This is a genomic window from Thermoproteota archaeon, assembly GCA_003352285.1.
Taxonomy (GTDB): domain Archaea; phylum Thermoproteota; class Nitrososphaeria; order Nitrososphaerales; family Nitrosopumilaceae; genus PXYB01.
The window spans coordinates 1-113822 of the sequence record QQVN01000002.1; the positions used below are offsets into that span (position 1 = coordinate 1).

At 35.5% G+C, this 113822-nt stretch carries 138 protein-coding genes, 2 tRNA genes and 1 pseudogene (1 of these 141 running past the window's edge); 71 read left to right on the forward strand and 70 right to left on the reverse strand.

All coding sequences use genetic code 11. The features are described from left to right. The 3 genes from DWQ18_00010 to DWQ18_00020 all read right to left on the reverse strand — a co-directional run. The coding region (locus DWQ18_00010) for a hypothetical protein (GenBank protein ID RDJ34378.1) at nt 1–1291 on the reverse strand (1291 nt) is incomplete at its 3' end. Between the two features lie 278 nt (nt 1292–1569). Further along, a complete protein-coding gene (locus DWQ18_00015) occupies nt 1570–2061 on the reverse strand; it encodes a hypothetical protein (protein RDJ34379.1) in 492 nt (163 codons plus the stop codon). 68 nt (nt 2062–2129) lie between these two features. Then, entirely contained in the window at nt 2130–2777 is a 648-nt protein-coding gene (locus tag DWQ18_00020) for a hypothetical protein (protein RDJ34380.1), read from the reverse strand. A gap of 97 nt (nt 2778–2874) precedes the next feature. Between DWQ18_00020 and DWQ18_00025 the strand changes: the two genes are divergently transcribed. Continuing rightward, on the forward strand, nt 2875–3636 hold the full coding sequence (locus tag DWQ18_00025) for a glutamate racemase (protein ID RDJ34381.1): 762 nt from the start codon (nt 2875–2877) through the stop codon (nt 3634–3636). Here the strand turns inward: DWQ18_00025 and cobM are convergent. From cobM to DWQ18_00045, 4 genes are all read right to left on the reverse strand, one after another. After that, nucleotides 3629–4393 (reverse strand): precorrin-4 C(11)-methyltransferase, encoded by a 765-nt coding sequence (gene cobM, locus DWQ18_00030; GenBank protein RDJ34382.1) that lies wholly within the window; start codon nt 4391–4393, stop codon nt 3629–3631. The two genes, DWQ18_00025 and cobM, sit on opposite strands and share 8 nt — an antisense overlap. 64 nt (nt 4394–4457) lie before the next feature. Continuing rightward, a complete protein-coding gene (cobI, locus tag DWQ18_00035; protein RDJ34383.1) occupies nt 4458–5189 on the reverse strand; it encodes a precorrin-2 C(20)-methyltransferase in 732 nt (243 codons plus the stop codon). A 40-nt stretch (nt 5190–5229) separates the two neighbouring features. Next, nucleotides 5230–5820: a precorrin-6Y C5,15-methyltransferase (decarboxylating) subunit CbiT gene (cbiT, locus tag DWQ18_00040; protein RDJ34648.1), complete on the reverse strand. Its 591-nt coding sequence runs from the start codon at nt 5818–5820 to the stop codon at nt 5230–5232. A 17-nt stretch (nt 5821–5837) separates the two neighbouring features. Further along, entirely contained in the window at nt 5838–6335 is a 498-nt protein-coding gene (locus DWQ18_00045; GenBank protein RDJ34649.1) for a hypothetical protein, read from the reverse strand. Between the two features lie 105 nt (nt 6336–6440). Between DWQ18_00045 and DWQ18_00050 the strand changes: the two genes are divergently transcribed. From DWQ18_00050 to DWQ18_00060, 3 genes are read left to right on the forward strand one after another with little or no spacing between them, the layout of a single operon-like run. After that, nucleotides 6441–8357, forward strand: coding sequence for a fibronectin-binding domain-containing protein (locus DWQ18_00050; protein RDJ34384.1), 1917 nt, complete (start codon nt 6441–6443; stop codon nt 8355–8357). Continuing rightward, nucleotides 8350–8829, forward strand: coding sequence for a hypothetical protein (locus tag DWQ18_00055; GenBank protein RDJ34385.1), 480 nt, complete (start codon nt 8350–8352; stop codon nt 8827–8829). Before DWQ18_00050 ends, DWQ18_00055 begins: the two co-directional genes overlap by 8 nt. Then, the gene (locus DWQ18_00060) at nt 8813–9418 is read left to right on the forward strand and encodes a TIGR00296 family protein (protein ID RDJ34386.1); all 606 of its coding nucleotides are present in this window, start codon (nt 8813–8815) and stop codon (nt 9416–9418) included. Before DWQ18_00055 ends, DWQ18_00060 begins: the two co-directional genes overlap by 17 nt. On the opposite strand, the gene DWQ18_00065 is transcribed toward DWQ18_00060, so the two are convergent. The 4 genes from DWQ18_00065 to DWQ18_00080 form a co-directional block, all read right to left on the reverse strand. Further along, a complete protein-coding gene (locus DWQ18_00065; GenBank protein ID RDJ34387.1) occupies nt 9419–9793 on the reverse strand; it encodes a DUF126 domain-containing protein in 375 nt (124 codons plus the stop codon). It abuts the gene before it with no gap. Then, nucleotides 9790–10944 (reverse strand): DUF521 domain-containing protein, encoded by a 1155-nt coding sequence (locus DWQ18_00070; protein RDJ34388.1) that lies wholly within the window; start codon nt 10942–10944, stop codon nt 9790–9792. Before DWQ18_00070 ends, DWQ18_00065 begins: the two co-directional genes overlap by 4 nt. Nucleotides 10945–11046: 102 nt before the next feature. Then, nucleotides 11047–11775 (reverse strand): hypothetical protein, encoded by a 729-nt coding sequence (locus DWQ18_00075; protein RDJ34389.1) that lies wholly within the window; start codon nt 11773–11775, stop codon nt 11047–11049. Between the two features lie 81 nt (nt 11776–11856). Beyond that, the gene (locus DWQ18_00080) at nt 11857–12036 is read right to left on the reverse strand and encodes a hypothetical protein (GenBank protein RDJ34390.1); all 180 of its coding nucleotides are present in this window, start codon (nt 12034–12036) and stop codon (nt 11857–11859) included. A gap of 78 nt (nt 12037–12114) precedes the next feature. Here DWQ18_00080 and DWQ18_00085 point away from each other — a divergent pair, with 78 nt between their 5' ends. From DWQ18_00085 to DWQ18_00095, 3 genes are read left to right on the forward strand one after another with little or no spacing between them, the layout of a single operon-like run. Further along, on the forward strand, nt 12115–12891 hold the full coding sequence (locus DWQ18_00085; protein RDJ34391.1) for a hypothetical protein: 777 nt from the start codon (nt 12115–12117) through the stop codon (nt 12889–12891). After that, on the forward strand, nt 12888–13565 hold the full coding sequence (locus tag DWQ18_00090) for a uracil-DNA glycosylase (protein ID RDJ34392.1): 678 nt from the start codon (nt 12888–12890) through the stop codon (nt 13563–13565). Before DWQ18_00085 ends, DWQ18_00090 begins: the two co-directional genes overlap by 4 nt. A 38-nt stretch (nt 13566–13603) precedes the next feature. Then, nucleotides 13604–14227, forward strand: a complete 624-nt coding sequence (locus DWQ18_00095) for an endonuclease III (GenBank protein ID RDJ34650.1) — start codon at nt 13604–13606, stop codon at nt 14225–14227. On the opposite strand, the gene DWQ18_00100 is transcribed toward DWQ18_00095, so the two are convergent. Genes DWQ18_00100 through DWQ18_00110 form a run of 3 tightly spaced genes read right to left on the reverse strand, consistent with a single transcriptional unit; the run spans nt 14208 to nt 16782 of the window. After that, a complete protein-coding gene (locus DWQ18_00100; GenBank protein RDJ34393.1) occupies nt 14208–14882 on the reverse strand; it encodes a hypothetical protein in 675 nt (224 codons plus the stop codon). The genes DWQ18_00095 and DWQ18_00100 overlap by 20 nt on opposite strands. 30 nt (nt 14883–14912) lie before the next feature. Further along, on the reverse strand, nt 14913–16058 hold the full coding sequence (gene sat, locus DWQ18_00105; protein ID RDJ34394.1) for a sulfate adenylyltransferase: 1146 nt from the start codon (nt 16056–16058) through the stop codon (nt 14913–14915). 4 nt (nt 16059–16062) lie between these two features. Continuing rightward, entirely contained in the window at nt 16063–16782 is a 720-nt protein-coding gene (locus tag DWQ18_00110) for a phosphoadenylyl-sulfate reductase (GenBank protein ID RDJ34395.1), read from the reverse strand. A gap of 86 nt (nt 16783–16868) precedes the next feature. On the opposite strand from DWQ18_00110, the gene DWQ18_00115 reads away from it, so the two are divergent. From DWQ18_00115 to DWQ18_00130, 4 genes are all read left to right on the forward strand, one after another. Beyond that, nucleotides 16869–17987 (forward strand): thiamine biosynthesis protein, encoded by a 1119-nt coding sequence (locus tag DWQ18_00115; GenBank protein RDJ34396.1) that lies wholly within the window; start codon nt 16869–16871, stop codon nt 17985–17987. A gap of 31 nt (nt 17988–18018) precedes the next feature. Beyond that, the gene (locus tag DWQ18_00120) at nt 18019–19251 is read left to right on the forward strand and encodes a glycosyltransferase (GenBank protein RDJ34397.1); all 1233 of its coding nucleotides are present in this window, start codon (nt 18019–18021) and stop codon (nt 19249–19251) included. A gap of 161 nt (nt 19252–19412) precedes the next feature. Further along, nucleotides 19413–19721: a hypothetical protein gene (locus DWQ18_00125; protein ID RDJ34398.1), complete on the forward strand. Its 309-nt coding sequence runs from the start codon at nt 19413–19415 to the stop codon at nt 19719–19721. 11 nt (nt 19722–19732) lie between these two features. Beyond that, nucleotides 19733–20128, forward strand: coding sequence for a hypothetical protein (locus DWQ18_00130; GenBank protein RDJ34399.1), 396 nt, complete (start codon nt 19733–19735; stop codon nt 20126–20128). Nucleotide 20129: 1 nt separating this feature from the next. Here DWQ18_00130 and DWQ18_00135 read toward each other — a convergent pair whose 3' ends face one another. Together DWQ18_00135 and DWQ18_00140 are read right to left on the reverse strand one after the other, a co-directional pair. Beyond that, nucleotides 20130–20927 carry an SDR family NAD(P)-dependent oxidoreductase gene (locus tag DWQ18_00135; protein ID RDJ34400.1) on the reverse strand — a complete coding sequence of 266 codons (798 nt, stop codon included), beginning with the start codon at nt 20925–20927 and terminating at the stop codon, nt 20130–20132. 35 nt (nt 20928–20962) lie between these two features. Further along, nucleotides 20963–21979, reverse strand: a complete 1017-nt coding sequence (locus DWQ18_00140; GenBank protein ID RDJ34401.1) for a UPF0104 family protein — start codon at nt 21977–21979, stop codon at nt 20963–20965. Between the two features lie 56 nt (nt 21980–22035). Between DWQ18_00140 and DWQ18_00145 the strand changes: the two genes are divergently transcribed. Genes DWQ18_00145 through DWQ18_00155 form a run of 3 tightly spaced genes read left to right on the forward strand, consistent with a single transcriptional unit; the run spans nt 22036 to nt 24390 of the window. Continuing rightward, nucleotides 22036–22794, forward strand: a complete 759-nt coding sequence (locus tag DWQ18_00145; protein ID RDJ34402.1) for a GTPase — start codon at nt 22036–22038, stop codon at nt 22792–22794. Next, entirely contained in the window at nt 22795–23709 is a 915-nt protein-coding gene (locus DWQ18_00150) for a homoserine kinase (protein RDJ34403.1), read from the forward strand. 9 nt (nt 23710–23718) lie between these two features. Continuing rightward, the gene (locus DWQ18_00155; GenBank protein ID RDJ34404.1) at nt 23719–24390 is read left to right on the forward strand and encodes a 7-cyano-7-deazaguanine synthase; all 672 of its coding nucleotides are present in this window, start codon (nt 23719–23721) and stop codon (nt 24388–24390) included. Here DWQ18_00155 and DWQ18_00160 read toward each other — a convergent pair. The 7 genes from DWQ18_00160 to DWQ18_00190 are packed head-to-tail and all read right to left on the reverse strand — an operon-like array spanning nt 24387 to nt 28672. Beyond that, complete coding sequence (locus tag DWQ18_00160; GenBank protein ID RDJ34405.1) at nt 24387–24740, reverse strand: hypothetical protein; 354 nt, start codon at nt 24738–24740, stop codon at nt 24387–24389. The genes DWQ18_00155 and DWQ18_00160 overlap by 4 nt on opposite strands. A 42-nt stretch (nt 24741–24782) precedes the next feature. Then, the gene (folE, locus tag DWQ18_00165; GenBank protein RDJ34651.1) at nt 24783–25337 is read right to left on the reverse strand and encodes a GTP cyclohydrolase I FolE; all 555 of its coding nucleotides are present in this window, start codon (nt 25335–25337) and stop codon (nt 24783–24785) included. Nucleotides 25338–25388: 51 nt separating this feature from the next. Then, the gene (locus tag DWQ18_00170; GenBank protein ID RDJ34406.1) at nt 25389–26102 is read right to left on the reverse strand and encodes a 7-carboxy-7-deazaguanine synthase QueE; all 714 of its coding nucleotides are present in this window, start codon (nt 26100–26102) and stop codon (nt 25389–25391) included. 38 nt (nt 26103–26140) lie between these two features. Beyond that, entirely contained in the window at nt 26141–26335 is a 195-nt protein-coding gene (locus DWQ18_00175; protein RDJ34407.1) for a hypothetical protein, read from the reverse strand. 37 nt (nt 26336–26372) lie between these two features. Beyond that, nucleotides 26373–27386, reverse strand: coding sequence for a hypothetical protein (locus tag DWQ18_00180; protein RDJ34408.1), 1014 nt, complete (start codon nt 27384–27386; stop codon nt 26373–26375). After that, nucleotides 27383–28405: a MarR family transcriptional regulator gene (locus DWQ18_00185; protein RDJ34652.1), complete on the reverse strand. Its 1023-nt coding sequence runs from the start codon at nt 28403–28405 to the stop codon at nt 27383–27385. Before DWQ18_00185 ends, DWQ18_00180 begins: the two co-directional genes overlap by 4 nt. 6 nt (nt 28406–28411) lie before the next feature. Then, complete coding sequence (locus tag DWQ18_00190; GenBank protein ID RDJ34653.1) at nt 28412–28672, reverse strand: transcriptional regulator; 261 nt, start codon at nt 28670–28672, stop codon at nt 28412–28414. Nucleotides 28673–29034: 362 nt separating this feature from the next. On the opposite strand from DWQ18_00190, the gene DWQ18_00195 reads away from it, so the two are divergent. Together DWQ18_00195 and DWQ18_00200 are read left to right on the forward strand one after the other, a co-directional pair. Next, complete coding sequence (locus tag DWQ18_00195) at nt 29035–29685, forward strand: hypothetical protein (protein ID RDJ34409.1); 651 nt, start codon at nt 29035–29037, stop codon at nt 29683–29685. A gap of 87 nt (nt 29686–29772) precedes the next feature. After that, nucleotides 29773–30279 carry a transcriptional regulator gene (locus DWQ18_00200; protein ID RDJ34410.1) on the forward strand — a complete coding sequence of 169 codons (507 nt, stop codon included), beginning with the start codon at nt 29773–29775 and terminating at the stop codon, nt 30277–30279. Nucleotides 30280–30293: 14 nt separating this feature from the next. Here the strand turns inward: DWQ18_00200 and DWQ18_00205 are convergent, their stop codons facing one another. Then, entirely contained in the window at nt 30294–30944 is a 651-nt protein-coding gene (locus DWQ18_00205) for a hypothetical protein (GenBank protein ID RDJ34411.1), read from the reverse strand. Nucleotides 30945–31288: 344 nt separating this feature from the next. On the opposite strand from DWQ18_00205, the gene tfb (DWQ18_00210) reads away from it, so the two are divergent. The 6 genes from tfb (DWQ18_00210) to DWQ18_00235 all read left to right on the forward strand — a co-directional run bounded on the left by tfb (DWQ18_00210) (nt 31289) and on the right by DWQ18_00235 (nt 35571). Then, nucleotides 31289–32197 (forward strand): transcription initiation factor IIB, encoded by a 909-nt coding sequence (gene tfb, locus DWQ18_00210; protein RDJ34412.1) that lies wholly within the window; start codon nt 31289–31291, stop codon nt 32195–32197. 3 nt (nt 32198–32200) lie between these two features. Further along, nucleotides 32201–32635: a hypothetical protein gene (locus DWQ18_00215; protein ID RDJ34413.1), complete on the forward strand. Its 435-nt coding sequence runs from the start codon at nt 32201–32203 to the stop codon at nt 32633–32635. A gap of 292 nt (nt 32636–32927) precedes the next feature. Continuing rightward, complete coding sequence (locus tag DWQ18_00220; GenBank protein RDJ34654.1) at nt 32928–33671, forward strand: SDR family NAD(P)-dependent oxidoreductase; 744 nt, start codon at nt 32928–32930, stop codon at nt 33669–33671. 39 nt (nt 33672–33710) lie between these two features. Further along, nucleotides 33711–33914, forward strand: a complete 204-nt coding sequence (locus DWQ18_00225; GenBank protein RDJ34655.1) for a hypothetical protein — start codon at nt 33711–33713, stop codon at nt 33912–33914. A 1-nt stretch (nt 33915) separates the two neighbouring features. Further along, complete coding sequence (locus DWQ18_00230) at nt 33916–34731, forward strand: 3'(2'),5'-bisphosphate nucleotidase CysQ (GenBank protein RDJ34414.1); 816 nt, start codon at nt 33916–33918, stop codon at nt 34729–34731. Between the two features lie 315 nt (nt 34732–35046). Then, a complete protein-coding gene (locus tag DWQ18_00235; GenBank protein RDJ34415.1) occupies nt 35047–35571 on the forward strand; it encodes a hypothetical protein in 525 nt (174 codons plus the stop codon). A 34-nt stretch (nt 35572–35605) separates the two neighbouring features. On the opposite strand, the gene cysC is transcribed toward DWQ18_00235, so the two are convergent. From cysC to DWQ18_00250, 3 genes are read right to left on the reverse strand one after another with little or no spacing between them, the layout of a single operon-like run. Then, on the reverse strand, nt 35606–36118 hold the full coding sequence (cysC, locus tag DWQ18_00240; protein RDJ34416.1) for an adenylyl-sulfate kinase: 513 nt from the start codon (nt 36116–36118) through the stop codon (nt 35606–35608). Between the two features lie 34 nt (nt 36119–36152). Next, nucleotides 36153–36695 carry a hypothetical protein gene (locus tag DWQ18_00245; protein RDJ34417.1) on the reverse strand — a complete coding sequence of 181 codons (543 nt, stop codon included), beginning with the start codon at nt 36693–36695 and terminating at the stop codon, nt 36153–36155. A 26-nt stretch (nt 36696–36721) separates the two neighbouring features. Further along, entirely contained in the window at nt 36722–37564 is an 843-nt protein-coding gene (locus DWQ18_00250; protein RDJ34418.1) for a hypothetical protein, read from the reverse strand. Between the two features lie 62 nt (nt 37565–37626). Here DWQ18_00250 and DWQ18_00255 point away from each other — a divergent pair, with 62 nt between their 5' ends. Further along, the gene (locus DWQ18_00255; GenBank protein ID RDJ34419.1) at nt 37627–37860 is read left to right on the forward strand and encodes a hypothetical protein; all 234 of its coding nucleotides are present in this window, start codon (nt 37627–37629) and stop codon (nt 37858–37860) included. A gap of 106 nt (nt 37861–37966) precedes the next feature. Beyond that, the gene (locus DWQ18_00260; protein RDJ34420.1) at nt 37967–38275 is read left to right on the forward strand and encodes a hypothetical protein; all 309 of its coding nucleotides are present in this window, start codon (nt 37967–37969) and stop codon (nt 38273–38275) included. On the opposite strand, the gene tfb (DWQ18_00265) is transcribed toward DWQ18_00260, so the two are convergent. Then, entirely contained in the window at nt 38272–39183 is a 912-nt protein-coding gene (gene tfb, locus DWQ18_00265; GenBank protein ID RDJ34421.1) for a transcription initiation factor IIB, read from the reverse strand. The genes DWQ18_00260 and tfb (DWQ18_00265) overlap by 4 nt on opposite strands. 143 nt (nt 39184–39326) lie before the next feature. Between tfb (DWQ18_00265) and DWQ18_00270 the strand changes: the two genes are divergently transcribed. Beyond that, nucleotides 39327–40259, forward strand: a complete 933-nt coding sequence (locus tag DWQ18_00270; protein RDJ34656.1) for a hypothetical protein — start codon at nt 39327–39329, stop codon at nt 40257–40259. A 13-nt stretch (nt 40260–40272) separates the two neighbouring features. After that, nucleotides 40273–41823, forward strand: a complete 1551-nt coding sequence (locus DWQ18_00275) for a peptidase (GenBank protein RDJ34422.1) — start codon at nt 40273–40275, stop codon at nt 41821–41823. Here the strand turns inward: DWQ18_00275 and DWQ18_00280 are convergent. From DWQ18_00280 to DWQ18_00295, 4 genes are all read right to left on the reverse strand, one after another. Then, nucleotides 41815–42030 carry a hypothetical protein gene (locus DWQ18_00280; GenBank protein RDJ34423.1) on the reverse strand — a complete coding sequence of 72 codons (216 nt, stop codon included), beginning with the start codon at nt 42028–42030 and terminating at the stop codon, nt 41815–41817. The two genes, DWQ18_00275 and DWQ18_00280, sit on opposite strands and share 9 nt — an antisense overlap. A 73-nt stretch (nt 42031–42103) precedes the next feature. Further along, the gene (locus DWQ18_00285; protein ID RDJ34657.1) at nt 42104–42739 is read right to left on the reverse strand and encodes a hypothetical protein; all 636 of its coding nucleotides are present in this window, start codon (nt 42737–42739) and stop codon (nt 42104–42106) included. A 77-nt stretch (nt 42740–42816) separates the two neighbouring features. Beyond that, nucleotides 42817–44262: a type I glutamate--ammonia ligase gene (gene glnA, locus DWQ18_00290; GenBank protein RDJ34424.1), complete on the reverse strand. Its 1446-nt coding sequence runs from the start codon at nt 44260–44262 to the stop codon at nt 42817–42819. Between the two features lie 72 nt (nt 44263–44334). Next, nucleotides 44335–45705, reverse strand: coding sequence for a lysine 2,3-aminomutase (locus DWQ18_00295; GenBank protein ID RDJ34425.1), 1371 nt, complete (start codon nt 45703–45705; stop codon nt 44335–44337). A gap of 130 nt (nt 45706–45835) precedes the next feature. Here DWQ18_00295 and DWQ18_00300 point away from each other — a divergent pair, with 130 nt between their 5' ends. Genes DWQ18_00300 through DWQ18_00320 form a run of 5 tightly spaced genes read left to right on the forward strand, consistent with a single transcriptional unit; the run spans nt 45836 to nt 51075 of the window. Then, nucleotides 45836–47581, forward strand: coding sequence for a mechanosensitive ion channel family protein (locus DWQ18_00300; GenBank protein ID RDJ34426.1), 1746 nt, complete (start codon nt 45836–45838; stop codon nt 47579–47581). Nucleotides 47582–47623: 42 nt separating this feature from the next. Then, entirely contained in the window at nt 47624–48502 is an 879-nt protein-coding gene (locus tag DWQ18_00305; GenBank protein ID RDJ34427.1) for a ribose-phosphate pyrophosphokinase, read from the forward strand. After that, on the forward strand, nt 48502–49449 hold the full coding sequence (locus tag DWQ18_00310; GenBank protein ID RDJ34428.1) for a methyltransferase domain-containing protein: 948 nt from the start codon (nt 48502–48504) through the stop codon (nt 49447–49449). The genes DWQ18_00305 and DWQ18_00310 overlap by 1 nt, the downstream gene beginning before the upstream one ends. After that, complete coding sequence (gene rnz / locus DWQ18_00315; protein ID RDJ34429.1) at nt 49446–50345, forward strand: ribonuclease Z; 900 nt, start codon at nt 49446–49448, stop codon at nt 50343–50345. The genes DWQ18_00310 and rnz overlap by 4 nt, the downstream gene beginning before the upstream one ends. A gap of 1 nt (nt 50346) precedes the next feature. Continuing rightward, the gene (locus tag DWQ18_00320; GenBank protein ID RDJ34430.1) at nt 50347–51075 is read left to right on the forward strand and encodes an NAD-dependent deacylase; all 729 of its coding nucleotides are present in this window, start codon (nt 50347–50349) and stop codon (nt 51073–51075) included. Here DWQ18_00320 and DWQ18_00325 read toward each other — a convergent pair. The 3 genes from DWQ18_00325 to DWQ18_00335 form a co-directional block, all read right to left on the reverse strand. Continuing rightward, nucleotides 51062–51796 carry a hypothetical protein gene (locus tag DWQ18_00325; protein RDJ34431.1) on the reverse strand — a complete coding sequence of 245 codons (735 nt, stop codon included), beginning with the start codon at nt 51794–51796 and terminating at the stop codon, nt 51062–51064. The genes DWQ18_00320 and DWQ18_00325 overlap by 14 nt on opposite strands. 78 nt (nt 51797–51874) lie before the next feature. Beyond that, nucleotides 51875–52267, reverse strand: a complete 393-nt coding sequence (locus DWQ18_00330) for a hypothetical protein (protein RDJ34432.1) — start codon at nt 52265–52267, stop codon at nt 51875–51877. After that, complete coding sequence (locus DWQ18_00335) at nt 52264–52785, reverse strand: dephospho-CoA kinase (GenBank protein ID RDJ34433.1); 522 nt, start codon at nt 52783–52785, stop codon at nt 52264–52266. Before DWQ18_00335 ends, DWQ18_00330 begins: the two co-directional genes overlap by 4 nt. A gap of 103 nt (nt 52786–52888) precedes the next feature. Here DWQ18_00335 and thpR point away from each other — a divergent pair, with 103 nt between their 5' ends. Genes thpR through DWQ18_00355 form a run of 4 tightly spaced genes read left to right on the forward strand, consistent with a single transcriptional unit; the run spans nt 52889 to nt 56109 of the window. Next, nucleotides 52889–53431 (forward strand): RNA 2',3'-cyclic phosphodiesterase, encoded by a 543-nt coding sequence (thpR, locus tag DWQ18_00340; GenBank protein RDJ34434.1) that lies wholly within the window; start codon nt 52889–52891, stop codon nt 53429–53431. Further along, complete coding sequence (gene cca, locus DWQ18_00345) at nt 53428–54765, forward strand: CCA tRNA nucleotidyltransferase (GenBank protein ID RDJ34435.1); 1338 nt, start codon at nt 53428–53430, stop codon at nt 54763–54765. The genes thpR and cca overlap by 4 nt, the downstream gene beginning before the upstream one ends. Beyond that, the gene (locus tag DWQ18_00350) at nt 54740–55498 is read left to right on the forward strand and encodes a serine/threonine protein kinase (protein ID RDJ34436.1); all 759 of its coding nucleotides are present in this window, start codon (nt 54740–54742) and stop codon (nt 55496–55498) included. Before cca ends, DWQ18_00350 begins: the two co-directional genes overlap by 26 nt. Further along, a complete protein-coding gene (locus tag DWQ18_00355) occupies nt 55498–56109 on the forward strand; it encodes a DNA-3-methyladenine glycosylase 2 family protein (protein ID RDJ34437.1) in 612 nt (203 codons plus the stop codon). The genes DWQ18_00350 and DWQ18_00355 overlap by 1 nt, the downstream gene beginning before the upstream one ends. A gap of 28 nt (nt 56110–56137) precedes the next feature. Here DWQ18_00355 and DWQ18_00360 read toward each other — a convergent pair whose 3' ends face one another. Further along, nucleotides 56138–56665 carry a hypothetical protein gene (locus DWQ18_00360; protein RDJ34438.1) on the reverse strand — a complete coding sequence of 176 codons (528 nt, stop codon included), beginning with the start codon at nt 56663–56665 and terminating at the stop codon, nt 56138–56140. A gap of 101 nt (nt 56666–56766) precedes the next feature. Next, nucleotides 56767–56844: transfer RNA gene (locus DWQ18_00365), tRNA-Pro, on the reverse strand. Between the two features lie 57 nt (nt 56845–56901). On the opposite strand from DWQ18_00365, the gene DWQ18_00370 reads away from it, so the two are divergent. Beyond that, nucleotides 56902–57117, forward strand: coding sequence for a hypothetical protein (locus DWQ18_00370; protein ID RDJ34439.1), 216 nt, complete (start codon nt 56902–56904; stop codon nt 57115–57117). Nucleotides 57118–57119: 2 nt separating this feature from the next. On the opposite strand, the gene DWQ18_00375 is transcribed toward DWQ18_00370, so the two are convergent. Further along, nucleotides 57120–57860: an SDR family NAD(P)-dependent oxidoreductase gene (locus tag DWQ18_00375; GenBank protein ID RDJ34440.1), complete on the reverse strand. Its 741-nt coding sequence runs from the start codon at nt 57858–57860 to the stop codon at nt 57120–57122. Between the two features lie 89 nt (nt 57861–57949). Here DWQ18_00375 and DWQ18_00380 point away from each other — a divergent pair, with 89 nt between their 5' ends. Beyond that, nucleotides 57950–58177, forward strand: coding sequence for a nucleotide-binding protein (locus DWQ18_00380; GenBank protein ID RDJ34441.1), 228 nt, complete (start codon nt 57950–57952; stop codon nt 58175–58177). Here the strand turns inward: DWQ18_00380 and DWQ18_00385 are convergent. Both DWQ18_00385 and DWQ18_00390 read right to left on the reverse strand, forming a co-directional pair. Then, nucleotides 58174–58458, reverse strand: a complete 285-nt coding sequence (locus DWQ18_00385) for a hypothetical protein (GenBank protein ID RDJ34442.1) — start codon at nt 58456–58458, stop codon at nt 58174–58176. The two genes, DWQ18_00380 and DWQ18_00385, sit on opposite strands and share 4 nt — an antisense overlap. Before the next feature lie 30 nt (nt 58459–58488). Next, nucleotides 58489–59046, reverse strand: a complete 558-nt coding sequence (locus DWQ18_00390; GenBank protein RDJ34443.1) for a hypothetical protein — start codon at nt 59044–59046, stop codon at nt 58489–58491. Between the two features lie 55 nt (nt 59047–59101). Here DWQ18_00390 and glnA (DWQ18_00395) point away from each other — a divergent pair, with 55 nt between their 5' ends. Then, nucleotides 59102–60562 carry a type I glutamate--ammonia ligase gene (gene glnA / locus DWQ18_00395; protein ID RDJ34444.1) on the forward strand — a complete coding sequence of 487 codons (1461 nt, stop codon included), beginning with the start codon at nt 59102–59104 and terminating at the stop codon, nt 60560–60562. On the opposite strand, the gene DWQ18_00400 is transcribed toward glnA (DWQ18_00395), so the two are convergent. After that, nucleotides 60563–60841 (reverse strand): hypothetical protein, encoded by a 279-nt coding sequence (locus tag DWQ18_00400; protein RDJ34445.1) that lies wholly within the window; start codon nt 60839–60841, stop codon nt 60563–60565. A gap of 54 nt (nt 60842–60895) precedes the next feature. Beyond that, nucleotides 60896–62593, reverse strand: coding sequence for a thermosome subunit (locus DWQ18_00405; protein RDJ34446.1), 1698 nt, complete (start codon nt 62591–62593; stop codon nt 60896–60898). A gap of 101 nt (nt 62594–62694) precedes the next feature. On the opposite strand from DWQ18_00405, the gene DWQ18_00410 reads away from it, so the two are divergent. Then, complete coding sequence (locus DWQ18_00410; protein ID RDJ34447.1) at nt 62695–64017, forward strand: serine hydroxymethyltransferase; 1323 nt, start codon at nt 62695–62697, stop codon at nt 64015–64017. Here the strand turns inward: DWQ18_00410 and DWQ18_00415 are convergent. Both DWQ18_00415 and DWQ18_00420 read right to left on the reverse strand, forming a co-directional pair. After that, the gene (locus DWQ18_00415) at nt 64014–67394 is read right to left on the reverse strand and encodes a DNA polymerase II large subunit (GenBank protein RDJ34448.1); all 3381 of its coding nucleotides are present in this window, start codon (nt 67392–67394) and stop codon (nt 64014–64016) included. The two genes, DWQ18_00410 and DWQ18_00415, sit on opposite strands and share 4 nt — an antisense overlap. Nucleotides 67395–67402: 8 nt before the next feature. After that, nucleotides 67403–68158, reverse strand: a complete 756-nt coding sequence (locus tag DWQ18_00420; GenBank protein RDJ34449.1) for a geranylgeranylglyceryl/heptaprenylglyceryl phosphate synthase — start codon at nt 68156–68158, stop codon at nt 67403–67405. A 64-nt stretch (nt 68159–68222) separates the two neighbouring features. Between DWQ18_00420 and DWQ18_00425 the strand changes: the two genes are divergently transcribed. The 3 genes from DWQ18_00425 (at nt 68223) to DWQ18_00435 (ending at nt 69587) form a co-directional block, all read left to right on the forward strand. Next, nucleotides 68223–68585 (forward strand): hypothetical protein, encoded by a 363-nt coding sequence (locus DWQ18_00425; protein RDJ34450.1) that lies wholly within the window; start codon nt 68223–68225, stop codon nt 68583–68585. Nucleotides 68586–68713: 128 nt separating this feature from the next. Continuing rightward, nucleotides 68714–69301, forward strand: a complete 588-nt coding sequence (locus DWQ18_00430) for a MarR family transcriptional regulator (GenBank protein ID RDJ34451.1) — start codon at nt 68714–68716, stop codon at nt 69299–69301. A gap of 115 nt (nt 69302–69416) precedes the next feature. Continuing rightward, nucleotides 69417–69587 carry an AbrB/MazE/SpoVT family DNA-binding domain-containing protein gene (locus DWQ18_00435; GenBank protein RDJ34452.1) on the forward strand — a complete coding sequence of 57 codons (171 nt, stop codon included), beginning with the start codon at nt 69417–69419 and terminating at the stop codon, nt 69585–69587. Here DWQ18_00435 and DWQ18_00440 read toward each other — a convergent pair. Beyond that, the gene (locus DWQ18_00440) at nt 69584–69973 is read right to left on the reverse strand and encodes a hypothetical protein (protein ID RDJ34453.1); all 390 of its coding nucleotides are present in this window, start codon (nt 69971–69973) and stop codon (nt 69584–69586) included. The two genes, DWQ18_00435 and DWQ18_00440, sit on opposite strands and share 4 nt — an antisense overlap. Before the next feature lie 538 nt (nt 69974–70511). Here DWQ18_00440 and DWQ18_00445 point away from each other — a divergent pair. Beyond that, nucleotides 70512–71726 (forward strand): AAA family ATPase, encoded by a 1215-nt coding sequence (locus tag DWQ18_00445; protein ID RDJ34658.1) that lies wholly within the window; start codon nt 70512–70514, stop codon nt 71724–71726. Here the strand turns inward: DWQ18_00445 and DWQ18_00450 are convergent. After that, nucleotides 71706–73143: pseudogene (locus tag DWQ18_00450) on the reverse strand (DNA-directed DNA polymerase II small subunit). The gene DWQ18_00445 and the pseudogene DWQ18_00450 overlap by 21 nt on opposite strands. 87 nt (nt 73144–73230) lie before the next feature. Here DWQ18_00450 and DWQ18_00455 point away from each other — a divergent pair. Next, nucleotides 73231–73764 (forward strand): stage II sporulation protein M, encoded by a 534-nt coding sequence (locus DWQ18_00455; protein ID RDJ34454.1) that lies wholly within the window; start codon nt 73231–73233, stop codon nt 73762–73764. A gap of 79 nt (nt 73765–73843) precedes the next feature. Further along, on the forward strand, nt 73844–74833 hold the full coding sequence (locus tag DWQ18_00460) for a hypothetical protein (GenBank protein RDJ34455.1): 990 nt from the start codon (nt 73844–73846) through the stop codon (nt 74831–74833). A gap of 2 nt (nt 74834–74835) precedes the next feature. On the opposite strand, the gene cbiE is transcribed toward DWQ18_00460, so the two are convergent. Together cbiE and DWQ18_00470 are read right to left on the reverse strand one after the other, a co-directional pair. Further along, nucleotides 74836–75549 carry a precorrin-6y C5,15-methyltransferase (decarboxylating) subunit CbiE gene (gene cbiE, locus DWQ18_00465; GenBank protein RDJ34456.1) on the reverse strand — a complete coding sequence of 238 codons (714 nt, stop codon included), beginning with the start codon at nt 75547–75549 and terminating at the stop codon, nt 74836–74838. Next, nucleotides 75550–76041, reverse strand: coding sequence for a hypothetical protein (locus DWQ18_00470; protein RDJ34457.1), 492 nt, complete (start codon nt 76039–76041; stop codon nt 75550–75552). Between the two features lie 76 nt (nt 76042–76117). On the opposite strand from DWQ18_00470, the gene DWQ18_00475 reads away from it, so the two are divergent. Next, complete coding sequence (locus tag DWQ18_00475; protein ID RDJ34458.1) at nt 76118–77650, forward strand: peptidylprolyl isomerase; 1533 nt, start codon at nt 76118–76120, stop codon at nt 77648–77650. Nucleotide 77651: 1 nt separating this feature from the next. On the opposite strand, the gene DWQ18_00480 is transcribed toward DWQ18_00475, so the two are convergent. Then, nucleotides 77652–79004 (reverse strand): NAD(P)/FAD-dependent oxidoreductase, encoded by a 1353-nt coding sequence (locus tag DWQ18_00480; protein RDJ34459.1) that lies wholly within the window; start codon nt 79002–79004, stop codon nt 77652–77654. A 69-nt stretch (nt 79005–79073) separates the two neighbouring features. Next, complete coding sequence (locus DWQ18_00485; GenBank protein RDJ34460.1) at nt 79074–79733, reverse strand: ACT domain-containing protein; 660 nt, start codon at nt 79731–79733, stop codon at nt 79074–79076. Between the two features lie 104 nt (nt 79734–79837). Here DWQ18_00485 and DWQ18_00490 point away from each other — a divergent pair, with 104 nt between their 5' ends. Genes DWQ18_00490 through DWQ18_00500 form a run of 3 tightly spaced genes read left to right on the forward strand, consistent with a single transcriptional unit; the run spans nt 79838 to nt 82775 of the window. Continuing rightward, entirely contained in the window at nt 79838–80338 is a 501-nt protein-coding gene (locus DWQ18_00490) for an Hsp20/alpha crystallin family protein (protein RDJ34461.1), read from the forward strand. A gap of 22 nt (nt 80339–80360) precedes the next feature. Beyond that, complete coding sequence (locus DWQ18_00495; GenBank protein ID RDJ34659.1) at nt 80361–82514, forward strand: AAA family ATPase; 2154 nt, start codon at nt 80361–80363, stop codon at nt 82512–82514. A 42-nt stretch (nt 82515–82556) separates the two neighbouring features. After that, the gene (locus DWQ18_00500) at nt 82557–82775 is read left to right on the forward strand and encodes a hypothetical protein (protein ID RDJ34462.1); all 219 of its coding nucleotides are present in this window, start codon (nt 82557–82559) and stop codon (nt 82773–82775) included. A 21-nt stretch (nt 82776–82796) separates the two neighbouring features. On the opposite strand, the gene DWQ18_00505 is transcribed toward DWQ18_00500, so the two are convergent. Both DWQ18_00505 and DWQ18_00510 read right to left on the reverse strand, forming a co-directional pair. After that, entirely contained in the window at nt 82797–82991 is a 195-nt protein-coding gene (locus tag DWQ18_00505; GenBank protein ID RDJ34463.1) for a DUF1059 domain-containing protein, read from the reverse strand. A gap of 135 nt (nt 82992–83126) precedes the next feature. Then, on the reverse strand, nt 83127–83435 hold the full coding sequence (locus tag DWQ18_00510; protein RDJ34464.1) for a hypothetical protein: 309 nt from the start codon (nt 83433–83435) through the stop codon (nt 83127–83129). 128 nt (nt 83436–83563) lie between these two features. Between DWQ18_00510 and DWQ18_00515 the strand changes: the two genes are divergently transcribed. Then, nucleotides 83564–84712, forward strand: coding sequence for a molecular chaperone DnaJ (locus tag DWQ18_00515; GenBank protein RDJ34465.1), 1149 nt, complete (start codon nt 83564–83566; stop codon nt 84710–84712). A 36-nt stretch (nt 84713–84748) separates the two neighbouring features. Here the strand turns inward: DWQ18_00515 and DWQ18_00520 are convergent, their stop codons facing one another. Continuing rightward, nucleotides 84749–85048: a 4Fe-4S dicluster domain-containing protein gene (locus DWQ18_00520; protein RDJ34466.1), complete on the reverse strand. Its 300-nt coding sequence runs from the start codon at nt 85046–85048 to the stop codon at nt 84749–84751. Between the two features lie 105 nt (nt 85049–85153). Next, entirely contained in the window at nt 85154–85756 is a 603-nt protein-coding gene (locus DWQ18_00525) for a hypothetical protein (GenBank protein RDJ34467.1), read from the reverse strand. Between the two features lie 29 nt (nt 85757–85785). Here DWQ18_00525 and DWQ18_00530 point away from each other — a divergent pair, with 29 nt between their 5' ends. Then, nucleotides 85786–86937 carry an aminotransferase class V-fold PLP-dependent enzyme gene (locus DWQ18_00530; protein ID RDJ34468.1) on the forward strand — a complete coding sequence of 384 codons (1152 nt, stop codon included), beginning with the start codon at nt 85786–85788 and terminating at the stop codon, nt 86935–86937. On the opposite strand, the gene DWQ18_00535 is transcribed toward DWQ18_00530, so the two are convergent. Continuing rightward, nucleotides 86932–87192 (reverse strand): Lrp/AsnC family transcriptional regulator, encoded by a 261-nt coding sequence (locus DWQ18_00535; protein ID RDJ34469.1) that lies wholly within the window; start codon nt 87190–87192, stop codon nt 86932–86934. The two genes, DWQ18_00530 and DWQ18_00535, sit on opposite strands and share 6 nt — an antisense overlap. Nucleotides 87193–87272: 80 nt before the next feature. On the opposite strand from DWQ18_00535, the gene DWQ18_00540 reads away from it, so the two are divergent. Beyond that, complete coding sequence (locus DWQ18_00540; GenBank protein RDJ34660.1) at nt 87273–87914, forward strand: cyclase family protein; 642 nt, start codon at nt 87273–87275, stop codon at nt 87912–87914. Here DWQ18_00540 and amrS read toward each other — a convergent pair. Next, nucleotides 87911–88969 (reverse strand): AmmeMemoRadiSam system radical SAM enzyme, encoded by a 1059-nt coding sequence (gene amrS, locus DWQ18_00545; GenBank protein ID RDJ34470.1) that lies wholly within the window; start codon nt 88967–88969, stop codon nt 87911–87913. The two genes, DWQ18_00540 and amrS, sit on opposite strands and share 4 nt — an antisense overlap. Before the next feature lie 77 nt (nt 88970–89046). Between amrS and DWQ18_00550 the strand changes: the two genes are divergently transcribed. Then, nucleotides 89047–89541 (forward strand): protein tyrosine phosphatase, encoded by a 495-nt coding sequence (locus DWQ18_00550; GenBank protein ID RDJ34661.1) that lies wholly within the window; start codon nt 89047–89049, stop codon nt 89539–89541. Between the two features lie 344 nt (nt 89542–89885). On the opposite strand, the gene DWQ18_00555 is transcribed toward DWQ18_00550, so the two are convergent. Next, nucleotides 89886–90422 (reverse strand): hypothetical protein, encoded by a 537-nt coding sequence (locus DWQ18_00555; GenBank protein ID RDJ34471.1) that lies wholly within the window; start codon nt 90420–90422, stop codon nt 89886–89888. 50 nt (nt 90423–90472) lie between these two features. On the opposite strand from DWQ18_00555, the gene DWQ18_00560 reads away from it, so the two are divergent. The 6 genes from DWQ18_00560 to cobJ are packed head-to-tail and all read left to right on the forward strand — an operon-like array spanning nt 90473 to nt 95635. Beyond that, on the forward strand, nt 90473–90751 hold the full coding sequence (locus tag DWQ18_00560; GenBank protein ID RDJ34472.1) for a hypothetical protein: 279 nt from the start codon (nt 90473–90475) through the stop codon (nt 90749–90751). A 2-nt stretch (nt 90752–90753) separates the two neighbouring features. Further along, nucleotides 90754–91068 carry a transcription factor S gene (locus DWQ18_00565; protein RDJ34473.1) on the forward strand — a complete coding sequence of 105 codons (315 nt, stop codon included), beginning with the start codon at nt 90754–90756 and terminating at the stop codon, nt 91066–91068. 35 nt (nt 91069–91103) lie between these two features. Continuing rightward, nucleotides 91104–91850 (forward strand): proliferating cell nuclear antigen (pcna), encoded by a 747-nt coding sequence (gene pcn, locus DWQ18_00570; protein RDJ34662.1) that lies wholly within the window; start codon nt 91104–91106, stop codon nt 91848–91850. Between the two features lie 35 nt (nt 91851–91885). After that, a complete protein-coding gene (locus DWQ18_00575; GenBank protein RDJ34474.1) occupies nt 91886–93289 on the forward strand; it encodes an aspartate kinase in 1404 nt (467 codons plus the stop codon). 47 nt (nt 93290–93336) lie between these two features. Continuing rightward, entirely contained in the window at nt 93337–94797 is a 1461-nt protein-coding gene (locus DWQ18_00580) for a hypothetical protein (GenBank protein RDJ34663.1), read from the forward strand. Nucleotides 94798–94840: 43 nt separating this feature from the next. Beyond that, complete coding sequence (gene cobJ / locus DWQ18_00585) at nt 94841–95635, forward strand: precorrin-3B C(17)-methyltransferase (GenBank protein RDJ34664.1); 795 nt, start codon at nt 94841–94843, stop codon at nt 95633–95635. Here cobJ and DWQ18_00590 read toward each other — a convergent pair. Further along, complete coding sequence (locus DWQ18_00590; protein RDJ34475.1) at nt 95632–96675, reverse strand: tyrosine--tRNA ligase; 1044 nt, start codon at nt 96673–96675, stop codon at nt 95632–95634. The genes cobJ and DWQ18_00590 overlap by 4 nt on opposite strands. A gap of 33 nt (nt 96676–96708) precedes the next feature. Beyond that, a complete protein-coding gene (locus DWQ18_00595) occupies nt 96709–97281 on the reverse strand; it encodes a hypothetical protein (GenBank protein RDJ34476.1) in 573 nt (190 codons plus the stop codon). 75 nt (nt 97282–97356) lie between these two features. Here DWQ18_00595 and DWQ18_00600 point away from each other — a divergent pair, with 75 nt between their 5' ends. Both DWQ18_00600 and DWQ18_00605 read left to right on the forward strand, forming a co-directional pair. Next, nucleotides 97357–98439: a DegT/DnrJ/EryC1/StrS family aminotransferase gene (locus tag DWQ18_00600; protein RDJ34477.1), complete on the forward strand. Its 1083-nt coding sequence runs from the start codon at nt 97357–97359 to the stop codon at nt 98437–98439. Next, complete coding sequence (locus tag DWQ18_00605) at nt 98436–98912, forward strand: tetrahydromethanopterin S-methyltransferase subunit A (GenBank protein RDJ34478.1); 477 nt, start codon at nt 98436–98438, stop codon at nt 98910–98912. Before DWQ18_00600 ends, DWQ18_00605 begins: the two co-directional genes overlap by 4 nt. On the opposite strand, the gene DWQ18_00610 is transcribed toward DWQ18_00605, so the two are convergent. Genes DWQ18_00610 through DWQ18_00620 form a run of 3 tightly spaced genes read right to left on the reverse strand, consistent with a single transcriptional unit; the run spans nt 98909 to nt 100652 of the window. Further along, complete coding sequence (locus DWQ18_00610; GenBank protein RDJ34479.1) at nt 98909–99259, reverse strand: dUTPase; 351 nt, start codon at nt 99257–99259, stop codon at nt 98909–98911. The two genes, DWQ18_00605 and DWQ18_00610, sit on opposite strands and share 4 nt — an antisense overlap. A gap of 34 nt (nt 99260–99293) precedes the next feature. Beyond that, nucleotides 99294–100187, reverse strand: a complete 894-nt coding sequence (locus DWQ18_00615) for a sugar kinase (GenBank protein RDJ34480.1) — start codon at nt 100185–100187, stop codon at nt 99294–99296. A 9-nt stretch (nt 100188–100196) separates the two neighbouring features. After that, entirely contained in the window at nt 100197–100652 is a 456-nt protein-coding gene (locus tag DWQ18_00620) for a hypothetical protein (protein RDJ34665.1), read from the reverse strand. 132 nt (nt 100653–100784) lie between these two features. On the opposite strand from DWQ18_00620, the gene DWQ18_00625 reads away from it, so the two are divergent. Further along, a complete protein-coding gene (locus DWQ18_00625; GenBank protein RDJ34481.1) occupies nt 100785–101279 on the forward strand; it encodes a hypothetical protein in 495 nt (164 codons plus the stop codon). Here DWQ18_00625 and DWQ18_00630 read toward each other — a convergent pair. The 3 genes from DWQ18_00630 to DWQ18_00640 all read right to left on the reverse strand — a co-directional run bounded on the left by DWQ18_00630 (nt 101272) and on the right by DWQ18_00640 (nt 103040). Then, entirely contained in the window at nt 101272–101457 is a 186-nt protein-coding gene (locus DWQ18_00630) for a hypothetical protein (protein RDJ34482.1), read from the reverse strand. The two genes, DWQ18_00625 and DWQ18_00630, sit on opposite strands and share 8 nt — an antisense overlap. Nucleotides 101458–101652: 195 nt before the next feature. Next, on the reverse strand, nt 101653–102555 hold the full coding sequence (locus tag DWQ18_00635) for a hypothetical protein (GenBank protein RDJ34483.1): 903 nt from the start codon (nt 102553–102555) through the stop codon (nt 101653–101655). A gap of 8 nt (nt 102556–102563) precedes the next feature. Beyond that, the gene (locus tag DWQ18_00640) at nt 102564–103040 is read right to left on the reverse strand and encodes a peptidylprolyl isomerase (protein RDJ34484.1); all 477 of its coding nucleotides are present in this window, start codon (nt 103038–103040) and stop codon (nt 102564–102566) included. 275 nt (nt 103041–103315) lie between these two features. Between DWQ18_00640 and DWQ18_00645 the strand changes: the two genes are divergently transcribed. Together DWQ18_00645 and DWQ18_00650 are read left to right on the forward strand one after the other, a co-directional pair. Beyond that, the gene (locus tag DWQ18_00645; protein RDJ34485.1) at nt 103316–103546 is read left to right on the forward strand and encodes a hypothetical protein; all 231 of its coding nucleotides are present in this window, start codon (nt 103316–103318) and stop codon (nt 103544–103546) included. A gap of 82 nt (nt 103547–103628) precedes the next feature. Beyond that, nucleotides 103629–104114, forward strand: a complete 486-nt coding sequence (locus DWQ18_00650; protein RDJ34486.1) for a hypothetical protein — start codon at nt 103629–103631, stop codon at nt 104112–104114. Nucleotides 104115–104250: 136 nt separating this feature from the next. Here the strand turns inward: DWQ18_00650 and DWQ18_00655 are convergent, their stop codons facing one another. Further along, nucleotides 104251–104787, reverse strand: coding sequence for an NAD(P)H-dependent oxidoreductase (locus tag DWQ18_00655; GenBank protein ID RDJ34487.1), 537 nt, complete (start codon nt 104785–104787; stop codon nt 104251–104253). Between the two features lie 158 nt (nt 104788–104945). Further along, nucleotides 104946–105656: a 5,6-dimethylbenzimidazole synthase gene (gene bluB / locus DWQ18_00660; protein RDJ34488.1), complete on the reverse strand. Its 711-nt coding sequence runs from the start codon at nt 105654–105656 to the stop codon at nt 104946–104948. 68 nt (nt 105657–105724) lie between these two features. On the opposite strand from bluB, the gene DWQ18_00665 reads away from it, so the two are divergent. Beyond that, a tRNA-Val gene (locus tag DWQ18_00665) sits at nt 105725–105798 on the forward strand. Between the two features lie 13 nt (nt 105799–105811). On the opposite strand, the gene DWQ18_00670 is transcribed toward DWQ18_00665, so the two are convergent. After that, nucleotides 105812–106285 (reverse strand): hypothetical protein, encoded by a 474-nt coding sequence (locus DWQ18_00670; GenBank protein ID RDJ34489.1) that lies wholly within the window; start codon nt 106283–106285, stop codon nt 105812–105814. Nucleotides 106286–106383: 98 nt separating this feature from the next. Between DWQ18_00670 and DWQ18_00675 the strand changes: the two genes are divergently transcribed. Then, the gene (locus DWQ18_00675) at nt 106384–106884 is read left to right on the forward strand and encodes a copper-binding protein (GenBank protein RDJ34490.1); all 501 of its coding nucleotides are present in this window, start codon (nt 106384–106386) and stop codon (nt 106882–106884) included. On the opposite strand, the gene rtcA is transcribed toward DWQ18_00675, so the two are convergent. Further along, nucleotides 106867–107892 carry an RNA 3'-phosphate cyclase gene (rtcA, locus tag DWQ18_00680; GenBank protein ID RDJ34491.1) on the reverse strand — a complete coding sequence of 342 codons (1026 nt, stop codon included), beginning with the start codon at nt 107890–107892 and terminating at the stop codon, nt 106867–106869. The two genes, DWQ18_00675 and rtcA, sit on opposite strands and share 18 nt — an antisense overlap. 57 nt (nt 107893–107949) lie before the next feature. Between rtcA and DWQ18_00685 the strand changes: the two genes are divergently transcribed. The 3 genes from DWQ18_00685 to DWQ18_00695 are packed head-to-tail and all read left to right on the forward strand — an operon-like array spanning nt 107950 to nt 110430. Continuing rightward, nucleotides 107950–108444 carry a nicotinamide-nucleotide adenylyltransferase gene (locus DWQ18_00685; GenBank protein RDJ34492.1) on the forward strand — a complete coding sequence of 165 codons (495 nt, stop codon included), beginning with the start codon at nt 107950–107952 and terminating at the stop codon, nt 108442–108444. Nucleotides 108445–108484: 40 nt separating this feature from the next. Next, a complete protein-coding gene (locus DWQ18_00690; protein RDJ34493.1) occupies nt 108485–109630 on the forward strand; it encodes an alanine--glyoxylate aminotransferase family protein in 1146 nt (381 codons plus the stop codon). A gap of 44 nt (nt 109631–109674) precedes the next feature. Continuing rightward, on the forward strand, nt 109675–110430 hold the full coding sequence (locus DWQ18_00695) for a peptidylprolyl isomerase (protein ID RDJ34494.1): 756 nt from the start codon (nt 109675–109677) through the stop codon (nt 110428–110430). Here the strand turns inward: DWQ18_00695 and DWQ18_00700 are convergent. Then, nucleotides 110427–111491 (reverse strand): iron-containing alcohol dehydrogenase, encoded by a 1065-nt coding sequence (locus tag DWQ18_00700; GenBank protein ID RDJ34495.1) that lies wholly within the window; start codon nt 111489–111491, stop codon nt 110427–110429. The two genes, DWQ18_00695 and DWQ18_00700, sit on opposite strands and share 4 nt — an antisense overlap. A gap of 74 nt (nt 111492–111565) precedes the next feature. Here DWQ18_00700 and psmB point away from each other — a divergent pair, with 74 nt between their 5' ends. Together psmB and DWQ18_00710 are read left to right on the forward strand one after the other, a co-directional pair. Next, complete coding sequence (gene psmB / locus DWQ18_00705) at nt 111566–112198, forward strand: proteasome endopeptidase complex, archaeal, beta subunit (protein ID RDJ34496.1); 633 nt, start codon at nt 111566–111568, stop codon at nt 112196–112198. A 7-nt stretch (nt 112199–112205) separates the two neighbouring features. Next, on the forward strand, nt 112206–113822 hold the 5' portion of the coding sequence (locus tag DWQ18_00710) for a beta-CASP ribonuclease aCPSF1 (protein RDJ34497.1). Its footprint extends 321 nt past the window's final position; the window shows 1617 of its 1938 coding nt (coding positions 1–1617); its start codon is at nt 112206–112208; its stop codon lies beyond the right edge, outside the window.

Consider the following 113822-nt stretch of genomic DNA (forward strand, 5'->3'; position numbering starts at 1 on the left):
CGTTGACTGGGATGGTTGTGCCGTTGACTGGGATGGTTGTGCCGTTGACTGGGATGGTTGTGCCGTTGACTGGGATGGTTGTGCCGTTGACTGGGATGGTTGTGCCGTTGACTGGTACATCAAAGGATGTAGAATTCAATAATGAAGAAGTTGAGTTGGAGGAATCCTCAGGGACAACATTGGGTATGGTGTCACCGGTTGAGGGTTCCTCCTGTGTGGTTGAGTCTAATGAAGAAGTTGAGTTGGAGGAATCCTCAGGGACAACATTGGGTATGGTGTCACCGGTTGAGGGTTCCTCCTGTGTGGTTGAGTCTAATGGTAAATCATCCAATACTTCAGTAAAGTCGGTAATGGATGGTATTTCGCCTGAATCAATGGTCGATACATCAGAATCAGTTGAGTTATCTGGCATCTCTTCTGCATATGCTTCAGGCCAATATGAGGAAGATATGGAGTATGGCGTGATGATAGCAGAAGATAATAATATTCCAATAAAGAGTAAACTTAGAAACTTTTGAAGATGATAAAACTTTACATCTGAATTTTCATTTCGAATAAACACAAATCCGACAAGCGGAATTAACAAAAGGAGTAAAACAGGATTCTTAGTATCCACTATAGAAGATACAGAATTCTCAAATGCATTGAATATTGGATTGTTAGGATCAACATTCCAGAGATTGTCTAAATATCTCCAATCAAAAAAGTTTGGATCAATATTAGATATTGTCAAGATGTGGGTTTGGTCTTCAAAGAGTTCAATGAAATTCTCATTGAATGGAACGGATATGGTAGACCAGATGTTACTTGCATCGATGAGGTTATCGTCATGGTTTGAATCAACAAGTTGGTTAGCCAGTGAAGCCAGTAGACCACTGTCTTGCCCCTTGAAGCGTTCTTTGTAGAGAATTCTTTCCATCATTGCTTGTCTGTCGACATTATGCTTGACAGTGAGAATGATTGAATCCTTACCGTATTGTCCAGTTGCAACATCAATTTTTTCAATCATGTTTAGCTTTCTTTCAATGATTGGTGTGTTGATGACTTGCTCATTAGATCGTTTCTTGTTTGTTATAACATCCAAGTTTTCAGCTAGTGAAACTTTGTAGCTCAAAGATGATCGATCAGTAGAAACTTTTTGAACTGAATTTTTTGTAATTTTTAAAATTTCAAAATTTTCAAAGCTCATATCATCATATTGGAAGAGATTAAGATCATATGCATCAATTGATGAAAATGATGGAAATATCAACAACAACGAAAGTAGTAATCCAATGATCTTAGCTTGCAAAAAGCTGCCCCTCCAAGTTTTTAGAAAATTGGGTAGCTGGGATGAAAGCTATGACATAGCTAAAAAATTCTATTAGATGTCCTCTAGGACATATTTTCCGGTGCACCATACCCAATGTTTGTAGGTTGAAAAGTTCCAATAAGAGAAGAGGAATTTTTCAGATTATAGAAGGTCCAAGCTGGTAATTGACCTACTTTAGTGGTCCATTTTGGAAGGGTCAAAAGATTGGATTTTTGAAATTATTTTTCAAAATAGATCGGTATATCAAAAATCATTTTTTAGAAATTAATCACTCTGACTAGTTTCCAATTTGTGACATCCTCAGAAAATTCTTGGATAGCAATTTTGTCGATATGGAATTTCTTTGGAATTTGCAAATTATCTACAAGAGATTTTTTTTCGTCATCTTTCATTTTTTTGTAAATTAAACTAACATGTGGTAGGTAGTCATAATGAGAGATATTATCAAGTTGTTTTTGTAAATTTTGAAAAATTTTTTCTAGTTCATAATTCATTTGAATGTTAATGAATAATGTCTTCCAGATATTGTCACTGTAATCTATGTTGTTTGTATATACATCAAATGATTTAATCCCTTGAATACTATTACAAACAAAATCTTCTAGTTTTCCAAGTGCAATATCAACAAGGCCATAAGTAGTGATATGTGGAATAAATACAGGAGACTTGTATTTATCAGCAAGATCAGAAATGATCTTTTGTAAAATTTTTCTGTCTTTATTTGAAGGTACTAACCATACAGCATACATGACTAATCATATACAAACATGTAACTTATAATATTAAAACAAAAGAAAGAACATTTCGTCTGTAACATTTACTCGTAAGTAGATGTTGATTGTGACGAAAGTCCAGTTGGGGATGGTACAGATGGGAATTTGTCTCCAATCTGTTGTTCAGCAACCGCAGAAGCTTCTTGTAAGATCTTGTCTGTCTCTTCATTAGACACATCAGATTCCATGTTAAATGAATCTCCAGCTAATGAGTCCATCATAAGACCATTCAATGTTTGCGTCATAGAATTCAATTCAGAGTCTGCTTCTGGCATAAATCTTCCAAGTGAAGACTTCAAACCTTTCATGGTTGACATTGCAGGTCCGATTGCTACCATTGCATCACCTAAGTCATGAATCGTTGTCAATCTTAACTGAACTTGTTCTAAAGACATTCTTGCGTTGCCTAGCATTCTTGTAACTTTACGAATTTCTGCTAACTCGTTTGACAAAACTTTGCTTGCACTAGTATCATGTTGTTGCATTGCAGTTACAATTCTTTGGAAGAGTTGTGCATCTCTTTCACGAAGTTTTGTAAGCATCGAATCCATTTTGGATATTTGTACCTGCAGTTTGTTTACTGCGTTCTGGATTCGTGGTTTCAATGCACCTTGTGGCTTTACTGCATCACGAAGTTTGCCTGTTACACTTTGGGTCTCTTGTCGAGCCCAAGTCTTATCAAAGCCTGGCATGGTGGCAAGTTTAAGATTTTACACTTAATGAGAGGTGTATATTTAGATCAACTAGAAACTAAATTTAGCTAACAAAAGTAACATGATCTAGGTAAAAATGAATGAAAAAATTGTCGTATTTGATTCCGGTTTAGGCTCTCTTTCAATAATAAAACCAATCCAAAGAGTTAGAAAATCTGATATCATCTATTTTGCAGATAATAAAAATTTCCCCTATGGAAAAAAACCCGTGTCAGAGTTAAAGAAAATTATTCAGAACACAATTTCAGTGATTGAAAAAAAATTCAATCCAGAAATAATCATTATCGGTTCAAACACACCTACGTTGTTGTTTCCTGAAATATTATCTAAAAAAATACATGGTGTCCTTCCACCACTCATAGATGCTTCAAGGGTAACAAGAACAGAGAATATTGCCATATTAGCAACAGAAACAGTCGTTAACAGTAAAAAGATTGATCTTTTCATAAAGAAGCAAAAGATTTCTCAATCGATCAAAGTTTTTAAGATAAATGCATCTCCATTGGTAAATCTTGTTGAATCGGGAAAATTTCTTGAAGATAAAAAATATTGTAGAAAGATAATTCAAAGAACATTAAAAAAAATAATTTTAAAGAATGAAATTGACGTGTTTACTCTATCAAGTACACATTTACCTTTTTTGAAAGATATACTAGAGAAAGAATTCCCTAGTGTAAAATTTTTAGATCCAGCTCCAAGCATTGCAAAGAGATTGCCAAAATCTAATTTGAAACGTAACAGATTAAGTATCTATACAAATGGAGATCTAAAAAAATTCCAGTATACATTAAAGAAGATTAACATATCAAATAGAGTAAAGAAATTGGAGATCAGTTAGTTTTCTTCTTTCTGTATCCATGACTAAATGATTTATCATATAGTCTAGAGTATTCGTATGAAGTTGGCTTTACAACATCGCCAATAATTATTATTGCTGTTCTAGTAATTTTTTCTTTGAAAACTTTTTTTACAATATCATCTAGTGTGCCAGTAATAATTTTTTGATCACTCCAACTTGCTCGATACACCACGCCAACAGGAGTTGACTTTTTGTATCCACCTTCAAGTGCTTGTTTAACGATATCTGAAAGTAAATGAATGCTAAGATAAAATACCATAGTTGCATTATGTTTTGCAAGCTCTGAAATTCTTTCCTGCTTTGGAACTTTCGTTCGCTTTTCTGCACGTGTTATGATTATTGTTTGTGTAACGCCAGGAAGTGTCAGTTGAGTTCCTAATGCACTTGCAGATGCAAGAAAAGATGTCACGCCTGGAATGATTATTGATTCAATGCCATTTTCTTGCAGGTTGTCAATTTGTTCACGAATTGCACCGTAGATAGTTGGATCACCATCATGCAATCTAATTACAAGTTTACCTTTTTTTGCATTATTAAAAAGAAGATCAAATATTTCCTCACGAATTAATTTTGATGCATCATGTAGTTTTCCTTTTTTGCAAAGTTTCAAAATTTTTTCTGGGATTAATGATCCTGAATACACAACAACATCTGCTTTTTGAATGAGTTTTTTTGCTTTTACAGTAATTAGTTCAGGATCTCCGGGACCACAACCGACAAAATACACCTTTGACATTTCTGTTATCACTCAATCTTTTGATACATGTAATAATGTTTGTTGAGCTTTCATGTTGTTAGAATTAATTAATTTCTGGGCGTTTGACAATAAGTATTGAAAAATATTTTGTAGTTAATGTATCATCATTTACTTCGCCCAATGTTAGTTTCCGAATTATTTCTTTTTCTGTTCCAAGGTCTTGCCCTATTGCAAAAGTAGAGTTGTCAGGGAATCCAGATTCTTTTAGTAATTCTATTACTTGATCAAAGTATCTACCGTCTTTTAGAAAGATTAATGATTCAGCATTTTTTGCAATCTCTTTTACAGTTGATAGATCATAACATGAAGGAATTACTGCAACTTTTTCTGCACCCTCTGCAATACTAACTCCAACTTTAGATGCAAATGTAAACATGGAAACAATTCCCGGTATTACACTAATTTTTAATTCTGGATGATTTGATTTTATTTCTCGATGCATGTATATCCATGTACTGTAAAGATATGGATCACCAACTGTAAGGTATACTACATTTTTTCCTGACAGTACTTTCTCTGCCATTATCTTTGCATTTTTTTTCCATGTTGATACTAGAACATCTTTGTCCTTTGTCATCGGAAAGATGAGCTTGACAATTTCTTGATCTTTTGATTTATCGATAAGTGAGGACACGACAGATAGTGCAATACTTGGTCTGTCTTCTTTTGAAGCAGGACACATAATGATGTCTGCATTATGAATTGCCTTGACAGCTTTGACTGTTAAAAGATCTGGATCACCTGGACCCACTCCTATTCCAATTAATTCAGCCATATAAAATTACTTTGTAATTCCTAATTAAAATCTAGATGGATTAATTTTTTGTTGCAGATATTACTGTGACTGGATTACGTGCCAACATCATGGTACCCGTCGAAGTTTTTCTACTTTTAGATATTGTAATTTGAGTAATATCAATTGAGGAGAAACCTAGTTTTTCTATTACTTGAAGTACTGAAAACAAAGTTTCAATCAATATAACACCAATTATTATTCGTCCTCCGGGTTTTAGTTTGTCCTTTGCCAATTCAAGAATATCTTTTGTGTCTCCTCCAGTTCCTCCAATGAATATGGCATCAGCTTTATCAAGCTCCTGAATTTTTTCCTTGGCGTTACCTAGAATTGTAGTTGCATTTTTTATTCCAAACTTTTCTAAATTTTTTTTTGTCAGCTCAATTGCATTCGGATCAAAATCAATTCCAACAACTTTTCCTGATGATTCAATCTGTATTGCTGCTTCAACTGTTATGGAACCACTGCCACAGCCTATATCATATACAGTAAAACCAGGACAAAGTCTTGCTTTGCTTATTTGAATAGCCCTAACTTCCTCTTTAGTAATTGGAACCACATCGGTTCTTTCAAATTCAGAATCTGGAATGCCGGGTGTTTTAAAGTTCCACATGATATTTTGCACCATCACTAGGGAATTGGTGAAGGTATTCCACCAGTAGATGGTAAATGCACAAGTGTGTATGATAGTATCCACATAAACAGATAGATGAAGACATAACTACCAATTCCAGTTGTAACTAATTTTTTTCTATCAGATTTGGCAAGTTGTAGTCCCATACCCTTGGCAAATATTACAGAAGCTATGAAGATTATTATCATAAATCCAATTGATGCCCATCGGCGTTCTTCACCCTCAATTGGTTCAAAGATGAATGTAGCAGTAACACCTGCAACAACTGCAAGTCCTATTCTTATCCAGAAAAGTTTGTCTAATTTGGCTTTATTTTGATTAGTTGTAACCTCAGATGCGCTATCTTCTGACTCAACTTTGGATGTTTTGTTAATTTCAGGTGGGCTTTCTTTTTCAATCTCTGGTAAACTCTCTTTTTCACTAGAAACATCTTTTTTCTCTGAATCATGAGGATCTGGTGTAGGTTTTGATTTTTTCTTTTTGAATTTTGCCAATGAATCTGCTCGAATAATTTTCAATATGCCTTGTTTAAAATCTTTGGCCACTGATTTCGTGAGTGAAAGAGTAAGAGTATAATCACCGCTCATAGGTATTTGAATATGGCATTAGCAGGAATTGAGATCAGATATCTAGTAAATCAAATTTCTAATCTTACAAAGGATTACTATGTTAGCAACATTTACAGTGTCACAAAAGACAGCTTGCTATTCAAATTTCATCATCCAGAGAAACAAGATGTAATGTTGATGCTATCTACATTTGGTTTTTGGCAAAGCTCTGTAAAGATAGAACCAATTGAACAAAACAGACTACTAAAAAGATTAAGAAGTGATCTTTTGAGATTAAAACTAACCAAGATTGAACAGATCGGAGCTGAAAGAATTGTCTATCTTACTTTTGCAGGATTTGATAAAGAGTTTATAATTATTGGAGAATTTTTTTCTGATGGAAACATAATTTTGTGCAATAGCGAAATGAAAATTCTTGCACTTCTACATTCAATTGATGTTCGTCACAGAACACTTAAAGTTGGAATGCAATACATTCCACCACCACAAAACGGTTTGAATATTTTCAAAATTAGTATGGATGATCTTTTTGAATTAAGATCCGCAGACATTAGCTGTGCAAAATGGGTTGGAAGAAGTTTAGGATTGCCTACAAAATACGTTGATGAGATATTTAGAAGATCAAACATTGACACTAATCTGAAAGGTTCAGAACTACAAGAAGAACAAATCAGGATACTTTTTGAAACAATCACTACTCTTGTAAAAGATGTAAGTGAAGGAAATCATAATCCAATCATAATTAATAATGAAAAGATGGATGTGTTACCAATTAAAATTGAAACAAATTCTGATGATGTCATTTCTGTTCCTACTTTTATGGAAGGATTGGACAAGACATTCACCGAAAATATTTTAGAAAAAGGAAAAGCAGTCCAATCTACAGGAATCGATAAAGAGATCACAGAATTAGAACACAAGTTAGAAGAACAAGATAAGGCTATCTCTATAGTTAAAGAAAAATCAAATGAGATTGCAAAGATTGCAAAGTATTTACAGGAAATGAATTCTTCTGGAATAATTTCATTGGATGATCAAAGAGCAAATGATATGCTAAGTAAAGTCAATGTGATTATAATCAAAGAGAAAGGAATTTCGAAATTGAAAATTCATGATGCAAAAATTGAATTTAATATTAAATCATCCTTGCCAGCCATAGCATCATCGCTGTTTAATGAATCAAAACGACAATCAAATGCCATAGAATCAATTGAACAGTTAAAAAAACAGACTGAAAAAAGACTTGCAAAGCTTGCTAAAAAGGCAGAGAATGTAATCAACAATGTATTATTCTCTGAAGTTAAAAAGAAAAACTGGTTTGAAAGATACAGATGGTTTTACACTTCAGATGGCTTGTTGGCAATTGGTGGTAGAGATTCATCATCAAATTCATCTATTATTAGAAAACATTTGGAAAAAAATGATCTTGTTTTTCATGCAGATATTTTTGGCTCACCGTTCTTCATTCTAAAAAATGGAAAAAATGCGCCATCTGCAAGCTTGAATGAAATAGCTCATGCTACTGTTTGCTTTAGTAGAGCATGGAGAGAGGCAATGTATGGTCTTAGTGCATACTGGGTAAATCCCGAACAAGTCAAAAAAGCAGCACCTAGTGGGCAATTTCTCCCAAAAGGATCATTCACTATTGATGGACAAAGAAACTTTGTTCGGGTATCAACAATGAGACTCGCAGTAGGATTGATTCAGCATGATGATGATATTATTTTGTCGTGTGGACCACCAGAACCAATAAAGAAGAACAGTATTTGTTATGTTGTTATAGAACCATCAGGTTCTGAATTGGTTGATACTGCAAAAAAAATTAAGATAGAGTTTTTAAAAATGAGAGAAGAAATTGTAAAAACAATTAATCTTGATGATTTTGTTCGAGTACTTCCTGCTGGAAAGAGCAACATAGTAGAATCAAAAATAAATTTAGATGAATGAACAAAAATTTATCGTAGATGCAATGTTAGGAAATATTGCAAGAAAATTAAGATTTTTTGGTTACGATACAAAATATTTTCCGAATATTGATGATAGAGAAATAATTATCCTTGCTAAACATGAAGGTAGAACAATTCTAACACGAGATAGGGATCTTTCAAGTAAGGCTACAAAAGAAAAAATTCAGAGCACGGTACTTGAATCAGTAGTAGAAGTTGAACAATTAATTCAGATTGCAAAGCATTATTCAATTAAAAAATTTGCAATTGATTTTGATAAAATAAGGTGCTCATTGTGTAATGAAAAAATTGCATCGATTAAAAGAGAAGATATCTTAAAAAAAATTCCGATTGGAGTAATAGATCATTCAGAATTTTGGATATGCAAAAAATGTGATAAGATATACTGGAAAGGAACGCATATAGAAAAGCTTGTACAATACACTAAGATGTTAAATGAAAAGATGCAATGATTTGACAGATAATGATGGAGAATTAATTGTTAAAGCATCAAGAAAGATTGTTACTCATTATTTGAATAATGAATCATTTGAGTTTGATGATGGTTTTAAAAAAAAGTTTTCTTTTATTTCAGGAATTTTTGTCACACTAATGAAACAAAATGATTTGCGAGGATGTATTGGATATCCTATCTCAGATAAAGAACTCTATACTACACTGGAGGATTCTGCAGTTGCTGCTGCAACAAAGGATCCCAGGTTTCCACCTTTGACCAAAGAAGAGGTATCAGAAATAAATTTTGAAGTTACTATTCTAAGTGAGCCAGAAAAAATTGTTGTTAACGATCCAAAAGAGTATCCATCAAAGATCAAGATTGGTAGGGATGGATTAATAATCAAAAGATCATTTTCTTCGGGTTTACTATTACCGCAAGTTCCAATTGAATATGGTTGGGATGAAGAACAATTTTTGGAACACACATGTCAAAAAGCTGGTCTTGATAAAAACTCTTGGTTATCAAAAGATGTCATAATTGAAAAATTCCAGGGAATTGTATTTTCAGAAGAAAGCCCAAACGGAAAAGTAGTTAGAAAACTTTAGCTAGTATTCATCAGTATCAATTGTAATTTCAGAATCGTTTTCTAATGAATCAAATTCTTTTTGATCAACAATAATCAGAGGAATGTTTGCAAGAGCGCATCCTGATGCAACTGTTAGATCGGCTTTTGTACAAATCATTGCAAGTGGAGCTGAATTGTTTGACTTTAAGGAGTAAATCGTGTATGCTCCAACACTACTTCCAATTCCATGAGGGAAGACAAAGATTGTGCCCTTGATTGACTTGTTGTAGATATCATATGTATTGTCTTTGATTACTCCAGATTTTTTGTCTACTGCTCCAAGAAAATTTATTGGATTGTTTGACTTTAGAATTTTTCCCTGGGTCTTTCCCTTTACGATAACTTTTGACATCATCTTGTTTCTTCTTTTACAATATCTGATAGTGATTTAAGATTGACATCAACACCAGTAGAATTTTTCAAGTAATATGCCCCTTTAATGCTATTAGTTGTAACACCATCTACTGAGTTTTTGTTAATTAGAGGAGTCAGACAAGTACAGCAATCCGATAGTATGTCACATCCTGCACGTTCAATTTCATTTGTGTATCCAATTTTTCTTGCCTGTTCCTGAACGGAGCGAGGACAAAAAATCATACATCGTTTTGTAAATGATTTTCCTTTTAGCATTAATGAAAGATCATGTAGCTCATCTAATCCCAATTGAGGGCTTCCAAGTGTGACAATGTCACCTTTTTCTGTGGTGTTTAGCTCATCAAAAACTGTTTGCGCTTCTTTTTTATCAAAATCAATCTTTTCTGAGTCTTTTTCACCCTCACCAAATACAAATTTTCCACATGTACCAGAAGTACCCATACCACCACAAAGTGACTTACAGCTCCTATGATCTACTTCTTTTACCCCTGAGATTGCCACAGATGTCTCACCGACCTTTCCGGCAAAGTATCCTAACATCCCATACATCATCTCATTAGGATTCTCGACTTTCATTTGGATGGTAATGTTTGGAGTATTGTCTTTTCGTAAAGAAGAATAAGGACTCTTTCCTGTTATTGCACTTGCTAGTGCACTAAATGCACTCTCTTTGTTGGTTTTTAGTCCTCCAACAGAGTTTGCATAAATTGCTGCATTGCTTTCTGCAAAGGAGACTTGTGTTCCCTTACCTGGTAAATCAAAGATATCATAAGGAATACATGAAAAAGAAGAAGTTACTCCCATTCTCTCATATGATTTTCTTATGCTTTCTTGTTTTGAAATAAAATTTTCATCTAGATCATATCTTGAAACACTATCAATATCATATCCCATAGGATTCAAAGTTGTTTTGACTTTTACACGTGCATCTTTACTTAGAGTAGATAGAAATTCTTCCCCAGCATCTCCGATTGTATTATAATTTACACCAGAAAGATGAGCCCATTCAATGGGAATGAGTTTTTCAGAATTTGTGGCCTCACCTGTTGCAACAAGGATTCTATATACTAATGCAAAAGTTTCTCCATATTCGCCCTTTAATGCAGCCTCTTCATCTCGCGTTAATTCCAATAGTCTTATTGGAATTATTGAAGTATAATACTTGTACTGTAGAAACTACGTATGATTTTTTAGAATTAAAAAGAAGAAAAAGGTGTGATAGATTCAGAGAATCTATTGACTAGATGTTGGTTCGCTGCCTAGTGTTCCTGCTCCACCGACATTAACTGTCCATTCAACAGTTAGTGTTTCACCTGCATTAACAGTGATTGGTGAAAAGGTTTGTCTTGCAAACATTGCATCAGCATTGTGAGTTGCTTGCATTGATGCACCAATTGTTGCATTAAACAGACCTGATTCAGAAACAGTTCTTGATGAGCCTGCACTTCCATCTGCTGCAAGAGTGAATGCATTTGACAGTACTACTTTAGCTGCAGTTGAACCAGATGCTGCGGTATATGCTGGGGTTGTATCTCTAACTCTTGTAAATCCGCTATTTGTTTGATTGTGCTCATTAACAAGTTTTAGGTTACCATCAGCTGCAGTATCAGTACCAACAGTTTGGTTACCAATTGCAATGACATTAAAGTGTCCTGGACCATCTGTAACATCATCACCACAAATAACACCTGTTGCACCAGTAACATTACCAAACAATGTCTTTACAGCACAGTTCTCACCCTGATTAACAATGATGTTATCAGATTGTTGGTATGCTTTGATGTTACCATCTGCGTCATATACTGTCATAGTTACATGTCCGGTCATAAGACCGCTTGTTGCCAAGGAATTTGCAGAACTAGAATCATTATCAAAAAAGCCTAATGCCATATTTCCTGCCAAAACACCTGATAGTGCAACAATTGCACCTAAGACAGCTATAGTCTTGTGTTGTTCTTTCATTATACTGTGAATGATGAATCCAGTTATTAGTAATTATGGAAATATTTACGAATAAGATGGTCCAATTTGGCAACCCAAAGCCTAGGGGCCAGACATGTCCATGGATTCACTCAGGGAGATTTTATGCTCTGTAAGGGGCTCAGCCGGGATTACAATATTTTCTGATACCTCTGGAATAACTTCAGGGTTTTCCATAGAAAATGAAAATCCAATTCCAATAGCTAAAACTACAACGGCTGCAATTACAATGATTTTTTTCATATGGTACGATACAAACGGAGGATAATATTTGTTGATAAGACAATATTATTTATGAAAGGATATAGTAATTTTTGAATAATGAAGCTACGTGGTTTCCTAATAGCATTATTAATTTTAACATCTGTTGTTTCCATTAACGAGTCTTTTGCATACGAACCTATTCCAATTACAATATCAAGTGAGATGGATAAGCTTCAATTTGATGGCAAGTGGACTGTATGGAATGAATGGAAAAAATCAACACTAACAGAGTATGGTGGAAACATTCCAATAAAATTACGTTCTGCTCATCAAGGTGATTACATTTACATCTTAGCTGATGTTGTCGGTGACATCCACATAGACAAAGGTTTAGACAAAGCAGTTTTATGTTTTGATACAAAAAATGACAAGACAGAAATTCCAAATGAGGATGATTATTGTTTTGTATCAGCTCTAGGTGGAAAAAATTCTCCAACACTTCAGGGGGGATCCCCTCTTGTATTGACCAATCATTTCAAACAGATTGATTCACATGACGATTACATTGGATATGGTAGTGCGTCAGATGAAAATGATCGTTATAGCAACATACCACATGCAACATACGAGTATAGAATTCCTATTGAAGTGATAGGTAGATCAAGCATTTATGGATTTTATCTTGGTGTCTATGATGCACATACTGATCAAACAGTAACATGGCCAGAAGGAATCAATGTAGGAAGAAATGAAATTCCCAGTCCAAGCTTGTGGGGAGAGATTTATTCTCCAGATAAATCATTACCAGAATTCGAATTGCCGTTCTTGCTATTAATACCATCAATGATTTTAATAATTTTATTTACAAAACAGAAAAGATTTTTTAAATTATGAAAAAAGAAATCAGAGTAAATAAGTTACAAAAATTAAATTCAAAGATCATCAAATGCAAAAAGTGTCTGAGATTAAATTCGTATATCAAAGATGTTGCAAGAAATAAAGTAAAAAGATACTCCAATGAAAAATACTGGGGAAAACCACTTGCGGGATTTGGAGACATTAATGCACAAGTTCTAATCATTGGTTTGGCACCTGCTGCTCATGGAGGAAACAGAACTGGAAGAATGTTTACAGGTGATAGTTCAGGTGATTGGGTTGCAAAGGTATTGTATGAGAACAAATTTGCATCAATACCAACCAGTCAGAGTCTTGATGATGGCTTTTTTCTAAAAAATGCATTCATTACAGCTGCCGTTCGTTGTGCACCACCAGATAACAAACCATCAAGGGATGAATTTGAAAACTGCTTTGCATATCTAGAGCAAGAATTAGAAATTCTGGAGAAAACCAAAGTAATTGTATGCCTAGGAAAAATTGCCTTTGATACATGCTGTAAGCTTCTGAAAATAAGAGGAGAAAAATTTGCCCACGGAAATGTCATTTTGCATGAAAAATACAAGATTATTTGTTCATATCATCCAAGTAGACAGAATACTCAAACAGGTAGACTCGTGTGGAAAAAATGGAATGAAATATTTGCCAAGGCACAAAAGATGATCAACAAATGATGGACACAAAAAAAATCATTACTGGCATGATGGATACAATGAACTCTGTCAAGCCACCACGTATGACAGCACTAAGAGAATTACACGAAGCAGAGACTGGTGGTCCTTTTAGCATATTAATAGGAACAATTCTTTCTGCACGAACAAAGGATGAAAGTACAACTAAGGTTGTTAAAGAGTTATTCAAAAGATACAAAGATGCAAAAACATTAGCAAATGCAAAACTCAAAGATGTAGAAAAAATAATCAAACCAATTGGATTCTATCATGTAAAAGCTAAACGTATCATTGAAGTTGCAACCATAATTAATTCAAAATACAAAGGTAAAGTTCCCGACATGCTAGATGATCTAGTTGCACTCCCAGGTGTTGGTAGAAAGACTGCAAACTGTGTACTAGTTTACGCATTTGAAAAACCAGCCATTCCAGTTGACATTCATGTACATAGAATATCAAACAGGCTAGGATTAGTAAAAACAAAAACTCCAGAAGAAACAGAGATGGAATTAATGGAGAAAATTCCAAAAAAGTTTTGGCTAGAAATTAATGACACCTTTGTAATGTATGGACAAAACATTTGCAAGCCAATATCACCAATGTGTAATGTTTGCAAGATAAAGAGAAGTTGTAGCTATTACAAAATTAAGAAGAGCGTCGCTTAGTTAGAAACAATACTCCTGCCAAAAGACCAACAGCTGCAGTCACATAAAACGGAAACAATGCAAATACATTCTGTGATGGATCGCCTGATAGAAACTCTACTATCATGTTTCCAGAGTTTACTGCAGGAGGATTTGCAGAGTTCTCCATTCCAAATACAGAGTATGACTTTATTGCAAATACTCCAACATCTAGGTTACTGACCTCAATTCTCTCTCCATTGTTTACTGTCATACCTGCCCTATCAGTATATGACACGATAGTCTTTGCAGATGGAAACCATCCACGCTCTAACTTGTTATGTACAACTACGTATCCTTCATCTTCAGGTAGTTGTACTGCAACCCAAAATTTGTGTTCAGTAGGACTGCCCATACCAATCTCAATAAATTTTTCAGAGTTTTGTTCATCATAGAATCGCAGTACACCGTTTCCATTTGGATTTGCATAAAGTAGATTGTTATCAATGGTTACTTGCCAGCTTATTGCATGAGTATCTTCAAGCTCAACAATTTGTGTATCTCGTGCAACTCGATTAAATTCTTCTGCAGGGATTTCAATTAGATTAATCTTTAGTGACGGATTTTTTTGTTCTTGAGCAAAGGCTGGTGTAACAATGAATAGTGCTAATACCAGAATAACTATTACTTGCTTCACGTTAAACTTTGATAGTGCGCGAATAAATATCTAGTCAACAAATGGTTTATCATAGTTGAGAATAACTTTTGAAACTTCAGGTCTAAGAATAAATTCATTTGGTGCCTGACCGTTTTGGATCATCTCACGTAGTTGAGTTCCACTAATCTGTTCTTTGGAGGAATCATCATGCGGGCATGCTTTCTGATTTGTAAAGGTAAGACACTTTTTGCAATAAAAGAAGGCAGGAAAGAACACGGGAGCAATCTCAAGTTCTGGATAGTCTCCAAAGATTTTTTGAGCTGCAAAGGGATCATAATAATTGCCAACTCCTGCATGATCTCGACCTATTATGATATGAGTACAGCCATAGTTTTGTCGCATTATTGCATGGTGTATTGCTTCTTTTGGGCCAGCATACTTCATTTCTGTATGTAGTGTTGCAAGCTTACATCTATTTTGTGGATAATAATTTGCAATCATGGTTTCATAGCATTTTACAATAACTTCATCAACAAAGTCACCAGACTTTTTCTTTCCAATTAATGGGTTAACAAATACTCCGTCTCTAGTTGTAATGGAAGTCTTTTGGAGCATCTCATGAGCAACATGTGGGGGATTTCTAGTTTGAAATGCAACTATTGTCTTCCAGCCAGCAGCTGCAAATGCCTCTCTAGTCTGCTTTGGAGTCATTCTATATTTTCTAATTTCTGATTCCTGAGGTCTTTTAATGAAATCTATCTTTCCGCCTACAAGTGTATCATCCATAGAATTTGTTTTTGCAACACCTGGATGCTTTGAGTCATTTGTCCCATAGACACCTTGTGATGTCTTTTCTTTGTCATAGGAAAATGTCTCCTCTACATGTAGTATTGCAACGCCAGTTCCATCTGGATTCTTTAACAAGACATCACCAGCATCTTTCATTTTCTTTGCAGTGGAATCATCAACGTCTAGTACAGTTGGTATAGTCCAAGCTAGATCATTTGTTAGTCTCCCCTTTGTGATAACACTTTCAAAGTCAGCTTGACCCAGAAATCCTTCCAAAGGGCTAAAAATTCCGTCTGCAATATTTTCCACATCATTTGCAAGATCCTCACTGATAGTAATAGAGAATAATCCAGTAGGATCTTTGTTTGTCTCACGGTTTATGAGCTTCCCACCGTGGGGTTTTATTCCAGAAATTTCCTGAGTCATTTTTCTATTTTTTGTAATCTATATGCAGTCCACATTCTTTGTGGCCTTCATTTTCCCACCACCATCTTCCAGCTCTTAAATCTTCGCCATCTTTGATAGCTCTGGTACAGGGTTCACATCCAATGCTCGGATATCCCTTATCAAGTAACTTGTTGTATGGTACATTATTTTCTTTGATGTATTTCCAGACTTGATCCCAAGTCCAATTAATTATTGGATTAATTTTGAGTATATCATCATGTTGAGTATCAATCTCAAACATCTTTGCCTCATTTCTATTTGATGTCTGATCTCTTCGTAATCCGGTTATCCATCCATCGAGTGTTTTAAGCATCTTATTTGTTGGATGCACCTTTCTAATTTCACAGCATAATTTTCTATTCTCTACAGAATCATAAAATAGATTCATTCCTTTTTCGTGAACCATCTGTTGCACTTCTATTGTATCAGGAAATAAGACTTCAAACTTTATGCCATACTTTTTTCTGACATCATCCATTATGTCATATGTTGCCTGTGGTAATCTTCCTGTATCAAGTGTAAAGAATCGAAATTCCGGATTAACTTTTATCATCATATCAGTGATTGCAGCATCTTCTGCTCCAAAGCTAGATGCCTTTGCGATTCTTGGATGTAGATTGTCTGAAGCCCATTTTAGAGCATCTTGAGCGGAATTAATTGTAGAGTTTAGCTCATCAAGTTCTTTTTGAGTAAATTTAGTCACAATTTATCATGACTTGGTTAGTTTTATAATGATTACGAGGTAATTTACGATCCTGAATTATAAACAACTGGAAATAAAAAAGAAAAATGGAAAATGAGGTATTTGTTATAGTATTTCCATCAATATTTGGAAAAAATAAAACAAAGACACTGATATCAAATATTAAAAAAATTCTAAAGATTCGTAATCTAAAATTTGAGAGTATTACAGTCGATGATGATGTAATAGTAGTAAAAGCTGATGATCCAGTAATTGCTTCCTCAACCATCAATACATTATTTGGCATTAACCAAGTAGCTATAGCAAACAAAATTGAGAATGAATTTGATTTAGTTATTTCTCAGATAAATAAAATTGGGAAAAATTTAATTCTCAAAGGAGAGAAGTTTTTAGTAAAGGTTGAAGGAAGTCCCAAAGGTTATCTACCAAAGGATGTTGAGATTGCAGCTACAGGAAAAATTATTGAGAGTACAACTAATCTTGGAATAAAACCTGGAACAGAAACTAAGCATGACAAGTTATTGTATACATATCTGACAAAATCAAATGCATATACATGCATTTTTGTTGATCAAGGTCTTAATGGAATTCCTAATGATTTTCACAATGAACAAGTTCTTTGTTGCATATATGATGAATTATCTGCATTAAACGTAATTGAAACAATCAAAGAAGGATTTACAGTAAAATTAATCATTTGTTATAGAGATGAATCAGAACTTCAAAATCTAATAAAGATTCTAAATCAAATTTTACCATTCACTTTACAATCAAAGATAGAGTTAGAGTTTTTACCTCTTCCAACCGATCTTGAAAATTATTTGCATTTTGTAGATGTTATAACACAAATAGCAATTGAGATCTCTAAAACAGAAAAGATTACACATGTTTCTCTACCAATTACACCGTTAATTTTTCCAGTAAAATTCTCCGATGAGTTACAACAAAAAGTGTTTAAAAATTCTATCATACCGATTACTCCTCTAGGCGGTCTTGATGAGGATATCCTCAAAACTGCAAGACAAATAGGGATTACCAAGTTTCTATCAAATATTCAAAGGCTTCAAAAAATCAAGCTCCAAGAGAAAAGAATCAATGTACAAAAAATAGTACAGGATGCAATAAAATCCAAACAAAAGATCTCTATCAAACTAGGCGCAAATAACATTCATGATATTCTTGATTCGCTTGGTTTAGAGCATTGAAAATTTAAACGGCTTGATTTGTTTTTAGCATATGAAGAAGATAGGCGAATTCATCTATCCGTGGGGTAATGGTCATTATTCAAGAATGATGAGACTAAACAAAGTCTTACCAGATTTTGTTGATGACTATCAGATTCACTTTTCTACAAAATCTCCAATCTATGAAAAGCTAGTAGAAAAATTTCCTGATAAAAGAGAACAGATTCATGAGATTTTGATGCCAACTCCCATTGATGGAAAGATGGGTCCAAGTCTTTCTCTATCTATGTTAAATGTAGCACTGCCAATTTCAAAAAATCCTCCTCTTATCAAACAGATTTCAAGCTATCTAAAGGAAGAACGTCGGTTATACGATACAGAAAAGTTTGATCTAGTAATTAATGATGGAGACATGGGGTCTAATGTTCTAGCATATAACAGAAATATCCCCAGTTTATTTGTCACAAATCAATTTATGCCAAGATTATGGAAATCAAGATTTTATTTTTATCCATCACTAGTTTTTGTTGCAAAACAGATTGCAAAGGCTACTAAGATTCTTGTCGCAGACTCATCTCCTCCATACACAATGTGTGAGTATAATCTGAATTTCCCTGAAAAAGTCAAAGAAAAAGTAATCTATGTTGGAAATTTTACTGCAGAAAAAAATTTAGAATCTACACCAAAAAGTGATCTTGAGAAATTAATTGTTGATAAAGAATTTGGTTATTGGATGAGAACAGGAAACAAATCAACTAATGAAGGCACTGGTCAAAGATATAATCAGGTCTTTTCTGATAATGAGATGAGAAATGAGCGTAGAATAATTTCTCATGCAACAAATGATCCTTCAATTGATTCAGTTTTGGGACAAGATGGAAAAAAGTATGGAATTACCGAAGCATTAGAAAAAAAGATAGATTGGATTCAAATTGATGTTGGTTTTCTTTCAGAGCAAGAAAAAGATTCCATCTTGGAGAAATGCAGGTATGCTGTGATTAACGGCTCTCACACAGTTATGGGTGAGATTTTGGGAGAAAAATCAAAACCAATTATCGGCATGCCAATTTATGATGAGCATACAAACCAACTTGCGTGGGCTCAAGAGAAGAAGTTAGGAGTTTTAGCAAAGAGTACCAAACAAGTAATTTCTGCAATTAAAAAAATAAAATCAGCTTATTCGTTGTATGAAGAAAATCTTGCCGAATTTTCACAAAACTTTGATGGAAATGGTGCAAAAAACACCGCATTGATAGTTTCAGAATTTCTTGAAAAGAAGAAATAATACCATTTTAGAATAATCAATGTTATCTGGTACGCGGTATTTCGATGGGCGAACTGACCGCAAGGGATGAAGACATAATCCGCGTACCAGATGCTGTTTTATTCAACATTGATCGAAGAATTTGGGAACGCTTTTATGGAAAACATTAGGTCAAGTCAACATTGGTAAATTGTCCAGAATGTACAGCACGGGAGAAAAAAAAGATCCAGCAAAAATATGAAGATGATACTCTCGAAGAAGAAAGAAACAGAGATGAATTAAACAAATTATTTGAAACAATAGAATTTCCCATGAAGATGGATACAAGAACTAAACACTTTGTGTGTCCAAAATGTGGTCTTTATGCAACACGAGAGCAGGTTGGAGATATCAGAGCTAGACTAAACCAGAAAGAGTACACCAAAGCAGATAGACAGTATGACTATCAAGAGTGGTGGCAAAAAAGTAAAAAAGAAAAACAGCGTCTTTAGTGTGATCTAATATGGTAAAAAAGAAGGAAGACATTCCAAAGTGGGTCACTGATGAGATTCAGAATGCAAAATTTGAAAAACCATCTCCACAGACAAGAACAGGATACATTTTAGAGATTTATGATAAAGATGGCAAGATGGATACTCAGCTGTATGATCCAGTTGAAGATGGCAGACATATTGTAACAATGGATCTGCCAAAAAAGCTAAAGACTTCAGACTTGGAGAAGGGAGTTGTCTATGAATTCAAATTTGACATGCTAAAGGCACCACTTAGTAAAAAAGTGGTAGAATTTTTGCAGAAAGAAAAAGAGATTGAGATGAATGCAATCTATCAGTTTAATCTCAACAGTCTTGAGCTATTGGATGTTGGTTCTCCAGAATCATCTGATGATTCAGAAGAGTAACTCATTTTTTCATTGAATCTAGTTGTTTCTTAAATGCTGAACCAATTATAGGATTAATTGCATAGGGGATAGTATGTTTTGCCCATACCGCTGCTCGTACAATAGATGGTACAATAATCTCTAATCGTGAGGATGATGAAGCCCTTACAACTGCCCTTGCTACAGTTTTTGCAGAAAGCGAAGTAGGAGAATACTTTGGCATTGTTTCAAATGACGGATGATCAAAGAAATTTGTTCTAACCATGATTGGGCTAACAACGGTAACTCCAACACCAGTATTCTTTAGCTCATGTTTTAATCCCTCTGAGAATCCAAGCATTGCAAATTTTGATGCGCAGTATGATGCTATTCCTGGAAGACCAAAGCTTGCTGCAACAGATGCTACATTGACAATGTGTCCAGATCTTTGTTTAATCATAGAAGGAAGAAAATTTTTGATGCAATAAACCATGCCAAAATAATTTGTTTTCATTTGAGATTCTATTTCTTCAATAGATAAATCAGAAACAGAACCATAGATTGCAAATCCTGCATTGTTTACAAGTATGTCGATATGGTCAAATTTTTCTAAAACATACTTGGACATTGATTCAACTTCGGACTTTTCTGAAACATCACATGGATAAACCAATACTTTATTCTTAAACTGCTCAAGCTTTTTTGAGACTAGTTCTAATTTTGCTTTATCTCTTGAAACCAGTATAATTGATGCACCTTTTTTTGAAAATTCTATGGCAGATGCTTCACCAATTCCACTTGATGCGCCAGTAATGAGAACAGTTTTGTTTGTGAAATTCATTTTTTTAATTCAAATTTCCAAAAATAAAGTGCTTTCTATTTTATTTCAGGTTTTGTATATTTACTAAGTGCCAGCTTTACTAAAAGAATCCACGTTACTGCTATTGGAACATAATAGGTTGCAATACGCCACCCAATCACTGCATTCCATTCTATGCTATTTTCTGAAATTTCAAAATTAAACGGATCCAAGTTGTTTAGATATGCGACAATTCCAAATTCTGCCAATCCTGAACCCCCAACTGTTATTGGCAAGTTTCCGATAGCATTTGCAGCCATTACAGCCATCACAGAATCAAATACGTTAATGAAAAATCCAGTACCATGAGCTATAATCATAAATGAGATTCCATAGAAAATCCAGGAAAGTAATGATAGCAAAAGTCCGTTAACAAAAACTTTCTTTGATTCTTTAGTTCTGAGATTTTTTCTACTCATTGTACATACTTCTTCCATCCACATGTTTGATTGTTGAATGTATTTTGCTCCTTTTTCTTTACCAAATCTTATAACAAGATTTGAGAGAGATTGTGGTACTTGGAATGTCTTTTTTGATGAAAGAAAGAATAAAACTAGCCATAATGTCGTTACAAAGATACTAGTAATCAAAACAATTGTTGCTACAACATAAGCCCCATGAATTAATGCAATAACTCCTGCCATGATTGATAAAATTCCTCCAGCTAATACTTCGGTTACAATATCCATGATGGCAATCCAAGATGCCTTTGATGGTGAAACTCCTTTTTTGTGTAACCAATAGATGACAACAAACTCTGCACCAACAAACATGGGGGTTGTAAATTTGATAAATTCGCTTCCAATTCTGACTCCAGTCATCTTCCATATGGAGTCAATCTTTCCAAGATAATTTCGCGTAATATAGCTAAACTTTATTCCTTGTAGTCCAAGTTTGATAAAAATCGCTGCTACTGCTCCAACAAAGGGCACAACACCCATGGAAAAGATATCATCAAGTTGAATGTCAAACTGGATAGCAATTATGATTATTGGAATCATACTTGCAGGGATTGCAATTATTCTCCAATTCATTAATGGAATTTTTATGGATTCAAATATAAGCGAATAATAGACAATATCGCGAAGGATTGAAGTCAATTTTTATTGCAGGCACAGCTGGTTCTGGAAAATCCCTGCTTACATCTAAAATTAATGAATACTATACAAAAAATGGAGCATTTGCAGCAGTACTTAATTTAGATCCAGGTGTCGCAAGTCTACCATATAGTTGTGATATTGATGTGAGAGATCATGTAGATATCGTTTCAATTATGAAAAAATATGATCTAGGACCAAATGGCGCAATGATTATGGCAAACGATTTGATAGCATCAAAGATTGATGATATCAAGCTAGAAATCGATAATGTCAATCCTGATTACTTGATTGTTGATACACCGGGACAAATTGAGTTATTTGCATACCGCTCGAGTGGTCCATTTCTTGTTCAAAATCTTACAGAGGATGAAAAGATCTCAGTATTCTTGTATGATGGAGCATTAGTTACAACACCAATTAATTTTGTTTCAATTGCTCTTTTGTCAACATCGATAAGATTACGATTGGGACTACCAACAGTTAATGCATTGACAAAAATCGATTTGATTGGTGAAAAGATAAAAGACATTCTAAAGTGGACATCCAATTTGAGTTCATTAGAAAATGCTATTGCATCTGAAACAGATGGCGAAACGTATACTCTTGCATCAAACATTTTACGAGGTTTGAATTTAGGAGGTTTTGCTCAAGGTATTATCCCAATATCAAATGTAACTGGTGAAGGAATGGTTAATTTAGAAAGCTCGTTAAGTAGAATGATAAATCTTGGAGAGGAGATTGAAGATTAATTGAACAGGGTATCAGTAAAAGCACCATCATCAACTGCAAATCTTGGGCCAGGATTTGATGTATTTGGCTTGGCACTTGATGCATTTTATGATGAGATCACTCTAACAAAAATAAAGAATGGAATTAAAATTATCAGCTCAGACTCTATCCCTTTGAATGTAGAGAGCAACACTGCAGGGTTAGTTGCCAAATACATGATGAAAAAATTTAGAACCAAAGGAGGATTGGAGATTAAAATCAAAAAGGGTGTGCCTGCAGGTTTTGGGATGGGTAGTAGTGCAGCATCAGCTGCTGCAACTGCAATCGCCTTTGATAAATTATTCAATCTAAAATTAGACGGTAATGCCTTGGTGGAATATGCTGGTATGGGTGAAAAAGCAAGTGCAGGTTCAATTCATTATGATAATGTTGCAGCATCGGTTCTTGGTGGATTTGTGATTGTGAGGACTAATCCGCTAAATGTCATAAGAATAAACCCTCCAAAAGATCTAGTTTGTTGTGTTGCGATTCCTAAACTTGATGTTCCTGCAAAAAAAACCAAAGTTTCAAGAAGTGTAATTCCAAAAAAGGTTGACCTAAAAGATTCTATCAAAAATCTTTCAAATGCATCTGCTATAGTTTCAGGATTTCTTTTAAGAGATTCAAAATTAATTGGAACTTCAATTCAGGATGTAATTGTAGAGCCTGCAAGACAACATATGATTCCAGGATTTTCAAAGGTAAAGAAATTGGCACTTGATGCAGGTGCATTTGGCGTAACAATCAGCGGAGCAGGGCCATCAGTGATTGCTTTTACATCCAAATCAAATAATGTTAAAAAAATCAGTGCTGCTATGGAAAGAGGTTTTAGAACAGCCAAACTTGAATGTAAGACAGTTGTATGCAAACCAAGTATGGGTCCTAAAACTCGATAGTTATTTGAAATGAAAAAGGCTGTTGTGATCTTTAGTGGCGGAATTGATTCAGTGTGTACTGCTGTTCATCTAAAACCAAATTTTCAATTGTATGGGATTACGTTTTCCTATGGACAGCGTGCAGATCAAGAGATTAAAATTGCAAAAAAATTTTCAAAATCTCTTGGTTTTAAGGAACATAAAATAGTCAATATTGGATTTATGAGGGATCTTTATGGTAAAACAAATGTTCTTACAGATTCAAAAAGAAAAATTCCTCAAAAATTTGAATATTCTATTGTAGTGCCAATTAGAAATGCAGTTTTCTTATCAATTGCCTCTGCATGGGCATATACTCTAGGAGCATCCCTTGTAGCATACGGTGCGCATAAAGGAGATACTAACTATCCTGATTGCAGACCCTCTTTTGCTAAAAAAATTGAATCTGCTTTTAATGAGGGCGAAATAGATGGGATTAAGAAGAAGATACGAAAACCACTAGAAGTTTGGTCTCCATACAGAGCAGGACTATCAAAAAGTGATTTAATAAAAATTGGTCAGAAAAATCTTGGGTTAGATATTTTTAAAACATGGAGCTGTTATGAGAGTAAAAAGTTTCATTGTGGAAAATGTGAATCATGTAACAACAGAAAAGTTGCTTTTGCTACAGCTGGAGTTACAGACCAGACAGTATATCTCTAGTATTTGTTATCAAGAATTTTCTTTTTGAGGATGAATCCCCTAATGACAATATACCATCCAAGGAAAATTCCAGCTACTATTGAATAAAATATCCAATTAGCCATTGATTCAACCTGGCCTCTTATTTCTGGTGCAAGATTAACAAAATCTTTAGAGTGAACTGTAATTCCTTCCCAAGACTCTAGGGCCGCACTTTGACCTACAAGAGCTGCAATGTCACCCAGCATAGGATCAGTAATTTCTCTTGCAACTAACATTGAGATTGCTAAAACGATTGCAAATTCAATAGCATACCAAATCCAGTGTGGCCAAGATTCTTTTGGAATGTGAATGTTATTGTGTACGCCCACAAAACTCGTCTTAATAACTCGGTATTTAATGTTTAATCAGATCTAAAATTGTTCAGAAGACCGCTTTCTGATCATGGCAACGACAGATTCTCGCTCATCCTTGTTTTCGTAAATTCCTCTGAATGCACTAGTTGTCATTCTTGCATCATTTTTGACTCCTCTCATCTTCATGCATAGGTGCTCGGCTTCGGCGACTACAACTACTCCTTTTACACCCTGGGCATGTAGTTCATCTGCAATATTTTTTGTAAGGCGTTCTTGAATTTGGAGTCTCTTTGAGAACTTCTCCACTAATCTAACCAGTTTTGAAATTCCAAATACTCGTCCATTTGGAGAATATGCAATGTGGACTTTACCAAAAAATGGTAACATGTGGTGTTCACACATAGAGTAAAACTGGATATCTTTTGCAACAACTACGTCAGAGTCTTCAGAAAATTGTACAGATAATTCTGAATCAGAGTCATATCCTGAAAAGATTTCTTTGTACATGTTTGCAATTCTTCTAGGAGTCTCACGTAATCCCTCTCTTGTGGGATCTTCTCCTAGTTCGATGATAAGCTCTCTTACTAGTTTGTGAACTCGTTCTTCGTCCATTTCGATATTTTCAGACGATTCATCTACTATTTGAAGGATTCCCAAATGTTGTCATGGTGCCCCAATGATTTTATGTAATTGAGGAACAACTCTTACTTCATCATAGTAAGGTACCACTACATCATAAAATGCTAAAAGCTGTTCTAAGGTTGGTTCGGAAATTCCATAGGTAGGTTGAATGATAAATCCAGAGATATCATCCTTTGAAATTGTAGAGAAAATTCGCTTTGATAGTTCTGAAATTGTTTCTTTTGTGGTCTTTGAGCTAACTACAATTTTGATGTATGTCTTCTTTTTTGAATTAACGGCTGTTCTAAGACACTCAAATGCATTATCTAAGAGAGTTGGATAATGTTTAGAATCGACAAAATCTGATTCTTTGGTTTTAAATTCAATTTTTATGAAATCCATGTATGGTAAAACATGTTGAAATTTTTTTGCATCAAAACATGATGATTCCAAATATGTGAGAATACGTTTTGATTGGATGTGCTTTGCAAGCTCGGCAACTGCTTCATGCTGTACCAACGGATCTCCACCTGTGAAGTTTACTTTGTAAGTGTGTTCTTTTAGTTGCTCATCAATCATCTTGCATGCATCAGAAATAGAGTATTCTACTCCCGAATCCATAGGAAGTGATTCTTTGGTATCACAGTAAAAGCAAGTGAATGGACATCCTGCCAGTCTAACAAACATGGTCTTTGTTCCATAAAGGATGCCTTCGCCCTCAACTGAGGTGAATATTTCAAAGATTCTTACATTCATGGAAAAGATAATCTGGTTGATTATTTATTCAATGAGTTCTATTGCAAGACTGGTTCTTTTGCATAGAATAGTCCAGATATGAAAAATACTACTCCAAGAATTCCAATAAGACTACCAACAAATTCTACGGTATTTTGCATTTCACCTTCAAAAGGAGCCCATAGTAATGCCATCAAAAAACCCACCACTATCATAGGAATTCCAACCCCAACAGTGATCTGTTTTGATGCCATGATGACAGGACAATATGAAAATTATATGAAGTTTGTGTTAAGATGATTTTTGTAATTCTTTTACATTATCTGTCAGAACACGTAAAAGTTCTTGTGCTGACTCAAATTCTCCATCAGTCAACATTGCCTTTATTTCATCAACCATTTTTTTTGCTGAATTAATTGAATCAGTATCAATACCATCGATTCCTGACAACCTATCAAGGATTTTTTCTATTTGAGATACTCTGGATTCTATTCTATCAGATTTTGTTAATTCAAATTGCTTTTTTATGGAGATTATTTTGCGAATTTTCTCTACAATTTCAGTGGTTGATGAAGCATTTGAGAGGTCTTCTCTTGCATCCTCTAATTCTTTGATTACTTGATCGGGTTGACCAAGATTCTTTGCTTGTTCTATGAGTCTGTCTAATTTTTCTAGATAATCATTGGCGTAATCTCTTGCTCTATCAGATGCCTTTTGTGATGCATAATCACGCATGGATTGATTTGCATCAGAGCTTAAGGATTTTAGCTTCTCAAGAGTATCATATGCTTGATCATAATTACCATCAATTATCTGGGATTTTGCAGAATCAATCAGACTGTTAATTTCTGAAAAGTTAATGTCGACCTTTTCTCTATTGGCGATATTTTTGAGACTGTTAACATATTGAATGATTCTTTCTAGATTTCCTTTTAGTTCTCGAGCTTTTATAGAGTCAACAGTAGAATCTGTTTGGGCAACAGAAGGTCTGTCAGATAGCATGTGGCTAATTTGTTTGAAGATTCTCATTGCTTCTTGGAAGTGTTTTCTAGCTGAATCCACATCCTGTTTTTTGATTGATTCTTCCAGTGCATCTGCTTCAATAGAACCTTGACGAAGTAATTTTTGAATATCATCAGATACTGTATCCATTGAGGAGATCTGTCGTTTAATTTGGTTTTCTGCCTGGATTACTAATTTTAGTAGAGCGCGGGGATCATCCTGAGCTTCTGCATTTGGAGATACACCTGCAAAAGTGATGCTTGCAACAAGGACCAATAGGGCATAAGGTGTTAGTTTATTCATTGTTCTTCCTCCAATTTTGACTTGAGTTTAACTAGGTTTTGTAAATCCTTCTTCTCTATATCAATAACACCATATCGTTCCAATCTTTTAACTGCACGCCACATAGTAGTTCTTGGCTGTAGGAATTTTTTACGTAACTCACTTTCAAGTGCCTGTCCTCCATTCTCAAAGAGGAATGTGACAATTTCTTTATCGTCTTCTCTTAGATTGGGTCTTAATTGGAAAATTGTTTCAGCGTCAAGTGGCTTGTCAGATACACTAGTTGTTGCAGTGGTTTTTTCAACCTTTGGTGCTCTCTTCTTTGTCTTTTGAATAGCAACTGCACCACCAATACCTGCAGCTGCAATTCCTGCACCGATTATTACTAGAGTACTATCAAAGGATGAGCTTTGAGATTGGGGTGGAGTAACTGGTGGGTTAGTTACTGGAGAACTAAAGATATAGTCAATCTGGTTTTGTCCAGAAGGAAGTGTAATTTTTGATTGTTCATCAATTGTTTCAAGACTTATTGGAATTCCGCTCATTCCTACTATTACTGAGTTCTTTGGCATTAGAATTCCAAAATTAGAAGGTGCCTCAATTGAGAAAGTCCAGATTCGTCCTTCTTTAGATACAAGATCATGAATATCATAATTAACTAAAATTGTTGAAATTCCAAAAGTCTCCACAGTGGCCGTATTTTCATTAACACTGCTTAGTAAGAAATCCCCATCCTCGCTTTGGGCTACAAAATTATCAATAGTATTTCCATATAGTTTTACAGTAAAGTCTGGCTCTAAGGGATCTACCTCAATTACTGACATCACATGGGTTGAACCGTCAGGATAAACTGTAACATCAAGGGCTCTAGTAGAAGAGAATGAGTACTGAAGAGGCATCATAACTGCCACGATAATCAATCCAGCCAGGATAATTGGCGCTCTAACCATCGTTTGGAGGATACCCTCAGTCCTTACAAAAAGCATTCCATCTTCTAGGGTAGGCTCTTGCCTGTGAATAGGTTCTAGTTTTTGCTTCATCATGGCTTAATACCTTAGATTCATTGACTCCACGAGATTCTGGAATCTTCTAAATTCTTGAAAGAATTGAAGTCCCTTCTCTGTAATCATGTAGACTCTGTTTCTATCGTTTTTGACAGACTCTACTAATCCTGCTGAGACAAGTTTTTCGCACTTGTCTAATACAGCATAGTGTGATAGGTTGGCTCGACGGGAGATAGCTGAAACAATAACCCCAGTGCGTCCTCCTTCCATAGTGACATCTAAGATATCACCCATGATGCCCATTTCGGACCTGTATTGTTGTTTTGACATGGACTAGTATACGAGTGCAGTGTTTATCAGGTACATTTTGAAACTTTATAGCGGAACGCAAAGCGGAACACGTGTTTCACATCCTGAAATTCCCTAAAAATCAGCATTTTTGGTGCGCGGAAATTAATTCAATGTCAGATTTTTATAAAAGTACTGGATTTAGGCACAAAAATTGATACATTGATTTTTTCTTATTTTTTTGCAGAAATTTTAGAAAATCAGTCTGTTGATTTTTTCTATATAAGGAACAGGATCATTTCTCGCTGTCCCTAATCTATCAAATTCAGCATATTAGGCTCATGGTAAAATCAAACCAAAATTTCCGAACTGGGTTGATGATTGTCTTTATGCTTGCAGCATCTCCGCTGACTATTTCTCAAGTTCAGGCAGAAAATACTGATGATTCAGGCATGGATTCAATAAAAGAAATTCCCAAGTCTGCAATTGTTCAGAAGGAAAAGGTTAGAACTATTCTAACTGAGCGAGTAATAGACGGAAATCTTCAAGTTAGATACTTTGAGGTCCCTGAAGACTATACAGATGAACAGATACGAAAAGCATTATCGTTTGAAGGTGAGACCCTAGGATGGGCATTTGTTAATGCCAAAGCCTACAATGCTGGAATTGTGCTTTTTAATGGAAAAGCAATCAAGGTTGGAGAAAATGCCTGGAGAATGACTTCACAAGGGGCAGTAGAACTAGGAGGCAGACATCTAGATCTTGAACTTTCAGGAAAGATTAGAGGGCAGAATGTAATCCTTCATGGAACTGCTTCAAATGAGGAACTCACCTATAAGGTGATTTTTTCAGGAAAAGTTGCTTTGGCAGGAGAAGAAAACACATTTGCTATTGCATTTGTCAATGCTGGTCTTCAAGATACAGATTCTGGAGAAACGATTAGACTCTTTCAGTTAGGGGAAATTCAAGTCAGATCAGACAATCAAATTCATTTGGATGAATTTAGAAAATCGTTTGTAGTGGACTAACCATCCATCTTTTTTATTTTTGCAAAGTGATTATGACTTTGTATCTTTAATAATGCCAAATAATGAGAATCACAATAGTGGGCAAGTATGTTTGATAAATTTAAGAAAAAAGACGATGATGCCGGAGGAGAAATGGTTGAGGAAAAACCTCAAGATTATCAATCTGAAAGCGAGTCTGAAAAAGAGTCTGAAACACGTGAAACACCAAAAGAATCTGTAAATTCTGATCTCGGTATTGGTGCATTAAAAGACAAGAGAGCCAGACTTGATGAGGCAATCGATTATGTGGGTTTGATGATAAAGAATCTCAAAGATAAGAGAACTGCTCTTGAAAAAGAGGTCGAGGATGAATCTGTTGATATTAAGAATTTGAAGGAAAAGCTAGTCAAAGTTAGTCAGTATATTGATGAGGAAAGATCAGGATTACAAAATCTAACTAGGAAGAGGCAGCAAGTTGAAACAGAGGCAGATGAGGTTGGCAATATGATAAATGAGCTAAGAAACAAACTTTCAGGAATAGACAAAGTTGTAGATGATGAGGGCTCTATCATCAAGCGATTTAAAGAAAATAGACCAAATTCTGATAGTCTGTAGATTTTGAAAAATTTTTACATAAAACGTGATTGTGTTCCAGATTGTACACTATCTGATTCTACTGGAGTAGTTGGGAATCTGGAATCAACAGATGTTTCTGCAACTGCTGCTGCTTCTTGGAGAATCTTTTCAGTCTCTTCATTTGAGCCTGTATCAATTCCGAATGCAGAGTCGCCAGAGAATGAGTCTGTCATCATTCCTCCAAGCATTTCTGCCATCTTTGAAATCTCAGCATCTGCTCCTGGCATGAACTTTGCCAATGAGGACTTCATTCCTTTCATCAATCCGATTGTTGGCATGATTGTGACTATGGTGTCACCCAAGTCATTTGCAGTTGAGAGTCGGAGTTCTATCTGTTCTAGAGCAATTCGTGCATTTCCTAAGACTTTGGAAACTTTGCGAATTTCTGCTAATTCATTTGATAAAACTTTGCTAGTATGAGTATCATGTGCTTGTGTAGCTTGGACAATTCTTTGGAAGAGTTTTGCATCTCTTTCGCCTAGTTTTGTAAGCATTCCATCAAGTTTTGAAATTTGTTTTTGTAATTTTTGAATAGCCATTTGGACTCTTGGTTTTAGTGGTCCCTTTGGCTTTATGGTCTCACCTATTCTTTCGGTGATTCCGGGAGTTTGTGGTTTTGACCATTGTGATTGGAAATTTGTCAACGGAGGGTGCTGTAAAAATTTGTTCTTAATCAAAGAAGTAAATTATGCTTAACAATCAGCAAAGTTTAGCTAACTAAATTTTGATTGTGTGTGATTCGCTTTGAGGATGGATCTTTTTGATATGTTCAGTTATGGTAGATTCGTTATTTAGTAATTCTCCGCATAGTGGACATTTTGTCATTTTCTTAGCCACCGAGAAAAATGTATTTAAATATTGTTTCTGATGGATTTGAACAGTCAGAATGGAAGAAAATTTCTATCTTCTCCAAAAAATGGCGAAATTCGTTAATTTTAGGCAAGTAAAATCTTTTTATCTTTAATCATAGTCACTCTCAATCGATTTTATGACTCAATCCGCATCAAGTGAAAAATGTCATCGATGTGGAAAGGGCACAATGTTGACTGATAATGAATCAGGCGAGATGTTTTGTTCCAAATGTGGTTTTGTAGCATCTGAACGCTCAGAACAGGAAGGTCCTGAATGGCGTTCTTTTTCAAAAGATGATGGAGGTGATCGTGCAAGGGCAGGAACCCCTACATCGTTGGCAATGCATGATATGGGACTTGCAACTGTCATTAATCCAATCAACAAGGATGCTTCGGGAAAGCCCCTAACTGCATCAATGAAGAGTACCATCGAAAGACTTCGAACATGGGACAGTAGAAGTCAGGTACATGAGCCAGTTGATAGAAACTTTAGGCAGGCATTTTCAGAACTTGATAGATTAAAGGACAAGCTAGCCTTGTCTGATGCAGTAATTGAGAAAACTGCATACATCTATCGAAAGGCATTGGATAAAGGTCTAGTCAGAGGTAGATCTATTCCGGGTTTGGTGGCTGCATCCCTTTATGCTGCTTGCAGAAATACTGAAACTCCTAGGACTTTGTCAGATGTTGCAAATGGGATTAACATTAAACGCAAAGATGTCGCAAGATGTTATCGACTGTTACTAAGAGAATTAGATTTGAAGATGCCAGTGGTAGATCCCATTAAAGGAGTTTCTAGAATTGCATCAATTGCAGATCTTAATGAGAAGACCAAAAGAAAGGCTTTGGAGTTTTTGAAAGAGGCAACTCGAATTGAGGTTTCTGCAGGAAAAGATCCCATGGGATTGGCAGCAGCTGCTCTCTATTTGGCATGTGTGATGATGGGTGAAAACAAGACGCAAAAAGACATTGCGCAAGCTGCTGGGGTAACAGAAGTAACCATTCGAAACAGGTACAAGGGTCTCAAAGAAGCATTAAAGCTATAGATTATGAAATTAATTGTTGGTGGATACATTGCAATAATTATTGGGATAGTTGTTGCTTTTGGAGTATTTACAATGGATGCTCCAGAATCCAAGAATCTATTCTCAGTGACTCTAGCTGAACCAAATATGTATCAAGAAGGAGTCTATACTAGTTCTTTTGAGATATTTCCGGGAGAATACAAATTTCGTTTTGTTCCAAATGGAGACAGTCCTCAGATTTTATCCATAAAGTTAACTGGAGAGAATTTTTCATTTTCAGAAGATTTTGATTTACAGGGAACTCCTCATGAATCAGGCGCTGCCCTATACTATACTTGGGATTATCTTGGAGAAAAAGAGTTTCAGATTTTAGAGGAACAGGAATTAGAGATAATCATCAATCCTAATGGAAACACTATGGGACCAGTTTCAATACAGATAGTAGATGACAAAATCTAAGGTGGCGTGATCCCCCTTCTGCAGGACGTTGAGAGATTTCCTCTCTAGGCCAAGTTGACACATTCGTGTTCTTGGGTCCGCGTTTCAGTCCTGCGGGACCACGCGATGTTAGTCGATAGAAATTATATCCATCGGCATTATTTCTTATACGTTTTCTTTGTATTTAAGATTTTGTGATGATAATTACACATTAGAACTACTTTTATTAAAATTCTTCACGGCTAAATTTAAAAATACTCTTGGTTTTTTGGGATTCCGTATGACTATATCAGAGTCAAGCTGAATGATGAGAATGAATCTTCAAGGAAAAGTTGCTTTAATCACTGGAGGAAGCAGGGGTATTGGTTTTGCAACAGCAAAGTTGTTTTTAGATTCAGGGGCTGATGTAATCATCACATCAAAAAATTCTAAGACACTTGATGATGCAGCAAAGAAACTAGGTGGATGTTTTGCCGTCTCTGCCGATGTTACAAAGACTATAGAAGTTTCAAATGTTGTCAAAAAGGGGATTGAGAAATTTGGAAAAATCGATATCCTAGTTAACAATGCTGGAATTTTTCCAAGAATAAAAAAATTGCATGAGATTGAAGAGTCAGATTGGAATAATGTAATTGATGTAAATCTTTCAGGACCGTTTCGTTATACAAAAGAGGTAATTCCACATATGCTAAAAAACGGTGGAAGTATTATCAATATTTCATCAGATGCTGGTCTAAAGGCATATCAGGATTTTAATGCAGATGCATACTCTGCATCAAAAGCTGCTTTAATCTTACTTACAAAGACATGGGCTCTGCAATATGCTCCCAATAAAATTCGAGTAAATTGCATTTGTCCAGGAGTGGTAGATACTGATATGACTGCCCCGTTTATGAGAACAGAAGCTGATAGGGAATTTATGAATAAGGATCATCCAATTGGAAGAATAGGGACTCCTGAAGAGGTGGCAAAAGCAATCTTGTATTTTGCATCAGATGATTCAGCTTGGACTACGGGAGCCGTTTTAGCAGTAGATGGTGGCGAGTCTGCAAAGTAATCCTATTAATAGATCCCAAAGGAGCTTGAAATATTGACCATAGAGAGAAAAAAGAAGGCAAAGCTGATAATTTTGCTTGGGGTGATATGGTTTGTTATTTCATTGCCATTACCATGGATAATCAACAATCCCGAAGTTTCTCAATCCTCATTTAATACAATTTTAGGAATTATTGGAATTATGTCAATTCCATTTATCATACTAGGAATTGTTTGGACCCTAAAGCCTGAACTAACAACTTGAGATGTCTATTTTAGAACCACCTGTAAAATTACTACTTCCAGAACTTGTTATGGCAATTGATGCAGCCCAAAAAGCAGGTCAAGCAATTCTCAAAGTTTACAGTACTGATTTTTCAGCTGAAACAAAAGATGATGATTCTCCAATAACTGAGGCCGATTTGAAGAGTAATGAGATCATCAAAAAAATTCTTTCTAAAACTGGGCATTTCATTTTATCAGAAGAGGATGATGATGACATGTCAAGATTGCAGGAAAGAAAGCTTTGGGTAGTAGATCCGCTAGATGGGACACTTGACTTTGTAAATAAGACTGGAGAGTTTACAGTTATGATTGCACTTGTGGAAGATGGGAAGCCGGTCTTGGGTGTGATATACTGGCCAACTCAAAATACCATGTTTGTTGCACAAAAAGGAGCAGGTGCATTCAAGTTTGATGATGATACTTGGAGTAAGATTTCAGTTAGTAGTGTGTCTGATTTAGGAGAAGCAGTAGCTGTTGGTAGCCGTCATCATTTGTCAGATGAGGAGAAGAGTTTTTTGGAAAAATTAGGAATAAGAAAGTTTTCTGGAATAGGCAGTTCGCTGAAAGTTGGAATGATTAGTGCTGGAGAAGCTGATGCATACATCACCACTACAAACAAGATGAAAGAGTGGGATTCATGTGCTTCATGTTGTATCATTCATGAGGCAGGTGGCAAGATGACAGATATGCTTGGAAATGAAATGATTTACAACAACGAGGACGTTGGACACCAAAATGGATTGTTGGTAACTAATGGTAGAATTCATCAAAAAATTTTAGACGCGTTTAAAAAATAGATTATTGGATGTAGTATTCTAGGACAGATTTAGATCCGTTTCTCTTAATTTTGAGGGTTAATGATTTTGATTTATCGATATCAATCAGTTCTGCAATATTTTTTGGAACCAAGAGATAGACACTTTGTTTGATTTTTGTTGGTTTTATTGCGATTCCCATCTTAGATTTACCTTAGTTTTTGCTTAGGAAAATCTAAGATAATACTAAGTGTTTGTAATCAGATTACATACATTTTACAGATTTTCCGAGTTCTAATATCTATGAGAATACTATTTTCATAGGAATTTTATAGGTGTACCAGTTTTAATTTGGTAATGAATTCAAAAACAATCTTAGGCCTATCCTTTGCAGCAATATTTGCTGTTTCAATGATAGCAACGCAAACAGCATCTGCTGAATCAGATTATTTAGACATCACAAAAGCCAAACTAGTTGAGAAAAAAAATCATGTGAATATGCACATTAAAGTTGCAGGAAATATCAATGACGGAATTGATCCCATCACCAATGAAGGATTCTTTGGTTATGCAGCATTAACAGATGATTTCAGTGGGGTTTTAGCAGTAACATATCATGAACCAATTGTTGATAGTGCCGAACAGCCTGGTTGGCATGCACATGTTGTAGATTTGACAACAACTACTTCTTGTGGAAGTGGATTAGCAGTAGCATCTGCTTCATTTGACGAACCAGGACACACTTCAGTGACAAGAAACAATGTGGTAGTAAACCAAGTTTCTCCTGACGATGTTGGAAACTTTAGTGGAGTTTTTGCATCCTTTGAACTTACAATTGAATCAGGTGAGGTTTGTGTGAATCCAGTTGATTTCTTCTCCTAACCTTTTCTTTTTTCTAAAATTAACTAATTAAAAATTAGAGCAAATTCTTTGATTTTAGATATTCTTTGATTCTGTTTGCAGATTCTTCTAACGTTTCATGTTCTGCATCAATAACTAGGTCTGCATTTGGGGGTGCCTCATAAGGATCATCAATTCCTGTAAATCCCTTGATTTCACCGGCTCTTGCTTTTTTGTACATTCCCTTGACATCTCGTTCTTCACATTTTGCAAGTGAGCATTTTACATAAACCTCAGAGAATTTATCTCCTGCATCTACAACTTTGCGAGCATTTTCTCTATTTTCAATATATGGACTGACAAGTGAAACTGCAACTGGAACCTTGTGTTTTAGAAGCAATTTTGCCAAATGTGCCACCTTTTTGTTGTGCTCATCTCGACCAGCTTTTGAGAAGTCTTTTGGAGATAACCACTCTCGCAGTTCATCACCATCAAGCATTGCAAGGTTTGGAATGTCTTGCTGGAGTTTTTTAACTATCGTAGTCTTTCCGGAACAAGGAAGTCCGGTCATCCATAGAACAAAAGTCATGTATTTTACAGGCACAAAAAACGCTTTAAAGACCTTACGAAAGGAACCAAGTGGTTTTTTCCAGATAGTCGATCTCTTTTATCATATCGTCTATTTTTTTGCTAATTGCCATGACGGAACGGAATTGTTCAAACATCTCCTGCTCCTCCTCCTTTGATAGGACCTCAGTAGATGCTTGATCAAAGAATTTGTCTTCCTTTTCGAGATGATCACGGAGATAAATTGCATATGTTCGAAGAAACCTTGCAACTGGTTCCCTAGCATCTTCACCATTCTTCCATTGGGTCAGGTGTTTTGCAATGCTGCTTGCAATTCTTCTCCCAAACTCATGTTCTATCATGAATTTTCTTATCTCCTCTTTTAGATTTCCATAACTTGCAACACATGCAAAATACGAATCCTCCTCTCTTGAATAATGAATTGAATCCAAAAATTCTGAAATTATTATCGTGATCTTTTCTATATCAGAAAAAGGAATATCCCTTCCTGCGTAAAGTTCCACCTGACACTTGTCTACAATCTTTTCCAGTCGACGGATGTGTTGATGGTCTTTTCGTAGGGTGTCTGTTGCACTCAATATGGGTCTATCTAAAGTTGTAGGCTTTAACTTGTGTTGATTGTAAAAAGAGAGACGTTTCCAGATTCCTTGGAGTATATACCAAAGTGCGGCTTTGCCATACCAGTTCCATAGTATCCCTCAGGTCCTCCCAATCCAAGCCTGATGATGTAGTTGCTGTCTTGCTTGATTGGTATAGATATTTGCTCAAGTGAATGTTTGCCAATTTTTAGGGACTCGTATCTTAGATTTCGTAGCTGATTCTTTACCGTACCGTTTCTTTCCTCCAGTACAGCCTCCATATGTTCATGGCCGCAAAAGATTACAAAATTATCCAGTCTTTTCTTTGCATGATTAAATGCAGATGTTGCTGTGTAGTGGTATCCAGCATAGCTGAAGAATTCAAAATCCTCCTCTGATAGTCTCTGCCAGCATTTCTCATATAGCCAACTTTCATCACCTGCATTTTCTGGAGTAATCATAGTAGGATCCAAAGGACCACCATGCACGCAGATGATCTTGTTTTTTTCATCAATGAATTCCTGACGCCCAATAGAACCATCTTTGTTTTTCTTAAAGAACGATAGATCATCTTCAGTGAGTATCTTGTGTGCATGTAAACTCTCAAATGAGCTACCGCTTACCTTTCTCCGATACAAAAATCCTTCATCGTGATTTCCATTTACAGATTCAAATGGATATGATTTTGAGAGCTCTGAGAATTTTTCTAGCACCTCCTTTGGATGGGTTCCTCTCTCCAAGACATCTCCAAGATTTAGAATTCTTGAAAACTCTCCAAATTTTTTCTTAAAGGATTTATCATTTGCAACTTTGAGTATAGACTCAAGTGCTGAAAAATCTGCATGAATGTCGGTGATTATTAGATCCATCTCTGTATCAGTTGGTTACAAGTTGCTAAACGATTATTTTGATGTATAGCGTGAAGTAGAACATGTCAGAGTTAAGAACTCAAATCAAATATGCATTAGAGAAATTTGACTCGTTGTCTCCAGAAGAGATTGTAAAATTTTTGAATGCAATGAGTAACGAGTTTAGGACAGATATTACTAGAGAATACTTGACAGGTAAAATTGCAAAGCTTGCTGACATTAATGATGATAATGAAAAAATCACATACTGCAAGCAGTTTAGGCCCTACTTTGATTGGTATCTAAGTGGTAATTAATTAAATTCCAACACGGAATCGATCATCAATTGTTTTACCGAAGTGGTCCCAGGTTTGAATCAATAATGCCCTACTCAATATAGTTTAGAATTTTGTCTACTGGTCGATGGATCCGTTAATTCAAGATGCTATAAGGAATCCCACTAGTGAGCAAGCATCAAGTGTAATGAGCGATATCACGCCTGATATCCTCAAGGATACCATGCCATCAATTCTTCACAATCTAGATTCGGGTGTACCATCTGAAGAATTAGCAGAGAATACAGTCGATGGAATTCTTACCACAGTTGAAAACACAGTTCTAGGAGATGCATTTGATTTAATGTATGATAAATTTGGTGAAAGGATAATGGATATGGTATTCAATGGAGCATTCTTAAAAATATTTGAAAAAGTTTCGCTGCTTTTTTCCTAGACATCTAAAGAGTCTTTGAGGCCTTTGTATCTATTTCGAATAGTAACTTCAGTTACATTTGCAGCTTCGGCAATATCCCTCTGAGTTTTATCTTCACCATTTTTTACACATGAAAGATAAAGTGCAGCTGCTGCTAGTCCCATTGGATCTTTTCCTGCAGAAACTTCATTCTCTTGTGCCTGTTTGAGAACCTTGATTGCATAACGCTTTGTTTTTTCACCAATTCCAATACGGCTTGCAATTCTTGCAACACATTGAATTGAATCAGTAACTGGCATTTTTAGGTCTAGTTCTTTTACAAGCAGGCGATAACATCTTGCGATATCTTTTCTTTTGATGTTTGCTGCCTGTTCTACGTCTTTGAGGTTTCTGGGAGTTTCTGTATCACGGCAAGCTGCATACAATGCAGAGGCCATTAATGCAGAAATTGATCTTCCTCTTACAAGTCCCTTCTCCAATGCCTTTCGGTAGATATAAGCTGCTTTTTCAATTACAGCATCAGAAATTGCTAGCTTGTCTTTGAGTCTGTTAAGTTCTGAAAATGCCTGTCTAAAGTTTCTATCAACTGGTTCATGTACCTGGCTTCTACTGTCCCATGTTCGAAGTCTTTCGATGGTACTCTTCATTGATGCAGTTAATGGTCTTCCAGAAGCATCTTTGTTTACTGGGTTGATAATTGTTGCAAGCCCCATATCATGCATTGTTAATGATGTGGGAGCTCCTGCTCTTGCTCTGTCTCCATGTTCATCCTGTGTAAAGGATCTCCATTCAGGACCTGATTCTTGTAGTTTTTCTGTTATTACAAAACCACACTTGGAGCAAAACATCTCGCCTGATTCATTATCAGTGACGAGCTTGCCCTGTCCACATCTTGGGCACATTTCTTTTGGGTTTACTTTTTTTACCATTGTATCACGAGGTAGGAATCTTTAACAAAGAGCTATTTAAAAACCATGAATTTTTTTGGGTTTTACCCTATTCATGGCTAGAATCTCAAAATTCACGAAGACACAAAAGCCATACATGCCTATTCAATCATGGTACAGGAAGAATGTCGCTAAGAATTCTGCTTATTCTGGCAATTGCTTGTATTGTGACACCTGCATTTGCCGATACAATAAAGCACTCACTAGAAGGCGGAATGGATATTCAGATAACATCTCCTAATTCAGTAATTATCGGTCGAGATTTTTCAGTGTCTATTCTGGTGGAGAATAATGGTTGGGAAGATAAGAGAGATGTTCTGTTTGTTTTCAAACCAGATGCATCGATTACTCCAGTTTCATCAAATCAGATATTTATCGAAAAGATTGAGGCCGGTGGATCGTATGGTTCTACATTAGAATTTTCGGTAAATGATAATGCAAGAGATGGAATGCATTTTCTAAATGTAGATTATTCCCATGTGTTATTAGCAAATAATGAAACACCACAGAATCCATTACAAAAAAGCATTGCAATGGAGTTAGTTGTAAAGGAGCAACCAAAGATAAACATTCACACAATAACACCAGAATCAATATTTGCAAACGCAGAGTTTCCATTTACTGTAGAAATTATATCTGAAGATTCAGACATTTTAGATGTAACCCTGCAGATACTTCCTCCTAATGATGTAGAGTTTAGAGGTGAAACCATGCACACCTTTTCTAGCATACAAAAAGATAATCCAATTAGTATTACTTCAAGAATTTTAACTCCAAGTGATGAGATAAACACCGAATACAAAATTCCTTTTCAAGTAATCGTCCAGTATAAAGATGACGCAGGTGGAGAAAAATCAGATTCAAAAACAGTTTCTATAGTTATGCGACCGAGAACATTTTTTGAGCTAACTTCAGACGGAGGTTTTTGGATTGGTGATTTTTTTATTGCTCCTTATGTTAGTCTTGGAACGATAATTGGGATTCCTGTAGGAACAATTATCTCACTTGCGATAAGAAGATCGCAAAGAACTAAAAAGAAAAGAAAAGTAAAAAAATAGAAGCTGATTATATATGGATTCAAAAATTAAATTTGTACTAGTTATTGGAATATTGTTTTTTTCATTAATTCCAAATTCATATCAACATGGAATTGGTTCTGAAACTCTCCCTCCAGTTCCATTAGGCAACAAGCAAGTCGCATTTGAGGTTAGTTCTTCAAACGAACTTAATCCAGAAAATCCAAACAAAGAATTTTCTTTTTCTTTGTTTGATACCTCAAATACAATTACGATTAGAGACGTAACATATCATATCAAGGCACAGAAAGGAAACACATTCCTCTTTGAGGATACATTTGAGAGTAAAAATGGCATTTTCATCATGGATCTTGTTGAGACAGACTCTCAAGAGATAGTAATTGAAAAAGAAAAGCAGGGAAGTTTTTTTGATACCTTGATTGGAGCAGAAAAGGACGTAATAGTACTGAAAGGGGCGGTTTTCAAGACCGGTGGACTGTACAGTTTTGATGTTAAAATTACTACGGCTGAAAGTTTCTCAAATGTACTAAACCCCCCTATAGAATACAAAGTCGGCATTTCTGTTCCAGATAGAACTTTTTACAAAGTTAATGACCCAAACTTTGGCACTAAAGAGATTAGTGTAATTACCTATTATGATGAAATTGAGGATTTTCAATATGACCCAGCTACAAAGGCAATTACATTTTCAATGCCATTTCAATGGAATACAGACAACATTAACCAGACGTCTGTAGTTCACGAGGAGATAACTTTCTCAAAGACTTTTGGTGATTTGCTGGTAGCTGAATATGATGCATTTGTTAATGACGTAAAGGTTGCAGAACGTGTTGTAACAATTGATGGTTTTTCTGAGATTCAGAGAATAGTGCACATAGTATTAACAAAAAATGATTTGTTAGAAATCTTCCAAGCTAAAAAGGAAAATTCAGAATATATGCATTTTAAGTTGGTTCCAACAAAAGATGCTCCTCTTAGTACGGTTACGGGAAATGGACAATATAGGATAACCCTTGATTCGGAACCAAAAGAGATCAAATCAGGCTCAGAAATAAAATTTATTTTTGATATTACAGATGTATTTCTAAAAAACCGTCCGGTGGCAGTAAGTTATGACTTGATGTTAATCCATAAAGAGAATGTTGTATTTTCAACAAGTGGAATCAGTACTGATTCAAAAGAAAAAAGAAATGAGGCAATAGTAGATATTCCAGAAGGAGTTTCAGGGCCAGTAACCGTACAGTTTTTGAACCTTGGTGGAAACAAACTTGGAAATGTTGGAATTCCAGTGGTGGTAGATAGAATACAAGTTGATGAGATTTCAATTCCAGATTGGGTGAAAAACAATGCGGGTTGGTGGTCAGAAGGAACGATACAGGACTCTGATTTTCTCTCTGGCATTGAATTCATGATTAAAGAAGGAATCATTGGAGTTCCACCAACCCAAAATCAACTAGGTGGAGACCATGGAATTCCAGATTGGGTGAAAAACAATGCGGGTTGGTGGTCAGAAGGATTGATCAGTGACAAAGAATTTGCTAGTGCCATTCAATTTTTGATAGAAAGGGGAATTGTGTTAGTTTGATTCTTCAGCGATGGTTTCATCTCTTAATTTTTCAATTTCGCTGGTAAGTTTGGCCAATGATCTTTCTATTCTACTAAACTCTGCTAATGCATATGCATCCATAGTATTTTCAAATCTATGCTTTAGCAGTTCAAACCCATTATTTATCACAGTTAATGGGTCAACTAACTCATCTAGTTCCTTACGATCAATGGTTTTAGTCTTCAATAGATAAATTAGGTGTGAATTTCATATAACCTTCTCCTTCCAAATTTGGAAATGGTTCCAAATGATGGAGTGTTTACCTTTTTTTGATGACTGCGACTGAGGCGATCACTATACCTATAATCCCAGTTACAATTCCCACAGCTCCAAGATCGAAGTTCTGACTAGAGTTATTTTCTTCAATTGAGTTTAGTCGGGATTTTATTGTCTCCAGCTCAGATTGTATTGTTTCATGTTGGGAAAGAATTTTTTCATTTTGTCTAACTGGAAAATCTATCTGCTCGCGGTTTTCTACTTTAGGCGGATGCATTGATTTACTCACTATGGTGTCATCAATTTTTCCAATAATGTTGATTTGATAATATCCATCAATTGTAGGATTTACTAGTCCGAAATATTTTCCTGGAATGTTATGATCCTCTAAAACATTGAGGTTAATTTTTTCTTCCTTGTATACAAGTTCCATTCTAAAGTCTTTACGCAGGTCTGGTATACCTTTATTCTTATCAAATTCTTGTTCATCAAATTCTTTTGTTGGATCTAACTTACTAATGTAGAGTTCAATTCCATTAGTTTCGCCTGACACAGCTGGTTCGTTAATCCAACCTATCTCTAGTCGATAATCCCCAACAGAGTCAACTGTATGTGCATACGCATTTGAGATCAATGGAATACAAAGTAATGAGATTAAAAGAAGTTTCACAGATAACATGTTTAGGATGTTACCATCAAACATTAAAAATGTTAATATGATTTTTTGTTATGAGAATTATTCGATTATTGTACCAATTAAGAATCAGCATACATTGAAACTTCCCATGCAGTTGGGGTTTGTGCAAAGGCAACATATTCTTTGTATTTTAGGTCCATGTATTTATCAAGAAAATCTTTTGTAAATACATCTTCAAGAAATCCCATATCGCTTTTTAATGCATCAAGTGCTCCCTTTAGAGACACAGGTAAAGATCCGATTTTGTATTCACGCTTTTTTTCAGCAGATAGACGATAGACATTTTCTTCTACTGGACTACCAGGATCAATTTTTTTCTTTATTCCATCAAGTCCTGCTAGTAATAATGCAGCCTCTAAAAGATAGATGTTGGCAGTTGGATCAGGAACACGGTACTCTATTCTTTTGCTCTTCTCTTGATTCCTATAATACATTGGAACTCTAATTGCGGCTGATCTATTTCCCATTCCCCAACACATGTTAACTGGTGCTTCAAATCCAGGAACCAGTCGTTTGTAAGAATTTGTAGTTGGATTAGATATTGCGCATAATGCTTGTGCGTGCTCTAATATGCCTCCTACATAATATCTGCCAATTTGACTTAGCTGTGCAATATCATCGTCAGGATCATACATTGCGTTTGTCTTTCCATTCCAAAGGCTTTGATGGGTATGCATTGCAGATGCATTGTCTCCGTAAATTGGTTTTGGCATAAAAGTAGCAACTTTATTTCGTCGTTTAGCTTTTACCTTTACAACATTTTTTACTGAAATTATATTATCTGCCATTGCTGTCATTTCATCGTATACTAGATTAATCTCACATTGACCTGATGTTGCCACTTCATGGTGTTCAGCCTCAATTTTTATTCCAAAGTACTTGTAAAGATCATCACAGATGTCTTTTCGAAATGTTTCAAGCGTATCTTTTGGTTGTGATGGGTAATATCCTTCTTTGATATCAATTGCAGTACTGATATTTCCTTTGGCCCAAGGGGATTCTTTTGATTCAATGGAATAGCCTGATCCACCATAAGAATGAGTTGCTGCATATGGTGAAGGATAAACATTGATTGTATCAAATACAAAGAATTCTACTTCAGGACCCCAGTTGGTATGGGTTAGTCCAGCTTCGGCAAGTTTTGCACTTGCTTTATGAGTAATTCCGCGTGAATCCCTGTTGTATCTAGATGATTCAGTTGTATTTCCTTCATACAGATCACAAATGATTCTTGCATTTTTTCTGTGACCATTATCATAATCAGGAGGCAGAATTCTAAATGTTGATGGATCAGGTTTTAGTATCATGTCTGATTTATTGACAGCCTTAAAACCAACAATGGAGCTTGCGTCTAGTTTTTCTAATCCATTTTCAAAGTTTTCTTCTGATACCGCATAGCTTGGCATTCCCATTCTATGTAATTCGCCAAAGATATCTACAAACCAGAAATCAAGAAATGAAATGTTTTCTTCCTCTATGGTTTTGAAAACCCCGTTAACATCCATCTGATTTATGGTTGAATTCTCGTAATTTACCATTTGTCGTTAAGTTTGTTTGAGCTATTGTAAAGACAAATCTTAGGATTCTGGAAGGTCTTGTTCCTTTCTACCATGAAGGATTTTCTGCATTTCATCTTCAAAGAAGAATTTTTCTCCAGAGAATGGCTTTAGATCATCAATCCATATTGCATTTTCATCATATTTTGCAAAAAATGGAATATGAACCCATTCAGGATTTCTTCCTTGCAAAATTCTTAATACGATAACTTTTTCGCCGTTAATTTCTGATGCACCAAGTACATGGATTTTGCCAGGAGTAGCAGACATGCTAGGGCCTCTAACTGTTCTTGCAAGACCACTTACTTGTCTGTATGCTTTACGGAAAATTTCATGTGCTTTAACTAATGGAATTCCAAAGTAGTGCTGTGCTCCGGTATCACGAACTACAAACATGTAGTATGGTATACATCCCAATTGGACTTGGGTTCTCCACATGTCTGCCCAGACTTGTGGATCATCATTAATGTGACGTAGAATTGGTGATTGGGTTCTAATCTGTGCTCCGGTTTTTCGAATTCTCTTAATTGCTTCTTTTACAGCCCCTGTCTTGAGCTCTGCAGAGTGATTGAAATGTGCCATAAATGCAAGATGTAATCCCTTATCAGAAACTCTTTGAAGCATTGCAAGTGTTTCTTCTGCATCATCGTCTGTAAGGAATTTGTAAGGCCAGTATGCTAAAGATTTAGTGCCAATTCTAATTGTTTTGAGGTTTGGTATATCGGCATCAAGAAGAGAATTAATGTAAGTTGAAAACACTTTTGCCTTCATGATCATTGGATCACCACCAGTAAACAAAACATCTGAAATTTCAGGATGTTCTCTTACATATTGAACAAGTGAGTTACTCTCTTGCATTGCAAATTTTAGCTCATCCATACCAACAAATTGTGGCCAACGGAAACAGAAACTACAGTATGCATGACATGTCTGGCTTTGACTTGGGAAGAACAAACAAGTCTCTTTGTACTTGTGTTGCATTCCATAAAGCTTGGTTCCATCTTTTAGTGTTGGTACATTAAGCTCCATTTGACCTGCGGGGTGTGGATTAAGCTCTAATCTTATATCGTTAGCTACTTTTTGAATCTCTTTTTTATCTGAAGAATTTTTTAGAGTAGTTGCCATCTTTTCGTAGTGTTTAGGAATCAACATTCCTTTTTGAGGAAAAGTTAAGACGAACATGGAATCTTTTGGAACGTTATTCCAATCAATGAGTTGCTCTACAACATAATTATTGGTTTTAAAAGGAAGTACATTTCCAACCACTTCCATCTCAAATTGTTTTTCTTCGGAAAATTCTTGAATTTGAGGAAGCGTACGAAAGTTTGCTAAAGTATATGATTTGATATTTGGTGATTCCTCTACACTCCAGACAGACTCTGAACTTTGCATAGGATGGTATAATTCAATACCCTTGTTAAAGGTTAGACATTTGGGACCTAAAAATTTAAAAACAGAATTAGTTGTTTGGGCATGAATTTTTTGGTTATGTTTTAAAAATGGCAGTAAAAAGAGATTATAGATGGCAGAAGGCGAAGTAGTGGAAGCAGTAACAAGTCAAATTTCAGAGTTTGAGACTATTTCTGGGCTTTTAGCCTCATCTGAATCATTACAGATTGCATTTACAGTTCTGATAGTCGGCATTATAGGAATTGTAACAATTTACAGGAAATTTTCTCAATGGACTAGAAGTCAAAAATTTCACTATACTAGGCCGCACATTGCAAGATTTGTTCGAGTTGCTGTGTTGCCGTTTTTTGCCATAGCGCTTGTCTCTTCCACTAATGCTTATATCCAGACTTTTGAGTTATTTGATGAATCTGCAGGTATTGATGATGATCATCTTTCTGCAAGTGAAACTTTTGCAAAAATTCTCAACACAATGAATATTCTAGTAATTGGATATGCAGTAGCTCATTTAATTCCGATAATTTTGAAGAAACATGAGGCTTCTAAACTAGAGTATGAAGATTATGAAAACTGGAGAGAAAAGAAAGGATTTGAAGATGATGAAGGAGATCTTTTTCACAAAATGTTCAGATGGATACCTCCAAAACATACACCGGAAGATCTTACTGACGAAGAGTTTCAAGAAAATCTAAAAACTGAAGCTGGAATAAAATACCTTGAGTCATTTCACACTTCAAAAGGTGCATCAATTGGTAGTTATGAACAGTTAGTTAAAGATCCGTTTGAAGAATGGAAGAGATCAGAGCGTGCAAAATACCAGAAATATTATCAACAGTGTGTTTCAGGAGATAACGAAGCTGGGAAGAAACTATTACCGGGAAAGAAAATTGAAGAGATTTATCAAATTGACATATGGCGGGAAGAAAAAAGAGTTAATGATTATGATCCAATTATTGCCGGTGCAAAACCTCCAGGCTATGCAGAACAAAAGAGAAAAGATTTACCAAAGTCTGTTTCTCAGATCCTACCATTAGGAATTTTTGCTGCAATAGTCTTAGGTGTAATCAGCTGGTGGGGTGTTGACCTTTGGGTTTTAGCTACAGCAACTGGTGGATTCTCTATTGGGTTGGGTCTTGCTCTCCAAGAAACAATGCAAAATTGGTTTGCCTACATACTAATTAGAAAAGACAGAATCGTAGTAGAAGGAGACAGGGTTCAGTTAGAATCAGGTTTTGGTGGGTATATACACAAGATTACTTCCAGAGTGACATTTGTCAGACATGCATTAAATGAATCAATTGCAATTATTCCAACAAGACAGCTGGTTAATGCGCAGATTCTAAACTATTCAAAAGATTTGAAGATGGTTCCTGCGATGGTCAATGTTGGAGTTTCTTATCTAAATGATCCAAAGCAAGTAGCATCAATTTTAGTCAAAGTTGGAAAACGTACAATGAATGAAACGGTAGATGAGAAAGGAAAGCATCTTGTATTACAGAAAAGATGTCCATACATTGACATTAACAAGCCAAGTTGTGGCTGTGATAAAGCTCTACATGTTGATCTTAATCAGCCAATTGTAAGATTTAATGAATTTAATGATTCAGCACTTGATTTTACAGTCTGGGTATATGTAAGAGATTATGGTGCTCAATTCAAAACTAAAACAACAATGAGGATGATCATGTATGAAGAGTTCAAGAAATATGACATTAGAATTCCATGGCCAATTAGAACTGTCTATCAAGGCGATGAGAAACGTGAGGCAGAAGAGATAGGAAGACTAGATAGTGAACGACGTAAAGTTCTTGATGATTATGGTCTTGGCGATATTGGAAAGGGTGGATCTGAGGAATGATTTCTCTCAAAATTTAAGAATGCCTGTTTCATCGATGATATATTGACAAAAATTGCCGTAATAGCGGGAAACTCATCAGAAGTTCTTGCAAAGAAAATTGCAAAAAAGATACATGCGCAATTTGTTAAAACAGAATTAAAATTATTTCCAGATGGGGAAAGCAAGATCACATTAAAGAAAATTCCAAAAGCTGAGCATGTTATTGTAGTACAATCAACCTATCCTCCAGTTGATACCAATCTGATTCAAGTGTTATCATTGATCTCACATTCACAGCAATTTTCAAAAAAAATCACCTTGATAATTCCATACATGGGCTATGCAAGACAGGATAGAGAATTTCTTCCTGGAGAAATAATCACTATGAGAGTGCTAGCAAAATTATTCAAGGCAGTCGGAGTTACTAACTTGATTGTAGTAGATATTCACAGTCTAATTGGTCTAAAGCATTTCAAAATCAAAAAACAAAATGTATCGGCAATTGCCGATCTTGCAATGTATTTTAAAAAGCTAAAGCTGAAGGATGTTCTCGTGGTGTCGCCTGATCAAGGTGGAAAAGACAGAGCAAAGAAATTTGCAGAGAATCTCAAAGTTGAGCATATTGCTCTATCAAAGAAGCGAGATAGAAAAACTGGAAAGGTGCAAATTATCAATTCAAAGTTAAATCATGTAGTAGGAAGAGATTTGATTCTTGTAGACGATATGATTAGTACAGGAGGTAGTATTATCAAGGCTGCAGAATTCTTAAAAAAGCAAAAATGCGGAAAAATTTACGTTGCATGTACTCATGCTTTGTTGATAAATGACGCTGAGGCACGTATCAAGAAAGCTGGTGTCACACAGATAATTAGTACAAACACAATTCCAGGCAACACATCGATAGTAGATATTTCAAATACTATTGCAAAGGCAATGGTATAATGCCAGAGAGTTTTTTCATAGTCTCTAAAGATAATTTGGAATTAGCTACAGATGAAGTAATCTCAATTGTAAGATCCTATGACAGATTTGCAAAGACTCAGGTTTTTTCTAATATTGTAATTATTCAATCAACTATTCCATGGCAAACAATAGCTAGACGCGCAACCTTTGTAAAAATTGCAGGTCTATTACTCAGAAAGTTATCAAATTTATTTTTAGATGAAGATAGTTATCTATTGTTACAAAATTCATCAACGTTTTCATGTCGTGTGATAAATCTTTCATCAGATTCATCTGATACGACGGAATTAGAAAGAGCTATGGGAAGTATGATTTCAAAATTTTCCCAGTCAAAAGTATCACTAAATAATCCTGATGTAGTTGTTTATTTGATCTTTACAGAAGATCAAGCATTCTTTGGTTTTTCTCCGAAATTTGTCAAGGATGAAAGACCAAAAAAAGTTAAGGGTCATCCCCATGAACTTGATTGGAAGTTGTGTAGAGCTATGATTAATCTGTCGGGAATAAAAGAAGATGAAACCATTTGTGATCCATTTTGTGGAACAGGGACCACGCTTTTAGAGGCAAGTAGTATGAAGATAAACTCTATCGGTATTGATTTTGATAAAAAGATGTGTGACGTTTCAAGAGAAAATGTTAAAGCTAATGGATTCAAATCAGAAATTTATAATGAGGATTTTAGCTATATGGATAAAATTGTAGATTCATTTGATGGAATTGTAACTGATATTCCTTATGGGAGAGCATCAAAAACATCTGAAGGTCCAGAGAAGTTGCTTGAAAAACTAGTTAGTAAGATTCCGAAAAGAAAGAAGGTTGCTATAATGTGTAAGAAAGGAACTGAAAAGAATCTAAAATGGAATTTTGCAAAGCGATATGAAATCTATAGGCATAAAAGTTTGACAAGGGTAATTTTGGTAAAATGAAATTAGTTTTCTTGGGAACATCTGCAGCGCAACCTACGGAAAGGAGGGGGTTATCATCAATTTGTCTAGAGAGAGATGGAGAGATATTGATGTTTGATGCTGGAGAAGGAAGCCAAGTTTCGTTCTTAAAGTCAGGTTTAGGATGGAATAAACCAATGAAGATTTTTGTAACTCATCTTCATGGAGACCACTGCTTAGGAATTTTGGGTCTGATCCAAACAATGACATTGCAGCATAGAACAGAAAAGATAGAAATTTTTGGCCCAAAAGGAATTGATGAGTTTTTATCAGCAAACATTAAGATTCTGAATTTTGGTTTGTCGTTTCCCATTATGGTTACAGTAGTAGATGAAGGAATAGTTGTGGAAGAGAGAGGATACCATGTTTCAGCATCAAATGCGTTGCATTCTACACCTGCATTTTCATTTGTTTTTCAAGAAAAAGATAAGCCGGGAAGATTTTTTCCTGAAAAGGCATTAGGACTTGGTATACCAGAAGGAGAGCTCTGGCATAAGTTACAATCTGGAGAAAGCATTAGCATTAATGGAAAAACATTCAAACCATCAGACGTCTTGGGAGAAAAAAGATCAGGTAAAAAGATTGGCATATCTGGGGACACAAGACCTACAAAGCAATTAGAAGAATTTTTTAAAAATTGTGATTATCTAACCTTTGACTCAACATTTGATTCAAGCTTACAACAAAAAGCAAATGAAACTTTTCATTCTACAGCATCTGAAGCTGCATTATTAGCAAAAAATGCTAATGTAAAAAATCTAATTTTAACACATTTCTCGGCAAGATATAGTGATGAGACACTACTAGCAGAAGAAGCCAGAAAAATTCACAGCTCTGTTATAGCTGCTAAAGATCTTTTAGAGATTGAGATAAAATAACATGTTTGATATTATTAAAGACAAGTTAAAAGAAACAAAAAAGATAATTTTTGTTACAGGTGCAGGGATTTCACAAGAAAGTGGTATTCCTACATTTAGGGGTAAAGATGGATTGTGGAGAAAATACGATCCAATGCAACTGGCTACAATAGAGGCATTTTATGAGAATCCAAAGCTGGTATGGGAATGGTACGAAGATAGGCGTGGAAATATTCTTTCTGCAAAACCTAATCCAGGTCATTTTGCAATGGCAGAAATTGAAAAATTCAAAGATGTAGTCGTCATGACTCAAAATATTGATGGTCTCCATCAAAAAGCAGGAAGTTCCAAAGTACTAGAGCTTCATGGAAGCATTATTAGAATAAAATGTACATCTTGTGACTTTGAAGATGATATTATTACAAAATTTGAAGAGGTTCCTCCAAAGTGCCGATGTGGGAAAATTTTAAGGCCAGATGTAGTATGGTTTGGTGAACCATTACCACAAAAAGTTTGGAGAGAGGCAATGATTGAGTCAAGTAAATGTGATATTATGATAATTGCCGGAACCTCGTTAGTGGTTTCTCCAGCAAATACTTTGCCAATTTATGCAAAACAGAATGATGCGATGTTAATAGAAATTAATCCAGAGGAAACAATAATGTCATCTCAGATGGATTTATCCATAAGAGATACTTCATCAAATATTTTGCCAAAGCTTCTGACGTATATTCAGTCTATCCAGAACTAAAAACGCCATTAATGGATGAATCTGTATTTCCTGCGGGATTAAAAGCTGATGCGGAGATCTTTCCATGATCAGCATGATCAACTATCATGTCAATAAAATGTGGTGTGTTTGCAGCGTCTAGCACAGTAGCTTCAAAGCTTGATGAGAAGAATTGTCCAGTGAATAATATTTTTTGTTCATTTCTCATTGTTACAGTAACGCTCAGAGTTTTTCCTGATGTGTCTTTGTATTTCAGCTTGACAGTATCATCTGCCTGTTTTTCTGTAATTAGGGATAATGTTTCATAAGAAATAGTTTGAGTTTGTGGGGTTGTTACAACAGTTGGTGCATTAGTTGTGGATGCCGATGGTGAGCCTGCACCATTTGCGTGTCGTGACACTGCAGGTGGAAATTCAGGTTTGTCTTCTAGTTTTCCATGGAATTCGATTTCTTCTAATTCTTCGTCTTCTAATTTGGTTGGAATAATATTTGGAATATTTTGTTTTGAGAGAAATTCTTCAGAGGAGTCTTTTATGTCAGTAATCTTATTGTTGACTGTATTAATTGAAGAGTCAACTGTCCCACCGATTTTTTCAACTGTTTGTTTTGGAACTTCACCTACGTTATTTTCAATGTAATCAACAAGGTTTTGGCCTCCAGGAATTACATCAATAGCACCGGGCATAAACAGAAAGCCTCCTACAACAAGAATAGAACAAACGATTGCTATCTGTACTTTCATTTTCTCTAAACTATATGGAAATCGTCATTTTACATCAAGACTGAAAATTTTGATCTATTCGGCTTTAATTTTATTGAGTTAAGAGACTAACCAATCGATTATCTCCTGAATGCTCTCGGAATACAGATACACCTTGATTGGACCCAAAGGAGATTCCTCTGCAGTCTCACATAGTGCTACCGTATTTACGAATGCAGCCTGTTTATTGAGATAAAACCAGGTTGAATCATAATCTAGATTTTTTATTAATTGTCGTCTAAAACTGCTTAGACTTTTCCTTGAGTGAAATGTATCTGAAATTTTTTCGATGGTATCAAGATTGATCGAGGTTGCCTTGATTTCTTTTTTAGTGGATTTAATTTTAGAATTTGGTAATACGTTGGTAACAGATAAAATCACTTTATCTGGATCCTCAGATGAGTATATTGGGCAGTAAGCTTCTATCTTGCATCTAAATGTAGGCGTCTTCATTTATTCAACCAGCTTTTGATAGTGTTGTATGCACGATCAATTAGTTGTTCTATTGATAAATTGTTGTTTGAAATTGTCTCATCAGCAAGTGCAATGGAAGTACTAATGCCTACTCCAAGCTCTCTTGAATCTCTTTCATCAAACTTGCCTCTATTATCAGGATCATCACTTCTTCCTCGCTTTGTCAGAAAATCATAACGTGTATCTGTTGAAGCATGTATGGAAAGAATTTTTAGCTTACAAATTTTTTTCAATACCTCGATTTCAGCATTTGATCTGATTCCATCAACAACTATAACATCAGAATTGGATTTCATAATTTGTGGTTCAATTAATTTTGCAATTGCTCCTTGACCATTTTTTTCTCGTAGTTCAAGCATGAGTTTTCCCAAGTTTTGTCCTGTCGGTTCAAGATTTTTTTTCTTGGCTTCTTGACGTACTGCATCACCCATATTGATTATCTCAAATCCTTTTTCATTCAAACCATTTGCAATAGTAGATTTTCCAGCTCCGGGCATTCCAGTTAGGCATACGATTAGTTTGACCAATTAAGAAAAGTAAATTCGTCTAGTCTATGAAGCTACCGGAAATTATTATAAACAATATATTAAAAAATTCATGATGAGAAGTTTTGTTGCCATAGAAATAATTAGTAAAGAGATAATTGATTCAATAAAGAAAATACAGTCAGAATTTAACATCAATGCAAAACCTGTTGAAATTAAAAATATTCATTTTACATTACAGTTTTTGGGAGAAATTGATGAAAATAAATTAAATCAAGTAAAGGATGCTTTAGAAAGAATTAGTTTTGAGTCCTTTGATGTGACATTTACAAATATGGGAGCATTTCCTAAAGCAAAATTCCCCAGAGTAGTGTGGATTGGAGTTGATGAAGATTCTGGGAAGAATCTCATAGAATTGGCCAAAAAGGTTGAGAGTTCACTATCACCTTTAGGATTTTCTAGTGATAAACCATTTACCCCTCATGTTACAATCTTTAGAATTAAAAACAGGCCAAATGATATAACAGAAGAATTGAAAAGATACAAGAATGTACGTTTTGGAATTCAAAATGTACAAAATTTTAAATTAAAAAAAAGTGAGTTAACTCCGTCTGGTCCAATTTATTCTGATTTACAAGTGGTGTCAGCAAGACCATGAATCAGATTTTAACAACAGCACGCAAGAGTGTAATTCCTACAAAAAAACTTGAAAATGAAAAAAACTCAGTTGCAAAACTTGCGTTTAAGCTTGTAATCTCTCAAATAAAAAAACATTCTGAAATTCTTGACGTTGAGTTTGGCGGATCTTATGCCAAAGGCACTTGGATATCTGCAGAACAGGGAGGTGATATTGATATTTTTATAAAATTCAAAAAAGAAACTACAGAAAAAAAATTCATAGAAATATCGAAAAAGGTAGGATTTCAAGCACTAAAAAAATTTCATCCGTATGTAAAATATTCAGACCATCCATATGTTGAAGCAAAAATAAAGACAACTAAAGTAAATGTAGTTCCGTGTTACAATGTAGAGAAAGGAGAATGGAAATCAGCTGCTGATAGAACCCATTTTCATACACAGTTTATGCTTGAATCACTTTCAGGTGAAATGAAAAACGATGTAAGATTGCTAAAGAAATTTTTGATGAATAACGGAATCTATGGTGCTGAAATTGCAAGACAGGGATTTAGTGGATATGTAGCTGAAGTTCTCATTTGGAATTTTGGAAGTTTTGAAAATGTTCTAAAAGAATTTGCTAAAATCAGTGTAGGGCAAATTATTGGAAAAGCTACAAAAGAGTTTGATACTGTAATTTCTATTTTGGATCCTATTGACGGAAATAGAAATTTAGCTGCTGCCATATCAGAAGAAAACATAGGAAAATTTGTTCTCGCAAGTAGGGAATTTCTTAAAAAACCATCAATGCATTTCTTTAGATCAAGAAAAAGACGAGTAAAGAGTGAGATTCTCAAAAATATTGTTATTGTTAGATTTCAATTCAAAGCTAGAAGTCCGGATATAATTTGGGGACAGATTAAGCGTGCATCAAGTGCTCTAAACATGCAACTAAAACTTGCAGGATTCAAAGTGATAAGAAATGCTGCAATTACAGATGAGGCTAATGATGCCTCATTAATTTTCTTACTTGATTCGGTGATAATTCCAGAATTATTTGTAAGAGAAGGACCAGAATATTTCAATGAAAGTGATGCAACAAGTTTTATTAAAAAAAATAAAAAGACTAGCAAATTGTTATGGGTTGCAAGCAACAGAAGAGTTTGTTCTCTAGATAATAGAAAACATAATGAAGCAAAGAAATTTCTGACTTATCTACTATCAAAGAATCTTAGTAATTCTGGAGTTCCTGCAGGAATAAAAAAAGATATTAAAAAATTCAAGATTCTTACAGGAAACATGCACACTAGCAAATCAATTAAAGAGGCAATTGCCGAGATGGCATCAACTGATGAAATCCTCTTTTCTTCCAATTAGCATATTCCAAAAAGAACCGTATTCATCTATACTTGGATATCCAAAAGCTTCCAAGAGACAAATCACATCAAGAATTTCAGAATTAAAAAAACTAGGAATTACAAAAGTATCTTTTCAAGGTCAGACACAAATTGGAAATTTACGAATTTTAGGAAAAGGATACGTAGGTGTTGTTGTCTTGGCAAAAAAAAGGAATAATCTTGTTGCTCTAAAAATTAGACGGATAGATTCTCAAAGAGATGGAATGAGAAATGAAGCTAGATTACTAAAATCTGCAAACAAGGCCAAAGTTGGACCAAAATTCATAGCCAGCAGTAAAAATTTCATTTTGATGGAGTATCTTAATGGAGAAAAGGTTAGTGATTGGGTTGCATCAGTGAGTGGAAGAGGAGGAGCAGGAAAGATTAAGCAAACAATAAGAAGCATTTTGGAAGAATGCTACAAGCTGGATTCATCCAACATTGATCATGGAGAACTGAGTAGTATTTCTAAACACGTCATAGTTGGTAAAAAAATTACATTGATTGATTTTGAGAGTTCTAGTACAAAACGAAAGGTTTCAAACGTAACTTCTGCGACTCAGGCTATTTTTATTGGCTCTGGAATCTCAAAGAAGGTTGGTCGTCTATACAAAATACCGCCAAGAGAAAAGATCATAGATGCATTAAGAGATTACAAGCACAAAAAAGATCGAAAGGGTTTTGATGATATTTTGAAAGTTCTAAAGGTGTAATGGCTCTTGAAGCTGCAATAAGACATCTAAAAAAGGATCCAAAATTAGCTAAAATTATCTTTAATGTAGGAGCCTGTAAGATTAGAACCGCCAGAAACCGGTATGAATCACTTGTTGAGGCGATAATTACTCAGCAATTATCTGGATCTGCAGCAAAATCAATATCTGAGAGATTCAGATTGCTTTATTCTTCTAGGTTTCCTAAACCGATTGATGTTCTAAAGACTTCAGACTCAAAATTAAAAAAGACTGGTTTATCACAGATGAAAGTTTCTTACATTAAAGATCTTTCAAAGAAAATCTCTTCTAAAGAATTGCAATTAAACAAGATGCGAAATTTGTCAGATGAGCAAGTTATTGAAGAATTGATACGGGTCAGAGGCATAGGAAGATGGACTGCAGAGATGTTTCTAATATTTTCATTGGGTAGATTAGATGTCTTGCCTGTTGGAGATTTGGGTTTAAAAAAAGGAATTAAGAGATTGCATAATCTAAAAGAACTGCCATCTGAGAATAAGATGAAAAAAATTGCTGAAAAGTGGAGACCTTACAGAACGATTGCCACATGGTATCTTTGGAAAAGTTTGAAAAATTTTGATGAGATAGGTTAGCTTTTTTAAAATAAAAAAAGGAAATGAATTACATTTTAACAAACTGGTTGTCTAAAAGTAATTCAAGTGCAGTATAGTCGTACTCAGAAACAAAGTTGGAAGCATCAAGATCTGTCTCTCTTTGTATGAACAGTTCTTTTTGCTCATCCCATGTTTCGTCAGTTATTGCAGAAATCACGGTTCCTTCTGATACCAAAATTATCATGGTGTGAGGAGTGAGTTCGGGAGTAAGAGCTTGGCCTTCCCTATTTCCAAAGAATCCATGGCTTGATTCAAAGGTTGCTTTGAAGATGTATTGTGGTGGAATTGATTTTGTGGAACCAACATATTCAGTTTTGAGTGAGTTAATGTCTCCATCAAAAGCAAATGTAGGACTAGTTACCACAAATCTTTGTGCAATTCCAAGTGCATCATATTTTTCTTGGTTTTCCTGGGTTGTAGGTACAATTACTTCTGCACTCTGTGCTGGAATAAAGAATGCTCCGGTAATTCCCACTGCAACAACTGCTATTGTTGCAGCAAGTGCAATTTTTGTCTGTCTTGATTTGTATGACATTTTTTATCAAATTGCAGATAGCGGGTCAAATTATAACCTTTGATTAAAATCTAGTTTAACCAACTTTTGATAGAAAATTTTGTAACTTTACAATTGTATGATGGTGGGACCGGCAGGATTTGAACCTGCGACCTCTAGCACCCCAGGCTAGCATCATAGCCAAACTAGACGACGGCCCCTTAGAAACAAAACAAAAAAATGAAATTATTAAATCGTGGTATTCTACTGAGAGATTATTGAAAATTTGTTCCATCTGCCATAAAATATCCGCAAGAGATAGTGATCATACTGACTGTGTAGAGAAGAGAAGAATTGAGTTGGAAGATGAAAGCTTTAGACAGCAAATTCCTGAAAAATTAGATATGGCAAAAAATGCCTCTGATTTAGGAATTGAAGTTAAAGCGATTTTAGAACATTTGACAAAAGAGAAAGATCGAAACGAAAAAGCCTAAGATTATCGTTCTTGAGTTGTAGGTCTTACTAACACTTCATTAACACTAACATGTTCTGGAGATTTTACAGCATAAACAATTGCGTTTGCAATATCATCTGCCTGTAATGCTTCCATTTTTTTAGCACTTTCTACAAAACCACTTAGGGATTCATCAGTAATAGAATCATTTAGTTCTGTAGCAACAACGCCAGGCTCAATACAAGTAACTCTGATTTTTGAGCGAACGCTAAATTCCTGTCTTAATCCCTCACTGAAAGCAGTGATTGCATGTTTTGTTGCACAATAAACACTTCCTGCGGGAAACACTATGCGGCCAGCAACAGATGAGATGTTAACAATATGTCCAGATTTTTTCTCTTTCATATGATTGATTACAGCACCAGTACAATACAGTACACCTTTGATGTTAACATCAATCATTCTATCCCATTCATCCACCTTAAGATTTTTGAAGAAGCTCAAAGGCATTAACCCCGCGTTATTGACAAGAATGTCAACAGAGCCCCATTTGTCTAATACAGCTTTAACAAAAAAATCACATTCGGATTTTTTTGTAACATCAAGTTTTTGAAAAAAGACTTCTCCGCCGTTTTCTTTAATTTTCTTTGCGAGTTGTTCTAGTCTGTCAGTTCGTCTTGCACCAACAGCAACTTTAACGCCTTCTTTTGATAAAGCAAGTGCTGTGGCATTTCCAATTCCACTGCTTGCGCCTGTAATAATTGCAACTTTATCTTTTAACATAATCTTCTTTCAGTTTCAATCTACATGGTAAATATGTTTTCGTGATAACCGTTAGAGAATTTATTAAATGAAAAGTTGTACAGTGTTCTATGAAGCCAGAAAATTGTGCTTATTGTGGTGACTTGACAGACATGCCATTTGAGTGCAATTACTGTAAGGATCCTTTTTGTTCCGAACACAGGCTTCCAGAAGAACACAGGTGTGTAAAATTAACTCAGATTAGAGCTAAAAGATTTGGGCAGAAACGAGTGATAAGAGATGGTGGTCCCAACAAGCCTGGTTTTTTCAAGAGAATGTTTGGTAAGTTCAAAGATTAGTATGGAGATTTATCAGGTGAAATTTTTGCTCTTCTTCCTTGATAAATGAGTGCAATCGCAAGCGCAAACATCACCATCGCAGTTAATGGAAAGTTTTCCGGAGCAGGTAAAATGAACCAATAATAAATTCCAAATCCAATTGATACTGCAGCTTGCACCCAAAGTTTTATCCACTTTGGAGCTTTTACTAGCCTACTAATCCCCTCAACAATGAAAATACCAATCACTGGATAAACTGTATAAAAAAGAAAGTCAATAACATCGACTCCGGTATGTGACATGAAATTTTACTGTATTAGGATAATTTCTATCTAATCATCTACTCTAATCTTTACAGCAATTGATTTTGAGATTAGTGCTTGGGCATTTTCATAAGGAATAGTAGCAACGTCCTCAGTTTTAAACGGGCCATATTTTTCAAGATCAACTCCAACAATAGAGTCCATCTCTTTGAGGAATCGTACTGTTATAGATTTAGTCTTGTGTTTTTGTGCAATGGATTCTAGGAGTTTGGATTTACCATTTAATGTTGCAGAAACTATCATCTCTTGTCGTTCTCTCATTTCGTCTTCAGAGTCTAAGATGTATTTTTCCTCATCAAGTAAGTTTGAATAATCAATGGGAATTGAGCTTAGTGCTTTTTCTAATCTTGCAGTTATTAGAATGGTAGTTAGTTCGGTAACCATTTGGACAAGTTTGGATTTAATTTTAGCTTCTGTGCTGTCATATTCTTCTCTCTTTAGTTTTCCAATAAATTCTGAAATAGATGTGTAAAGTTCTGGGTTTACTTCTTGTACAGTGTCATTTTCAGTTTCTCGTTGGGTTATTCCAAACAATGTAGTGAGATCGATTTCTATTGTTTCAGACATGGCTTACCTAACTCTTAAATGGGCGGATGTATTTGTGTAGCTGTTAGGAACTAAATTGCCGTATAAAGTTAGCCACGGAAAAGCGATCCAGATTAAATATTCTCCTGACGAGGTCTTTTCAAAAATTCAGCATGAAGACATCAAGTTTATTGATTTACAGTTTACAAGTTTGATGGGCAGATTCCACCATACAACAATTTCGGCAAATACCTTTACTCCTGAACAGATGCAAGATGGATTACCCAAGCTTGATGGTTCTTCAATTGTGGGTTTTACTAGCATAGATGATTCAGATTTAATTTTAAAACCAGACCCAAATACCTATGCTGTTATCCCTTGGATGACAGAGAACAAGACAGCAAGGTTACTGTGTGATGTTTACTGGGGAGAAGATAGAGGAAGATTATCAAGAGACCCAAGAGGTATTGCACAAAATGCTGAAGCGTATCTAAAGACTCAGGGTTATGATTATAGTGCATGGGGTCCTGAAGTGGAATTTTTTGTATTTGATAAAATTCACTGGGATGTTCTTACACCATACAAAGGCCAATCGTACTCAATTGAATCAGTTGAAGCTCCTTGGAGTCAGGAAGGAACAGGCTATCCAATGGGGTTACAAGAGGGATATTATCCAAGTACCCCTTCAGACACACTTACGCCATTTAGAAACGAATGTGTAAATGTACTAAACGAGAATTTTGGTATTTTATGTGACAATCATCACCACGAAGTTGCAACAGCAGGTCAATGTGAGATTGACATTCGATATGACTATTTGACAAATGCAGCTGATGCAACGCAATCATACAAATTCATAATCAGAAACATAGCAAAGAAATTCGGCAAGGTTGCAACAATGATGCCAAAACCCATTTCAATGGATTCTGGTTCTGGTATGCACTCAAATGTCAGTTTATGGAAAGATAAGAAGAACATCTTCTTTGATGCAGATGAAGAAGATGAGCTAAGTCAAGCTGGAAGATACTTTTGTGGTGGAATTTTAGAACACGCAAGAGCTCTTTGTGCAATTACAAATCCTACTACAAACTCTTACCACAGATTGGTTCCAGGATACGAAGCTCCAGTTTACATTGCATGGAGTGGAAGTAATCGTTCTGCAATAGTTAGAATTCCAAAACATTTCAAGGGTGCAGGATACTCATATCTAAAGCGATTAGAGTATAGAGCACCTGATCCATCAGCAAACCCCTATCTTGTATTTTCTGCTGTATTAGCTGCTGGTCTTGATGGATTAAAGAAGAAGAAAGAACCGGGAGATCAGGTTAAAGAAGATATTTTCAAGATGACAAAAGCTGAGCGCATAAAGAGAGGAATCGGTGTGCTCCCAGCTAATTTAGGTGAAGCATTAGATGAGTTGGAGAGTGATAGAAAGTTCCTTACTCCTATTTTCACTAATGATGTCATTGATAAGATAATCGAGTTGGAGAGAAGAGACCACAAAGAGATCTCAATTAGGCCTCACCCACACGAATTCTATTTGTATTTTGATGTATAGTTAGGCTCTTCCAGTCAACTGAAAAATGTAAGTAAGTGATATTGCAATTAAACCAAATCCTCCTCCAAGATAAATTCCTCTCCTCTTATCTGAAGTCGCAGCTTTGTACACTAGTACTCCGCCTGCAAGACCTACAAAAAGAACCAAGACACCGATAATAACACTGTCAAAGGGAGCTCCAGTAATCAAAGGATGGAAAAATCCCGACAATAATGCAAAGAAGATTGCAAGGTAGACATACTTGATTCCAGTTATTGTACGAGAAGCAGTCTTGCTCAATAGTTTTCGTAAATTATGTCATCAAATAAACTTTTGAGAATTCCTAATTGGAATCTACATCATTCCGCCCATATCAGGCATTCCACCCATTCCAGGTGGCATTCCTCCCATTCCACCCATTCCAGGTGGCATTCCGCCTTCAGCGCCAGGTGGAGGTCCGGCAGATTTTGTTGTGGATACAACATCATCGATTCTTAGAATCATACAAGCAGCTTCTGATGCAGCAGATACAATTTGATTTTTAACAGAAAGTGGTTCGATAATATCACTGGATTTCATATTAGCAATCTTTCCTTTCATTACATCAATGCCAGTCCATTTTTCTCCTTTAAGTTGTCTTGAACGCAATGCGGTTAGGGTATCAATTGGATCCATTCCTGCATTTTCAGAAAGTGTTAATGGAATTGCTTCTAATGCGTCTGCAAATTTTTCGACTGCTAATTGTTCTCTACCTTCAAGAGATTTTGACCAGTTTCGTAGTTTAGTTGCTGCATATGTTTCAGGTGCACCACCACCAGCGACAATTGATGGTTCTTCCATTACGTCTTTTACTACCATGACAGCATCATGTACTGATCTGTCAACTTCATCAACAACTCTTTGAGAACCGCCTCTTAGTAAGAGGGTAACAGCTTTTGGATGTTTACATCCCTCAATGAAGACCCAACGATCCTCTTCGATCTTTCTCTCTTCTACAGTTTCTGCTGTTCCAAGATCTTTCTCAAATAGGTCATCTAAGTTAGTAACAATTCTGGCACCTGTTGCTTTTGCGAGTTTAGTAAGATCACTTTCCTTAATTCTTCTAACAGCTAAAACTCCTGCTTTAGCAAGATAGTGTTGTGCCATATCATCAATGCCTTTTTGACATAGAACTGCGTTTGCACCAGAGGCAATAACTTTGTCAACCATATTTTTCAGCATTCTGTTTTCTTCATCCAAAAATGCTTTCATTTGTTGAGGGTTTGAAATGTTAATCTTGGCATCAGTCTCAGTCTTGCTGATTTCAAGTGCAGTGTTGATTAGTGCAATTTTTGCATCAGTAACTTTCTTTGGCATTTGACCATGAACTACTTCTTTATCCAATACAATACCTTGTATCAGGGCAGAGTCTCCAATAGATCCTCCAGCCTTCTTTTCAACTTTAATATCATCAATATCTACAGAGTATGACTCGCCTTCTTTTTCAGCAACTGCCAAGACTGCTTTTACAATCATATCAGCGAGTAAATCAGAATCTTTTCTAACAAGTTTAGTTTGCATTGATGTTTTTGCAATTTTGTTTAGTATGTTTTTATCATTAGAGGAAACTTTGTCAGCGATTTCTTGCAAGTAATGTTTTGCTTTCTTTGCTGCCTTTCGATATCCATCAACAATAATTGTTGGATGAACGTCTTGAAGAACTAGAGATTCTGCACTCTCCAACAGAGCTCCTGCCAAGACAACTGCTGATGTGGTACCGTCTCCAACCTCATTATCAGTAGATTTTGAAATTTCAACCAGCATCTTTGCTGCTGGGTGCTGGACATCAATCTCTTTGAGAATTGTTGCGCCGTCATTTGTAATTGTAACATCACCTAGAGAATCTACTAACATCTTGTCCATTCCACGTGGACCCAAACTTGAGCGGACTAGTTCTGAGACAATTTTGCATGCTTGAATGTTATTTTTTTGAGCCTCACGACCTTTGGTTTCAGATGCGCCATCCTTTAACAGGACTACTGGCATGTTTCCTTTTGCAATTTGTCCACTCATGGCCCAAAGACCTCATATTCCCTTTTTATACGTTGTTTAGATCAGCAGACATTCAAAAAAATAATCGGTGTTTTTAAATTGGGAAAATAGTTTGCCAGAGCATGGCTGAGACTGCTAACAAAAAATCCTATAAGAAAATCTTCTCACAATTAAAAGACCATAACAAGTGGTTTGAGAACTCCATTCCACTTATTGCTAGTGAGAATGTTCCAAGTCCAGCAGTAAGGGAGGCCATAATATCGGACTTTGGGAATAGATATGCAGAAGGCTGGCCAGGAGAGCGAGTTTATGCTGGATGTATCTACATTGACGAAGTCGAATTTGAATGCATGAAGCTTGCAAAGAAGCTTTTCAAAGCCGAATTTGCCGATGTTAGAGCTATTTCTGGAGTAGTTGCAAATCTTGCAATATACTCTGCATTTACAAATCCTGGAGATGTAATGCTTGCTCCATCAATTCCTGCAGGTGGCCATATCTCTCACGGAAAGAAAGAGCACTCTGGTACTGCAGGTTTAGTTCATGGTTTAGAAATTGAGTTTTATCCATTTGATGCCGAAGAGATGACTATTGATGTTGATAAAACAAAACAAAAGGTGGAAGAGCTAAAAAAATCAGGACGACTTCCAAAGATGGCAATGTTTGGAGGCTCATTGTTTTTGTTTCCTCATCCGGTAAAGGAATTAGCTGAGTTTCTTAAAGGACATGGTATGCATGTTAATTATGATGCAGCACACGTAGCAGGTTTGATTGCTGGTGGAGAATTTCAAGATCCTTTACGAGAGGGAGCTGATACCATGACAATGAGTACTCACAAGACATTATTTGGTCCCCAAGGAGGATTGGTCTTAGGTTCTGAAAAACATGGAGATGCAATCAAGAAAGCTACATTCCCAGGTCTAACAAGCAGCCATCACATTCATCACATGGCAGCTAAAGCAATTACATTTGCTGAGGCATTAGAGTTTGGAAAAGATTATGCTAAGGATGTGATAAAGAATGCAAAGATTCTTGCAGAATCACTTAGTGGATTTGGTTTTAAGGTTCTTGGTGAGAGTAGAGGTTTTACAAAATCTCACCAAATTGCTGTAAATGTTTTAGATTATTCAGATGGTGGAGAAGTTGAAGCTAATTTGGAAAAAGCAAACATAATTGTCAACAGACAATTAATTCCCGGAGACATTAAAGCTGGTAGAAACTATTTCCATCCTGGAGGAATTAGATTAGGAGTATCTGAGATTACGAGATTAGGAATGAAAGGTTCTGAAATGAAAGAGATTGCATCATTTATCAAACAGGTCGTTATTGACAAGAAAGATCCTAAGAAGATTTTACCCAAAGTAAAATCATTGAGAAAAGATTTCCAAAAGGTGCATTATTGTTTTGATAAAAAACTTGGTGCGTATGAATACGTAAAATTACGCTAGTTGTAATCGGTTAACAAAGCCTGATCTCCGTCACTTTTACCAAATACAAGCTCAATTTCATCAGATAATGCATGTATTCGTCCTCTTTGATAAACACTCACTTGGTATTTGTCAACTAGTCTTTTTGCAAGTTTTAGATATTTTTCAATGGATGCTCTCGTTATAGTCTGAATGACCTTGTTACCACAAATACAATGCTGTAGCAAAGGAGTTCTTCTGTAACTACGTCCACAAGCAGTACATCGAAAACTCTGTCTTGCGTAGGCTCTTAGATTTCCCATAATATCTGGCACCAAGTGTGTTGAAATTACGTTTGATACAATTTCAGTAGTATCCACTGCCTCAATGAGATCTGCATTTCGTATTTGCATGTCAAATTTATCTAGCATTGAACCAAGTGTTGAATATGCACTTCTTGATTTGCTTGTTGTTAAGCTAGAAGTGGAGTGGGTAAAATGATAGTTAAAGAATTGCTCTTCGGTATCAAGTCTTGATTTAATTATTTCAACAGAAGTGATGTTTGATGCTTTGGGATTATCCATGGTGGAATCAAAGAAAGTTTTTGGAAAATGTTTTACGACTTCCAAATTATGTGCTTGGGGTTGAGATTCATGTGGCAAAACTAGTGGTTGTATCAAAAGTGGAGCATCCATCAAGCCGCCAATTTTATCAGACAAAAATTGTCTTGAAAAATTAAGGAGACTGTCCATTAGTAACATGATTGAATCTGCATCACCATCTGCGTCTCTTCTTTTTGCAGAGTGCCAGTTAGGAGTACCAAAGCATACATGAGTCTCAGTGTATCCTATCACTCGCCCAACAATCCCTACAGATGTGTGAGGGGCAAGACCTATGATTAGATGTCCAATTAGTTCATCTGTGTTTTTTACATTGTAAAATCCTGCTCGGTTGTAAAATTTTTCGAGTTCTAAATCGATGTACTTGCAGGTATCAACTAAATATCGTCCACTTTCAAGTGGAATGATTACATCCTGCATCATCATCTCAACGATTTGATCTGAATCAGTCAATGGGTTACCATTAATGTCATGTGTGTATCCAAGCTCATTTAGCTTAGAAATGGATGTGCCAATCCAGGATGGTTTGAAGTGAGTCAAAGGGCAGTTTGTAGCATCGAATCGAATTGTGCCATCTTTAAAGACGGTCAGTCCAAGACTTTGCCTAATCAGTCCTTTTTCAAGTGGTTCTGCAATTCTGTCTTGATTGATGAGTTCTTTTACTCCTTTGAATGGCTCTTTTGCTCTAAGACCTGTCCTCTCTTGAGCGACTAAGAGTTTCTCCTTTAATGGAAATTCCTGATATGAGTACGCTAGGGTTTTTCTTTTACATTTTTCACAAAATTCTTCTGCGAGTTTTGATCTGCATACAGGACATACAAAAACGGTGGAGGTTTTGTTTCCGCATTTTTGGCAACGAATTCCAATTGATGGTTCGTTACAATCTTTGCAAAATCTGTTTGAGATCTTTGTGTAAAAATTGGGTGAGTTTATGGCCTTTAACAGATCTCTTGTGATTCCACCCCTCTCATTTACAGGAAATAGAGTATGTATAGGAGGTTTCATTTGTCGTGGTGCTGCTTTTTCAGGTCTTCCAATCCTCACTCCGATGGAAGTAGAAAACTTATTTCGAATTTGGATTCCAGATGACGTTGAAATTATTTTTGGGATTGGTGAGGATTCATCTGGTTCAATCTTATTTCTAAACAACAACGAAAAGAAAACTTCAGCTTCGGTTCCATCTAAAATTATTTTGTTGTTTTGAAGTTTATGTGGAACCCCAAGTTTCTCCAAAGTTTTTTTACAGGTTGACGAATAAACGATCTGATTGTCTAAAATTTCAAGTGGTTTTAGAACTTGTAGGAATTCATTGTTTGTTATCTGATCCCAATAAAAGAGATATTTTGGATGTAGTGGGATTTTGAATTGGATTGATAGCTCTAATGCTTCATCTAATGAGGGAGTTTCTTTGAGAAACTTTTCTAACCTGTCCTTATCAGATTCGTATTTTTTTATAATTTCTTTTAGTTCTTCATTCCAGTATTCTTCAACATATCCTGAGGGTACAAGTTGTGCGTTGTTTTCTAAGAAGTCTCCAAATGAAATTAATACGTCACCAAGATGAAGGATTTTTTCAATTTCGTTTTTGATTTGAATTCCATGTTGAATGTTTGAAATTTTTACTACATCACCGTTCTTTAAACGAACTATAGGTGTTTCAATGGAGTCAACAAATGCTACAGTAGCTCCCTTACCAGGCATGTCAATTTTTACTTGTGTGCCAACGGCAATAGTGTGATCTAAAATTTCAGCAATTACTGGATGAAATCCAATACATGCAAACCCCGTATTACATGCTCGTCCATATCTTAGCCTAAATCCTCCCAATCTGTTTGGCATGGATAGCACAGATCTTCCTGTAATGACTTCACGCATTCTTTTTGAGGCAGCATCTTCTTGACTGTCTCCAGTTTGGATAGCTCCCTTGAGATCATTAAGCCATTCCCAACCATCCAAGTTGTACTGCTCAATTCTTTTTACTAGTTTTTTTGCTCTACCAATTAATCCGTCATTTAGAACCCTAAGTGCACCGCCTCGAACCCTGTCTGTCTTGATTCTTACCATTCCTTTGTGATTTACTACTTCAAATGGATCCGTATCAACTCCATCAAGCTCAACTGGGAGATTTGAGATTACAGTTACAATATCTTCATCAAGAACATGAAATTGGAAACTGCTTGCTTCGCGTTCATAAATTCTTAATTCCTCTACAAATCTTCCAGTTTCGTCATCAAATGAATTTGCTTGGTATCTTGATAGGTTAGCTGCTTTTCTTACATGATCTGCTATAAGCATTGTAACAGCAGACTCTGTACCGCCAGCTGATCTCATCGGACCAGCTATAGATACCGAAAGATATTCTGTTCCATCTTTGTTTTTCTTTATTTTTACTTCAGAAATTCCTTGCAGTGGAGCTATTGTCACACCCTCTGTTACTATTGCCAGCCCTACCCTTACTGCAAGGTCCAGTCTCTCCTCAAGTGTAGAATCTGGTGGGAGGTATTTCCCAAGTGCTATCTCCTTTGAAAGTAAAAGTGCAGATAGTTCTTTACCATTTGTTTTTAGCAGTTCCCTTAGTGGCTCTGAAATATCAATATCGTGCATTTTTGCAACACGGTCTGCAAGGTCAAATGCAATTTTTGGCTCAATCATTCCAGAAGAATCAACTAGGGATGATTTTGCCAATGCTGCGCTTTCAAAAATTCTGTATGCTTCGTCTGATAGTTCAGAATAGTATTTCTGATAATTATGAGGCATTTTAAGGCCTTTAATGCGTAAAATTGCGTCGTTTTCTGACATTTAACGTCCTATTTTTTAGCAGTTTTCATTGCTTTTGAGATTTCGGTCAGCTTGCTTAGTTTGCCTCCTTTTTCCAACAAGGTCCCAATCACCAAAGCGTCTGCTCCTGCTTCGACCAAACTTTTGGCTGTTTTTGCATCTTTTATTCCTCCTCCAACGATAAGAAAACCGTTAAAGAGTTTCCTTACAGTTTTGACCATATCAGGTTGAACTGTCGTCTTTGCTCCTGACCCAGCTTCAAGATAAACAAAACGCATTCCAAGAAATTGTGCTGCAAGCGCATAGGCTGCAGCAATCTTTGGTTTTTCAAAGGGAATACCACGTGCAGAACCGACAAACCAGGCTGATGTGCCATCACCTATCACAAGATATGCTGTAGGAAGGGGTTCTAATCCAAATTTTAGTACGCTTGGAGCGCCTAATGCCTGGGCTTGGGTAATAAAATATGGGTTTTCAGAGTTCATTAATGAGCTAAACAAAATGGCGTCGGCCTCTGGGACAACACCAGTAACATTCCCAGGGAATAATATTATTGGAATTTTTATTGATTTTTTAATTGTCTTTACTACTTGAGACATTTCTATTTGATCAGTAGCGGAAGATCCTCCAACCAGTATGGCAGAAGCCCCTATCTTCTCTACCTGTTTTGCTAGGTTTGCTGAAGAGTTTTGATTAGAAATTTCTGAATCTATAAGTACGAATAGTAATGCTTTCTTTTTCTTTAATTCTGAATTTAGGTATGATTCTACCTTGATTTTGGTCATAACTCAGGTTTGATATGAGCTCTTTAAAGTTTAATTGGAATGCTGTATACAGATTTGTATAGCTTTGGCAGACATTGAAGAGTCTAAATTTAATAGAATTATTGAGCAAATTATCAAAAAATCATTGTTTACTGAGCGACAAATTGAAATTATTTTAAATCATAAGAATCTTCTAGAATCAGAGTTTAGAATTAGTAAAGGTGCGTATTATCGACAATTAGGCCAATCTAGGCAGAAATTAATAAGTTTCTACTATTCTATTGTGTTACTTCGTGGTTTAGGCATACTTCTTCCTGATGATATTGATGTGATGTCAAGACTAGCACAGCAGGTTTCTGTGATAAAAGATAGTGATGTTTTCCCAGAAAGAGAGGATGAAGTCATGATGGTGATAGACAGGCTCATTCGGCAGGCGTGTAGTGTGTGATTTCCAATCACCATTTAGTTTGATGTAGTAACGTATGATGTGATGATTTGTATGATGTGTAAGTTATCTATTTGGTGAAATTATGTTGTTCTATCACGATAAATCACAATCCACGCCTAAATTATGTGATGTTAGTAGAAATTCCTGATCCAGAAGTGATTTTGAGTGGAATTGTTGCATTTTTGGTAGGTTTGTTTGGGTTGTATTTGTATTATAAAATTAGACCATACGTAAATTTGAAGAAAAATACGCTTGATCCATCATATGTTGAACGTTTAGAGTACTATGAAAGGCAGTTAATTGACATGAAAATACGCATGGATGCTATTGATATGGAGTCATTAAGTGTAAAAATGCCTGAATCCTCTCCACAGATTAAGGATTTTAGTAAAAATACACAGCAAGATGTGCCTAAACCTGAGCCTGTAGTTGACATCAAGCCAGCCAGCCACCAAAAACAGGAAATTACGCCTAATTTACCACATGGTGATGTGACAGAATATGTCTTGAAGCTAATCACAAGCAAACCTATGACATCACGTGATATTCAAGTCACAATTGATAGGACTAGGGAACATACTTCTAGATTGATGAAGAAGTTATTTGATGATGGATATGTTGATCGTAACACCAACACAAAACCCTACACATATTCAATTACTCCAAAAGGTAAAGAGCGAATTAGTGTTCTGGAAAATAACCCAACTGTGGTATAGAGTTATCTGAATTTTGTTTTTTTGGGTTTTAGTAATGATTTTTAGTAATTTTTATTATAATTTATAATTTATACATTTTATAAAATTATATATATTATAAATTAATATTTAATTTATGGCTAGTGAAAATTACGAACATCATGAGATTTTAGTTAAGATTTCTTCGGCAGGGACGATATCTATACCTAAACAGTTTAGAAAATACATGGAGATGCAAAAGGGTGATTATGTTAAAGTGATTTTGGGTAGAGATAGGCTAATTGTAAGAAAGGTAATGATATCCTAAGTCCGTTCTTTTGAGAGTAGTTTTATGGTCTGATATGACCATTCTCTACCTGTTCTTGTACGCTCAATCCTGCCTTTCTGGGCAAACCTGGACAAATATGTTGAGATCACACTTAGTTTGATGGGCTCGTTATACTCGTCTTCGTATTTCTCTAGGATTGATGTTGATGTGAACTTGCCTATAGGGTAGTTTTTGTCTACAATATTCCATATTTTTGAGCCAACCGAGTCTAAATTTCGGGCTTCTTGACCTTCTTCAATATTCATCAAGTCCATCATTTCGAAGATTTTTAGGACTTTTTCTCTAGTTACATTTCCTTCAAGTTTGATATCATATCTTGCTCCTTCAGAGTCCTCCATATCAATACGAATACGTTTCTTAGCCATAGAGTGATCAATGAGGATCTGATGTTAACTCTTCAATAGATCCGGTCAGTTTTGTTAACTAAGTGGTTTGTTAACATTGACTGCCTAGCCCATGCCTAGGAGGTTTTTTGTTATTAACAATAGATAGCCTAAACAGCCTTAAGATATGTTTAATTTCACGCCTGGACTGGAAATAAAGGGGTAGTTTTTTGATATTAACAATGTTAACATCTATCTTCACGCCTAGAGTGGAAATAAAGGGGTCATTTAGCGTTCTTTTTGGATTTACTTAACATTTCATTAACTGATTGTTAACATGGAAAACCCACACACCGATATTTCCACTCTTTTTTTCTTTTAATTTTTTTTAAGAGAATCTAACTACTAACTATACTAGAATCCAATATCATTCTAAATTATCCACACTAGAAACAATGGTGTCTGAGTATCTTTATGGAAAATATATGCGATCAAAACTGGTCAATTGAAACGATCCTCAATGTTAAAAATAACAATAGGATCCATTGAAGAGTTAATGGATGAAAAAATGGATCCCGAGATGAGCGTGACTACATTAGACCCAATAGATAGAATGCTTGATGCAGCAGAAACCGGTAAATCATTAATTAAAAACCGAAACATTCTACATTTTACATACATTCCAAATGTAATTCATCATAGGGACTCTGAACAAGAAAAGGTCACCCAATCATTATTACCAATTTTAAAACAATCAAGACCATCAAATCTTCTAGTATATGGAAAACCAGGAACAGGAAAAACCCTAGTTGTTAGAAAGGTACTCTCAAAAATACAAGAAAGAGTTGAGAAGAGCAACTTTCCAATTAAACTAATTTACGCCAACTCAAAAGACGAAACAACACTCTATGGACTTTTAGTAAGTCTAGGAAGGCAACTAAACCTCTCCGAAAAAGAACTTCCTTCCACAGGCCTAGCAATTAGCGAAGTCTTCAAACGCCTCTTAAAAAACATCGAAGATGAAAAAATTAATGCGATATTTGTTGTAGATGAGATTGATTACCTAGCCCAACTGGTATCAAAAACAGGTAAAGACATCCTATACCAACTCACAAGAGCAAATGAGAGAATAAAGTCAGGCTCCCTTACACTAGTAGGCATTTCAAATGACCTTACTTTCAAAGAAACACTTGATCCTAGGGTGATTAGTAGCCTTGGTGAGGAAGAGGTAGTATTTACTAACTATTCTGTAGAACAACTAAACAAAATCTTAGAGGAGCGAATTAGAGAAGCCTTCTTGGATGACTCTATTGAGGAATCTGCACTCAACCTATGTGCTGCCATGGCAGGTAGAGAACACGGCGATGCAAGACGAGCAATTGATCTTCTTAGGGTTGCAGGGGAAATGGCTGAAAGAGAACAGGCCAAAAAAGTCACTGAAAAACACATCAGGGAAGCGTCCCAAAAAATTGAAGAAAACAAAGAGATCACGGCCCTAAAATCATACCCTTTACATGAAAAATTACTAATTATTGCAGTCATGAAGGCAAACGGAGCATCTACTGGCGAAATTTATTCAGCATACAAGGATCTCTGTAAAATTATCAGGCAAAAGGAACTAACACAAAGACGTGTTACCCAAATGCTCAGTGAAATAGAAATGTCTGGAATAATCACAGGTCGTATAGTGCACCAAGGAATTCATGGAAGAACAAAAAAATTCAAACTAACAATTCCCACCGATATGGTAAAACAAACATTCAGTGACGACCTATCACTGGAAGATATTATCTAACACTAAAATCCTTAGAATAAACCTTGAAGGTTTTCAAATTAAGAATGATTGCCAGCCCAGGCGTAGGTGTTATCCCAACACTTGATTGAAAAGGCGTTTGATTCTGCCATGTTCCCGAATTAATCATCAATACTCCACGGTATAGGTCCAAGTCGACTACATGTACGTGCCCCACATGGAAAACATCAGGCACTTCATCAATCACCATCATATCTTCTGACTCTGGGGCTATTGGGGTTTGACTTCCATAAACAGGACTCATATGCCTAGCCCTCAACAAGTGTTTCATTACATTTACCGGCTTGTCGTAACTTAATCCCGGAGTTACCTTCACAATATCATCAATACTCTGACCGTGAAACATCAATACTCTCACCCCGTTTAGCGATACCATAGATGGATTTCCTACCATGTGGAAATTTTGAGTCTCCCAAAAAGCTGAATTGTATTTTTTTGGAATAGCTGGCTGAGGAAGTGCCCGCCTTCCAGGATCGTGGTTTCCAGGCATTATTACAACATGAATGTTTTTTGGGATTTTTGATAAAAGATCATAGGTCTTTGATAGTTGGGATTCAATTGTTGGAAAATCCAATTCCTTGTCTTGGTTTGGATATATCCCAACACCATCAACCAAGTCCCCACCAATCAAAACAAAACGAGTTTTTCTTGCTATTGGGTCTGGACTCGATAACCATACGACAAAATCCTCAAACTCTTTTTCCATGAAATACTTACTTCCAATATGCAAATCAGAAAGAAAGACAGCGTACGTATCTGTCTCAGACCTGTTTGACGCCTTATCGGGAATATCGGGTAAAATCACATCTTTTATGATATATCCACCTTTTTTTGAGGCAGAGACCTTTAACATAACGTACTGATCTATTAGCAACACTTCAGAGACCTGCTGCAAGTCTTTATCAAAAACAATACCCTCTAGCACACCCGTGGGATCCTCCACTGTAATTCTAACAACACTTCTCTCTGATGATCTCTCAGTTACAAGCCCTGACACATACATATCATCCTCCGATTTTGTCGCAATTACTGAGGATATCGACTTTAACAACCTCGCCTCAGGCCTGTTTGATATTATTTTTTTAAGTTTTGCAAGACGGCTTGCAAACAACATGTTATACCCAGATACCCCTTCAGCTGATGTAATCTTTGAAGAAGGATCTGAAAGTATTCGAAACTCACTTTTTAGAGCAGCATCTTCTTTTATCCCTAAAAACATCTCCAAGTCATCCTGATTTATTAAAAATAATTTTTGCCGTGTCTTTTGCCTTACCACCTCTTTAATGACATGCTGCAGATCCTCAATCTGAACTCCCTCCAGAATTTTTAATGCATCAGGATGTATCTGGAATCCCTTGTTTAACGCGTAGTTTAATGCGAGTGAAACTTCTCTATTCAACATCAAAAAATCTATGACGTTTTAATTAAATCTGCGCACATTACACACCAACAGGCTCAAATAGTGTTTGAAAAATTTTTAGTTATTATGAAAAAACGAATATTACTATTTTTTATTTTTATGGCATTATTTTCAGGAGCATATCAACTAGGTTCTATGAGTGAAGTAAATGATGAGGAAGCACAAGCATTTTTAGAAGAATTTGAAGAGCTTGTAAAAGACATTGATTCTATTGGAATTTTTATACATAACACGTCTATTGCCTTACCAATGTTTATCCCTGGGTTTGGTGTGGGCTGGGGACTCTTCTCAGCGTGGTCTACAGGATACGCATTTGCATCAATTGTTGCAGTAACACCAATTCTTGCAGGAATGCCCCCATTAGCTCTTCTCTACTTGTCTCCATTTGGCATCATGGAATTAGTGGCTTATTCTCTGGGCATCTCTAGAAGCTACATCCTAATTCATGCCATAGTCAAAAAGAATCCTCTCTACCCAATAATGAAACCTACAATAATCGAGATTGGGATAATGATTGGACTTTTGTTAGCTGGAGGATTTTTAGAGTTTTACATGATAAGTCTGGTACAAGAAAGTGGATTTGAGCTACCAGGAATCTGATCATGTTTAGACTAACTATTGATTTAATCTAAAATAATTTAGTAGTAAATTATAAACCAAATTAGAACCATCATCAATAGTGAAACGTTTCATAATATTATCAATTATAGCATTTTCAGGATTATTACTAGGAGTAACCACTAATGAAGCCTCAGGGGCATTAGCATCTAACAATCCATTTGTCTTAGAAGGTTCAGGATATGCGGTAACTGATGATCAAATAAAAATTTCATTGATAAATTTTGATCTAACAACAGGTTCGATTGTAAACACCCGAGGTACAATAACAATTGATAATGGTTTTATCACAGTCAATGATGATGATTTCTCTATTGACAACTTACGTGGCACAGTTTTACGTGATGGAAGATTTCTAAGAATTTCAGGAACTGCCGATGGTTTAACCGGCGATGATTTATCATTCAGTCTATTTGGGAAACTAATTCAAGAAACTAACATTGGTTCAATCTACAGCTTTTCAGGAAAAGCAAGTATTGATGACGAAACATACAAAATAGTTTACACTTCACAACTCTCCAAGTTTACCGCAGTCAAAACCCCAACTACTGTAACACCCGAAAAACAAAACGAAATTACTATTAGGATCTTTAAAGGAGCATCAACTAAAGCAGTTGCAGCAAACTACATTGAAGCTCTTGGAAGTAAGAGTCTCTCTTCTGGACAAGGCTCACAACAATCATACATCTCAATGGATAGAATTACTATGAAACCAGGAACCACAATAAAATGGGTTAATGATGACACAGTGCCTCACAGAATCACAAGCGGTGAGGGATTAGGAAGTAATGCCAGAAGTGCACAATCAAATGTAAAAATTTGTGATGAAAGTACAAAATTAAAGGAAGGTTCTAGCTACAAACAATCTGATTGTACATTTACACTTGATGGAAGAATCGACACTGGAGCAATTGCACCTGGAGAATCATTTAGTGTAACAATCACCGAATCAGGATTTTACCGATTTGCTGATCCTGATTATTTATGGATTAACGGTGTGATCTATGCCTTTGAAAACATTGGAACAAACGTTCTTGGAAGTACAAAATAAAACTAATTCTTCCATTGCCATTTGTAGTTCATGTACGAATCTAACTCTGTTTGATTAAACACCATTACAGAAAGATCTGAAAATTCCTTCCCTAGCAAATCCCTAACTGTTCCAACAAAAGACGTTTCTTTTTCTGTAGTTAATGCTTCGAATACATGTACCTTTATTTTTGACGTATCAAATCCATTTCTTTCCAAATACAATGAAATCTCAGATGGCATGAAATGTTTTTCAGGCATCTTGGGCCACGGTCTTGGAACTAGAATCACACTAAATCCATCAATCAATGCTTTTTGGAGTTCTAATTTTTTCTCCTCAATGGATGATGTTACATGCATGGTGATTACCTTGGATTTATCAAGAGGAACTTTTGCTTTTGAAGCTGCTACCTGAATGGAGCTGATACCTGGTACAATCTCAACATCACCAAATATCTCAATTAACCTATCTACCACTTCTGATTCTGAAAAATTTACATCACCTGTAAATGGCACAACTAAATTTTTTCCTCGTAAATTTATAGCAATTTTTTGATAAACATCTTCTTGATTATTCATTGTAATTTCATGAACTTCCTTATCTACCAACAAGTCAGTAATTGTTTGTAGAGTGTATTTGTATCCCGCAATAACATCAGAGTTTTGAATAATTTTTTTTGCTACATCAGTAACATACTCTGAGGATCCCGGTCCGACACCAAGTGCATACACAGTCATTTATCTCGTGAGTCTCTGTCCATCTTTAATATATTCCACAAATGGAGCCCAATCAACATGCATGTATTTTGTTGGCTCTTTAACAGGATATTTTACCCAGTCTTGTGCAACTGAATACTGAAACTTTTCCTTCTTTCCATTTTTTTGGTATTCTAAATTCAAAACACTTCCCCATTCCTTTTCTTCAAAATTTATTTTTGAAATATCATCAAAGGCCAACTCTACATTTTTTTCATTCTTCAAATCTTCAACCAAATCTTTTTCATCATATCCATCATGTATATTCATAATATTTTTTGATTTTAATACCATCACTCCTTGTCTTTTTACTATGGCATCCCACCATCTCATTTTTGCTTGTGTCTTATGTACAAACATCAAATGTTTGTCAGTTAATACTAACATCCCTTCCCTACCTCCTATTGAAAGAAATTTTTTTGCCTCTCGCCAAACTGAAACAACATGAGCTCGAATCTTCTCATCTGAATCCATGTGGAAATTCCAATTTTACTTGATAAAAACTAATACGTCATTTGGCTTTTATTTGGGTTAGAACAGTTGTGGTCAAATGATTAAGAAAATTCTTCTTCTTAGCTTTGTGATAATTCTATTTAGTCATGCAAACCAATCATTTGCTGACAATGACAAATTGGTTATACTGCATACACAATCTGGAGATATTACAATTGAGTTCTTTCCAGAAGATGCACCAAACCACGTTGAGAACTTTATCAAATTAGCTGAAAGTGGATTCTATGATAGAACTGTATTTCACAGAGTGATTAAGGATTTTATGATTCAGGGGGGTGATCCAAAAACTACTCCTGGAGGATATCAATCCATTTCTGAGTGGGGTACTGGTGATCCTGGTTACTCCATTGATGCAGAATTTAATGACATTAAACACAACAGAGGCATTGTCTCAATGGCAAGAGCTATGGATCCAAACAGCGCAGGATCCCAATTTTTCATTGTTCATAAGGATTCAAACTTTCTTGACGGTCAGTATACTGTATTTGGAAGAATTGTGACACAAGAAAGTTTTGAAACACTAGATAAAATTGCCAATCTTGAGACCCCACCTGACGGTTCAATTCCATTTGACTGGGGCAAGGGGGAAATCTTAAGTGCAGAAGTTGTTGAAAGATCGGAAGTTCCAAATCTATTAACCCTTAGTGAGCCTGAGCGAACTACTGTAGAAAAAACTGAATCTGGGCCATACACGAATAAAAAACTGGGAATATCATTTATGGCACCAGAAGGATGGTTGCTCCAAGAACTACAAAAAACATCTCCTAATGTTCCTGACGTTGTAGCTGTTGGTCCAAAAATCAATGGAATGAGTGCAACTCTAACACTTTCTGTTGTCTATTCAGATGGAAGATCACTTGAAGAGAAAATTACTGAATCTAGAAACAATTTACAATCATCAATAGATGCAGGAGAGCTACAAATTATCAGTGAAAAAGAAGGAAAAATTCAAAACAAAGAATCATTCGTTACAGAAGCAATTGGAAAATTCGATGTAAAGAATTCAACAGTGAATGTAAAATTCCGAGAAATTGTTATTTCTACACCAGAAAAATTCTATACCTTTACCTATTCAAACTCTGAAGAAAACTTTGATAGATATTTAGAAGAATTTGAAACTACAGTTGGATCTTTTAAGATATTAAATGAACCAGAAAAAGAATCAAAATCAGCATATCAAGATTTTGGAGAAAATAACAAAGAAGGCGGAGGATGTCTTATCGCAACAGCAGCATTTGGATCTGAACTTGCTCCACAAGTGCAACAGCTACGAGAGGTAAGAGATAATGTTGTTCTAACCACTCATTCAGGTACTGTATTCATGACTGGATTTAACCAACTTTACTATTCCTTCTCACCCACAGTAGCAGACTATGAGCGAGAGAATTCTATATTCAAAGAGGCAGTAAAGCTTGCAATTACTCCAATGTTATCCACACTTTCTATTTTGAATTATGTTGATGTTGATTCTGAAGAAGAGATGCTAGGTTATGGAATTGGAATTATTATGCTAAATGCTGGAATTTACATTGTTGGACCAGCCATACTCATCTACAGAATAAGAAAATAATCTACCAAACATCATCAACTTCATCCAATTCTTTGTACTCTTTTTCTGGTGTTCTGGTAACTAACTTCATCCTTGAAATATCTCTATCAAAGAATAAATCGATCGTCCAATCTATTAGAACTCTTAATCTCTTATCTAATTTTGGAATTTTTGAGAGATACACATTTCTCCATAAGAGCCAAGCCCAAAAACCCGAAATGTTTGAACCAAGAAAAGATGCAATACCTGTCCTCTTACCAATAATTGCCATCTGGCCTTTTGATTTGTAAACAAATTTCTGTTTCTCTTTATTTTTAATCAGTGAATGTAAGTTAAAGGCAGCAGTCTTGGCCTGAGCTTCTGCAAGTTGCGCAGTTGGTGCAAATGGTCTGTTTGATTTAGGATCCATAAATAATGCACAATCCCCAATTGCAAATACTCCTGGAAAGTCACTTACTTCAAGAAAGTCATTAACAATTATCTTACCTTTATCTGTCTTAAACAACGATCTCTTAATGGTATTAACAGGTGTAACTCCTGCAGTCCATATCAAAGTGTTTGTTCTTATCACATCAATCTTTGGTTCATCATTGCTTGGTTCTTTTTCTAGTTTCTTTACAGTAACTTCTGTTCCATCAAAACTAGTAACTGCAGTGTTTAGTCGAATCTCAATACCATGTTTCAACAATTCATCATGAGAAAACTTTGCAAGCTGCTCACTAAACCCTGGTAATATTGCCGATAATGCTTCTAAGACGATCACACGGATATCTTCCTTGTGAATATTTGGATAATGTTTTCTTGCATCTAATAGTAAATCCAATAACTCTCCTGCAGTCTCTATTCCGGCAAAACCTCCACCAACAACAACAAACGTCAAAAGACTCTTTCTTAGTACGGGGTTTGTCTCATTTTCTGCTTGCTCAAGCATATCTATGACTCTGTTTCGCAATACCACTGCATCATTGAGTGTCTTCATAGTGTATGCATGTCGTTCAACATCGTTTAATCCAAAAAAGTTAGTTTGACTTCCTAATGCCACAACAAGAAAATCATAATGAATGGAAATACCTCTTTTCTCACTTGTTCCCCATAAAGTTACAAGCTTTCCATATGGATCAATATTTCGTATTCTTCCTTCGTAAAATGTAGTCTTTTCACAAATAGTTCTTATCGGCATAATGATATGTCTTGTTTCAATCATACCAGATGCCACTTGCGGCAACATCGGAGTAAATAACAGAAAGTTATCTTCACTAATTAGGACAATCTCAATCTCAGGATCATTTACAAAGTATTTTTCTAACTTTCTGGCACATTCTACTCCAGCAAAACCTCCTCCTAAAATTACAATTTTTTTTCTATTTTTAACCAATTACTAATCCTTCATTTTTGAGATTATTAGCTGTAATATTAAGAACTGGTATTAATTTGGCTAGTCAAACTATCTTGCGATCTCAGAACGAAGAATTTCATATGCTTTGGAGGCATCTTTTTCGTTCAAAATAATGACTATGTTCTCTTGGCCAAAAAAGGCATTTACTAATTCTATCCCATTATTATGGAGTCTTTCTGCAACATATGAAACCACATCAGATCTGTTTTCATTTCTTGGTACTGAGATCTTTATCTTGGCTAATCCAGTGCTAAACATGTCTTCACTTTGAGGAAATGAATCAAATAATCGTCGAATATCCTCAACATCCTCAGTCAAAAACCTAAAGGAATCTGCTAATCTGAAGAACTCATAATCAGATGTAATTTGAGAAAATTTTTCCAGAATTGATGAGGGATTATTTCCTAGATCATTGGTTCTAAATCTAATATCCATAATTCCATCTGTCAGTGATAATCTGGCATTTTTTAAAACCGACATTTCTTTTACATCATCTTTTGTATCAAAAGAATCTGCATATCGTTTAATTGCAACAACTATAGTGTTGAGATTAACACTTCCACCAAGCATTCTCTCAACTTCACTCTGAATCTTTACAGCTAATGCAGTATAGTTGATCACATCCATTTTCATGCAATCATAGATTGACCGATTGTGAGTGATTATCTCTCTGACTGCTTCAGGAACCGACATGTTTGCCGCACGCATACTAAATATTATATAATGTCAGTTATAATAGGATTTTGTAATAAATCTAACAATATTAAGAAATACTTATATAATGTAATATATATTACATATAGTGAGGAAATATGACAATGTTCTTTGATGACGAATTTGATAGGCTCTTCAAGAGAATGTCTAGATCATTCTTTGATGTAGATGAGTTACTTGAAGAAGCAAAAAGCACAGGAAATCTTTCTGGTCCATATTATTATGGATATACAATGACAGTTGGCCCAGATGGAAAACCTGTAGTAAAAGAGTATGGTAATGTTAGACCAGGACTCTTGCCTACCTCCGATACAAGAGAACCCATCGTTGACACAATAGTTGATGATAAAGAAAAAGTGGTAAAACTTGTTGCGGAAATGCCTGGAGTAGAAAAATCTGATGTCAAGGTAGTAGTAGACGAAGACATTGTAAAGATTGATGCAGTTCATGGAGAGAAAAAGTACCATGCATCAGTACCAATCAAGTACATAGTCGACAAGGACTCTGCCAAAGCTTCATACAAAAATGGAATTCTTGAACTAACCTTCAAGCAAATAATTCCTGAAAAACCAAAGGGCAAAAACGTGGAGGTAGAATAACTCCTTTTTTTAGGTGATGATTATGACTGAAACTGAATTAAAGATAGCAGAGATTCCACAGCAACATGTTGGAAAAGGCAGAGCTATCTTAGATCCTAAAATTCTTGAAGAAACCAAGTGGGGTACTGGACAAATTCTAGAGCTGACATATAATAAAAAAACACATGTTAAACTTTGGCCAGGAAATCCAGAAGATTATGGAACTGGAATTATCAAAATTGATGGTATTACACGACATAACATAGGTGCTGGAATAGGTGACAGAATAAAGATTGTACCCGTAGAGGCAACTGAAGCTGAACAGATCACACTATCTCCCACGGAAAAACTATCCATTGATGAAAGACAGCTACATGAAGTAATGTCTCATAATTTTCAAAACCATGTATTTACAATTCATGATACTATTGTTTTACCTACTCAAATGGGAGGAAAAATCCAATTCATTATTACAAACACAAAACCATCAAAACCCGTCATAGTTACTGAAACCACTTCATTCAAGCTAGGCTCAATGACAAAAGCAATTGATTCATCAATTCCTAGAATTACTTACGATGAGCTTGGTGGATTAAAAAATGAAGTTCAAAAGATTAGAGAAATGGTTGAATTACCAATGCGACATCCCGAACTATTTGATAAGATTGGCGTTGAAGCCCCAAAAGGTGTTTTGCTATACGGACCTCCAGGAACAGGTAAAACATTACTTGCAAAAGCAGTAGCAGGCGAAACTAACGCAAACTTCACCTCACTTAGCGGTCCTGAAATTATGGGAAAATATTATGGTGAAAGTGAGGAACGAATTAGAGAGATCTTCAAGCAGGCTGAAGAGAACGCTCCAAGCATAATCTTTATTGATGAAATTGATTCTATTGCTCCAAAACGAGAGGAAGTTACCGGTGAGGTTGAAAAAAGAATTGTTTCTCAATTACTTACTTTAATGGATGGAATGAAAAGTAGAGGAAAGGTAGTTGTAATTGCTGCAACAAATAGACCTGACTCAATTGATCCTGCCCTTAGAAGGCCAGGAAGATTTGACAGGGAAATTGAAATTGGAATTCCTGATGAGGAAGGAAGACTAGAGATACTAAACATTCACACACGTGGAATGCCAATTGATGAAAAAGTTGATCTTAAACAAATATCAAAAATTACACATGGATTTGTAGGAGCTGATCTTGAAGTATTAGCCAAAGAAGCAGCTATGAGATCCTTAAGACGAATTTTACCTGAAGTTGATCTGAATCAAGAAAAGATCTCATCCGATATATTACAAAAAATCAAAGTTACAAAAGAAGACTTTCGCGATGCACTAAAAGAAGTAAGACCATCAGCACTACGAGAAGTACTAGTTCAAGTACCAAATGTAACTTGGGATGATGTAGGTGGTCTAGATGAACTCAAAGAAGAACTACGTGAATCAATAGAGTGGCCACTAAAATACAAAAATGCCTATGATTACGTGGATATCAGCTCTCCAAAAGGAATTCTTTTACATGGACCGCCTGGAACTGGTAAAACCCTTATCGCAAAGGCAGTAGCAAAAATGACTGATTCTAATTTTATCAGTGTAAAGGGACCAGAACTACTTTCAAAATGGGTTGGTGAGTCTGAGAAGGGCGTTAGAGAAATATTTCGTAAGGCACGCCAAGCAGCTCCTTGCATTATTTTCTTTGATGAAATCGATGCATTGATTCCAAGAAGAGGTACTGGAAGCTCTAGCTCCCATGTTGCAGAAAACGTTGTATCACAAATTCTTACTGAAATAGATGGGTTAGAGGAATTACATAATGTGTTGATTATTGGCGCTACAAATAGATTGGATATAGTTGATCCTGCTTTGTTACGACCAGGAAGATTTGATCGAGTAATTGAAGTACCAAAGCCTGATGCAAAAGGTAGAAAACACATTCTCAAAATACATACAAAAAACAAGCCTCTATCAGAGACTGTAGATTTGCAAAAATTAGTGGAATTGACAGATGGATTCAGTGGTGCCGAGTTGGCCGCAATTGCTAATCAATCTGCTATGATTGCATTAAAACGATATGTAGAGACAAAATCAAAGGATGTTAAGGAGATAAAAATCACCCAAGATGATCTATTACAAGCCGCAAAAAAAGTACGACCAGATATATCTAAAAAAGAAGAGCCCATAGTACCTAATGCAAAATAAAATAGTAAAACTAAATATCTATGGAGAAATTTACCAAGTGAAATGAAACTGTATCTGGATTTTGAACCATGTGACGAATGTATTACAATGATGAATGAACTTAGTAGTCCTCAAATGCTAATAGTTGATGATAAAACACGTGCTGACGAATCTGCAAAATTTCTCAGACATCTGACGTATAATCATTCTGAAGTTGTTCAAGCAGTGATGAAGGATTTGCCAAAACAAAAGCGTAATCAAGAGTATGACTTTTTTAAATAGGCATCAATCTTTTTGTTAAACTCATTCTTTTCTAATAGAATCTCTTGAATGCCCTCTATTAACGATCATTTGAATGACTGCATCTGTAGAATAGTCTATACCATGCTCAGTTTCAAAATGCTCCCTTAGCTGTTCTATCAAAGAGAGACTCTTTCTGCCCTCTATAGAAAATTCACATTCAAAACCATAATCTTTGCATTCTAATTTTATTGTCATATTTTGGCTCAATACAAAACCTATAAAAACCATTTACTAAATTTCGTGACATAAAATCACCCTTCACGCAGGATATATAATTTCAAAACTGGATTATATTATTCGTTAATTTCAGTAAAACAACACTTACTGATTCTAATTAGAAGAGCTATTGATAATATCTTCTAACGATTTAATGTATTTCTGATTATAATCTACGTATAGTTTTATCTTACTTTGAGGCAAGGCCATTGCACCAGGTCTGCTGTTTACCTGTTTTTCTAAGCTTCTTTGATTATTGATGATCTCTTTTAATTCGTCACTAGATAAGGACTGAATTTTCTGAACCAGCCTTTTGTATTCTTCATCCAACATATTCTCGGTATCTGGGTATGCAGGTGGAATGGAACCAAAAATTTCTCTTGCTCTAATATCCCCAAACACTTTCTTGTTTAGATCAATCAAGGTTTTTCAATTTAAAAATACACTATAAATTCAATTCTCTATGGAGGTTTTTACTTTAGTGGCACTAGGAATTATAATTAATAGAATTAAGTATGTCATAAATTTAGAAAAATTATCGAGGATGAAGAATGGTAGAGAGTAATTATGAAATATTAGGAATTTTTGATGGTGCGTCTAAAAGAGAGATCCAAGAAGCCTTTAGAAAACTAGCATTAGAACATCATTCTGATAGGGGCGGCAACGAAGAACAATTTAAGAAAATTAAGCAGGCATATGAAGATCTAAAGATTGGAAAGAAATACCCTGATTCTGATAAAGAAAAACAACGAAAATCAAAAGTATTCTCCGGTGATGATGAAGAGGAGATAAGACGACGTAATAAAATAATTGCAAAAGAGCTTTCTCAAGAAATGAAAGCTGCTGAAGAGTGGGCTGCAGCTCTTAACAGAGTAAATGCAACCGGAACTAGATTATTTGGATCAAAAACTGTTGGTGAAATTGAACTCGAAAGAAAAGCAAATGGTGCACTTTCCATAAAAGGAAACTACCTTGCAGGTAGTATAATCTATGATGGACCAATAATCATGCAAGGTAACATTACAAGTCCATCTTTTAGTGATGAATACCAGACAAACATAATTCTCACTCAAGGTGATTTCAAATTTGTAAATCCTCTAGAAAATAAATACAAGATAGATAACGGCGCTAAAATTCTTGCTGAAGACGGAGATATCATAGTTGGAAATGTGTTCGGGCGTAAAGATAAAGTGCAAGATCCAGACGGAAGGGTTGGAATTTATCTTACAAAAGAACATAGAACTGAATTATCTGCACCAAAAGGAAAAATTGTTCTTGAAAATGCTGTAAATACAGTTTCACTGAATGCAGATTCCATTGTAGTGTTAAACTTGGAAGATGATGTCAATATCTTTGCAAAGGAGATCCTAATTTATGGAAACAAAATAACATATGATGTTAAAATTCATCTTAAAAAAGATGGAATAATCAGGTTCTTTGAGAATTATTCAATCCAAAGTCTTAGTGATGACAGTGTAATTATTTTGGAAAATGGAAAATCGTTTAGGTTACATGATTTAAAAACAAAAAAAATTCATGATTTACCAGACGAGCTTCTCTCAAACAAAAAAAATTATGATAAAAATGATACAATGGTAGGCAAAGGATTTACCATAACCTATTCAATGCTAGATAATTTTCATAAAAAACACTCTGAAAACAAAACTTGGAAAACAAAATTCGGCATATTCTCTAAATAAAAATTTTAAAAAGAAATTAAATTGATTGAACTTTTTCTAGTCGACTAGTTCAGTCCAACCTTTAACGAAGACTGAGTTCTTGTAGAGTGGAACTGGTTGTCCAACAGTAAAGTCCATTGGTCTCATCCAGAAAATTGCCTTTGTTGGGCAAACTCCGATGCATGCTCCGTCAGAGATGCATCTTTCTGGGTAAAAGACAAATGCTTTACCTCTCTTCCAGCCTTCAACTGGTTTTACTCTAAGTACATCAGGTCCGAGAGTTGTGCAGATTTCTACGCAAAGTGCGCATCCAATGCACATCTGTTCACCAATGTCTGGTAAAATTGCTACTGGCATTACGAAGTGAGTTCGTTGTGGATCTTAATATAACTTACCCAAAAACTTCGAATTATAACGGCGTTAGTAATTTGTATAACAGTGTTTAATTTTTTGATCGCAAGATCAGGAATCTTTTCTAACAGAAAATTTTCTTAGATAATTTTCATGTGTAACCTCTAGAACAAGATCCACATTATTTTCAGTAACAAAAATTTTGAGAATTTTTCCTGAATCAACAATATGCCTATTTGTAGGTGAAAGTACCCACATACCATCCTTTTTCTTTGCAACACTAGAAAAAATAATTTTTGAATTTGATTGCTCTGATATACTTGCTAACAGCATCAAGTATGCGTTTAGTATTCTACCAGAATCCTTACCGCTAAAGAAATTTGACAGAACATTCAATGAATCAATTATTACAATTGTTTTTTTATCAACTACCTGATAAATTACTTCATTGATCACATTTTCTAAATTGTCAAGTGTTGGTTTAACTATTGTAATATTATCCCCAGGTGATTCAATTGTTTTTGATACAACATATCCACTAAATAATAGATCAAAATCAAGATAAACCACTGGAAATTTAAGCTCGTTAACTAATCTTGATAGAAATTTAATTTTGATTTGCGCATTTTCAAATAATAATGAATTTAACAAGGAATCATCCACAATTTCTCCTAATTTTGAAAATGTAATCAATTCATGATGATTTTTATTCAACACATAGCAAGTTCAATTCTGATATAAGAATGAACATGAACTCTGATTTTTCAAATGATTTTCCAACTGGCGGGAAAATTTATCTAAACAATGCCTCCGTATCAATCAATCCATTAGATTGTATTAACTCCATGCATGATTTCTTAGTATCATATAATGCTCTAGGACCAGATTCTCTGGAGTCTCAACCATTTGTAACCAATCAATTACGTGACACTAGGAAGATAATCTCACAAATAATCAAATGTCAGCCAGAGGAAATTATCTTCACACAAAGTACTACTGATGGAGTTAACGCAGTTGCAAACGGAATGAATTTTCAACCATCATCAAATCTAATTATTCGTGGTTTATCACATGAGCATCACGCAAATTATTATCCTTGGTTAAGATTATCTAAAAAATTAGAAATAAAAAACTTGAAAGTTGATAATAATGGATTTTTCCAAATAAATGAGCTTAAACATCTTATCGATAATAACACAAGCTTAGTAGCTTTGAGTCATGCTCTGTATAATACTGGAACAATTCTTCCTGTAGAAGAAGTCGGGGAAATTTTAGATAAACAAAACATCCCATATTTTCTTGATACTGCACAAACAATTGGATGTATTGGAGATTTTGACGTTAGTAAAACTAAATGTAACTTTATGTCATTTAATGGCTCAAAATGGTTATGCGGACCGATGGGTACAGGATTATTTTACTGTAGAAAAGACTCTGCACAGTTGTTAGAACCCATGAACATAGGTGGTGAATCTGTAATGATTTATGATGAAACCAAACTAGCATTCAAAGACATTCCTGATAGGTTTCAAACAGGATTTCGTAATTATGTGGGAATGGCAGGTCTTGAGGCATCAGCAAAATATCTCATAGGATTCGGTATGGAAAATATCCGTAAGAAGGTCATGAATCTAGCAAACCAACTCCGCACAGAACTTAGTAAAATTCCAAATGTTACACTATATGGTCCAAATGAAACCGAACAAAGGACAAGCATTGTTTCTTTTAATATAAAAAATCAGGAACCCTCATTGATTGTAGAAAAATTAGAAAAAAAGAACATTATTCTTGCAGTTCGTGAAATCTCTGAGGAAAAACTAATTCGGGCTTCGCCTCATTTTTTTAACTCTGAAGAGCAAATAGAAATTTTGTTGAATGAATTACGAAAATTATAGGTTCTCTTGTTCTTCTATAACCATCATAGTTAGGGTTGATTGAACCTTACCTATCTTTCTGATCTTATTTGTAATAATTGATCTTAAGATGTCAGTATCGTCGGCAGAGATCTTCAAAACAATGTCATATACGCCATAGACGCCCTGAATCTCATACTGGATTCCTTTTTCTTGATTTAGAATGTTTTTTACTTCTGATATAATTGACTCATCAGAACCCAAATCGGAATTTAATAACACGTATGAAGTAGGCACATTCCAGATTTCTAACTACGATATTTAACCTTTGATTAAAATTCTCAAAAACTGATTAATTGGAACTAATCAGATTATTTGTGAAACCAATTGATCTTTCTTTAACAATCTCTGAAGGCATACCGAACTTCCCTGGTTCGCCAAATCCAAAGATGATACAATGGTCAAATCTTCAAAAAGACGGTTATAACTTGGAACTTCTTTTTATGAGCTCACATACAGGGACTCATTTGGATGCCCCCTTTCATTTTGCAAATAATGGCATAAAGATTCACCAGATTCCATTGGAAAGATTATCCGGAAAGGCTCATCTAATCAGAATCAAAAAAAATGAAAATGAACCCATTTCGCTTAATGATGTAAAGACTTTTGAAAATAAAAATGGCAAAATTGGAAAAAACGCTATTGTCATTTTTGCCACCGATTGGGATAGAAAAATCCACAAATCAAATTATTTTACAAATAATCCTGGCTTATCTACCGCTGCAGCAAAATATCTGGCATCAAAAAAAGTAAATCTCGTGGGGATTGATTCTCCAAGCATCGATCTTGGTAACAACCCACAATTTCCAGTACACCGGATTTTTGCTAAAAATAATGTCTTGATTGTAGAGAATCTAACTAATCTTAAAAAAATTAAAAAATCACCATTTAATTTCTCAGCATTCCCTCTGAAAATTCAAAATGCTACTGGCTCACCTGTACGTGCCTTTGCATCTTAATCAACGAACTGAAATCTATCTGCCTTGTAATTTTTTGCAAGATGTCCTGTAATTGGAATTCTATTATTACAATTGATGCATTGATTTTTTTCATCCAAATTCCATTCTTTAATGGCAAAACCAAACCTGTTGATTACAACATTTTTGCATTCTGGACAATATGTGTGCTCTAAAGGATGTCCTGGAACGTTTCCAAGATATGCATAGTTTAAACCAACATCTTTTGCAATTTTATGATGTTTTTCTAAAGTTTTAACTGGAGTTGATGGAAACTCCATCATTTTATAATCTGGATGAAATCTCAGAAAATGTATTGGCATATCGGGACCGAATTCATCATAAACAAACTTACAAAGTTTTTTTGCATGTGATAGATCATCTCCAACCTCTGGCACAATCAAATCAGTGATCTCAACATGTATCTTGGTTTTATCGTGAATTTCTGTTAGTGTGTCAAAGATTGGTTTTGGATCTGGTACACCGATATATTTCCGTGTAAAATTTGGTTCTGCACTTCCTTTGAAATCCACTGTGATGCAATCAAGAAACTCATCCATCATTTTCACAGTTTCTGGAGTGTCGTATCCATTTGATACAAAAACATTGTAGAGTCCCCTTTTCCTAGCTATGACGGCACAATCTCTAGCAAATTCAATGAAGATTGATGGTTGATTGTATGTGTATGCAATTCCATCTGCGCCATGATCAAGTGTGGTCTGAACTACTTGCTCTGGGGTCATATCTACTCCCTCTACTTTTCTTCTCTGGCTTATGTCATAATTTTGGCAATATTTACAAAGCCAATTACATCCCGTGGTGGCTATTGAAAATACCTTGGAGCCTGGTCTGTAATGAACTACTGGCTTTTTTTCTATTGGATCTACATTACCAGCAATTACTTTGCCATAAACAAAGAGCTCTAACTTACCATCTGTGTTACCCCTGATTCCACACAATCCAATCTGATTCTTTCCAATTTCACAATACCTTGCACAAGCAGTACATCGTACTTTCTCTTCAGGTAGCTTTTCATACAAAATGGCCTCTTTTCCCATAAGCAATATTGGAAATTTTTCTAATATAAGGAAAAAGTATCAGCAATGCTAAAACAATGGAAAAAATTAGTTATGACATGAGCAAACCTGGTAATATTTGGCGAAAGGTTCATGGGAGAATAACAAAGAGACCTACCAACTTTTCATGGGTACTGGATTCAAAATTAGCAGGTTCTGGAATGCCAACGTCATTTGAAGAATTTGAATGGATTATGAATCAAGGTGTTAAATCAATAGTAACTATGACTGAGAATTCATTACCTGATACTTGGGTAAAAAATATCAATTATTTACATGTGCCAACTCCAGATCTTACTGCACCTGAGATTGAACAAATAGATCTCGCTGTTGATTTTATTCATGAAAAGATAACTGGTAAAGAACCTGTGATGGTTCACTGTGCTGCAGGCCTTGGTAGAGCTGGGACTATACTTTCATGTTATCTAATCAAATATCAGAAATTTTCAGCAGTGGAAGCAATTAAAAAAATTAGAAAAGAAAGACCGGGTTCTGTTCAATCAGAAATTCAAGAAGTAGTTATTTCATTATATGAAAAACACATTCGTAGTTAATTACTCTGGTATAGATTCTGAAACTAGTTTCCCGTCTACAACTCTAATCTTTAAGAGATGATCATCTTTGAACACTAGAGTAATTCCTCCTTCGGAATCTGGGTCTTCAACCTTTACAAGATCCTGCATTCGAATTCCATCAAATTTTGCCATACAATCACCTATTCTGGAATTGAGACCGTTTCGATCTTTCCATCCACAGCTTTGATGAAAAGGAATCTATTGTCTTTAAAGATCACAGTGATTCCTCCTTCTTTGTCTGGTTCTTCGACTTCAAGTACTGGTTGTCCAAGTAGCCCGTCATATTTTGCCATGATAATCGTTTGAAAAAGTACTTTATATCCCTAATTGATCTGAATCTCGATCTCTTTTGCCTGGTTCTTTACATTAGATGGCTCTGTATAGAGATGTTTTTGCCAAGAGGCAAAAGCTTCTGCTCCTATCTTGTGTTTACCCGGCCCAAGGTCTGATGCTTTGAAAATAATCTTCTCTTCAAAATCAAACAATTCTTGTCTTACTTCCTCTTCTGTTAATCTAATAAATGGCTCAAAATTTTTTGCCACTTGAACCCAAATTCGTCTGTCTTTCATTGGATTGACTAACTTTGGATTACGAGTCCAAAAAATTGATGCCTTTCTATAACTATCAATTGGGGTGCCAAGCACTTTTCTTCTTAATCCTCCAGAAACAAGCTTTACCCCATATTTCATCTTGAAATAATTGTCATTTTTGTTATATGCCTCAGTCCAATTCTTTTCATTAAAAGAATCCCTAATGCTTCCCTGAACTGAAAATTTGACATTAATTACAATATTTTCGTCTGAAGCAAACTCTGTCTTCTCAGAAATCAATTCAATGCCTGAAATTTCACTATTACTCATGTTAATACTGGATATTGATTTATATCCACAATAAGTTCTTTTTCGAACACATGGAAGCTCAGGTACTAAACTCGTCCCAGAAAGAGATCAACCTTTCTATCACAAAATCCGACATAGGCACTTTGTATATCATACAACATGAGCTACTTCAGGGCTCCAATGTTGATTTTGCAGGTGTAATCGTTAAACACCCACTAACAAACGAATGCTGGATGAAAGTAAATTCTGCAAAAGGCAACCCTATCAAAGAAATTTCTGCAGCTGCAGATTCTGCAATCAAGACCGCTGATGAATTAAAAAAATTATTTAATTCGAAAATCAAAGGTTAATCATGAAATTTTGCCCCAAGTGTGAGATACGTCTCAAAAAGACTGATTCTGGATTAAAATGTACAAAATGTAATTATGTCGAAGGTGGAAACATTGAATCATCAAAACAGATTCAAGAGGAACAAGAGGTTTCAGAATTTAATGTCCTAGAAGAGAACGAGGGTTCTGAAACTTTACCTACAATTAAAATCGATTGTGAGAAATGTGGTCATGACGAAGCAGTTTGGTGGATGTTACAAACACGAAGTGCAGATGAGCCCACTACCCAATTCTATCGATGTTCAAAATGTAATCATACATGGCGAAATTACGCATAACGTTTAACTGGAACATTACAAACAAATGATTGAACTTGGTGTTTTCAGCTAAAACAAGTGGATCTGATGATCTCAAAGCCATAATATCTGCAATATCTACTCTTGTCGAAGAAGCCACCTTTGTTGCATCTGCAGAAGGAATAACATTCAGAGGAATGGATCCATCCCATGTTGCCTTGATAGATATATCGTGGCCAAATTCTGCTTTTGAAAAATACGAATGTGATAGTGATATTAAATTTGGTGTTAGAATTGATGAATTCTCAAAACTAATCAAACGAGCTGACAAAAAAGATGCAATAGAAATCAGTATCTCTGATGATAATATGTTACTTGTAACTATTGGAAATAACAAGAAATACAAAATACGATTAATTGAAAGCTCAGCTACTGATACTCCATTACCAAAAATTCCTTATGATGCTACGATTGAAATATCATCATCAATTTTTGATAAAATTCTTGGAGACGTACAAGTTGTCTCTGATTATCTTACAATACACGCTATTGAAGGAAAAGCAGATTTTTCTGGAAAAGGCGATTCCGGTGAAGTAGTAATTGAGCTTGATAAAACAGGTCAAGACCTGCAAAACCTATCAGTTAAAGAAGAAAGTATCGGCACATACAGTCTTGAGTATCTTAACCCTGTAGTAAAAGCCGTGGGTACTACAGCCAACACTATTACTTGTGAGTACTCTAGTGCAAAACCACTCCGAATAGAGTTTAAAGTTGCCAATATAGGCAGAATTCACTTCTACTTGGCTCCAAGAGTAGAAAGTTAAAGCATTTATTGTAATATTGAAAGAGGTATACTGACTTGAGACTAATCGTAAAGTATGGTGGAACATCATTATCATCTGCAAAACAAATCAAAGATGTTGCAAAGTTTGTTACATCTTTATCAAAAGAGAATGAAGTTGTAACTGTATGTTCTGCAATTAAAGAAACCACTGATGACTTGATCGAAATCATACAACTCATCAAAAAAGGAAACAAAAAGAAAGCAAAACAAGTTACTGCAAAAATAATCAATCAACACAAGCAGCTTGCTGAACAAACAATTTCAAAATCACAAAACAAGAAAAAACTACTAGAGATGCTTGAAAAAGATTTTTCTGAGCTATCTGATTTAGTTGATGGTATAGTTCTACTTGGTGAGATGACACCCCGTTCTTCTGACTATCTACTATCGTTTGGAGAACGATTATCCATAAAATTTGTATCACACGCAATAACTGACCTTGGCAAAAAATCATTTGCATATACTGGAAAGGAAGTGGGAATAGTTACTGATTCTAATTTTGGAGAATCGAAACCACTCATGGATACTACTAGGTTAAGAGTTGCAAAAACATTGGAGCCCTTACTCTCAGACAAATCTCTTCCGGTGATAGGTGGATTTGCAGGAGCTGATCAACATGGTAGCATCACGACATTTGGCCGTGGAGGCTCTGATTATACTGCAACAATCATTGCCACATGCATAAAGGCCGACGAAATTTGGTTAATGAGTGATGTTGATGGACTAATGACAGCTGATCCAAAAATCGCAAGTAATGCAAAGGTACTCAAAGAAGTCTCTTATGTTGAAGCAATTGAAATGGCATTGTTTGGTGCAAAACAGATTCATCCAAGAACGTTTGAACCGATTTTATCCAAAAAAATTCCAATGAGAATTAGAAATACTTTCAATACAAAAAACATGGGAACTTTGGTAACTGCATCACCTGGACCTGAAACTAAAAAAACTGTAAAATGTGTTAGTGTGATTCGTCACAATGCACTCATAGATGTTCGTGGAGGAAGTATGGTTGGAGCACCTGGTACTGCAGCTAAAATCTTTACAACTTTGGCAAATGCCGGAGTAAATGTAATGATGATATCCCAAAATCCTTCTGAATCTAGCATCACTGTAGTTGTCAAGAACGCTGATCTTGATAGGGCAGTCAATGCCTTGGAGATGGAACTATTGGGAAAGATTATCAAAAAATTGGAAGTAACTACAGATGTAGCAATAATTGCACTGATCGGTTCTGGAATGAGAGGTACAGTAGGTGTAGCGTCAAAAGTCTTTACCGCTACTGCAAAAAAGAAAGTCAACGTAGTAATGATTACTCAAGGTTCATCCGAACTCAACTTGGCATTTGTAGTAAAGGACTCTGACTCTAAATCAGTCGTACAATCACTACACGATGAATTTGAATTGGCAAAGATAAACTAGTAAAATTAGTGCAAAACAATTTAAAGAAATAAACAGTTTTGAATCCATTGAAAAAGTCAGTAACAATTTTAATCATTGTTGTAGCTGTTGCCGGAATCATAATAATTCCAAACTTGTCTGAAGAATTTGTCAACGCCAAAACTCTTAGAAAAATTGAATTTACTAAAACGGTTACATCCTCACAGGATCCAGGAATAGGACATGAAAGTCATCAATTTGCCCTCATTCTTTCACCCAATGAGGGGACAATATACGATGGCTCAATAACATATACTGCTAGTGCCCCAATAGAGCTTGCAGTTTTACACGAAATTCGTAAGGAAGATGCAAAAGGCCAACCTACATGGAGTGTTGATGGAAACAAGATCTACGGATTATCTCTAATTGATCAAAATTCAAACTCTGGCTCACTTGAATTCACGGGTGCGGCATTGGCCTTACATTCACCATCCCAAGCATTTTCTGCCACAGTTAGCGTAGATGGTTGGGTTAGGGGAGAACCAACTGAAATTATACAGCAAACAATTGAGGTAAAGACTGGGGACAACTCAATTACTTTAGCCCGTGCAAACGTTCCTGCAGTTATTCCTTTACACGCTGGTGTCTATGATGAAAATGAACTCTATTACATTATTACCGATTCAAATAATGAAGAGCTTGCAAAATCCATATCTACAAAACAAGAATGGAAGGTTGAATTTGCACCAACACTTTCGAATGCTCCAAAAGAATCTCTTTCAGATATCTATGTATTCAAAAATGGTTTAGGAGGAAGGGGAATTCATGGATACCAAGTAGAAGTATTCTCTGATACACCTTCTCAAATAAACGAGTACAGTGCATTAAGAACTGTATCAGAAGTTAGCTGGAAAACAGGACAAAAACCCCAGATCCTAGAATCTGTCAAAGACATCTTACAAGCAAAAGAAGACGGAAAATTACAACTTGAAAAAACTGAGATGATTCTCAATGTTCCGCAAATTAAATGGCCAGACGGTCAAATGAAAGTAAACGAAAACAAAACAATTAGTGATGACATGGAATATGGTGATAGCCAAATCCTTGACATAAATCTTGATGAGATGTCAGTTACTTTTATTGCCCACAGGGGATGGGGCCCACAAGGACAGACAATCTACTATATTGTAACTGATGCCACTCCATCTGGACCTGCAGAAATGATGGGAGTTGTAGATTCTCCAACATCTGCAAATTTAATCGCAAGTGCTGCAGCAGTTGATCTTTTTCAATTCAAAAATGGAATTAAGAGTACTGGTCCTATAGGATTTCAGCCTGGTATAGCTTCGGCTGCACCAGGAGACAAGAACTATTCACCCATGTGGAGAATCTATACTGTTGAGTGGGTTGAACCAAGCGAGGCCACATTATTACAGACTAAAAGTGATATCGATGCACTAGAATCAAAGGGAGAAGTGTTAGTAGAAATAGCACGGCCTCTAAGTAGCGATCATATCGTAAACTGTCCCTTTATTGACCCATTTCAATAATTCACTAAACGGATAAATTATCTTAAAAAATTTCTTGATAGTATTGGCAGGCAAACTTTTCATTGTTGGTGTCGGTCCTGGCCACCATGATCATATGACATTTAGGGCTAAACAAGCAATCGAAGAAAGTGATACGATTGTTGGTTATGAGACTTATGTCAATCTAGTTCAAGATCTAATTGACGGTAAGGAAATTTACAGATATGCAATGACGCAAGAAGTTGAACGAGCTCATCAATGTATAGATCTTGCAAAATCTGGTAAAATTGTATCTCTAGTCTCAAGTGGAGATCCTGGAATTTATGGCATGGCGGGTCTTATCTATGAGACATTAGCAGAACAAGGATGGGATCCAAAAAGCGGACTCTCTGTTGAAATAATTCCTGGCGTATCAGCATTGAACTCATGCGCATCAATCATTGGTTCTCCACTAATGACAGATTTTGCTGTAGTTAGTATGAGTGATCTCTTGGTTCCTTGGGAAATAATTGTAAAACGGGTAGAGGCAGCAGCCCAAGGCGATTTTGTAATCGTAATCTATAATCCATCTAGCAAAAAAAGAATTCACCAGTTACAAGATACAAGAAAAATTTTGTTAAAACATAGAAAGCCATCAACGCCGGTTGCAATCATTAAGGGTGCGTTTAGGGAAACTCAATCAATAGTTTTAACTGATCTGGATAAGATGGAAAATTATGCAGATAAGCTTGGAATGATCAGTACTGTTATTGTTGGTAACTCTTCAACTTATAATTACAAAGACTTGATGATAAACCCAAGAGGATACAAATCAAAGTACAATCTCAAGGAACAAACAAATCCGGAACTCAAAGTCTAAACACTGTTCTTTATTGCAGCTGACAAATTATCATCAATTGCTATTTTCTCCCTTATGGGCTCAATTATCTTTATCAAATATTTAGAAACAGTTTGTTTTAGATCTGTAGGGTGAAGTTGTTTCTTTGCAAAATCTTCCTCAAGCTGTGAATAGCTAGAATAGGTTACATTTCCTCCAAACTTTTCTGGTCTTTCAACTGAGATCTCATCAAACTCATGATAAATTACATGCCTTGCAATTTCTAGCAGTGGATTACTTTCGGTGTTTGCCTCTTCACACCAGGCTTTTTTTATCTTTGATGTAATGACATCATTTGAATCGTGGATAAATATGCCTGAGTTTGGGTTAGACTTGCTCATCTTTCCTAGAGCCTTTGCATCCCCTTCTGTTGGCTGGGATAATCCCGGTAAAAGTCTATGATGAACGGCAACAGGCACTTTCCATTTCATCTTTGGGAACAACTCTCGTACAAGCATGTGAATTTTTCTCTGATCCATTCCTGCATGTGCAATATCTACCTCAAGTGAGTGAATGTCAACTGCCTGCATTGGTGGATACAATAATTTTGCAAGGTCAATCTTTTCCTCATTTTCAGATCTTCCCATAATGGTAAGAGTTCTCATGGTTCTTGCCAGTGACATATGTTTTGTAAATCTGACAAATTCTGCCCAGTATTCTTTTTTAGAATCATACAGCTCAGAACCCATCACAATGTTTACTCCAGGGCAAACAAGCTTGAATGCTTGAGCATAATATTTTGAAACTTGGGAAATCGTTTCCCAGTTTCCTCCTAATTTATCATTGATTAGCGTGTGCCAGTCTGCAAGAAAAACTGTACAGTTTACACCCGCTTTGATAAAATCATTAATTTTGAATCCTGTGCTGATTAGACTTCCTAAATGTAAAAAACCAGAAATCTCAAGACCTATGTAGTGTCTTGGGCTGGAATTTGTTTTGAATAATTCAACCAACTCTTCTCTTGTTACAATCTCTTCTGTTGGCGGTTTTGCAATCAGATCTACTTTTTCTAAAACATCCAAACTGATTACACCTTACCAAAAGTTCCTATAAAGTTACGTCTCATGATCATCCAAACTCTTTCTTGGTCTAGTACTGAGATAAAATGCATGTGCGCTAATTACGAATCCCACTAGGAAAATCTTTGTACTAAATATGAGATTCCATGGCCTGTCTGGATCTGGATAAGCAACCGTAAGCCTATCAATATCTGGAACATTTCCATCAACAATTCCTGCAGTGATCTGCGCATTTAGTACGGTAAAACTCCACAAAACCTCATACAAACAAATTATTGCAAAGCCTAACAACATCAATTGCAGTAAGGCCATTCTGGTAGAGCCTATCTTTCCTTTGGTGGTTCTCTTCCAGCCTATTCTTGATACACAATACCATCCAATTATACAAGCAAAGAACAACCATGTGATGAGCTTGGCAAAGTTCTCAAAGGGAATTTCTGTATCTACTAAAACTTCGCCCATGACATAGGTTCCGTTTTCTTCCCATTCGGTGTACATTGCATAGGCACCATATGCAGTGATTGATAACATGATGAATGCGCAGACATAAAAGATGTACAAAAAGACCTTGTATCCTCGATCAGTCTCTTGCAGGTGACGTTTCTCCATTATGCACATGCAGAAGCTTGCATTATAAAATTTGATTCTTGAGAGTTTATTAGAGAAACCCTATCCATCCCATTTGTGCCTGTGCCAATAAACATCCCAATTATCGGTAAAGAGGAGATAAAGGCTGTAAATCAAGTCCTAAAGAGTGGAGTTTTAACATCTGCTGCAAAAAATGGGGGAAAAAACGTTCAGGAATTTGAAAAACTTGCTTGCAAGTATGTAAAATCAAGATATGCTGTATCAGTAAACTCTGGTACAGCGTCCCTACAAGCAGCGTTACTAGCCCTTGATGTACAGAAAGGAGACGAGGTACTATTACCATCATTTACATTTGTTGCAACTGCAAATGCTGTTGTATCGACCGGTGCAAAACCTGTCTTTGTTGATATTCTACAGGATAACTATACAATGGATCCAGAAGATCTTGCAAAAAAGATTACAAAAAAATCCAAAGTGATAATACCAGTCCATCTTTATGGAAACGTTGCATACATTGATAGAATAAAAGAGATCGCCAGAAAAAATAATCTAAGAATAATTGAGGATGCGGCACAATCTCTGGGTTCCACACTAAAGGGAAAACACACTGGAACATTTGGAGACATTGGCAGTTACAGTCTGTATCCTGCAAAGGTTATGACAGCAGGGGAGGGAGGATTTCTTGTAACTGATGACAAGCAGCTACATGAAAAATTACTAATGATTAGAAATCACGGAATGGTTCATGGTTATGATACAAAAATTTTGGGATTGAATCTACGATTACCAGAAATCTCAGCTGCAATTGCAAAGGAGCAGATAAAAAAACTGCCAAAGTTTCTGGCAAAGCGAAGAAAAAACTCACAGCAACTATCAAAGCTATTAGCTAAAACAGACCTTACATTACCACATGAAAGAAAAAATGAAAGAGTAAACTGGTATCTATACACTATAGCAGCTAAAAACCGCGATAAATTACTCAAAGCGCTAAACTCCAAAGGAATTGGCGCAGTTGCATATTATCCGATTCCTGTTCATAAAACACCATACTATCACTCCAAAACAACACTGAAAACAACTGAATGGGCAGCTCTGCACGTATTGTCACTGCCTGTCCAGCCTCAGGTTACTCCTCAAAACTTATCACAGACAGCATCTGTAATCAAATCGCTATTATGAATTCTCTAGAGTATGTTTTTGGTGAAGTATGCAAGATATTACTTCCTATCCCAGAAGAGGTCTACTTTGGAAACCAAAAATCTTCCATCGCAATCTGTACACTTTCTAGTATATCTTTACTCAAAGAAATTGCAGAGTCTAACTTGCTTGATAATGTAGCAATTGTAGGACGATTATTTTCTGAAAACAAAGGCATTGATGCATTAGTTAGATTCGTAAACTCTAATCCAAACATTAAGACACTAATCTTATGTGGCAAAGAAGTCTGGGGACATAAAGCAGGAGAATCTCTACTAGCATTGTATGAAAATGGAATTGATTCTGACGGAAGAATAATTGGCTCACACAGTCCGGATCCCATATCACAACTATCAAACTCTGAAGTGCAGAAATTTCAAAATCAAATTACAATAATAAACAAAACTGGCGAAACAGATCCTCTAATTATCAAACAAACTGTAGATTTAGTTTAGTATCCATTTCTCTGTCTTTCTCTATTAATCTCGTTTTTGCGCTTGTATTCTTCTAAGATATCATCTGGCGTTAGATTGAGCTCTAGAGAAGCCTGCACAACAAAATGCCAAATATCGATTAGCTCCTCTCTTGCATCTGCTTCATTAAATGGAGTTGGTTTTTTCCACCACTTCCAGTTTGTAGTCATCTGTAGTTCCACTGCTTCATGCATTATAGCTGTACAAAGTGCAGAAACTCTACCTTCTTTGTCATCGGGGTATCGTGACAAATCCATCATCTCAGATAGTCCTTTTTGCAACTCAAAGATTGAAACCAATCTGTCCTTTTCAGAAACTTCCTGAGTCAATAATTTGATTGAACAGGGAATTGAACTTAAGTCTTTAGAAACGAATCATCTTTTCGTAAATCTTTACACGTTTTTCAATATCTGATTTCTTTACCTTTGTTAATCCATCAAGACCATATCTCTCAACAGCAAACGAACCCAAAACATTACCATACACAACGCCTTTCTTGATGGCTGAAAGGGTGGTGGAGTTTTTACTTGCTAAATAGCCTATCATTGCACCTGCAAAAGAGTCTCCAGCGCCGGTTGGATCTACTACATCCTCTAATGAAAAGCCAGCAGATGGGAATATGACATCATCAAAAAACATCAATGAACCATGTTCACCTTTTTTGATTATCACATATTTTGCCCCCCAACTCATCATCTTTTTTGCACATTTTATCAGGTTGTGTTCTTTTGTGAGCAGTTTTGCCTCTTCATCGTTAATTACAATGGCATCAACGGATTTTATCATCTTGATTACTGCGTTTCTTTTAGTTGCAATCCAAAATTCTATAGTATCACACATTGAAAATTTCACATTATCAAATTCTTTTATCAAACTAGCATTTTGCTCGGGATCATTATTTGCAAGATACACAAATCGAGATTTTTTATATTCTTCAGGAACAGTAGGCTTGAAATTTGCCAACACATTTAGCTCAGTCTTTAGAGTCTCTCTAGTGCTTAAGGTTTCATCGTATTTTCCATCATATCGAAATGTCTTGCCTTTGGCAATGTGCAATCCTTTAAGATCCATATGTTTTGCTAAAAGATCATGGTGTTTTTTTGGGAAATCTTTTCCTACTACTGCTATCAAACCCGTATCAACAAAAAAACTAGCAGATACACCTGCAAATGTTGCTGCACCACCAAGGACATCTTTTAGAGTTTTTGTTGGAGTTCTAATGGTATCTAATGCAGTTGAACCAAAAACTGTGAGCACAGTGAAAATCTAGTTTTGATGTATAAATTCCCTTGCTTGGACTTCTGTTGGATAGTATACAAATGGAACATCTATTTTTGTAAATAGAACATCATATTGTGTAACTCCTGTTATTCTGATAGTTTGAGTGTCATCTGATTTCTGATCAGAATATGTTAGAAACACTCCATCAACTTTGGCTTTGCTCATTGGAGGAAGTACGAATGATTGTAATTCACCTTCTCCAATTTGTTTTTCATCTGCAGTAATGATGAAATCTGTTTCACCAGCAGTAAGTAACAGCAAAGACGGATTATCAAATTCTAACTGAATGTTATGTGCAGAACCTCTCTCATTTTCCTCCAACAAACTGCTCTCAGTGATAATGGCGTTAATCTGAGATGCTGAAGCATACTGAGAATAACCAAAAAAGCCCACGCCTACAACCAATAAAATCAATAATGTTGCTTTTCGTGACTTTTGCATGCCTGTAAATCTCAAATTTCCATTTTAATCCCGAAGGGAAAAAAAACCAAATAATGTGTGTAAAAGTTTTGATCTATTCTTAAACCTACTTAGAGCTAACAGAATAAATCAAAATCAACCAAGATATTCTAGTTGGCAAAAATTAGAGTAAAATTTGGACATAATGAAATTGAGATAGACTCTAGAGATTTTTACGTTGATAATCAGACTATTGGTGAAGTAATTGATAAAGTAACTAAGCATATGCAAGAGAACAAAGCTAGAATTATTTTTGATGATCGTTCTCTTGAACAACTAGAAAAAATGACTGATGTTTACAAAGAAAATCTTGAAACTTTAAACGGTTTGGAAGATGCAGAAACGCACGAACCAGAGTTTTCAGAACCTATACCAATTTCTCAAAATGAAATTAGAGAAAAACTTGAGACTTTAGCTTCAAAATCATTCTTTGATACTCCTAGAACTGTCTCTGAAACTGTAGAGGAATTGCGAGAATATGGATGGAGTGCTAGTCTTTTGGATGTATCAAAAACTCTTGCAAAAATGGCATTTAATAGAGAAATTCTAAAAAACTCTAGGGATCACAGAAGCTATTATTTTGTAAAAGAAGCATTACTAGCTAACTAGTTTTGTAGCTGCAAATATCACACGAATCAAAAGTATCTCCTTCTAGATGGTCAAAATGCGTATTGCATTCTCCACAGGTGTGATGCATATCAAAATACCCGTCATCTTCTGTTTTCCCCACCTGCTTCGTTTCTAACTTTGTACTCCCACATTTTATACAATGACACCCACATTCCATTTATCAAAAAATGATTAACAATCTATTATAGTTGTATTGAATATTTTTTCTAGATGGACAAAAAGCGAAAGATTCCAATAGAGATTGATGATCATTTCAGGCTTTTTGGAAAAGAGCCATGGGAAGTAGAATATGGTGAAAAATGCCCCGTCTGTAATGTCAGAATTGATGAATATGGTTTTTGTTCATGTGGTTCTAGCGGTGAATGATCTTTGCTCTATACTGAAGTCCAACCACCATTACTATTCCTAATACTAGAGGTATCAACAAAGAGAATTCAGGAACTACTGAGGTTCCAATAATTTGAACAGTTCCAGTTGCTTTTGGTTTCACACTTATCCATACATGAGATTCTGTTTTTAGAAATTCATGTTTTAGGATTTTTTGGTCATCAAGAAAAACCGTATATGGGTTCCATAATAATTCTAAAGGAATAATCAAAGTTACCAATTGATTCTCTTTTTTTAGATCAAAACTAATGCTTTTTGATGGTTGATCAAAAACTAGTTTTACGTCCTCAACACTTCTAATTCCAACATCAAATTCTTTTCCTTCCCAAACAATCTTCTGCATCTTTGTTTCTTCATTTGGAACATATTCTATTAGTACTTCACATCCATGACATCCTATCTTGTGAATATCTTGTAATAAAACGGGATTTGCATTTACAAAAACTAGATCAACTTCATCTGGAAAATGAAAAACTGATCTTTCTGTATCCGCATAAATATATTGCCATGACCATAACCCATTCTTCTCTTTTAATACCTCAGAGAGATCATATTCGATCAGGATTCCTGTTTTGCTAGGAAAAATTGACAAAACAATATTTTGTTCACCCTCTGAAATTCCGTGCTCCTTTTTTTCTCCTTCTAGATCTGTTACTTTGAGATTGGTAATCTCTCCATCAATGGTAGTAAGTGATGTAGGTCTGCTGTTTGGATATAATTCATGAACTACGTGCACTTTTCCATCCGCTCCAATGGTAATATCCAATGATTTTTGATATGCTTTTTCACCTATTCCTAACTGTGAAAATGATTGAGGTATAACTGAGATAATCATAATAAAAACAAAAACAGCAAGTAATTTTTTCAAGTTAATCCTTACTCGATTTTTACACTATTCATCTTTGCTTCTTGTAATGGACAATCATTATTGTCCCTTTGTAGATTTACAATTTTGTCGGCTACTTCCATTCCTTCGGTTACTTCCCCAAATACAGTGTACTGACCATCTAGGAAGGTACTATCTGTAGTAACAATGAAGAATTGTGAGCCTGCACTATCGGGATCCATTGCTCTAGCCATTGAAACAATGCCTCTCCTATGTGATCTTGAATTAAACTCCGCCTTTACAGTATAACCTGGTCCACCCATGCCCCACTGACTCTTATCTGATTTTTTTGTATTAGGGTCTCCCCCTTGAATCATAAAGCCAGGAATAACCCTATGAAATAGTGTACCGTTGTAAAAACCAGAATTAGCTAGTTTTTGAAAATTTCTAACGGTTTCAGGTGCGATATCAGGCAATAAACGAAAACTAATAGTTCCAAAATTTGTATCAATTATGACATTCGTCATTTCTGAATTTCAACAGTATTATCATAAGAGTCTTTTGTATAATTTATTCAAAAATGTCTAGTTTACACTAAACCATATACTTGTACCCCAAAGTAACTCCAATTGGGCTTTAACTTTTTTGGTTAGTATGTAATTCTTAGAAAGTTTTTGCGACTTTGATAGAAATTATTAATTTTCAAAAATTTACAAGCCGATTGATTTTCTAAACTTTGAATTGTATGAAGTATCAAATGGAAAGTAATAGTCTTATATAGAACAACTAAAATTTAGATTTCGTGAATCGTACAAATCAGAGCACAGTTATCAAAGAAGCAATCAACTCTTATCTTGATAAAGGTCTTACAGACAAACAAGACATCTATACAAAAGTGGTAGATGAATTAGGTGTTCCAAGACCAACTGTACGTAGAGTTGCAAGAGATCTTAGAAACGAGTTGTTAGAGAAAATTAAAATTTTACAGTCTGAAGTTCAAAAACCGACTCTCATCGAAGAAGAGACTTCTTAGCCTCTCTTTTCTTTTTAATTATTAATATCAGTTTACGGTATCGACATTACTAATATAAGCAACCAACTTTTTGATCTAAAATATGGGTTATTTACGTAACCATTTGGCTACCGTTGTCTGTGGTACTTTTGCTGCAGTATTGACAGGATTATGGCCAATTTTTATCGACTTTGCACCACTACTAAATTTCATCTTTATTATGGCAGTACCAATCACTTGGTTTCTAACCTTCACATGTTGGATTGCCCAAAAAAGTACTGATTTTATGAAAAACTATCATGGTGGAGAATCTCATCATGAAAAAAAAAGCTTGAGTAATACACAAGCAACCGTTCAAGTCTATAAATCAGATGGGAAAGTAGCAAGTCCTAGTCAGATAAATGAAGCAAGATTAGAACTAGGCGATGATTTAGAAAAGTTACGAGATACTGTCAAAATCAAAGATTCTGAGATTGAACGCCTAAAACAAGAGATTGCAAACCTAGAGACACTCGTTCAAATTGAATCTCTAAAGACCGAATTAGCAAATCTTAAGGCATTAGCTTCTGAACGAAAATCAAAAAGATAACTGAATTATTTTTTGCAGTGTTCACACTGAACTATCTCATGCTTATCCTTACATCCAGGACAGCTCACAGCCCCTCCAAAATGACATTTACATTCACATGAGTGGTTAGTATCTTCTTTAGTGTAATTATCCATCTCTAATCCTTTCTTACAATGACTTTATTTGCCAAAACAAGCGTTTCATCAACTAACTCTTTTAATCTTGTTTCATTTACTGAGTCAATAACCTTGTTTTCACCAAACATATCTGCAGTCATATACACTGCTTTTGGATTAGTTATCACTCGAAAATAAGACATTAACTGAGTTAACATTGTCTGAACATCTGTAAAACCAATATTTCCCGATGCTAAAATTGCTAAACCGGCTACTTTTCCTGCAGTTGATCTATAATTGATAAATTCAAATAGATTTTTCAACGCTGCACTGAAAAACGAATTATAAATTGGTGAACCAATTATCCAAACATCTGCTTCAGTAATGTCTTTTGCAGCTTGTTTTGTTGTTTCATTATATTCTACATCGGGACCTCTGTAGTAATCGATTTTTCCTTCTGATAGATTGATGAATTTAACATCGTGATTTTTTGTTTTTACATAATCAAAAACAAATTTCATCATCACTTGTGTAACTGCATTTTTTCTAGGACTACCAGAAATTACAACAATTTTCATAATGACTCTGATTTTGAATTATATTTAAATTAAAATTAAAGCGGGCTCGGAGGGCTTCGATCCCTCGACCTGTAACTTAGGAGGCTACCGCGCTATCCATGTTTCGCGTCATTAAGACTCTGCGCCACAAGCCCAGCAAAAAAAATGTACTTAATTATTTAAGCGTAATCAAGATTTGCTTTGATTAATCTTTCAATTTTATTCCAATCAGAATTTTCTTTTCCTTCCCATTTCTCATAAAATACTACATCTTTTAGATCCAATCGTGGCAACCATCCTGCAGTCTCAAGATCTGGTTTAGAAGAGAACTCTTCTACATAACCTAAACAAAGGTAAGCTACTGGAATTACATGTTCAGGAAGATCTAATGCCTCTTTTAGTACCTCATTAGAAAGAATACTTACCCATCCTAAACCAACACCCTCTGTTCTAGCGGCTAACCACAAATTTTGAACTGCACAACACACGCTGTATATCCCAGTCTCTGGAATACTGGAACGACCAATTACAAATGGACCAAATCTAGATGGATCATAGGTGACACAAATGTTTACAGGAGATTCTATAATTCCCTCAAGCTTTAATGAAAGATATTTTGAGCGCTTTGGATCATCAATTAACTGAGATGTCTTTTCTCTTTCCTCATCAAATGACTGTTTAATCTTCTTTTTAGTCTGATCATCTTTAATCAAAATAAAATTCCAAGGCTGTGAAAATCCTACCGATGGCGCATGATGAGCAGCATTCAAAACTCTTGTTAGAATTTGTTCATCAATAGCTTTTGAAGTAAATCGGGAACGAACATCTCTTCTTGAAAAGATCGCCTTGTAGAGACCATCCTTTTCTTCATTAGAAAATTCATCGTTCATCTATTAGGATACTAATTCTTCCTTTTGTTAAACGTTAATAATGTCTGCAGGGAGCTTTCTAGTTTAGTGGGCCGGTAGTCTAGCTGGTTAGGATACCGCCTCGACACGGCGGTGATCGTGAGTTCGAATCTCTCTCGGCCCATTTTTTAAAATTTCTAGTTTGACTTGAACTCTTTCTCAATAAGACTCCAAGCCGATTCTACAACAACTATCCCACTTGCACTAAAATCTAATTCTTCACCATTAACTATGGCATTGTATTGTTGTGCATTTTGATCAGTCAATGTAAGGTAGAACATATTCTTTAACGGAATCTCTGCACCGGGATAGAACGCTGCTCGTCCAGGCATTGCAATATCTTCCGTTGAATACTGTCCTGCTCCAATTAGAACATCATCAGCGTATAGATCGTAACTGATACTTGGAATGGTAAACGTCTTTTCACTTGGATTCTTTACTAGAAACATAACCTCTAATGAAACCCGATTCTCAATATTATTTACATCAATCACTTGTACATCAAACAAATCGATTTCTATCTTGTCTAATTCTGGATTATCAAGACTTGCATAAAACACAAAACCACCCATCATTGCAAGTAATCCAGCAATGGCTGCATAGACAGTCATCTTACTTTGTAGTCCCAAGTTATTTTATCCAATTTTGGACAACTAAAAAACGTTATCAAAAACCAAATACCTAAAATGTATTTGATGGTATCTACGATATGCCTCTTGAACAAACAATTATCACTTGGATACACCTTGTATCTGCTGCAATCTGGGTAGGAGGCTCTCTTTTCATTGGCGTAGTGTTAGCACCAGTATTAAAAAAATCATCAATGTCACTTGAAGAGAGATTACAAATGATGATTACTGTTGGAAGGAGATTCAATCGAATTGCAGTTCCGTCATTAATTTTGTTAATTGCTACTGGAATATACACATCTCAAAATTTTCTCACGGAAAATTCGTACCAATTATTATTTTCAACTAGTTATGGAAATTTCCTACTAATCAAAATTTTTTTGGTTGTTCTACTTTTAGTAACATTTGCAATTCATGTTAGAATTATTCGAAAAGACGTGGAAGAAAAAATTTTATCAAAAAAACTATCTCCTCAACAAATTCAATCATTAAGAAAAAAAATTATCATTTTAGGTGAAATAACAGTCGTAATTTCAGTTGCAATATTATTTTTTGCAGCATTATTAGATTCTGGAGCATGAAATACCCTCAATTCTTATCTCAAACCCTCCATCGATTCTTCCAATTCCATATTTACAACCTGTAATCTTTGATGTAACATACAGATTTGTCTCCAAATGCTTTGTGATGGTATTTATCCTAAATACTGAAATGCCATCTGCCAACGCTGCAGGGATAACTATCATATCTGCAAGGTGGGAATCTACTCCTAGATTACATTCAATAAAGTTTTGAGCAATATCTGAAAATCTGAAATTTTTTACATTAAGTAATTCATCTATTCCAATTATTGATTTTGAATCTTTACTAGAGATCAAAATACTTGCCCCTTTGTCAAGTGCATCTTCATTTCTTATCTTTAATTGAGTAACAAAATTTGCTTTTTCCAAATTTCTAGAAATTTTGTTTACTTCAGTTTCAATAATACTGCTAGGAATTTTGGAGTAAGTACAATGTATGTCTGCTTCCTTAATTTCTCTTTTTGTAAATGATACAGTACTTAATTTATTTGCAGGTAAAACATTTAGTCTTACAATTCCATTTCCTTTAGGATAATACCCTCTCTGTTCTACATCCAAAGAAAAAGATATTCCAAATCTTCTATAAGCTTCTTGTAAAACAATTTTTGTGTAGTCTATTGTTGGACTCCAAGATACGTCAGTTCCTCCTTTAATGTTTAATTCAAGATTTTTTCTTGATATAGAAACTACAGGTATCAGTACTTGTGCAATTAATGATATACTTCCTGCAGTACCAACATTTTCAATAATTTTCTGGTCCTGAATTAGACCCGGGACAAATTTTATACAAGTTGAACCAATTTCCAATCCATGTACTTCTGCATTACAAATTTTTGCTAATATTCTAATTGAAGTCAAATGTTGTGCGCTCAATCCTGGAGTTTTTCGTTTTGCTCTAATATTGTTAATCTGAATCGGTTTCTGTGTTATACATGATAATGATATTGAACTACGAAGTATCTGTCCTCCACCTTCACCATACGAACCATCTATCTCAAAAAAATCCATACTTTACGATATTATCAATAATGATAGTTTTTTAAACAATTCACCTCAAATGCAATCGTGAATGGATTACTAATTGGAAGATTCCAACCATTTCATTTAGGTCATCTTGAGGCAATAAAATTTGCATTATCAAAAGTTGATAAATTATGGTTAGGTATTGGAAGCTCTAACAAACCTATTGGAAAAGAAAACCCCTTTCTTGCAGATGAGAGACGCAAGATGATTGAACATTCCATCGATAAAAATTTTTTATCAAAAATTCAGATCTTTGACATTCCTGATTTTGATAATCATCAAAAATGGATGGAAAATATTGAAAAAACCGTTCCTCACTTTGATATTGTATTTTCTAATGACGAAATGACAAGAAAGATGTATCATAGGCACGAAATTATAACTTCTGAAATTCCTTTCATTAAGAGAGAAAAATTTAGTGGTACAAAAATTAGGGAAAAAATCAAAACCAATCAAAACTGGAAAGATTTAGTTCCTTCTGGAACACAAAAAATCCTTGATGAAATAAAGGTAAAAGATCGGCTCTCTAGTCTTTAATTATAAATAATCCCCGTAAAGATTGCTTACAGGGAATTATTTGGAATATCTTGTAATGTTACCAGGACCAACAAACGTGCCAGAAAGAGTGACACGTGCTATGTATACTTACATGATTAACCATCGTAGTGATGATTTTGTTAAATTGTATGAGCCATGTGTTGAAAAGACAAAAAAAGTTTTTGAGACAAATGGTGAAGCAGTCTGTTTATCTGCTTCGGGAACTGGTGCAGTAGAAGCAAGTGTTGTTAATCTAATCAAAAAGGGCGATAAGGTAATCATTCCAGTGAATGGTGAATTTAGTGGTAGATTGTCTCAAATGTTATCATGGGCAGGAGCTGAAGTTATCAAGCTTGAATCTCCACCTGGTGAGAATGCTAGCTTTGATAAAGTAAAAGAGGCGTTTGATAATAATAAAGACGTAAAGGCATTCTATTGTGTTTGGAACGAAACATCTACTGGTACTATGCTCAATTATCTTGATAAAGTAAAAGATCTTACCTCAAGAAACGATTCGTACTATGTGGTTGATGGAGTATCAATCGTAGGTGGCGAAGAATTCCACATGGATAAGTGGGGTGTAGACATAGCAATGACTGGAGCACAAAAAGCATTTGCTGCTCCTCCGGGAATTTCTCCAATCTGTGTCAATGAAAGAACCAAAAAATACATGAATGCTAATCCACCAAATACAATGTACTTCAATTTACCTAGATATTTCAAATATTATGAAGAAGCAAAACATACTCCATTTACTCCAGCTTTACCTTTACTGTATGCATACAATGAAGCAATGGACATAATTTTAGAAGAAGGAATGGATGCACGAGTTAAACGTCACAGAACATGTTCACAAGCATTGTATTCAGGTCTTAATGCGATTGGTTTAACTCCATTTGCAAAAGAAGATGCTCGCTCTACTGTTGTGATTGCATTAAATTATCTTGATGGATTAGAAGACAAAACATTCAGAAACACATTAGCAAATAAATTCAGAGTTTTAGTCGCTGGCGGATTTGGAAATTTGAAAGGCAAAGTTTTCAGAGTTGGATGCATGGGAGAAGTAAATCGATATCATGTAATGAGAACTATCTCATCAATATCTTCTGCATTAGCAATGATGGGATATGAGACTGATACTCAAGCAGGACTCAAAGCTGCTGAAGAAAAATTAAAGTCACTCTAAAAATTCATGTTAACTTAATATAAGGAATTTCGAGATCGATCTCATTGACTTTCAGTAAGGGTTCACTAATCTTAGTTGATTATTCAGCTAAAGTGAAAGATTCTCAGGATGTTTTTGAAACAACAATCGAAGAAGAAGCAAAGAAGCATTCAATTCATGAACCAAATGTCAAGTATCAACCAAAGTTGGTTTCTGTAGGAGAATCATGGGTTCTAAAAGGATTAGATGAAGCACTTGCAAATACAAAAGTTGGAGATAAATTAACAGTAGAAGTTCCACCCGAAAAAGGATTTGGTGCAAGAGATTCTGGAAAAGTTAGAATGATTCCATTAAGAAAATTAGGTGAAGATGCAGACAAAGTATCAGTTGGTGATTCAATTGAAATTGATGATAAACGAGGAATCATTAGGTTCATTGGTTCTGGAAGAGTCCAAGTTGATTACAATCATAGATATGCTGGAAAAACAATCCTTTATGATGTTAATGTTGTAAAATCACTTGATACTGATGAAGATAAAATTTCAGGTATACTAAAACGACATATGCCCGTTGAAGATTCAAAACTTTCCTTTAAGAAAAACGCTAACGTGTTAGATATAACAATTCCAGAAGAAATTTTTCGAGCCGATGGCCTTCAAATTATGAAACATTTCATCCAAGTGGATTTGTTCAAATTCATACCTAATCTTGAGAAAATTAACTACGTTGAAACACATGTAAACAAACAATCTAAAAAACAAGATAAAAAAGAATCAAACACAGAAAAACAGGAAAAACCTGTCAGTCCAAAAACAAATTAAATTACGTTAGTACTTTTTGCTAGCGAGATAGCCTTCTTTTTAGTCATTGATTTCTCTTTTAGAATTGTATATCGCTCAGGTCTTAGATCTTGTGCTATGACTATTGCTTCTGCAAGGACATCCTCATCTAACCCTATTTGCTTTGCTGTTGTAGGTGCTCCTACATTCTTTAGAGTCTGTGCAATGTTTTTCCAATCCTGTCCTTGCAGTTTTGCCATCATAATTGAACCAATTCCACATTTTTCTCCATGCAGCCCTACTCCTGGTGCTAGTTTGTCTAATGCATGAGAAAACAAATGCTCAGCTCCTGAACATGGCCTACTACTTCCTGCAATACATGATGCAACTCCTGCACTGATCAAGGCTTCAACGATGACCCTTACATCAACACCACTTTTTGCAAATGTTGAGGAGTTCTCAATTACGATATTTGCACTCATTAATGCTAAATCAGCTGCATATCTTCCGTAATACTCCCCTGTTTTATCACGTCCTAATTTCCAATCTTTTACAGCAATGATATTTGCAATAAGGTCTCCACACCCACTTGCTAAAAGTCGCTTAGGGGCGCTTTTGATGATATCAATGTCTACAAATACCCCTAAAGGAGCTGTTGCCACAATTGAATGGGGCTTATCTCCTTTAATTGAGACAAATGGACTTGCAATACCATCATGTGATGCAGCAGTAGGAACGCTCACAAATGGTTTTTTGAGATTAAAACCCACCATCTTTGCTGCATCAACAGCTCTGCCTCCGCCAATTCCTACTATTAGACTACTTTTATCCTGCCTAACCTCCTTTTCTAGGATTTTTAGATTTGAAATTTCATTACTACTTGCAACATGCCATGCATAACGAATCTTTGCAGATTCCAATGATCGCTCAATTTTTTTTTGTACTACTTTTCTGACATTTGAGCCTGAAATCAAAGAAACCTTCCTTGGCTTATCTAATCCTTTAAAGAAATTACCAATATCCTTGATGTTTCCTTCGCCTACAACAATCTGTCTGGGCAGTTCCATAGTATGGGAAGGCATGGAATCTTGATTTTTTGTCATTATTTATCATTTGAGGAACAAAAAGTTATTTAAAAGGGTGAGATGCCTTTTAGAGTATCTCTTAGGTGTATTTTTTGTCAAACAACGTTGAAGAAAAAATTCTGCATGGAACGACCACAGTAGGTATTCAAGCAAAAGATGGTGTAGTTCTCTGTGCCGATATGAGGGCCAGTGCTGGATATTTCATAGCCAACAATAATACCATGAAGATTCAAAAACTCGACGATCATGCAGGACTCACACTAGCAGGAGGAGTTGCAGATGCACAAAATATTACCGATATACTCCGATATCACGCTAGTTTACATAGAATTCAAAAACAAGAACCCATTCCAATAAAATCCCTTACAAGGTTAACCTCTTTAATTTTCCACCAAAATCGTGGATATCCTTTCATCGCTGATATCTTAGTTGGTGGTTATGATAATAATGGACCAGCTTTGTTTAACATAGATATGTTTGGCTCCACTGAAAAGAAACTGTATGTCACAACTGGTAGTGGCTCACCTGTTGCATATGGTTTGTTAGAAGAAGAATATAGAGAAGATCTTACAGTGGAAGAAGCAAAGGTGATAGCTCTACGAGCAGTAAAAGCAGCTATTACAAGAAACATCGGAACAGGCGATGGAATCAATGTTGCCATCATCGATAAAGATGGATTCCGACTTTTAACAAAAGAACAGAAGAAAGCCATCATCACACTTTAGTGATTTAATGCAAAGAAAACAACAACAAAAGGAAGTACTATCAGGCCCAAATATCATGGCTACCATACTGCAAAGTATTCCTAAAGATGCAAATGTTACAAAAATAGAATATGAAGGCCCACGTATTGCATTGTATACAAACACTCCTAGATATTTGATGGAAAATAACGAAATTATCTCAAATCTTGTTAATGTAATCAAAAAAAGAATTGTAGTTAGAACCGATGAATCCATTCGTAAATCAGAAGAAGATGCAAGAAAGATCCTAAATCAAATTGTTCCCAAGGATGCAAAGCTGGAAAATACTTTTTTTGATACAGCCACAGGTGAAGTATCATTAGAAGCAAAAAGACCTTGGCTTTTACAACGTAACGCTCAAGAATTCAACCATGCAGAAGTCACTGAGCAAATTGGATGGAAACTAAGAATTCGTAAAGCTACGACTACCCCTTCAAGTACTATTCAAATGATAAATTACAATCTTAAAATCTCATCAGCAGAACGTGGAAAACAACTAAGACAGATTGGAGATGAAATCTTTAGACCTAGACTTGCCCAAAAATCCGAAGTATCTTTACTCACACTTGGAGGCTTTGGCCAGGTTGGACGTTCCTGCATGCTGCTATCTACAACAGAAAGTAAAATTCTCATAGATTGTGGAATTAACCCTGGAGCTGCTAGTCCTGCAGAATCTTTCCCAAGACTTGATTGGGCAAATATTACACTTGATGAATTAGATGCAATAGTTATAGGTCATGCACACCTTGATCATACTGGATTTTTACCTGCACTTTGTAAATATGGTTACAAAGGACCCATCTATTGCACAGAGCCTACCCTGCCGATGATGAACTTAATTCAATTAGACGCAATTAAGGTAGCTGCTGCTCAAGGAAGAACTCCAATGTATGGTGAAAGAGATGTCAAACAGATTATGAGACAAGCAATAACAATTCCATATGGTACGGTTACCGATATTTCCCCTGACATTAAACTTGTTTTAGCTAATGCAGGTCATATCCTAGGTTCTGCATTATGCCACTTTCATATTGGAAACGGTGATCATAACTTTGTTTATTCTGGAGATATTAAATTTGCAAAAAGTATTCTCTTTGAGGCTGCTAATTGGAATTTCCCTAGAGTAGAAACCCTTTTGGTTGAAAGCACTTATGGAGCCAAAGAAGACATTCAACCTTCAAGGCAAGAAGTAGAGTCTGCATTCATCAATGCAGTTAACAACACACTAGCTGATGGTGGTAAAGTACTCATACCAATTCCGGCAGTTGGCAGAGCACAAGAAATTATGATGGTAATTGATCACTATATGAAATCAGGAGAGATGGTTGAAGCACCAGTCTTTACCGAAGGCATGATATCTGAAGCTTCAGCAATTCATGAAGCATATCCTGAATATCTTGCACGTGAACTAAAACAAAAAATTCTAGAGACCGATGATAATCCATTTGATTCTGAGTACTTTACAAATGTAGAACATGCTGATGCAAGAGAAGAACCGATGCGTGAAGATTCACCATGTATTATTTTAGCAACATCTGGAATGCTAGAGGGCGGACCTGTACTGGAGTACTTTAAGAATATTGCACCAGATAAAAAGAACAAGATA

Coding starts and splice junctions, on each gene's coding strand:
- DWQ18_00015 (RDJ34379.1), bottom strand. CDS start 2,061: ATGTATGCTGTATGGTTAGTACCTTCAAATAAAGACAGAAAAATTTTA.
- DWQ18_00020 (RDJ34380.1), bottom strand. CDS start 2,777: ATGCCAGGCTTTGATAAGACTTGGGCTCGACAAGAGACCCAAAGTGTA.
- DWQ18_00025 (RDJ34381.1), top strand. CDS start 2,875: ATGAATGAAAAAATTGTCGTATTTGATTCCGGTTTAGGCTCTCTTTCA.
- cobM (RDJ34382.1), bottom strand. CDS start 4,393: ATGTCAAAGGTGTATTTTGTCGGTTGTGGTCCCGGAGATCCTGAACTA.
- cobI (RDJ34383.1), bottom strand. CDS start 5,189: ATGGCTGAATTAATTGGAATAGGAGTGGGTCCAGGTGATCCAGATCTT.
- cbiT (RDJ34648.1), bottom strand. CDS start 5,820: ATGTGGAACTTTAAAACACCCGGCATTCCAGATTCTGAATTTGAAAGA.
- DWQ18_00050 (RDJ34384.1), top strand. CDS start 6,441: ATGGCATTAGCAGGAATTGAGATCAGATATCTAGTAAATCAAATTTCT.
- DWQ18_00055 (RDJ34385.1), top strand. CDS start 8,350: ATGAATGAACAAAAATTTATCGTAGATGCAATGTTAGGAAATATTGCA.
- DWQ18_00060 (RDJ34386.1), top strand. CDS start 8,813: ATGAAAAGATGCAATGATTTGACAGATAATGATGGAGAATTAATTGTT.
- DWQ18_00065 (RDJ34387.1), bottom strand. CDS start 9,793: ATGATGTCAAAAGTTATCGTAAAGGGAAAGACCCAGGGAAAAATTCTA.
- DWQ18_00075 (RDJ34389.1), bottom strand. CDS start 11,775: ATGAAAGAACAACACAAGACTATAGCTGTCTTAGGTGCAATTGTTGCA.
- DWQ18_00080 (RDJ34390.1), bottom strand. CDS start 12,036: ATGAAAAAAATCATTGTAATTGCAGCCGTTGTAGTTTTAGCTATTGGA.
- DWQ18_00085 (RDJ34391.1), top strand. CDS start 12,115: ATGAAGCTACGTGGTTTCCTAATAGCATTATTAATTTTAACATCTGTT.
- DWQ18_00090 (RDJ34392.1), top strand. CDS start 12,888: ATGAAAAAAGAAATCAGAGTAAATAAGTTACAAAAATTAAATTCAAAG.
- DWQ18_00095 (RDJ34650.1), top strand. CDS start 13,604: ATGAACTCTGTCAAGCCACCACGTATGACAGCACTAAGAGAATTACAC.
- sat (RDJ34394.1), bottom strand. CDS start 16,058: ATGACTCAGGAAATTTCTGGAATAAAACCCCACGGTGGGAAGCTCATA.
- DWQ18_00115 (RDJ34396.1), top strand. CDS start 16,869: ATGGAAAATGAGGTATTTGTTATAGTATTTCCATCAATATTTGGAAAA.
- DWQ18_00120 (RDJ34397.1), top strand. CDS start 18,019: ATGAAGAAGATAGGCGAATTCATCTATCCGTGGGGTAATGGTCATTAT.
- DWQ18_00130 (RDJ34399.1), top strand. CDS start 19,733: ATGGTAAAAAAGAAGGAAGACATTCCAAAGTGGGTCACTGATGAGATT.
- DWQ18_00135 (RDJ34400.1), bottom strand. CDS start 20,927: ATGAATTTCACAAACAAAACTGTTCTCATTACTGGCGCATCAAGTGGA.
- DWQ18_00140 (RDJ34401.1), bottom strand. CDS start 21,979: ATGAATTGGAGAATAATTGCAATCCCTGCAAGTATGATTCCAATAATC.
- DWQ18_00155 (RDJ34404.1), top strand. CDS start 23,719: ATGAAAAAGGCTGTTGTGATCTTTAGTGGCGGAATTGATTCAGTGTGT.
- folE (RDJ34651.1), bottom strand. CDS start 25,337: ATGGACGAAGAACGAGTTCACAAACTAGTAAGAGAGCTTATCATCGAA.
- DWQ18_00170 (RDJ34406.1), bottom strand. CDS start 26,102: ATGAATGTAAGAATCTTTGAAATATTCACCTCAGTTGAGGGCGAAGGC.
- DWQ18_00175 (RDJ34407.1), bottom strand. CDS start 26,335: ATGGCATCAAAACAGATCACTGTTGGGGTTGGAATTCCTATGATAGTG.
- DWQ18_00180 (RDJ34408.1), bottom strand. CDS start 27,386: ATGAATAAACTAACACCTTATGCCCTATTGGTCCTTGTTGCAAGCATC.
- DWQ18_00185 (RDJ34652.1), bottom strand. CDS start 28,405: ATGAAGCAAAAACTAGAACCTATTCACAGGCAAGAGCCTACCCTAGAA.
- DWQ18_00190 (RDJ34653.1), bottom strand. CDS start 28,672: ATGGGCATCATGGGTGATATCTTAGATGTCACTATGGAAGGAGGACGC.
- DWQ18_00195 (RDJ34409.1), top strand. CDS start 29,035: ATGATTGTCTTTATGCTTGCAGCATCTCCGCTGACTATTTCTCAAGTT.
- DWQ18_00200 (RDJ34410.1), top strand. CDS start 29,773: ATGTTTGATAAATTTAAGAAAAAAGACGATGATGCCGGAGGAGAAATG.
- tfb (RDJ34412.1), top strand. CDS start 31,289: ATGACTCAATCCGCATCAAGTGAAAAATGTCATCGATGTGGAAAGGGC.
- DWQ18_00215 (RDJ34413.1), top strand. CDS start 32,201: ATGAAATTAATTGTTGGTGGATACATTGCAATAATTATTGGGATAGTT.
- DWQ18_00220 (RDJ34654.1), top strand. CDS start 32,928: ATGAATCTTCAAGGAAAAGTTGCTTTAATCACTGGAGGAAGCAGGGGT.
- DWQ18_00230 (RDJ34414.1), top strand. CDS start 33,916: ATGTCTATTTTAGAACCACCTGTAAAATTACTACTTCCAGAACTTGTT.
- DWQ18_00235 (RDJ34415.1), top strand. CDS start 35,047: ATGAATTCAAAAACAATCTTAGGCCTATCCTTTGCAGCAATATTTGCT.
- cysC (RDJ34416.1), bottom strand. CDS start 36,118: ATGACTTTTGTTCTATGGATGACCGGACTTCCTTGTTCCGGAAAGACT.
- DWQ18_00250 (RDJ34418.1), bottom strand. CDS start 37,564: ATGGATCTAATAATCACCGACATTCATGCAGATTTTTCAGCACTTGAG.
- DWQ18_00255 (RDJ34419.1), top strand. CDS start 37,627: ATGTCAGAGTTAAGAACTCAAATCAAATATGCATTAGAGAAATTTGAC.
- DWQ18_00260 (RDJ34420.1), top strand. CDS start 37,967: ATGGATCCGTTAATTCAAGATGCTATAAGGAATCCCACTAGTGAGCAA.
- tfb (RDJ34421.1), bottom strand. CDS start 39,183: ATGGTAAAAAAAGTAAACCCAAAAGAAATGTGCCCAAGATGTGGACAG.
- DWQ18_00270 (RDJ34656.1), top strand. CDS start 39,327: ATGTCGCTAAGAATTCTGCTTATTCTGGCAATTGCTTGTATTGTGACA.
- DWQ18_00275 (RDJ34422.1), top strand. CDS start 40,273: ATGGATTCAAAAATTAAATTTGTACTAGTTATTGGAATATTGTTTTTT.
- DWQ18_00285 (RDJ34657.1), bottom strand. CDS start 42,739: ATGTTATCTGTGAAACTTCTTTTAATCTCATTACTTTGTATTCCATTG.
- glnA (RDJ34424.1), bottom strand. CDS start 44,262: ATGGATGTTAACGGGGTTTTCAAAACCATAGAGGAAGAAAACATTTCA.
- DWQ18_00295 (RDJ34425.1), bottom strand. CDS start 45,705: ATGCAAAGTTCAGAGTCTGTCTGGAGTGTAGAGGAATCACCAAATATC.
- DWQ18_00300 (RDJ34426.1), top strand. CDS start 45,836: ATGGCAGAAGGCGAAGTAGTGGAAGCAGTAACAAGTCAAATTTCAGAG.
- DWQ18_00310 (RDJ34428.1), top strand. CDS start 48,502: ATGCCAGAGAGTTTTTTCATAGTCTCTAAAGATAATTTGGAATTAGCT.
- rnz (RDJ34429.1), top strand. CDS start 49,446: ATGAAATTAGTTTTCTTGGGAACATCTGCAGCGCAACCTACGGAAAGG.
- DWQ18_00320 (RDJ34430.1), top strand. CDS start 50,347: ATGTTTGATATTATTAAAGACAAGTTAAAAGAAACAAAAAAGATAATT.
- DWQ18_00325 (RDJ34431.1), bottom strand. CDS start 51,796: ATGAAAGTACAGATAGCAATCGTTTGTTCTATTCTTGTTGTAGGAGGC.
- DWQ18_00330 (RDJ34432.1), bottom strand. CDS start 52,267: ATGAAGACGCCTACATTTAGATGCAAGATAGAAGCTTACTGCCCAATA.
- DWQ18_00335 (RDJ34433.1), bottom strand. CDS start 52,785: ATGCCCGGAGCTGGAAAATCTACTATTGCAAATGGTTTGAATGAAAAA.
- thpR (RDJ34434.1), top strand. CDS start 52,889: ATGAGAAGTTTTGTTGCCATAGAAATAATTAGTAAAGAGATAATTGAT.
- cca (RDJ34435.1), top strand. CDS start 53,428: ATGAATCAGATTTTAACAACAGCACGCAAGAGTGTAATTCCTACAAAA.
- DWQ18_00350 (RDJ34436.1), top strand. CDS start 54,740: ATGAAATCCTCTTTTCTTCCAATTAGCATATTCCAAAAAGAACCGTAT.
- DWQ18_00355 (RDJ34437.1), top strand. CDS start 55,498: ATGGCTCTTGAAGCTGCAATAAGACATCTAAAAAAGGATCCAAAATTA.
- DWQ18_00360 (RDJ34438.1), bottom strand. CDS start 56,665: ATGTCATACAAATCAAGACAGACAAAAATTGCACTTGCTGCAACAATA.
- DWQ18_00375 (RDJ34440.1), bottom strand. CDS start 57,860: ATGTTAAAAGATAAAGTTGCAATTATTACAGGCGCAAGCAGTGGAATT.
- DWQ18_00380 (RDJ34441.1), top strand. CDS start 57,950: ATGAAGCCAGAAAATTGTGCTTATTGTGGTGACTTGACAGACATGCCA.
- DWQ18_00385 (RDJ34442.1), bottom strand. CDS start 58,458: ATGTCACATACCGGAGTCGATGTTATTGACTTTCTTTTTTATACAGTT.
- DWQ18_00390 (RDJ34443.1), bottom strand. CDS start 59,046: ATGTCTGAAACAATAGAAATCGATCTCACTACATTGTTTGGAATAACC.
- DWQ18_00405 (RDJ34446.1), bottom strand. CDS start 62,593: ATGAGTGGACAAATTGCAAAAGGAAACATGCCAGTAGTCCTGTTAAAG.
- DWQ18_00410 (RDJ34447.1), top strand. CDS start 62,695: ATGGCTGAGACTGCTAACAAAAAATCCTATAAGAAAATCTTCTCACAA.
- DWQ18_00415 (RDJ34448.1), bottom strand. CDS start 67,394: ATGTCAGAAAACGACGCAATTTTACGCATTAAAGGCCTTAAAATGCCT.
- DWQ18_00420 (RDJ34449.1), bottom strand. CDS start 68,158: ATGACCAAAATCAAGGTAGAATCATACCTAAATTCAGAATTAAAGAAA.
- DWQ18_00430 (RDJ34451.1), top strand. CDS start 68,714: ATGTTAGTAGAAATTCCTGATCCAGAAGTGATTTTGAGTGGAATTGTT.
- DWQ18_00435 (RDJ34452.1), top strand. CDS start 69,417: ATGGCTAGTGAAAATTACGAACATCATGAGATTTTAGTTAAGATTTCT.
- DWQ18_00440 (RDJ34453.1), bottom strand. CDS start 69,973: ATGGCTAAGAAACGTATTCGTATTGATATGGAGGACTCTGAAGGAGCA.
- DWQ18_00445 (RDJ34658.1), top strand. CDS start 70,512: ATGAGCGTGACTACATTAGACCCAATAGATAGAATGCTTGATGCAGCA.
- DWQ18_00455 (RDJ34454.1), top strand. CDS start 73,231: ATGAAAAAACGAATATTACTATTTTTTATTTTTATGGCATTATTTTCA.
- cbiE (RDJ34456.1), bottom strand. CDS start 75,549: ATGACTGTGTATGCACTTGGTGTCGGACCGGGATCCTCAGAGTATGTT.
- DWQ18_00470 (RDJ34457.1), bottom strand. CDS start 76,041: ATGGATTCAGATGAGAAGATTCGAGCTCATGTTGTTTCAGTTTGGCGA.
- DWQ18_00475 (RDJ34458.1), top strand. CDS start 76,118: ATGATTAAGAAAATTCTTCTTCTTAGCTTTGTGATAATTCTATTTAGT.
- DWQ18_00485 (RDJ34460.1), bottom strand. CDS start 79,733: ATGCGTGCGGCAAACATGTCGGTTCCTGAAGCAGTCAGAGAGATAATC.
- DWQ18_00490 (RDJ34461.1), top strand. CDS start 79,838: ATGACAATGTTCTTTGATGACGAATTTGATAGGCTCTTCAAGAGAATG.
- DWQ18_00495 (RDJ34659.1), top strand. CDS start 80,361: ATGACTGAAACTGAATTAAAGATAGCAGAGATTCCACAGCAACATGTT.
- DWQ18_00500 (RDJ34462.1), top strand. CDS start 82,557: ATGAAACTGTATCTGGATTTTGAACCATGTGACGAATGTATTACAATG.
- DWQ18_00505 (RDJ34463.1), bottom strand. CDS start 82,991: ATGACAATAAAATTAGAATGCAAAGATTATGGTTTTGAATGTGAATTT.
- DWQ18_00515 (RDJ34465.1), top strand. CDS start 83,564: ATGGTAGAGAGTAATTATGAAATATTAGGAATTTTTGATGGTGCGTCT.
- DWQ18_00520 (RDJ34466.1), bottom strand. CDS start 85,048: ATGCCAGTAGCAATTTTACCAGACATTGGTGAACAGATGTGCATTGGA.
- DWQ18_00530 (RDJ34468.1), top strand. CDS start 85,786: ATGAACATGAACTCTGATTTTTCAAATGATTTTCCAACTGGCGGGAAA.
- amrS (RDJ34470.1), bottom strand. CDS start 88,969: ATGGGAAAAGAGGCCATTTTGTATGAAAAGCTACCTGAAGAGAAAGTA.
- DWQ18_00550 (RDJ34661.1), top strand. CDS start 89,047: ATGAGCAAACCTGGTAATATTTGGCGAAAGGTTCATGGGAGAATAACA.
- DWQ18_00555 (RDJ34471.1), bottom strand. CDS start 90,422: ATGAGTAATAGTGAAATTTCAGGCATTGAATTGATTTCTGAGAAGACA.
- DWQ18_00560 (RDJ34472.1), top strand. CDS start 90,473: ATGGAAGCTCAGGTACTAAACTCGTCCCAGAAAGAGATCAACCTTTCT.
- DWQ18_00565 (RDJ34473.1), top strand. CDS start 90,754: ATGAAATTTTGCCCCAAGTGTGAGATACGTCTCAAAAAGACTGATTCT.
- DWQ18_00595 (RDJ34476.1), bottom strand. CDS start 97,281: ATGGAGAAACGTCACCTGCAAGAGACTGATCGAGGATACAAGGTCTTT.
- DWQ18_00605 (RDJ34478.1), top strand. CDS start 98,436: ATGAATTCTCTAGAGTATGTTTTTGGTGAAGTATGCAAGATATTACTT.
- DWQ18_00620 (RDJ34665.1), bottom strand. CDS start 100,652: ATGCAAAAGTCACGAAAAGCAACATTATTGATTTTATTGGTTGTAGGC.
- DWQ18_00630 (RDJ34482.1), bottom strand. CDS start 101,457: ATGGAATGTGGGTGTCATTGTATAAAATGTGGGAGTACAAAGTTAGAA.
- DWQ18_00640 (RDJ34484.1), bottom strand. CDS start 103,040: ATGACGAATGTCATAATTGATACAAATTTTGGAACTATTAGTTTTCGT.
- DWQ18_00650 (RDJ34486.1), top strand. CDS start 103,629: ATGGGTTATTTACGTAACCATTTGGCTACCGTTGTCTGTGGTACTTTT.
- DWQ18_00655 (RDJ34487.1), bottom strand. CDS start 104,787: ATGAAAATTGTTGTAATTTCTGGTAGTCCTAGAAAAAATGCAGTTACA.
- bluB (RDJ34488.1), bottom strand. CDS start 105,656: ATGAACGATGAATTTTCTAATGAAGAAAAGGATGGTCTCTACAAGGCG.
- DWQ18_00670 (RDJ34489.1), bottom strand. CDS start 106,285: ATGACTGTCTATGCAGCCATTGCTGGATTACTTGCAATGATGGGTGGT.
- DWQ18_00675 (RDJ34490.1), top strand. CDS start 106,384: ATGCCTCTTGAACAAACAATTATCACTTGGATACACCTTGTATCTGCT.
- rtcA (RDJ34491.1), bottom strand. CDS start 107,892: ATGGATTTTTTTGAGATAGATGGTTCGTATGGTGAAGGTGGAGGACAG.
- DWQ18_00700 (RDJ34495.1), bottom strand. CDS start 111,491: ATGACAAAAAATCAAGATTCCATGCCTTCCCATACTATGGAACTGCCC.